100 protein-coding genes, 4 tRNA genes, 2 pseudogenes and 1 riboswitch are annotated in these 104,077 nt (G+C 71.2%); of the genes and pseudogenes, 33 read left to right on the plus strand and 73 right to left on the minus strand.

Features of this window, described 5'->3' with window-relative positions; all coding sequences use genetic code 11:
* Positions 1-702, minus strand: a pseudogene (locus ABZ956_RS25285) (peptidase M6); the annotation flags it as partial.
* Positions 703-1,131: 429 nt separating this feature from the next.
* Between ABZ956_RS25285 and ABZ956_RS25290 the strand changes: the two are divergent.
* On the plus strand, positions 1,132-2,892 hold the full coding sequence (locus ABZ956_RS25290) for an EAL domain-containing protein (RefSeq protein WP_361897932.1): 1,761 nt from the start codon (positions 1,132-1,134) through the stop codon (positions 2,890-2,892).
* Positions 2,893-2,905: 13 nt separating this feature from the next.
* On the opposite strand, the gene ABZ956_RS25295 is transcribed toward ABZ956_RS25290, so the two are convergent.
* Positions 2,906-4,003 carry an LLM class flavin-dependent oxidoreductase gene (locus ABZ956_RS25295; RefSeq protein WP_361897935.1) on the minus strand — a complete coding sequence of 366 codons (1,098 nt, stop codon included), beginning with the start codon at positions 4,001-4,003 and terminating at the stop codon, positions 2,906-2,908.
* Between the two features lie 248 nt (positions 4,004-4,251).
* Here ABZ956_RS25295 and ABZ956_RS25300 point away from each other — a divergent pair, with 248 nt between their 5' ends.
* The 5 genes from ABZ956_RS25300 to ABZ956_RS25320 all read left to right on the plus strand — a co-directional run bounded on the left by ABZ956_RS25300 (position 4,252) and on the right by ABZ956_RS25320 (position 7,375).
* Entirely contained in the window at positions 4,252-5,010 is a 759-nt protein-coding gene (locus ABZ956_RS25300; protein WP_361897938.1) for an IclR family transcriptional regulator C-terminal domain-containing protein, read from the plus strand.
* Positions 5,011-5,083: 73 nt separating this feature from the next.
* Positions 5,084-5,157: transfer RNA gene (locus ABZ956_RS25305), tRNA-Lys, on the plus strand.
* A gap of 107 nt (positions 5,158-5,264) precedes the next feature.
* Complete coding sequence (locus ABZ956_RS25310) at positions 5,265-5,702, plus strand: hypothetical protein (protein ID WP_361897941.1); 438 nt, start codon at positions 5,265-5,267, stop codon at positions 5,700-5,702.
* A gap of 75 nt (positions 5,703-5,777) precedes the next feature.
* The gene (locus ABZ956_RS25315) at positions 5,778-6,545 is read left to right on the plus strand and encodes a DsbA family protein (protein WP_361897944.1); all 768 of its coding nucleotides are present in this window, start codon (positions 5,778-5,780) and stop codon (positions 6,543-6,545) included.
* Complete coding sequence (locus ABZ956_RS25320; protein ID WP_361897947.1) at positions 6,542-7,375, plus strand: cytochrome c biogenesis CcdA family protein; 834 nt, start codon at positions 6,542-6,544, stop codon at positions 7,373-7,375. Before ABZ956_RS25315 ends, ABZ956_RS25320 begins: the two co-directional genes overlap by 4 nt.
* Positions 7,376-7,441: 66 nt before the next feature.
* On the opposite strand, the gene ABZ956_RS25325 is transcribed toward ABZ956_RS25320, so the two are convergent.
* Both ABZ956_RS25325 and ABZ956_RS25330 read right to left on the minus strand, forming a co-directional pair.
* The gene (locus ABZ956_RS25325) at positions 7,442-8,032 is read right to left on the minus strand and encodes a lytic polysaccharide monooxygenase auxiliary activity family 9 protein (RefSeq protein ID WP_361897950.1); all 591 of its coding nucleotides are present in this window, start codon (positions 8,030-8,032) and stop codon (positions 7,442-7,444) included.
* A 147-nt stretch (positions 8,033-8,179) separates the two neighbouring features.
* Positions 8,180-9,238, minus strand: a complete 1,059-nt coding sequence (locus ABZ956_RS25330) for a C40 family peptidase (protein ID WP_361897953.1) — start codon at positions 9,236-9,238, stop codon at positions 8,180-8,182.
* 186 nt (positions 9,239-9,424) lie between these two features.
* Here ABZ956_RS25330 and ABZ956_RS25335 point away from each other — a divergent pair.
* From ABZ956_RS25335 to ABZ956_RS25345, 3 genes are all read left to right on the plus strand, one after another.
* Positions 9,425-9,498, plus strand: a tRNA-Lys gene (locus tag ABZ956_RS25335).
* 336 nt (positions 9,499-9,834) lie between these two features.
* Positions 9,835-11,679: a cellulose synthase catalytic subunit gene (locus tag ABZ956_RS25340; RefSeq protein WP_361897956.1), complete on the plus strand. Its 1,845-nt coding sequence runs from the start codon at positions 9,835-9,837 to the stop codon at positions 11,677-11,679.
* On the plus strand, positions 11,676-13,640 hold the full coding sequence (locus ABZ956_RS25345; RefSeq protein WP_361897959.1) for a kelch motif-containing protein: 1,965 nt from the start codon (positions 11,676-11,678) through the stop codon (positions 13,638-13,640). The genes ABZ956_RS25340 and ABZ956_RS25345 overlap by 4 nt, the downstream gene beginning before the upstream one ends.
* Before the next feature lie 45 nt (positions 13,641-13,685).
* On the opposite strand, the gene ABZ956_RS25350 is transcribed toward ABZ956_RS25345, so the two are convergent.
* The 6 genes from ABZ956_RS25350 to ABZ956_RS25375 form a co-directional block, all read right to left on the minus strand.
* Positions 13,686-14,732 (minus strand): glycoside hydrolase family 6 protein, encoded by a 1,047-nt coding sequence (locus tag ABZ956_RS25350; protein WP_361897962.1) that lies wholly within the window; start codon positions 14,730-14,732, stop codon positions 13,686-13,688.
* Between the two features lie 152 nt (positions 14,733-14,884).
* Positions 14,885-15,550 (minus strand): class F sortase, encoded by a 666-nt coding sequence (locus ABZ956_RS25355; RefSeq protein WP_361897965.1) that lies wholly within the window; start codon positions 15,548-15,550, stop codon positions 14,885-14,887.
* Positions 15,551-15,581: 31 nt separating this feature from the next.
* Complete coding sequence (locus tag ABZ956_RS25360; protein WP_361897968.1) at positions 15,582-16,232, minus strand: hypothetical protein; 651 nt, start codon at positions 16,230-16,232, stop codon at positions 15,582-15,584.
* A gap of 154 nt (positions 16,233-16,386) precedes the next feature.
* Complete coding sequence (locus ABZ956_RS25365) at positions 16,387-17,166, minus strand: HAD-IIA family hydrolase (RefSeq protein WP_361897971.1); 780 nt, start codon at positions 17,164-17,166, stop codon at positions 16,387-16,389.
* A 138-nt stretch (positions 17,167-17,304) separates the two neighbouring features.
* Positions 17,305-18,132 (minus strand): hypothetical protein, encoded by an 828-nt coding sequence (locus ABZ956_RS25370; protein ID WP_361897974.1) that lies wholly within the window; start codon positions 18,130-18,132, stop codon positions 17,305-17,307.
* 106 nt (positions 18,133-18,238) lie between these two features.
* On the minus strand, positions 18,239-19,390 hold the full coding sequence (locus tag ABZ956_RS25375) for an ROK family transcriptional regulator (RefSeq protein ID WP_361897977.1): 1,152 nt from the start codon (positions 19,388-19,390) through the stop codon (positions 18,239-18,241).
* 57 nt (positions 19,391-19,447) lie between these two features.
* Between ABZ956_RS25375 and ABZ956_RS25380 the strand changes: the two genes are divergently transcribed.
* The 3 genes from ABZ956_RS25380 (at position 19,448) to ABZ956_RS25390 (ending at position 22,402) form a co-directional block, all read left to right on the plus strand.
* On the plus strand, positions 19,448-20,551 hold the full coding sequence (locus tag ABZ956_RS25380; RefSeq protein ID WP_361897980.1) for a Gfo/Idh/MocA family oxidoreductase: 1,104 nt from the start codon (positions 19,448-19,450) through the stop codon (positions 20,549-20,551).
* Positions 20,548-21,021 carry a heme-degrading domain-containing protein gene (locus ABZ956_RS25385; protein WP_361897983.1) on the plus strand — a complete coding sequence of 158 codons (474 nt, stop codon included), beginning with the start codon at positions 20,548-20,550 and terminating at the stop codon, positions 21,019-21,021. The genes ABZ956_RS25380 and ABZ956_RS25385 overlap by 4 nt, the downstream gene beginning before the upstream one ends.
* 94 nt (positions 21,022-21,115) lie before the next feature.
* Positions 21,116-22,402, plus strand: coding sequence for a phosphatase PAP2 family protein (locus ABZ956_RS25390; protein WP_361898180.1), 1,287 nt, complete (start codon positions 21,116-21,118; stop codon positions 22,400-22,402).
* Positions 22,403-22,418: 16 nt separating this feature from the next.
* On the opposite strand, the gene ABZ956_RS25395 is transcribed toward ABZ956_RS25390, so the two are convergent.
* Together ABZ956_RS25395 and ABZ956_RS25400 are read right to left on the minus strand one after the other, a co-directional pair.
* Positions 22,419-22,988: a DUF664 domain-containing protein gene (locus tag ABZ956_RS25395; protein ID WP_361897986.1), complete on the minus strand. Its 570-nt coding sequence runs from the start codon at positions 22,986-22,988 to the stop codon at positions 22,419-22,421.
* A gap of 59 nt (positions 22,989-23,047) precedes the next feature.
* On the minus strand, positions 23,048-23,917 hold the full coding sequence (locus tag ABZ956_RS25400) for a polysaccharide deacetylase family protein (RefSeq protein ID WP_361897989.1): 870 nt from the start codon (positions 23,915-23,917) through the stop codon (positions 23,048-23,050).
* Positions 23,918-23,981: 64 nt separating this feature from the next.
* On the opposite strand from ABZ956_RS25400, the gene ABZ956_RS25405 reads away from it, so the two are divergent.
* Entirely contained in the window at positions 23,982-24,350 is a 369-nt protein-coding gene (locus ABZ956_RS25405; protein ID WP_361897992.1) for a MerR family transcriptional regulator, read from the plus strand.
* Here the strand turns inward: ABZ956_RS25405 and ABZ956_RS25410 are convergent.
* Entirely contained in the window at positions 24,314-24,592 is a 279-nt protein-coding gene (locus ABZ956_RS25410; protein WP_361897995.1) for a DUF6255 family natural product biosynthesis protein, read from the minus strand. The two genes, ABZ956_RS25405 and ABZ956_RS25410, sit on opposite strands and share 37 nt — an antisense overlap.
* A gap of 35 nt (positions 24,593-24,627) precedes the next feature.
* Positions 24,628-24,975, minus strand: coding sequence for a hypothetical protein (locus ABZ956_RS25415; protein WP_361897997.1), 348 nt, complete (start codon positions 24,973-24,975; stop codon positions 24,628-24,630).
* Positions 24,976-25,209: 234 nt separating this feature from the next.
* On the opposite strand from ABZ956_RS25415, the gene ABZ956_RS25420 reads away from it, so the two are divergent.
* The 3 genes from ABZ956_RS25420 (at position 25,210) to ABZ956_RS25430 (ending at position 27,081) form a co-directional block, all read left to right on the plus strand.
* Positions 25,210-26,076, plus strand: a complete 867-nt coding sequence (locus ABZ956_RS25420) for a helix-turn-helix transcriptional regulator (RefSeq protein ID WP_361898000.1) — start codon at positions 25,210-25,212, stop codon at positions 26,074-26,076.
* Between the two features lie 9 nt (positions 26,077-26,085).
* Positions 26,086-26,325, plus strand: coding sequence for a DUF397 domain-containing protein (locus ABZ956_RS25425; protein WP_361898003.1), 240 nt, complete (start codon positions 26,086-26,088; stop codon positions 26,323-26,325).
* A 240-nt stretch (positions 26,326-26,565) separates the two neighbouring features.
* On the plus strand, positions 26,566-27,081 hold the full coding sequence (locus ABZ956_RS25430; RefSeq protein ID WP_361898005.1) for an N-acetyltransferase: 516 nt from the start codon (positions 26,566-26,568) through the stop codon (positions 27,079-27,081).
* A gap of 18 nt (positions 27,082-27,099) precedes the next feature.
* Here the strand turns inward: ABZ956_RS25430 and ABZ956_RS25435 are convergent, their stop codons facing one another.
* The 7 genes from ABZ956_RS25435 to ABZ956_RS25465 all read right to left on the minus strand — a co-directional run bounded on the left by ABZ956_RS25435 (position 27,100) and on the right by ABZ956_RS25465 (position 33,830).
* Positions 27,100-28,440 carry a choice-of-anchor A family protein gene (locus ABZ956_RS25435; RefSeq protein ID WP_361898008.1) on the minus strand — a complete coding sequence of 447 codons (1,341 nt, stop codon included), beginning with the start codon at positions 28,438-28,440 and terminating at the stop codon, positions 27,100-27,102.
* Positions 28,441-28,530: 90 nt separating this feature from the next.
* Positions 28,531-29,388, minus strand: coding sequence for a fumarylacetoacetate hydrolase family protein (locus ABZ956_RS25440; RefSeq protein WP_361898011.1), 858 nt, complete (start codon positions 29,386-29,388; stop codon positions 28,531-28,533).
* A 141-nt stretch (positions 29,389-29,529) separates the two neighbouring features.
* Positions 29,530-30,270 (minus strand): YidC/Oxa1 family membrane protein insertase, encoded by a 741-nt coding sequence (locus ABZ956_RS25445; protein ID WP_361898014.1) that lies wholly within the window; start codon positions 30,268-30,270, stop codon positions 29,530-29,532.
* A 134-nt stretch (positions 30,271-30,404) separates the two neighbouring features.
* On the minus strand, positions 30,405-30,713 hold the full coding sequence (locus ABZ956_RS25450; RefSeq protein ID WP_361898017.1) for a DUF6412 domain-containing protein: 309 nt from the start codon (positions 30,711-30,713) through the stop codon (positions 30,405-30,407).
* A gap of 51 nt (positions 30,714-30,764) precedes the next feature.
* On the minus strand, positions 30,765-32,246 hold the full coding sequence (locus ABZ956_RS25455) for a sodium:solute symporter family protein (protein WP_361898182.1): 1,482 nt from the start codon (positions 32,244-32,246) through the stop codon (positions 30,765-30,767).
* A 41-nt stretch (positions 32,247-32,287) separates the two neighbouring features.
* A complete protein-coding gene (locus tag ABZ956_RS25460; protein ID WP_177337961.1) occupies positions 32,288-32,488 on the minus strand; it encodes a DUF3311 domain-containing protein in 201 nt (66 codons plus the stop codon).
* Between the two features lie 61 nt (positions 32,489-32,549).
* A complete protein-coding gene (locus ABZ956_RS25465) occupies positions 32,550-33,830 on the minus strand; it encodes a DUF445 domain-containing protein (RefSeq protein WP_361898020.1) in 1,281 nt (426 codons plus the stop codon).
* A gap of 262 nt (positions 33,831-34,092) precedes the next feature.
* Here ABZ956_RS25465 and ABZ956_RS25470 point away from each other — a divergent pair, with 262 nt between their 5' ends.
* Positions 34,093-35,421 carry an SGNH/GDSL hydrolase family protein gene (locus ABZ956_RS25470; protein WP_361898023.1) on the plus strand — a complete coding sequence of 443 codons (1,329 nt, stop codon included), beginning with the start codon at positions 34,093-34,095 and terminating at the stop codon, positions 35,419-35,421.
* Between the two features lie 34 nt (positions 35,422-35,455).
* On the opposite strand, the gene ABZ956_RS25475 is transcribed toward ABZ956_RS25470, so the two are convergent.
* The 4 genes from ABZ956_RS25475 to ABZ956_RS25490 form a co-directional block, all read right to left on the minus strand.
* Positions 35,456-36,142 carry a DUF1707 domain-containing protein gene (locus tag ABZ956_RS25475; protein ID WP_361898026.1) on the minus strand — a complete coding sequence of 229 codons (687 nt, stop codon included), beginning with the start codon at positions 36,140-36,142 and terminating at the stop codon, positions 35,456-35,458.
* A gap of 31 nt (positions 36,143-36,173) precedes the next feature.
* On the minus strand, positions 36,174-37,139 hold the full coding sequence (locus tag ABZ956_RS25480; RefSeq protein ID WP_361898029.1) for an ATP-binding cassette domain-containing protein: 966 nt from the start codon (positions 37,137-37,139) through the stop codon (positions 36,174-36,176).
* A gap of 39 nt (positions 37,140-37,178) precedes the next feature.
* Positions 37,179-37,943: an ABC transporter permease gene (locus ABZ956_RS25485; protein ID WP_361898185.1), complete on the minus strand. Its 765-nt coding sequence runs from the start codon at positions 37,941-37,943 to the stop codon at positions 37,179-37,181.
* Between the two features lie 79 nt (positions 37,944-38,022).
* Positions 38,023-38,826, minus strand: a complete 804-nt coding sequence (locus tag ABZ956_RS25490) for an ABC-2 family transporter protein (RefSeq protein WP_361898032.1) — start codon at positions 38,824-38,826, stop codon at positions 38,023-38,025.
* A 576-nt stretch (positions 38,827-39,402) separates the two neighbouring features.
* Here ABZ956_RS25490 and ABZ956_RS25495 point away from each other — a divergent pair.
* A complete protein-coding gene (locus ABZ956_RS25495) occupies positions 39,403-41,550 on the plus strand; it encodes a transglycosylase domain-containing protein (RefSeq protein ID WP_361898188.1) in 2,148 nt (715 codons plus the stop codon).
* 23 nt (positions 41,551-41,573) lie between these two features.
* Here the strand turns inward: ABZ956_RS25495 and ABZ956_RS25500 are convergent, their stop codons facing one another.
* From ABZ956_RS25500 to ABZ956_RS25510, 3 genes are all read right to left on the minus strand, one after another.
* Complete coding sequence (locus tag ABZ956_RS25500) at positions 41,574-41,894, minus strand: multidrug efflux SMR transporter (protein WP_361898035.1); 321 nt, start codon at positions 41,892-41,894, stop codon at positions 41,574-41,576.
* Positions 41,895-41,926: 32 nt separating this feature from the next.
* Positions 41,927-41,990, minus strand: a riboswitch (guanidine-III (ykkC-III) riboswitch).
* A gap of 45 nt (positions 41,991-42,035) precedes the next feature.
* On the minus strand, positions 42,036-42,338 hold the full coding sequence (locus ABZ956_RS25505; protein WP_049719557.1) for a co-chaperone GroES: 303 nt from the start codon (positions 42,336-42,338) through the stop codon (positions 42,036-42,038).
* A 131-nt stretch (positions 42,339-42,469) separates the two neighbouring features.
* Positions 42,470-42,787 carry a DUF3618 domain-containing protein gene (locus ABZ956_RS25510; protein ID WP_361898038.1) on the minus strand — a complete coding sequence of 106 codons (318 nt, stop codon included), beginning with the start codon at positions 42,785-42,787 and terminating at the stop codon, positions 42,470-42,472.
* Positions 42,788-42,931: 144 nt separating this feature from the next.
* Between ABZ956_RS25510 and bcp the strand changes: the two genes are divergently transcribed.
* Positions 42,932-43,399, plus strand: a complete 468-nt coding sequence (gene bcp, locus ABZ956_RS25515) for a thioredoxin-dependent thiol peroxidase (RefSeq protein WP_361898041.1) — start codon at positions 42,932-42,934, stop codon at positions 43,397-43,399.
* Here bcp and ABZ956_RS25520 read toward each other — a convergent pair.
* Complete coding sequence (locus tag ABZ956_RS25520; RefSeq protein ID WP_361898044.1) at positions 43,380-44,654, minus strand: HAMP domain-containing sensor histidine kinase; 1,275 nt, start codon at positions 44,652-44,654, stop codon at positions 43,380-43,382. The genes bcp and ABZ956_RS25520 overlap by 20 nt on opposite strands.
* Complete coding sequence (locus ABZ956_RS25525; RefSeq protein WP_361898047.1) at positions 44,654-45,184, minus strand: hypothetical protein; 531 nt, start codon at positions 45,182-45,184, stop codon at positions 44,654-44,656. Before ABZ956_RS25525 ends, ABZ956_RS25520 begins: the two co-directional genes overlap by 1 nt.
* Before the next feature lie 130 nt (positions 45,185-45,314).
* On the opposite strand from ABZ956_RS25525, the gene ABZ956_RS25530 reads away from it, so the two are divergent.
* Positions 45,315-45,398: transfer RNA gene (locus ABZ956_RS25530), tRNA-Leu, on the plus strand.
* A gap of 43 nt (positions 45,399-45,441) precedes the next feature.
* On the opposite strand, the gene rdgB is transcribed toward ABZ956_RS25530, so the two are convergent.
* The 4 genes from rdgB to ABZ956_RS25550 all read right to left on the minus strand — a co-directional run bounded on the left by rdgB (position 45,442) and on the right by ABZ956_RS25550 (position 47,656).
* Positions 45,442-46,044, minus strand: coding sequence for an RdgB/HAM1 family non-canonical purine NTP pyrophosphatase (rdgB, locus tag ABZ956_RS25535; protein WP_361898050.1), 603 nt, complete (start codon positions 46,042-46,044; stop codon positions 45,442-45,444).
* 38 nt (positions 46,045-46,082) lie between these two features.
* Positions 46,083-46,475, minus strand: coding sequence for a hypothetical protein (locus ABZ956_RS25540; RefSeq protein WP_361898053.1), 393 nt, complete (start codon positions 46,473-46,475; stop codon positions 46,083-46,085).
* A 115-nt stretch (positions 46,476-46,590) separates the two neighbouring features.
* Positions 46,591-47,322, minus strand: coding sequence for a ribonuclease PH (gene rph / locus ABZ956_RS25545; RefSeq protein WP_361898056.1), 732 nt, complete (start codon positions 47,320-47,322; stop codon positions 46,591-46,593).
* Between the two features lie 100 nt (positions 47,323-47,422).
* The gene (locus ABZ956_RS25550; protein ID WP_071963607.1) at positions 47,423-47,656 is read right to left on the minus strand and encodes a PTS glucose/sucrose transporter subunit IIB; all 234 of its coding nucleotides are present in this window, start codon (positions 47,654-47,656) and stop codon (positions 47,423-47,425) included.
* Between the two features lie 194 nt (positions 47,657-47,850).
* Here ABZ956_RS25550 and ABZ956_RS25555 point away from each other — a divergent pair, with 194 nt between their 5' ends.
* On the plus strand, positions 47,851-49,164 hold the full coding sequence (locus ABZ956_RS25555; protein ID WP_361898060.1) for a PTS transporter subunit EIIC: 1,314 nt from the start codon (positions 47,851-47,853) through the stop codon (positions 49,162-49,164).
* A 268-nt stretch (positions 49,165-49,432) separates the two neighbouring features.
* Entirely contained in the window at positions 49,433-50,713 is a 1,281-nt protein-coding gene (locus tag ABZ956_RS25560; protein WP_361898063.1) for a PTS transporter subunit EIIC, read from the plus strand.
* 72 nt (positions 50,714-50,785) lie between these two features.
* Here ABZ956_RS25560 and ABZ956_RS25565 read toward each other — a convergent pair whose 3' ends face one another.
* From ABZ956_RS25565 to clpS, 8 genes are all read right to left on the minus strand, one after another.
* The gene (locus ABZ956_RS25565) at positions 50,786-51,538 is read right to left on the minus strand and encodes an MBL fold metallo-hydrolase (RefSeq protein ID WP_361898193.1); all 753 of its coding nucleotides are present in this window, start codon (positions 51,536-51,538) and stop codon (positions 50,786-50,788) included.
* Between the two features lie 367 nt (positions 51,539-51,905).
* Entirely contained in the window at positions 51,906-52,034 is a 129-nt protein-coding gene (locus tag ABZ956_RS25570; RefSeq protein WP_361898066.1) for a hypothetical protein, read from the minus strand.
* A gap of 110 nt (positions 52,035-52,144) precedes the next feature.
* Entirely contained in the window at positions 52,145-53,095 is a 951-nt protein-coding gene (locus tag ABZ956_RS25575) for a cysteine synthase (protein WP_361898068.1), read from the minus strand.
* Entirely contained in the window at positions 53,095-53,382 is a 288-nt protein-coding gene (locus tag ABZ956_RS25580; protein WP_361898072.1) for a MoaD/ThiS family protein, read from the minus strand. Before ABZ956_RS25580 ends, ABZ956_RS25575 begins: the two co-directional genes overlap by 1 nt.
* 135 nt (positions 53,383-53,517) lie before the next feature.
* Complete coding sequence (locus ABZ956_RS25585; RefSeq protein WP_361898074.1) at positions 53,518-53,949, minus strand: M67 family metallopeptidase; 432 nt, start codon at positions 53,947-53,949, stop codon at positions 53,518-53,520.
* 96 nt (positions 53,950-54,045) lie between these two features.
* Positions 54,046-55,494 carry an amino acid permease gene (locus tag ABZ956_RS25590; protein ID WP_361898077.1) on the minus strand — a complete coding sequence of 483 codons (1,449 nt, stop codon included), beginning with the start codon at positions 55,492-55,494 and terminating at the stop codon, positions 54,046-54,048.
* Between the two features lie 332 nt (positions 55,495-55,826).
* On the minus strand, positions 55,827-56,432 hold the full coding sequence (locus tag ABZ956_RS25595) for a DUF2017 domain-containing protein (RefSeq protein WP_361898080.1): 606 nt from the start codon (positions 56,430-56,432) through the stop codon (positions 55,827-55,829).
* Positions 56,432-56,743 carry an ATP-dependent Clp protease adapter ClpS gene (gene clpS, locus ABZ956_RS25600; protein ID WP_311611360.1) on the minus strand — a complete coding sequence of 104 codons (312 nt, stop codon included), beginning with the start codon at positions 56,741-56,743 and terminating at the stop codon, positions 56,432-56,434. Before clpS ends, ABZ956_RS25595 begins: the two co-directional genes overlap by 1 nt.
* A 96-nt stretch (positions 56,744-56,839) precedes the next feature.
* Between clpS and ABZ956_RS25605 the strand changes: the two genes are divergently transcribed.
* Positions 56,840-58,168 (plus strand): nicotinate phosphoribosyltransferase, encoded by a 1,329-nt coding sequence (locus tag ABZ956_RS25605; protein WP_361898083.1) that lies wholly within the window; start codon positions 56,840-56,842, stop codon positions 58,166-58,168.
* A gap of 110 nt (positions 58,169-58,278) precedes the next feature.
* Entirely contained in the window at positions 58,279-58,872 is a 594-nt protein-coding gene (locus ABZ956_RS25610) for an isochorismatase family protein (RefSeq protein WP_361898085.1), read from the plus strand.
* Between the two features lie 40 nt (positions 58,873-58,912).
* On the opposite strand, the gene ABZ956_RS25615 is transcribed toward ABZ956_RS25610, so the two are convergent.
* The gene (locus ABZ956_RS25615; RefSeq protein WP_361898088.1) at positions 58,913-59,239 is read right to left on the minus strand and encodes a hypothetical protein; all 327 of its coding nucleotides are present in this window, start codon (positions 59,237-59,239) and stop codon (positions 58,913-58,915) included.
* Positions 59,240-59,375: 136 nt separating this feature from the next.
* Positions 59,376-61,721: an immune inhibitor A domain-containing protein gene (locus ABZ956_RS25620; RefSeq protein ID WP_361898196.1), complete on the minus strand. Its 2,346-nt coding sequence runs from the start codon at positions 61,719-61,721 to the stop codon at positions 59,376-59,378.
* 412 nt (positions 61,722-62,133) lie between these two features.
* On the opposite strand from ABZ956_RS25620, the gene ABZ956_RS25625 reads away from it, so the two are divergent.
* Positions 62,134-62,409, plus strand: a complete 276-nt coding sequence (locus ABZ956_RS25625) for a hypothetical protein (RefSeq protein ID WP_361898091.1) — start codon at positions 62,134-62,136, stop codon at positions 62,407-62,409.
* Here ABZ956_RS25625 and ABZ956_RS25630 read toward each other — a convergent pair.
* Together ABZ956_RS25630 and ABZ956_RS25635 are read right to left on the minus strand one after the other, a co-directional pair.
* The gene (locus ABZ956_RS25630) at positions 62,395-63,072 is read right to left on the minus strand and encodes an RDD family protein (protein ID WP_361898094.1); all 678 of its coding nucleotides are present in this window, start codon (positions 63,070-63,072) and stop codon (positions 62,395-62,397) included. The genes ABZ956_RS25625 and ABZ956_RS25630 overlap by 15 nt on opposite strands.
* Before the next feature lie 68 nt (positions 63,073-63,140).
* Complete coding sequence (locus tag ABZ956_RS25635) at positions 63,141-64,541, minus strand: RDD family protein (RefSeq protein ID WP_361898097.1); 1,401 nt, start codon at positions 64,539-64,541, stop codon at positions 63,141-63,143.
* 323 nt (positions 64,542-64,864) lie between these two features.
* Between ABZ956_RS25635 and ABZ956_RS25640 the strand changes: the two genes are divergently transcribed.
* Positions 64,865-65,281, plus strand: a complete 417-nt coding sequence (locus ABZ956_RS25640; RefSeq protein ID WP_361898099.1) for an SsgA family sporulation/cell division regulator — start codon at positions 64,865-64,867, stop codon at positions 65,279-65,281.
* On the opposite strand, the gene ABZ956_RS25645 is transcribed toward ABZ956_RS25640, so the two are convergent.
* Together ABZ956_RS25645 and hppD are read right to left on the minus strand one after the other, a co-directional pair.
* Positions 65,278-66,645 carry an FAD-linked oxidase C-terminal domain-containing protein gene (locus tag ABZ956_RS25645; RefSeq protein ID WP_361898102.1) on the minus strand — a complete coding sequence of 456 codons (1,368 nt, stop codon included), beginning with the start codon at positions 66,643-66,645 and terminating at the stop codon, positions 65,278-65,280. The genes ABZ956_RS25640 and ABZ956_RS25645 overlap by 4 nt on opposite strands.
* A gap of 149 nt (positions 66,646-66,794) precedes the next feature.
* A complete protein-coding gene (gene hppD / locus ABZ956_RS25650) occupies positions 66,795-67,937 on the minus strand; it encodes a 4-hydroxyphenylpyruvate dioxygenase (protein WP_361898105.1) in 1,143 nt (380 codons plus the stop codon).
* Positions 67,938-68,061: 124 nt separating this feature from the next.
* Between hppD and ABZ956_RS25655 the strand changes: the two genes are divergently transcribed.
* A complete protein-coding gene (locus ABZ956_RS25655; protein ID WP_361898108.1) occupies positions 68,062-68,526 on the plus strand; it encodes an Lrp/AsnC family transcriptional regulator in 465 nt (154 codons plus the stop codon).
* 30 nt (positions 68,527-68,556) lie between these two features.
* Here ABZ956_RS25655 and ABZ956_RS25660 read toward each other — a convergent pair whose 3' ends face one another.
* The 7 genes from ABZ956_RS25660 to ABZ956_RS25690 all read right to left on the minus strand — a co-directional run bounded on the left by ABZ956_RS25660 (position 68,557) and on the right by ABZ956_RS25690 (position 77,102).
* Entirely contained in the window at positions 68,557-69,384 is an 828-nt protein-coding gene (locus tag ABZ956_RS25660; RefSeq protein ID WP_361898111.1) for a S16 family serine protease, read from the minus strand.
* Positions 69,385-69,828: 444 nt separating this feature from the next.
* Positions 69,829-70,470 (minus strand): helix-turn-helix domain-containing protein, encoded by a 642-nt coding sequence (locus ABZ956_RS25665; protein WP_361898114.1) that lies wholly within the window; start codon positions 70,468-70,470, stop codon positions 69,829-69,831.
* 336 nt (positions 70,471-70,806) lie between these two features.
* Positions 70,807-72,594, minus strand: a complete 1,788-nt coding sequence (locus tag ABZ956_RS25670) for a DEAD/DEAH box helicase (RefSeq protein ID WP_361898116.1) — start codon at positions 72,592-72,594, stop codon at positions 70,807-70,809.
* A gap of 244 nt (positions 72,595-72,838) precedes the next feature.
* Complete coding sequence (locus ABZ956_RS25675) at positions 72,839-74,254, minus strand: MFS transporter (RefSeq protein WP_361898118.1); 1,416 nt, start codon at positions 74,252-74,254, stop codon at positions 72,839-72,841.
* A 232-nt stretch (positions 74,255-74,486) separates the two neighbouring features.
* The gene (locus ABZ956_RS25680; protein ID WP_361898121.1) at positions 74,487-75,542 is read right to left on the minus strand and encodes a putative sulfate exporter family transporter; all 1,056 of its coding nucleotides are present in this window, start codon (positions 75,540-75,542) and stop codon (positions 74,487-74,489) included.
* Positions 75,542-76,099, minus strand: coding sequence for a cysteine dioxygenase family protein (locus tag ABZ956_RS25685; RefSeq protein WP_361898124.1), 558 nt, complete (start codon positions 76,097-76,099; stop codon positions 75,542-75,544). The genes ABZ956_RS25680 and ABZ956_RS25685 overlap by 1 nt, the downstream gene beginning before the upstream one ends.
* Positions 76,100-76,196: 97 nt before the next feature.
* The gene (locus ABZ956_RS25690; RefSeq protein ID WP_361898127.1) at positions 76,197-77,102 is read right to left on the minus strand and encodes a LysR family transcriptional regulator; all 906 of its coding nucleotides are present in this window, start codon (positions 77,100-77,102) and stop codon (positions 76,197-76,199) included.
* A gap of 88 nt (positions 77,103-77,190) precedes the next feature.
* Between ABZ956_RS25690 and ABZ956_RS25695 the strand changes: the two genes are divergently transcribed.
* The 5 genes from ABZ956_RS25695 (at position 77,191) to ABZ956_RS25715 (ending at position 80,421) form a co-directional block, all read left to right on the plus strand.
* On the plus strand, positions 77,191-78,045 hold the full coding sequence (locus ABZ956_RS25695; RefSeq protein ID WP_361898130.1) for an alpha/beta hydrolase: 855 nt from the start codon (positions 77,191-77,193) through the stop codon (positions 78,043-78,045).
* 127 nt (positions 78,046-78,172) lie between these two features.
* Positions 78,173-78,244: transfer RNA gene (locus ABZ956_RS25700), tRNA-Cys, on the plus strand.
* Between the two features lie 599 nt (positions 78,245-78,843).
* A complete protein-coding gene (locus ABZ956_RS25705; protein WP_361898133.1) occupies positions 78,844-79,605 on the plus strand; it encodes a hypothetical protein in 762 nt (253 codons plus the stop codon).
* Between the two features lie 12 nt (positions 79,606-79,617).
* Positions 79,618-79,932, plus strand: a complete 315-nt coding sequence (locus tag ABZ956_RS25710) for a hypothetical protein (RefSeq protein WP_361898136.1) — start codon at positions 79,618-79,620, stop codon at positions 79,930-79,932.
* Between the two features lie 126 nt (positions 79,933-80,058).
* Positions 80,059-80,421, plus strand: coding sequence for a cupin domain-containing protein (locus ABZ956_RS25715; protein WP_361898139.1), 363 nt, complete (start codon positions 80,059-80,061; stop codon positions 80,419-80,421).
* 173 nt (positions 80,422-80,594) lie between these two features.
* Here the strand turns inward: ABZ956_RS25715 and ABZ956_RS25720 are convergent, their stop codons facing one another.
* The 16 genes from ABZ956_RS25720 to ABZ956_RS25795 all read right to left on the minus strand — a co-directional run bounded on the left by ABZ956_RS25720 (position 80,595) and on the right by ABZ956_RS25795 (position 101,553).
* Positions 80,595-81,374 carry a colicin immunity domain-containing protein gene (locus ABZ956_RS25720; RefSeq protein ID WP_361898142.1) on the minus strand — a complete coding sequence of 260 codons (780 nt, stop codon included), beginning with the start codon at positions 81,372-81,374 and terminating at the stop codon, positions 80,595-80,597.
* A gap of 10 nt (positions 81,375-81,384) precedes the next feature.
* A complete protein-coding gene (locus tag ABZ956_RS25725; RefSeq protein WP_361898145.1) occupies positions 81,385-81,873 on the minus strand; it encodes a hypothetical protein in 489 nt (162 codons plus the stop codon).
* Between the two features lies 1 nt (position 81,874).
* The gene (locus ABZ956_RS25730) at positions 81,875-86,809 is read right to left on the minus strand and encodes a putative T7SS-secreted protein (RefSeq protein ID WP_361898147.1); all 4,935 of its coding nucleotides are present in this window, start codon (positions 86,807-86,809) and stop codon (positions 81,875-81,877) included.
* Complete coding sequence (locus ABZ956_RS25735; RefSeq protein WP_361898150.1) at positions 86,806-87,405, minus strand: hypothetical protein; 600 nt, start codon at positions 87,403-87,405, stop codon at positions 86,806-86,808. Before ABZ956_RS25735 ends, ABZ956_RS25730 begins: the two co-directional genes overlap by 4 nt.
* On the minus strand, positions 87,402-87,797 hold the full coding sequence (locus ABZ956_RS25740) for an SseB family protein (protein ID WP_361898152.1): 396 nt from the start codon (positions 87,795-87,797) through the stop codon (positions 87,402-87,404). Before ABZ956_RS25740 ends, ABZ956_RS25735 begins: the two co-directional genes overlap by 4 nt.
* 148 nt (positions 87,798-87,945) lie before the next feature.
* Positions 87,946-88,383 (minus strand): hypothetical protein, encoded by a 438-nt coding sequence (locus ABZ956_RS25745; RefSeq protein WP_361898155.1) that lies wholly within the window; start codon positions 88,381-88,383, stop codon positions 87,946-87,948.
* Positions 88,383-89,690, minus strand: a complete 1,308-nt coding sequence (locus ABZ956_RS25750) for an amidase domain-containing protein (RefSeq protein ID WP_361898157.1) — start codon at positions 89,688-89,690, stop codon at positions 88,383-88,385. The genes ABZ956_RS25745 and ABZ956_RS25750 overlap by 1 nt, the downstream gene beginning before the upstream one ends.
* A 3-nt stretch (positions 89,691-89,693) precedes the next feature.
* Positions 89,694-90,017, minus strand: a complete 324-nt coding sequence (locus tag ABZ956_RS25755) for a type VII secretion target (protein WP_361898160.1) — start codon at positions 90,015-90,017, stop codon at positions 89,694-89,696.
* 31 nt (positions 90,018-90,048) lie between these two features.
* Positions 90,049-91,245 carry a type VII secretion-associated serine protease mycosin gene (gene mycP / locus ABZ956_RS25760; RefSeq protein ID WP_361898198.1) on the minus strand — a complete coding sequence of 399 codons (1,197 nt, stop codon included), beginning with the start codon at positions 91,243-91,245 and terminating at the stop codon, positions 90,049-90,051.
* A 1,569-nt stretch (positions 91,246-92,814) separates the two neighbouring features.
* On the minus strand, positions 92,815-93,309 hold the full coding sequence (locus ABZ956_RS25765; RefSeq protein WP_361898163.1) for a hypothetical protein: 495 nt from the start codon (positions 93,307-93,309) through the stop codon (positions 92,815-92,817).
* An 86-nt stretch (positions 93,310-93,395) separates the two neighbouring features.
* Positions 93,396-95,765, minus strand: coding sequence for a molybdopterin cofactor-binding domain-containing protein (locus ABZ956_RS25770; RefSeq protein WP_361898201.1), 2,370 nt, complete (start codon positions 95,763-95,765; stop codon positions 93,396-93,398).
* Positions 95,766-95,770: 5 nt separating this feature from the next.
* A complete protein-coding gene (locus tag ABZ956_RS25775; RefSeq protein ID WP_361898166.1) occupies positions 95,771-97,501 on the minus strand; it encodes a 2Fe-2S iron-sulfur cluster-binding protein in 1,731 nt (576 codons plus the stop codon).
* Complete coding sequence (locus ABZ956_RS25780) at positions 97,498-98,412, minus strand: FAD binding domain-containing protein (RefSeq protein ID WP_361898169.1); 915 nt, start codon at positions 98,410-98,412, stop codon at positions 97,498-97,500. The genes ABZ956_RS25775 and ABZ956_RS25780 overlap by 4 nt, the downstream gene beginning before the upstream one ends.
* A 323-nt stretch (positions 98,413-98,735) precedes the next feature.
* Positions 98,736-100,418 carry a beta-N-acetylhexosaminidase gene (locus ABZ956_RS25785; protein ID WP_361898172.1) on the minus strand — a complete coding sequence of 561 codons (1,683 nt, stop codon included), beginning with the start codon at positions 100,416-100,418 and terminating at the stop codon, positions 98,736-98,738.
* Positions 100,419-100,638: 220 nt separating this feature from the next.
* A complete protein-coding gene (locus tag ABZ956_RS25790; protein ID WP_109281359.1) occupies positions 100,639-100,929 on the minus strand; it encodes a DUF3039 domain-containing protein in 291 nt (96 codons plus the stop codon).
* A gap of 30 nt (positions 100,930-100,959) precedes the next feature.
* The gene (locus ABZ956_RS25795; protein ID WP_361898175.1) at positions 100,960-101,553 is read right to left on the minus strand and encodes a YqgE/AlgH family protein; all 594 of its coding nucleotides are present in this window, start codon (positions 101,551-101,553) and stop codon (positions 100,960-100,962) included.
* Between the two features lie 262 nt (positions 101,554-101,815).
* Here ABZ956_RS25795 and murA point away from each other — a divergent pair, with 262 nt between their 5' ends.
* Positions 101,816-103,156 carry a UDP-N-acetylglucosamine 1-carboxyvinyltransferase gene (gene murA, locus ABZ956_RS25800; protein WP_361898177.1) on the plus strand — a complete coding sequence of 447 codons (1,341 nt, stop codon included), beginning with the start codon at positions 101,816-101,818 and terminating at the stop codon, positions 103,154-103,156.
* 177 nt (positions 103,157-103,333) lie between these two features.
* On the opposite strand, the gene ABZ956_RS25805 is transcribed toward murA, so the two are convergent.
* On the minus strand, positions 103,334-103,615 hold the full coding sequence (locus ABZ956_RS25805) for an HU family DNA-binding protein (protein ID WP_071961969.1): 282 nt from the start codon (positions 103,613-103,615) through the stop codon (positions 103,334-103,336).
* Between the two features lie 273 nt (positions 103,616-103,888).
* Positions 103,889-104,077 (minus strand): annotated as a pseudogene (locus ABZ956_RS25810) (NAD-dependent malic enzyme); the annotation flags it as partial.

Here is a 104,077-nt window from a genome sequence, read left to right on the forward strand (position 1 = left end):
CCGGTGGTAGAGGTCGGGCAGGTCCAGCACATGGCCGGTCTCGTGGGCGAGGACGTTGCGGTCCGGCGGGTGGTGTTCGAAGACGGTGACGACGCGGCGCAGGTCGCTGCCGTCGACCCGGATGGGCTCCTCCAGGTTGACGACCTTGGTGGCGTCGGAGTCGACGCCGGGGGCGTCGGGGTCGGCGACGAGGTAGACGAGGTTGTAGCGCCGGAAGTCCACCGTGCGGTCCGCGGCGGCGATGGCGTCGCGCAGATAGGCCGAGCGCCGCTCGCCGTCCCAGTCGCGCTGTATGTGGTACTCGCCGGAGGTGCGGGGCATCTGGAACCAGTGCTTGACCGGATGGACGCGCAGCGTGAACCGCCCGTAGGAGGCCCGCTCGAAGAAGCGGGAGGTGCCGGGGAAGTGGTCGGCGGCCAGCCGCTCGGGGGCGACGGTGGGCCGGGAGTCCGGGAAGGACAGGAAGATCATGACGGCGTCGAGCCGGCCGACCGGGCGCGGATAGTCCGGATTCCAGGTGTCGACCCCTTCCGAATGGTGCGCCTGACTGCGCGGGAGCGCACACGGGCCGCCGGGCCCCGCCGCGTGCGCCGGGGCGGCGACGACGGTCGTGGCGATGGCGCACAGGCAGGTGAGCATCGCGCCCAGGCGGCGCAGCCGGGACCGGTCCCCGCGGCGCGGCCACGGCCGGTCCACTCCCATGGGTGTCAGCGGACGCACCACGTCGACCTCCTGGGACGGAATCGGGAGACCTCACCCACCCTCTTGTTATTTGCGGTGTTATGCCCCGTTTCACTACCCCAGTCGAGTGACTAAGCCGACTTCTGGGTACATCACACTCGGTCACGGATGGTCAATCGAGAATGCCAGTCGAAGAGAAACGCCATGCGTCCTCAGGCATGAGTGCACACCGACGCGCATGGACGTACAGAAACGGTCGGACCCACGCCGACGGCTCCCCCACTCGCGGCCGGGCCGCTGGAACGGTCCCTGCGCGGGCTCTATGCTCGCCACACTTCGAGCACAGAATCCCCCTACAGGCGGCCATTTGCCGCCTTTTCCACCACGCGTACGAGACACACGAAACCCGCACGGGATTCCGTGCGGAACGAATGCACGCGGGAGCGAACGTTGAGCGGAACACTCGACGGCCAGGGCGCCACGCCCGATTCGAAGCCGCCAGTCGTCACGCAACGTCACGTCACTTCGAATGAGTTCCGCGCCGCCTTCCGAGCCGCGCACCTCGGTATGGCCGTCGTCGGCCGCGACGGCCTCGTACGCACCGCCAACGACGCCCTCGGCGCCCTGCTGGGCACCGATCCCGCGCATCTGCAGGACTCCCCCGCCGCCGAGTTCACCGGCCTGCGCGAGGACTCCCGGACCTGGAGCGCCTACCGGGAGGTCCTGCTCGGCCGCCGCGACCGGCTGCACTGCACCCGTCGGCTCAGACAGTCCGGCGGGCAGGGGCTGTGGGCCGAGGTGACCGTCACCCCGCTGCCCGAGACCCCGGACGCGCTGCTGTCGGTCGCCGACATCAGCGACCGGCGCGATCTACGGGCCAGGCTGCGGCACTTGCGGATGCACGACCCGGTGACCGGGCTGCCCAACCGCAGCCTGTTCTTCGAACGCCTGGCCACCGCCCTGGCCGCGGCGGCCGTCGCCGAGGGCGGCAGCGGCCGGATCGGGCTGTGCTACCTGGACCTGGACGGCTTCAAGGCCGTCAACGACACCCTCGGCCACCGGGCCGGCGACCGGCTGCTGGGCGCGGTGGCCAGGCGCCTGACGGAGTGCGCGGCGCCCGGCGGCCACCTGGTGGCGCGGCTCGGGGGCGACGAATTCGCGTTGCTGGTCGAGGAGTCCGCCGGCACCGAGCAGCTGATCGACCTCGCCGCGTCCGTACAGGCCAGGCTCGCCCAGCCGTTCGAGGTGGCCGGGCAGCGGCTGGCGGTGTCGGCGAGCATCGGCGTGGTCGAACGCCCGGCGGCCGGGACGCACGCCACCGAGCTGATGCAGGCGGCGGACACCACGCTGTACTGGGCGAAGGCGGACGGCAAGGCCCGCTGGACCCTCTTCGACCCCGAGCGCAACGCCCACCGGATGACCCGGCAGGCCCTGTCGAGCACCTTGCGGCCCGCCGTCGACCGTGAGGAGTTCGCCCTGCAGTACCAGCCGCTGGTCGGCCTCGGCGACGGCGTCGTACGGGGCGTGGAGGCGCTGGTGCGCTGGCACCACCCGCAGTTCGGCACGCTCGCGCCGAACCGGTTCATCGGGCTGGCCGAGGAGACCGGCGCCATCGTGCCGCTGGGCCGCTGGGTGCTGGCGACCGCCTGCCGCCAGGCGCGCCGCTGGCAGCTCGACCACCCGGACGAACCGCTCGTCGTCAGCGTCAATGTGGCGGTGCGCCAGGTGTGGGACTCCGACCTCGTCGCGGACGTGGCCGAGATCCTCACCGAGACCGGGCTGCCGCCGAGCCTGCTGCAGCTGGAGCTCACCGAGTCGGCGGTGATGGGCTCGGCGGGCCGGCCGCTGCAGCAGTTGCAGGCGCTCAGCGACATGGGCGTCGCCATCGCCATCGACGACTTCGGCACCGGCTACTCCAACCTCGCCTACCTCAGCCGGCTGCCCGTCTCCACCCTCAAGCTCGACGGGTCCTTCGTCCACGGCTTCCGCGCCGAGGAACATCCCAACCCCGCCGACGAGACGATCGTCGAGGCGCTCGTGCAGCTCGCGCACCGGCTGGGGCTGACGGTCACGGCGGAGTGCGTGGAGAGCGCGGAGCAGGCCGAGCGGCTCGGGCGGATCGGCTGCGACACCGGCCAGGGCTGGTTCTACTCCCGGCCGGTGCCGGCGGACCGCATCTCCGCGCTGCTGAGCGCGGGGGTGCGGCCCTGACCGCGCGCTCCCGCTACGCCCCCGGCAGCCCGTACGCGTCGGCTATCAGCGCGTAGCTGCGCAGCCTCGCCTCCGGGCCGTGCGCGTTGGTCGTGATCATCAGCTCGTCGGCGCCGGTCGTCCGCACCAGCGCGTCCAGCCCCGCCCGCACCGCGTCCGGCGTGCCGTACACCACGTTGCGCAGCCAGTCCTCGACGAACTCCTGCTCGGCCGGGCCGAAGGCGTACCGCTCCGCCTCCTCCGGCGACGGCACCAGGCCGGGTCGTCCGGTGCGCAGCCGCAGCATCGCCAGGGCGCCGGTGAGGACCTGGCGGCGGGCCTCCTTGGCGTCGTCGGCGGCCAGCGCCTGGACGCCGATCTTGGCGTAGGGGCGGTCGAGGACGGCGGAGGGCCGGAAGGAGTCGCGGTACAGGCGCAGGGCGGGGACGGTGTTGGCGGCCGAGAAGTGGTGCGCGAACGAGAACGGCAGGCCCAGCAGCCCGGCCAGGCGGGCGCTGAAGCCGGAGGAGCCCAGCAGCCAGATGGAGGGGCGGTCGGCGCGCTGCACCCCGCCGGGGACCCGGCCCTGGACGGGCCCGGGGACGGCGTGGATGCGGGCGTAGGGGTGGCCGTCGGGGAAGTCGTCGTCCAGGAAGCGCGTCAGCTCCGCCAGCTGCTCGGGGAAGTCGTCGGCGCCCTCGGCGAGCCGGTCCTGACGGCGCAGCGCGGCGGCGGTCGCGCCGTCCGTGCCCGGCGCGCGCCCGAGCCCCAGATCCACGCGCCCCGGTGCGAGCGCCTCCAGCGTGCCGAACTGCTCGGCGATCACCAGCGGCGCGTGGTTGGGCAGCATCACGCCGCCGGAGCCGAGCCGGATGCGGTCGGTGTGGGCGGCGAGGTGGGCCAGGAGGACGGCCGGGGAGGAGCTGGCGACGCCGGGCATGGAGTGGTGCTCGGCGACCCAGAAGCGGTGGAAGCCGCGCCGTTCGGCGAGGCGGGCCAGCTCGACGGTGGTGCCGAAGGCCTGCCGGGCGGTCCGGCCGCTGCCGACGGTCGCGAGGTCCAGTACCGACAGCGGCACGGGGGCGGTGCCGAGGGGTTTCGCCCGGATGATGTCGTCCTGTACGTCGGCCACGGTGGCCCGCCTCCCTGATTCGGCTGAGTGTGCGCCGGAGCGCCGGTGCGCCCCGACCGGACACAACCGGAGTGCATCTCCGCTTATTCCGGCGCCCCCTCCCATGCCAACGGAATATGCCAAGGTCGTGAGGCCCAGGACAGGGGTACGCTCACGGCGGCGATTCTGCTCAACACCCTCTCCGCGCCACCGCTTTCGCCCTTATCGTGGACAGTGGTAGACCCACCGGAAACCGCTAGGGGGAGACCGTGGCGCTCAGGCCCGAGCCGACCGCACCGTTCCATTCGGTGCAGTACGCCTTGCGCGTGCTGGAGACGGTCGCCAAGTACACCGGCGGCGTGAGCGAGGCACAGATCGCCCGCGAGACCGGGCTGCCCGCCGGTCAGCTCGCCCACCTGCTGCTGATGCTCCGCCGCGAGGAGTACGTGGAGCGCACCGGCGACGGCGGCTACGTCACCGGCGAGTCCCTGGTCCTGCTGGGCGCCGGCGGGGACCGCAAGAAGGCCCTGGAGCGCAAGCTCCAGCGCTCCCTGTCCGCGCTGCGCGACCGGGTCGGCGCCGCCGTCTACCTCAGCAGCTATGTGGACGGCGAGATCCGGATCACGCAGTACGCCGACGGGCCGCGCACCCCCAAGGTCCACGAGTGGGTCGACTTCCGCTCCGCCGCCCACGCGATGGCGCTCGGCAAGTGCCTGCTCACCCAGCTCGACCTCGACGAACGGCGCGACCACCTCTCGCGCCACCGCACGGCACGGCTCACCTCCAAGACGATCACCAACGAGAGGGTGCTCTTCAGCAAGCTGGACGCCCAGCCCGTGAGCGTGCCCGTCCTCGACCTCCAGGAGTACGCGGTGGGCACGGTCTGCGCCGCCGTCCCGATCACCGCCGGGCGCACGGTCGGCTCGCTGGCGCTCTCCCTGCCGGTTCAGCACGCCCACCGGCTGCGGCAGGCGGCCGACACCCTGAACCGGCACGCCGCCCCGATGCTGCTGTCGATGGCGCTGTAGCGCCGCCAGGGGCCGGTGTGACAGGTGGTTCGGAGCACCTGTCGACATCAGGTAGAGTTTTCTCCGTCAGCAGGCGCCGCTAGCTCAGTTGGTTAGAGCAGCTGACTCTTAATCAGCGGGTCCGGGGTTCGAGTCCCTGGCGGCGCACAGACAGACGAAGGCCCTCACCGATCGGTGAGGGCCTTCGTCGTTCGGCCCGTAGCATGAGGACCGCGCCCGGCAGGCGCACCGGAGACCGGAAAGGAGAAGCACACGTGCCACAGCGTCGCCGCCCGACGGCAGCCGCCGTGCTCCTGCTCCTCCTCGCCGTCGTCTTCGCCCCCGCCCTCAGCGGCGCGCGCCCCTCCGCCTCCGCGCCGGCCGGCACCTCCGCCTTCACGGCCTTCGCAGCCGTCGCGGCGTTTTCTCCGGATCACGCCACCGGCCCGGACGCGGCCCTCGTCTCCACCTCCCGGCCCGAGGCCCGCCCGCGCGCGGACGCCACGGACACCGGCGGTGCCTGCCGCCAGCAGGACGTGCCCCTCAAGGGCGCCGAGATCGCTGTCGCCCCCGGCCACGGCGACCCCCTCACCGGCCCCGGCGCCACCCGCGTCGCCCTCCCGCAGTCGGAGGTCCCACGGGCCGGTGCGGGCCGGGCCCCGCCCGCGCCGGTCGCCGGCTGCGCCGAGCTGCTCCCCGTCCTACGGATCTAGACCCGCCCGCCACGGCCCCGCACGGGCCGCACTCCGGCATGCCCAGATCCCGTACGACCCATGGAGCTCCACCTCATGTCCGCACGCACCTCCACGCCCTCCCGTCGCATAGCGGCCGTCGGCGCCGTCCTCGCCCTCATCGTGGCGCTCGTCGCCGCGGGCATCGCCATCGGCAAGAGCGCGGGCGGCTCCGGCAAGGACAAGCCCTCCGCCGCCGACCAGCCCGCCTTCGACCCGCAGCAGCCGGTCTACGACCAGATGGAGAAGACCACCAGCCGCCGCAAGGACGGCGACCCGCTCGCGGTCGGCAGGACGGACGCCCCCGTCGTCCTCGTCGAGTACGCCGACTACCAGTGCTCGTACTGCGGCCGCTTCACCCGCGAGACCCAGCCGGAACTGATCAAGAAGTACGTGGACGAGGGCGTGCTGCGGATCGAGTTCCGCAACTTCCCGATCTTCGGCAAGGACTCCGAGCGGGCCGCCCGCGCCTCCTGGGCCGCCGGGCAGCAGGGCCGCTTCCGGCAGTTCCACGACGAGCTGTTCGCCAAGCTCCGCAAGGGCGACGCGCTGGCGGAGGACAAGCTCGCCGACATGGCCGGCACGGCCGGCGTGAAGGACCTCGACAAGTTCCGCGCCGACATGAACGGCTCCGACGCCGCCGCCGCGGTCAAGAAGGACCAGGAAGAGGGCTACTCCCTGGGCGTGCAGAGCACCCCGACCTTCCTCGTCGGCGGCCGGCCGCTGGCCGGCGCACAGCCGATGAAGGAGTTCGAGGCCGCCATCGCCCGGGCCAAGGCCGTCCAGGCGGCCCGGACGGATGACGCCGGGAAGAGCGACAAGTGAGCGACATCGGCTACCTCGCCGCCTTCCTCGGCGGCGTCCTCGCCCTGGTCAGCCCCTGCAGCGCGCTGCTGCTGCCCGCGTTCTTCGCCTACTCCCTCGCCACCCCCGGCAAGCTCCTCGCCCGCACCGGCGTCTTCTACCTGGGGCTCGCCACCACCCTCGTACCGCTGGGCGCGGCCTCCACCGCCGCCAGCCGACTCTTCAACGGCCACCGCGACGTACTGATCACCACCGGCGGCTGGGTGGTCGTCGCGCTGGGCGTCGCCCAGATCCTCGGCCTGGGCTTCGCCTCGAAGCGGGCCCAGGCGGCGGCCGGGCGCATCACCCCGCGCTCAGCGGCGTCCACCTTCCTGCTGGGCTGCGTGTACGGGCTCGCGGGCTTCTGCGCCGGGCCGATCCTCGGCGCGGTGCTGACCGTGACCGCCGTCGACGGCAACCCGCTGTACGGGGCGTCCATGCTCGCCGTCTACGCGCTGGGCATGGCGCTGCCGCTGTTCGTGCTGGCCCTGTTCTGGGACCGCTTCAAGCTCGGCAGCCGGGGCTGGCTGCGCGGCCGGGAACTGCGCCTGGGCCGGCTGCGGCTGCACACCACCTCCCTGGTGTCGGGGCTGTTCTTCATCGGGATCGGGGTGCTCTTCCTCGCCTACGGCGGGACGACCGGGCTGCCGGCGATCGTGGACGCCGAGCAGGAGTTCCGGCTGGAGGAATTCGCCTCCCGGGTGGGCAACGCGGTGCCCGACTACGCCCTGCTGGCGGTGATCGCGCTGGTGGTGGCGGGGGTACTGGGGCGGTTCGCGCTGCGGCGGGAGCCGGAGTCCGAGGACGACTGAGGCACGGCCGTGACCGCGCGCGGGTCTCCCCGCGCGCGGCCGCCCGCCGGAACGGGCCCTGAGCCGTCAGAACTGGACGTCGGAACAGGCGTAGAACGCGTTGTCGGTGTCGGCGATGGTCCACACGGCCACGACGAGCTGCTTGCCGGTCCTCCCCGCGGGGAGGGTGCCCTGGTGGGTGACGGTGGCGTCGGGCACCCGGCCGTTGTAGGGGACGGTCAGGAACGGCCGGGTCTCGAGTGCCGCACGGGTGAGCGGTCTCGTGGGGTCGTAGCCACTGCCGGTGAGGTAGTAGCGGAAGTCGGTGGTGGCGTGACGGGCGGTGAGCTTCCAGCGGAAGTCCAGGGTCTGGCCCGCCGTGACCTTGGTGGCGGGCCAGGTGCCGCCGCGGGGGTCGTCGAGTTCGGCGAAGCGGCTGTTGCCGCCCGCGCAGATGGTGCCGTCGGCCGGGCCGCGGGCCGGGAAGCCCTTGGGGCCCTCGACGGACTGGGGCTCCCACTGGATTTCGCCACAGTTCCGCACCGTGCCCTTGGCACAGAACACCTGGCGGCTGGTGGGTGAGTCGGTGTAGCCGTGACTGCCGGCACTTCCGGTGGAGAAGAGGGAGACACAGGCGACGCCCAGGCCGATGAACGCCGCACTGATCTTTTTGCGCATACGTCACTCCTCGAGAACGTGGGGGGTTCTGTGAGTCGAGTGGACTGCGGTCTAGACCAAGAAGGACGCTAGTACCGGCCAATAGTCATGTCCAGGCCAAAAGCGCGCCCTTGACACGCTTCGTTACCTCACCGTTCGCGCGATCGCTCAGCGTGCGGGCCGCTTCTTCGCCGGCTTGGGCCGGACGGGTGACGGCCGGCCGTACATGTGGGCGTCGTAGACGGAGAGGCGGGAGAGGCGGACCTCGGTCCCCGGCCGGGCCGCCTCGATGTACCGCCCGCCGCCCAGGTAGATCGCCACGTGGTGGACACCGGACGCGCGGCCGTTGGTGGACCAGAAGACCAGGTCGCCCCGGCGCAGCGCGCTGCGCGGGATGCGCCGGGTGGCGCGGTACTGGTCGGCCGCGACGCGCGGCAGCCGGATGCCGGCCCGGCGGTATGCCTGCTGGACGAGCCCGGAACAATCCCAGCGCCGCGGCCCGTCGCCGCCGTAGCTGTACGGCTCCCCGACCTGCCGCAGCGCGTACGCGACAGCCCGTTCCAGGCCCCGCTTCCCACTCCGACGGGCCCCGGACGCCGCGTTGCCGGCTTCTGCGGCGGTGGCCGTTTCGGCCGTGGTGGCCGCACCGGGCGCGGTCGCCTCGCCCGCGCCGCCGGCCGCGCCTGCCGCCCCTGCCGCCTGCGCCGCCCCCGCCGCCCCTGCCGCGCCTCCCGCCTGCGCCGCACTCGCCGCCCCCGCTGCCCCCGCCACCCCTGTCGCCCCTGCCGCGGGGACCACGTCCAGCACGTCGACCACGTCCGGTACGCCCACCGCCTCGGCGGTCCGTGCCGTCTCGGCGGCATCCTTGGCACCGGCGGCCTTGTGCGCCTCGGGGGCGACGGGCACCTTGGAGGCACCAGGCGCCTCGGAAGCAGCGTGCCACTCGTGCCCCCCGGCAGCGCCGGCCACCTCGGGCGCAGCACCCCCCTCGGGCGCAGCACCCCCCTCGTGCGCGCCGGGCACCTCCGGCGCCTCGCCCGTCTCGCGGGTGGCGGTCTCGCCCGGCTCCTGGCTCGGGGCGGGGTCCGCCGCCCCGGCGGCGGCCGGGGTGGCGGACGAGCCGGCGATCACCGCGGCGCCCACGGCCGCCACCAGGGCGCCCCGGGCACCGCGCGGGCGGCGCCGGGCGCCCTCGCCGGGTATCTCTTCCGGTATGTCGTCGGGCATCTCCCTGCTGCCTTTCCGTCGGTCCGCCCCCTCCGGCATCGTTCGGCACAGCTTCTCAACGACCGAAACAAACCGCATGTCGCCCGCCGATTACCGTACGTAGGGATAATCCGGGCAATTACGGATATGGCAGGCTGGTGGTCCGGAGCACCCCCGGGAATCAGGTAGAGTTTTCTCTGTCAGCAGGCGCCGCTAGCTCAGTTGGTTAGAGCAGCTGACTCTTAATCAGCGGGTCCGGGGTTCGAGTCCCTGGCGGCGCACGCGAGACTCAGGGCTCCTCACCGATGGTGAGGGGCCCTGAGTCGTTCCCCGAGCGGTGCGAACACACAAGCGTGTCAGATGTGACCACTTAAGCAACGTTCGTACGCATCTTCGTTCGACGTACCGCTTTGCCCGGTAAACACCTTGTTTCACCCTTGCGATCATGATGCGTGGTCCGAGATCCTGAACCGCACAGCTACACCCAATGTCACGTGCTGACCAGTGCGTTGGGTGGTGCCGGGGGGAGCCGGCACCGGCACGCCCGCACGGTCGAGGGGGTCGGCGGGCATGAACTGGCACACACGCAGTCACCATGCGTGCGGGGGGAATGACCCATGACGTCTACGCCTGCCGACGCCCGGCAGCAGACTTACGATCCATCGGTGACGACGCGTGTGCGCGTCCCCTCCCCGGCCGGTGAGGGGGACCGCCCGCAGCACACCGACCCGCCCCCGACGCCGCCGCACCGTCGCGAGCCGCTCCCGCGCTTCGACTACGAGCACTACAGCCGCCTGGCCGGCCCGCTGACCGACCCGGACCCGGGCCCCGGCCCGTATCGCGTCCGGTACCGCAGCCTGCTGGCGGACGAGCCGCACCGCGTCCAGGCGGCGCTGCTGCTGGGGGCGGCGCCCGTGGTCTCGCTCGCCCTGCTGGTGTGGCTGATGCAGCCCTCGCACTGGACCGAGCGGGAGAACGGCACCCTGCTGATGCGGGTCCTGGACGCCGTGATGCTGGTGTCCATCGGCCTGATCGAGCTCTTCCGGACCTTGAACGTCACCTCCAACGCCCACGCCACCCTCGTCGCCCGCGATCCGATACCGGTGGTCCCCGAGACCGGCACCAAGGTCGCCTTCCTGACCTCCTTCGTGCCCGGCAAGGAACCGATCGAGATGGTCACCAAGACCCTCGAGGCGGCCGTGCGGGTGCGCCACCGCGGCCCGGTCCACGTCTGGCTGCTGGACGAGGGCGACGACCCCGAGGTCAAGGCCGTCTGCGCGCGGCTGGGCGTGCGCCATTTCTCGCGCAAGGGTGTCGCGAAATGGAACCAGCAGAAGGGTCCGCACCGGGCGAAGACCAAACACGGGAATTACAACGCCTGGCTCGACGCCCACGGCGACGAGTACGACTTCTTCGCCTCCGTCGATACCGACCACGTACCCCTGCCCAACTTCCTCGAGCGGATGCTCGGTTACTTCCGTGACCCCGATATCGCCTTTGTCGTTGGACCGCAGGTGTACGGGAACTACGACGCGGCGGTCACCAAGGCCGCCGAGAGCCAGCAGTTCCTCTTCCACGCCCTCATCCAGCGCGCCGGCAACCGCTACGGCGCCCCCATGTTCGTCGGCACCAACAACGCCGTACGCATCAGCGCGCTCAAAGGCATCGGCGGGCTGTACGACTCGATCACCGAGGACATGGCCACCGGATTCGAGCTGCACCGGCACCGCAATCCCGGCACGGGAAGGAAGTGGCGCTCGGTCTACACCCCGGACGTGCTGGCCGTGGGCGAGGGACCGAACGCCTGGACGGACTTCTTCACCCAGCAGCTGCGCTGGTCCCGGGGGACGTACGAGACGATCCTCAAGCAGTACTGGAAGGGCCCTTTCAGCCTCTCCCCGGGGAAGTTCCTCAATTACACGCTGATGGTCATCTACTACCCCATGACGGCGATCAACTGGATGCTCGGCGCTCTCAGTTGCGCCCTCTTCCTGGGCCTCGGCGCCTCCGGCATCTCGATCAATTCCGAGATCTGGATGATGCTCTACAGCGACGCGGCGGCCCTGCAGATCGGCCTGTACATCTGGAACCGCCGGCACAACGTCTCCCCGCACGAGCCCGAGGGCTCGGGCGGGCTCGCCGGCATGGTGATGTCCGCGCTCTCCGCCCCGATCTACGCCCGTTCGCTCACGGACGCCGTGCTGCGCCGCAAGAGCAAGTTCGTGGTGACCCCCAAAGGCGACTCGGCCAGCCCCGACACCCTCTTCGGCACCTTCCGCATCCACCTCTTCTTCCTGCTGGTCTTCGGCGGGTCGCTGGTGGCGTCCTTCGTCCTCGGCCACACCCATGTCGCGATGCGCACCTGGGCATCGCTCGCGCTGGCGGTCACCGTGGCCCCGATCCTCGCGTGGTGGTGGACCGTGTACCGCGCCAAGCACCCCGAGGGAGCCCGTCGGCCATGAGATTCCAACCGAGCCGCCGCACCCGCCGCACAGCGGTCGGTGCGGCGGTCGTCATCGTCCTGGCGGGCATGAACGGGCCGGCGATCTGGGGATACGCCGCCGACCGGTACGAGAACTACAAGATCAATAAGATCGAGTACAAGGCGAAGAACGGCCACTGGGACGTCGTGGACGTCCCCAGGCAATACCGGATCAACACCATTCACGCCGCCCTGCTGCACACCGGCAAGGTGCTGCTGGTGGCGGGCTCCGGGAACAACGCCGCGAATTTCAAGGCCAAGTCGTTCCGCACGGTCCTGTGGGACCCGCGCAGGAACACCTTCAAGAACATCCCCACCCCCAAGGACCTGTTCTGCGCCGGCCACACCCAGCTGGCCGACGGCAAGCTCCTGGTGGCCGGCGGCACCCAGCGCTACGAAAAGCTGGAGGGGGACGTCACCAAGGCCGGCGGGCTGATGGTCGTCCACAATGAGAACCCCGACAAGCCGATGACCTTTCCGGCGGGAACGCGCTTCACCGGCAAGGCCAGCCACAAGACCTTCGAGTCCAAGGACGCGGTGCTCGTGCCGCGCGCCAAGAAGGAGGGCGAGGGCGACCAGGTCAAGGTCACGGCCAGCACCGCACGCGTCTATGTGGAGGCGCTGGAGAAGGGCCACGAGTATCAGACCGGGGCCACCGACAATTTCCGCATCGAGGGGCTCACCGGCACCGACGCCCAGAACTTCTACGGCATCGCCAACAAGCTCTCCTTCGACAAGAAGGATTTCCAGGGCATCAGGGACTCCTTCGAATTCGATCCGGTCGCCGAGCGCTATGTCACGGTCGACCCGATGGAGGAGGCCCGCTGGTACCCGACCCTGACGACCCTTCAGGACGGCAGGGTGCTGTCGGTCTCCGGGCTGGACGAGATCGGCCAGGTCGTCCCCGGCAAGAACGAGATCTACGACCCGGCCACCAAGAAGTGGTCCTACCTGCCCAAGGAGCGGTTCTTCCCCACGTATCCCGCGCTCTTCCTCGCCGGCAAGGACAAGGTCTTCTACACCGGCTCCAACGCGGGCTACGGCCCGGCCGACAAGGGCCGGGTGCCCGGCCTGTGGGACGTGGCGAGCAACGAGTTCACCGAGGTGCCCGGCATCAGCGATCCGCAGATCCTGGAGACCTCGATGTCCGTGCTGCTGCCGCCCGCCCAGCAGCAGCGGTACATGGTGCTCGGGGGCGGCGGCGTCGGCGAGGACCGCAAGTCCACCGCCAAGACCCGCATCGTCGACCTGCGGGACGAGAAGCCCCGCTTCCACGACGGGCCCGACCTCTATGCCAAGGTCCGCTATCCCAGCAGCGTCATCCTGCCCGACGACACGGTGCTGACCACGAACGGTTCGGGCGACTACCGGGGCCGCAGCGACTCCAACGTTCTGGAGGCCGAGCTCTACGACCCCCGCACCAACTCCACCCGTCCGGTCGCCGACCCGCTGGTGGGCCGCAACTACCACTCCGGGGCGCTGCTGCTGCCCGACGGGCGCGTGATGACGTTCGGCTCCGACTCCCTGTTCGGGGACGCGGCCAACACCAAGATGGGGACGTTCCAGCAGCAGATCGACCTCTACACCCCGCCCTACCGCTTCCGCGACACCCGCCCCGAGATCAAGGACGGCGGGGTCCGGACCGTGGGGCTCGGGGAACGCACCACGTACCGGACGAGCGATCCGAAGAGCATCACCAGGGCGCGGCTCATCCGGCCGGGATCGTTCACGCACGTGACCAACATCGAGCAGCGTTCGATCGCCCTGGACATGGAGAAGTCGACCAACGGCGTCACCCTCACCGTCCCCAGGGACCCGGCCCTGGTGCCCCCCGGCTGGTACATGCTGAACGTGATCGACGACAAGGGGACGCCCTCGGAATCGGTGTGGGTCAAGGTCCCGGTGGCCGAGACTCCCCCGGCGGACGGGGAGGCGTCGTGAGGGACGTGCGGGACGTGCGGGACGTGCGGGAGATGAGAGAGGGGCTCAGCGGGCGTTGCGGGCCAGTTCGAGGGCGTAGGTCTCCCACCACTGTCCGGCGTCCGGGCCGCCCTTGCAGGCGCCGTCCGACTCGCCCGGCCGCTTGACCCACAGATAGGCGTCGACCTGGGCGTCGCCGGTGCGGGTGGTCGGGGGCTCGCCCAGGGCCCGGCCCGAGGGGTTGCACCAGGCCTTCTCGTGGTCGGCGCCGGACAGCGGGCCGTTGCCGTTGCGGCTGGTGTCGATGACGAAGTGCTTGCCGCCCACGAGGCGGGAGAGCCGGTGGCCGTAGTCCTTGCTGTCCTCGGTGGTCTGGAAGTTGGAGACGTTCAGCGCGAAGCCGTCGGCCTGCTCGATGCCGGCCCGTCGCAGCGGTTCGGCCATGCGGTCGACGGGGGTGACCCAGCTGGGGTTGCCGGCGTCGAGGTAGACCTTGGTCCTCGGCAGTGCCTTGAGCTTGCCGACGGCCTCCTTGAGCAGGGCGAACCGCTCCTCGTGGTACTCCTGCGGCGTGCAGCCGTCCTCCATGTGCGGCAGCGCGTCCGGCTCCAGGATCACGGTGGCGGCGCGGTCGCCGATGCCCCGGACGGCCCGGTCCAGCCAGGCGCGGTAGGCGTTGCCGTCGGAGGCGCCGCCCTGGGAGTACTGGCCGCAGTCGCGGTGCGGGATGTTGTAGAGCACCAGCAGGGCGTCCCGGTCGGCCTTGGCGGCGGCCTCGGTGAAGCCGCGCGTCTGGCCCTCGGGGTCGTCGATGCCCACCCACTCCGCCACCGGCTGGCTGGCGATCTTCTGGATCAGCTCGGCGTCGCTCTGCTTGCCCTTGCTGCGCAGCCGGGCCGCCTCCTTGGCCGCCGTGCCGTCCGGATTCACCCAGAACGGTGACCGGGCCTTGGGCTGCTGGGAGGTTCCGAAGGCGGAAGGGGCGCTCTTCTTGGGCCGGTCGTCCGAGGAGGAGCAGCCGGCGACCGCGAGAAGCAGGAGCACCCCCGCCACTGCTGTGCGCGCCGGCGCCCTGCGGCCCCGGCGCGTGGGGCCGGTGTTGCTGCCGTACATCCACTCCCCCTTGGGTGTACTGCCGGTGGAGGTGCCGTTGGAGGTGCTGTGCCCATGCTGGCACAGACGTGCCCACGGCCGTGGGCGGTCGTGTCACGACACGGACCCTCATCGCCCTCTTGGGCGACGTCCGTTCGACTCCTCACCCGCTCTCATCCGGAGCGGGAGACGCCGGTCAGGTAGGCGGAGACGACGATGTTGGCGCTGTAGGAGCGCCGGGCGCGGTCGTAGTCGCCGCCGCAGGTGATCAGGCGCAGCTCCGCGCGGCCCTGTTCGCGGGGGCCGTAGACCTTCGCGGCGTCGAAGCGGTCCTTGGTGAAGACGGAGACGTCCTCGACGGTGAACTCGGCGGTGGAGCCGTCCGCGCGGTCGACGCCGATCTTCTGGCCGCGCCGGAGGGTGCCCAGTTCGTAGAAGACGCCGGGTGCGCGGTCGGTGTCCAGGTGGCCGACGAGGACGGCCGGGCCCGGGGCGCCGGGAGCCGGGCCGTCGCGGTACCAGGCGACGGTGGCGGCCCGGTCGTACGGGGGCGGCTCGACGGCGCCGGCGCGGTTGAGGCCGTGCTCCTCGACGACGGCGCGGACGTGGGTCGCCTTGATGGTCAGGCGCTCCGGGCGGGCGGTGGGCAGGGGCTGGTGGGGTGGGGGCAGTGCCTCGCCGGCCGGGCGGCCCACGGCGGCGACGTCGCCGGTCGTGGGGGAGACGCCCAGCGGCACTTCGGTGATGTCGCGGCCCCACAGCCACAGGGCCAGCAGCAGTGCGGCCCAGGCCGCCCCGGTCAGGAGGCGGCCCGCTCCGCTCGTAGGGGCTTCGGACATGGCGACGGATGGCCTTCCGGTTCGCGGGGGCTCACCGCTGTGCCGCGTTGGTGCGCCGCCGGTACCAGATCAGGGCGCCGGCGATGGCCGCGGTGGTGCCGGCCAGGACGAGCCCGGGGGTGTCGGGGGCCTCGGCGGTGCCCGCGGGAGCGGTGCCGCCGGCTCCGGCGGGGACGGGGGCGACGGGTGAGGAGTGCGGGTAGGGGTGGTCCCGGCCGTCCTGATCGCCGTGCTCACCACGGTCGCGGTCGGTACGGGCATCGGGGTGGTCGGGGCCGCCGGCGTGGTCGGCGGTGCGGGAGCCGGACGGGTCGCCGAGGTCGCTGCCGTCGGTGACGACGGTCAGCTTGCCGACCGCCGTGGCGTCGTAGCCGTCGCAGTGGACGCGGACCGGGTAGGTTCCGGCGGACACGGTCTCGCGGACGGTGGCCTCGGCGAACATGCCGGCCGAGTCCTTGGCGAGCTTGGCGTCGGCGACGAACGCCTCGGAGGTGGCGGTCGCCCGTTGGCTCGCGCAGCCCGAGACGCGCAGCTGTACCTCGGCGCCGGGTCTGCTGGTGACAGGGGTGAGCTCAATGGTTCCGGACATGGTGACGGGGCCGTCATGGGCATGCGCGGGGGCCGCGAAGACGGCGGCGGCGGCCGTCAGGGCGCCGCAGAGGGCGAAGCGGACTGAAGCCATGGTGAACCTCCTGATATCCAGAGGTTCACCGGCGGAGCGGGGGCTCGCATCCGCTCCGTAGCGCTATTGCTCCATTTGGCGACCGCCGGAGGTCCTTACCGGGGCCTGCGGCGGTCAATGGGTCATGGCGGTGCCCGCGGCGGGCGCGGTGGGCTCAGATCAGCTCGACGAGGTCCGCGATGGAGTCGACCACCCAGGACGGCCGGAAGGGGTGGAGCTCGACCTCCTCGGCCCGGGTGAGGCCGGTCAGGACCAGGAACGTCTCCATGCCCGCCTCCAGTCCGGCCAGGATGTCGGTGTCCATCCGGTCGCCGATCATGGCGCTGCTCTCGGAGTGGGCGCCGATGGCGTTGAGGCCGGCGCGCATCATCAGCGGGTTCGGCTTGCCGACGAAGTAGGGCTCGCGGCCGGTCGCCTTGGTGATCAGGGCGGCGACGGAGCCGGTGGCGGGCAGGGCGCCCTCGGCGGAGGGCCCGGTCTCGTCGGGGTTGGTGGCGATGAACCGGGCACCGTTGTTGATCAGCCGGATCGCCTTGGTGAGCGCCTCGAAGGAGTAGGTGCGGGTCTCGCCGAGCACGACGTAGTCGGGGTCGGCGTCGGTGAGGACGTACCCGATGTCGTGCAGGGCGGTGGTCAGCCCGGCCTCGCCGATGACGTAGGCGGTGCCGCCGGGGCGCTGGTCGTCCAGGAACTTGGCGGTGGCCAGTGCGGAGGTCCAGATGTTGGGCACCGGCACGTCCAGGCCGATGCGCTGGAGGCGGGCGTGCAGGTCGCGGGGGGTGTAGATCGAGTTGTTGGTCAGCACGAGAAAGGGCTTGCCCGACTCCCGGAGGCCCTTGATGAAGGCGTCCGCGCCGGGGACCGGAATGCCCTCGTGCATCAGGACACCGTCCATGTCGGTGAGCCAGGACTGGATCGGCTTGCGCTCTGCCACTGCGGGACTCCTGCCGTGCTGTGCCCATCGCTGGGACCCGGGGAAACGCCGGGACGGCACCACTCGTGCGCCGTCCCGGCACCTCCAGCGTAAACAGTGGTCCGCGCGGGCCTTCCGGGCGGCGGCCGGGGGTGCGGGTCAGCGGGGGCGGCGGGCCAGCCTGCGGGCGCCGAGCAGCAGCGCCGAGCCGCCGGCCAGCAGGGCGCAGGCGGCGGCGCCGAGGCCGAACAGGGGGAGCGAGTCGCCCGTGTCGGCCAGGACGGGCGGGGGGTCGTCGTCGTGCCGGCCGGCCCCGCCGTCGGCGGGCGCCGTCCGGGCTGTGCTCTCGGGGCGGGCGGCGGGTGCCGCCTGCTCGACGGCGAAGGTGTAGTCGTCGGACTCCCCCACCCAGGCGCCGTCGTCCCCGCGCTTCTGCACCGCCGTGACGTTGGCGGTGACCGGCCCCTGGGGCGCCTCGTCGGTGAAGGTGAGCCGCAGGGGGACGGTGACGGCTCCGTGCGGGGGTACATCGAAGCCGGGAAAACCGGGGGAGCCGGGCGAACGGCCGTCCAGCACCCCGACGTTCTCGGCCTCGTCGGTGCGCTCGAAGGCGACGGGCAGCCAGCGCGAGCTGCCCGGGTCGTAGAAGTCCAGGTGGAAGTGGCCGGGTTCGAGCGCGCGGCCCTTGTCGGCGAGGACGGCGACGGGGTGGACGGCCCGGCACTCGGCGGCGGTGGCGTTGCGCAGCTCCAGCTGCCAGGTCTGCGGCGCGGCGCCGCGTGCGTAGACCTCCGGTCCGCCGCTCAGCCGTGAGGTGATGGGGAATTGGGCGCTGTGGGGGTCGCCGCAGTGGGGCTGCGGGGTGTCGGCGGGGGTACGGGCGGCGCCGGCGGCCGCGCCGAGCGTCAGGACGGCGGCGCCGACGAGGAGGGCTCGCCGGACGGGCCCCGGCATCCGGGGCGGGGACAACGCGAACATCGCAGCCATCGCGGGTCCTTTGCGGGTGGGGGCTCCGGCGGGTCGTACGGGCTCATCCCATCCGCCCGCGCCGGATGCCCGCCGCGCCGCGCGGGGGTGTGCGTCCGACCGGGCGTCACATGCCACCCGGTAGGACGATTGTCGTTTCATCCGGCCGGGTGTCCGCGGGGGTGCCGGGGGCCGGTCCGGGGCGGCCGAACAGGGGAGCGAGGACGAGCTCGGCGGCGCCCTCGACGACGGTGCGCTCCGCGCCGGGGGCGACGGCCACGGGGACGGTGGCGGGGAGTTCGGCGCGTACGCCCCGTACGTAGGGACCGGCGTCGGCCAGGACGGTGCGGCCGCCGAGCAGCACGAGGTCGATGTCCAGCAGTTGGACGAGGTTGGCGGCGGCGACGCCCAGGAGGCGGGCGGCGCGGGGGGTGTCGCCTTCGGCGACGGCCCGCAGGCACAGGACCTCGACGCAGCCGCGCCGGCCGCAGGGGCACGGGGGCCCGTCGAGCCGCAGCACCTGGTGCCCGAACTCCCCGGCCGCGGTCCTGGCCCCCCGGTGGACGCCGCCGCCGAGGACGAGGCCCGCGCCGAGGCCGCTGCCGAGGTGGAGGTAGGCGAAGGAGCCCGCGCCGGGGGCGGCGGCGTGCGGGCCGCGCAGGAGGCCGAGGGCGGCGGCGTTGGTGTCCTTGTCGAGGACGACGGGCAGGCCGAGGCGGTCGGCGAGGGCGGCGCGCAGGGGGAAGCCGTCCCACTGCGGGAAGCCGGTGACGCGGTGCAGTACGCCGCCGCGGTGGTCGAGGGGGCCGGGGGCGGCGACGCCGACGCCCAGGACGCCGGGGGCGTCGGCGCCGGCCCGGAGGGCGCTCACCTCGGCCGCCACCGCGTCGAGCACCGCCGGGGCGCCCGCGCCGAAGGCGAGGGGGGCGGTGCGGGTGGCGACGGGGGCGCCCGCGAGGTCGACCAGGGTGGCGGTGACGGTGTCGCGGTCGAGGTGGAGGCCGACGGCGTGCGCCGCGCCGGGCACCAGGCACCAGGCGGTCGCCGGCTTGCCGCCCGTGGAGGTGCGGCGGCCCGCCTCGGCCGCGAGGCCGGCCGTCCGCAGCCGGGCGGTGATCTTGCTGACGGCCTGGGGGGTCAGCCCGGCGCCCGCGGCCAGCTCCGCCCGGCTGGCTCCGCGCTCGCCGGCGTCGCGCAGCAGCCCCAGCACGACGGCGGTGTTGTGGTCGCGCAGGGCGGCGAGATTGGCGCCAAGATGGCCGGTACGGAGGGTGTTCACACCGGCCATTCTCCCCTCCGCTTGCACTTACGCAACACTGTTGCCAAAGTGGGGCGCATGGACGACACCACCGGCACCCCGCACGCCCCCTTCCGCGTCGGCCTCATCGGCTACGGCCTGGCGGGCTCGGTCTTCCACGCCCCGCTCATCGCCACCACGGACGGGCTGGTCCTCGACACGGTGGTGACCTCCAGCCCCGAGCGCCAGGAACAGGCCCGCGCCGAGCACCCCGGCGTGCGTACCGTCGCGGGCACGGACGAGCTGTTCGCCCGCGCCGGCGAGCTCGACATCGTCGTCATCGCCTCCCCCAACCGCACCCATGTGCCGCTCGCCCGCACGGCCCTCGAGGCCGGGCTGGCCGTCGTCGTCGACAAGCCGCTCGCCGCGACCGCCGCCGAGGCCGAGTCGCTGGCGGCGCTCGCCGACAGTCGGGGCCTGCTGCTCAGCGCCTTCCACAACCGCCGCTGGGACAACGACTTCCGCACCGTCTCCCGGCTCATCGCCGACGGCGCGCTCGGCCAGGTCCAGCGCTTCGAGTCCCGCTTCGAGCGCTGGCGCCCCCGCCCCAAGGGCGGCTGGCGCGAGTCCGGCGACCCGGCCGAGATCGGCGGCCTCCTCTACGACCTGGGCAGCCACCTCGTCGACCAGGCCCTGACCCTCTTCGGCCCGGCCGCCGCCGTCTACGCCGAGAGCGATGTGCGCCGGGCGGGCGCCGAGGCCGACGACGACACCTTCATCGCCCTCACCCACCGCGACGGCGTCCGCTCCCACCTGTGGATGAGCGCGACCACCGCCCAGCTCGGTCCCCGCTTCCGGGTGCTCGGCGACACCGCCGGGTACGTCAAGTACGGGCTCGACCCGCAGGAGGGCGCGCTCCGCGAGGGCCTGCGGCCGGACGGCTCCGGGCCGTGGGGCGTCGAGGCCGACTCCTCATGGGGGCGCCTGGGCGCGGGCGAGTCCCCGCTGACCGGCGGCGGCGAACCGGTACCGACCCTTCCGGGCGACTACCCCGCCTACTACGCCGCGATCGCCGAGGCCCTGCGCACCGGCGGCCGGCCCCCGGTCACGGCCGGCGAGGCGGCGGCGGCCCTGCGCGTCCTGGAGGCGGCGAAGGTCTCGGCGGAGCAGGGCCGCACGATCGCGCTGGACGGCGCCCGGTGAGCGAGGAGACCGAGCGCCTGGAGGACGACGAGCGCCGCCTGGTCCTCGACCGCTTCGACAACGACGACGCCTGGCGGCTCGGTTCACTCCTGACGGACCTGGCCCGCGAGCGCGGCGCACCGGTCACCGTCGCCGTCTTCCGGGGCGCCCAGCGCCTCTTCCACTGCGCGCTGCCCGGCACCAGCGCCGACAATGACGCCTGGGTGGAGCGCAAATGCCGCGTCGTCGAACGCTACGCCGCCTCCTCCGCTCTGGTCGGTGCCCGGTTCCGCGCCAAGGGCCGCGCCTTCGAGGAGGCGTCCCGCCTCGATGCCGACCGCTATGCCGCGCACGGCGGCGCGTTCCCGCTGCGGCTGCGCGGCACGGGCGTGATCGGGGCGGTGGCGGTGTCGGGTCTCTCACAGTCCGAGGACCATGCCCTGGTGGTGGAGGGGCTGGCGCGGTTCCTGACAAATCGGTCAGACAATTGATGCCTATAGTTGGCGGGTGTTTTCGCGAATAGGCTGCAGAACTGAGTTCGCGGCGTGGCGTCAACCCCGGACGCTCCTGTGGGCCACGGCGGGTGTGGTGACCCTCGGGTTCCTCATCACGCTGGAGATCGCCGCGCGTCGCTACGCCGGCGTGCCGGGGCCGATCACCAACCAGGTGCGCGAGGTGATCTTCGCCCCCAAACCGGGGCCGCTGTACGGCGGTATGGCGTTGATGATGGTGGTGCTCACCTGGCGGCAACGGTTCATCGCGGCCGGCGCGGCGATCGGCATCGACATCGTCTTCGTGCTCGTGCGGTGGGCGATCGACGCCGACGTGCCCGAAGGCCACTTCTTCGGCAACGGCGCGTTGTGGGTGATGCTGGGCTGTGCGTTCATCGCGGTCACGCGCCGCACCGGCCCCGAGCGGGTTCTGCTGCTGAAGGGCGTCGGGCTGGGCCTGCTGCTGGTGGCCGGCCGCAAGACGGGCGACACCTGGCTACTGCTCACCTCGAAGACCCGCCCGGCGGTGCTCGACCCGTACCTGGCCACCGCCGACCACGCGCTGGGCAACCCGTCGTGGCTGGCAGGCCGGATCCTCAAGGCCAGCGGCCCGATCAGCACCCACCTTCTCGACGTGGTCTACGCCCAGCTCGCGATAGCCGCGATAGCCGTCGCGCTGTACCAGCTGCGCAACGTGGCGGCCGAGCGCCGCTTCCCGCGCCACCATCTGGTGCGCACCTTTCTGGTGATCGGCCTGCTCGGGCCGGGCATCTACATGATCTTCCCCGTGGTCGGACCGATCTTCGCCTACGGCCCGGGCACCTCCGGCACCGGCGGCGTGCAATGGGCGGTGGCCAACCTGTGGCCGCACACGCCGCCGCCGGTCCTCACCCCGCACCCGGTGCCGTACGACGCGCTCACCCCGCGCAACTGCATGCCCAGCCTGCACACGGCGTGGGCCACCGCGATCTTCATCCATACCCGCAAGGGCCCCCGCCTGCTGCGCTTCGCGGGAGCGTTCTGGCTGGTCGCCACGCTCAGCGCGACGCTGGGATTCGGCTACCACTACGGCGTGGATCTCGTCGCCGGTGTGGTGTTCTCGCTCACGATCGAGGCGGCTCTGCGCTCGATCGAACGCGGCTGGGACCGGTCAGGAATCCAGCTGGTCACCTACGGTGTGACGGTCTTCGCCGCGCTCTTGGCGTCGTACCGCTATCTGCCGATGGAGATGGCCAGGCATCCGTGGGTGTTCGGCCCACTGCTCATCCTGGCCATGACCTCAGTGATCTACGGCTACGTACGGACCACCAAACGGTGGGAACCGCAGGCGGCGAAGGCCGCCCCGGCGCTGCGACGGGAACCGCAACCCGAACCGGTGTGAGCCCCGGACCGGCCCGTCACTGGCCCACCCTTCCGTCGACGCACTCGCGCAACAGGTCGGCGTGGCCGCAGTGCCGGGCGTACTCCTCGACCCTGTGCACCATCAGCTCCCGGACCGCGATCCCGTCCTTGCCCACCCGCGCGCCCAGGTCCGGGTGCGCGGCCAGCGCGGCGTCGGTCGCGGCCTGCTCACGCTCCAGATCGGCGAACGCGGCGTCGACCACGGCCCTGTCGGCTACTGCTCCGTCGAAGTCCGCGTCCCGCTCGCCGTACAGCTTGGGCAGCGGGTCACCGTCGCTGATCCAGTTGCGCCAGTCCCGTTCCACCTCGGCGAGGTGGCGCACCAGGCCGAGCAGCGACATCGTCGACGGCGGAACCGACCGGCGGGCCAGCTGCTCCGCGTCCAGGCCCTCGCACTTCATCCGCAGGGTCATGCGGTAGTTCACCAGGAAGTCCTGCAACGTCGCCGGCTCGCCGTCCGGACTGGGGCCTTCGCTGTTGCGGGGGTCGTCGTCCGGATCGGCCCACATGTCGGGGTAGACGGTTGCCTGGCTCCATCGCGCGGGTTCGTCACTCATGCGTCGCATGGTCGTGCGCGACGCCCCACGCCCGCCAGTGAATTATCGCTCCGCCACGGGTGCCGCCGTCACCCCTGCCCGGCGGCCGTACGGGCGTAGTGCTCGGCGATCTCGTCGCTGGTCGTCAGCCAGACGCCGGGGTGGCCGGCGATGTGCTCGAGCGCCTGGTCCAAGTACTTGTGCCGGAACGGCTGGTTGATGACGAACGGGTGCAGGACCAGCGACATCACCCGGCCGCTGTCCGCCGCGTCGGCGTAGAGCTGCTCCAGCTGGTCCTTGACGATCTGGACGAAGTCCGGCCCGCTGAGGCTCTTGCCGACGAACAGGCTGATGTCGTTCACCTCGATGGAATACGGAACGCTCAGCATCCCCGGCACGTTCAGCCGGTAGGGCTGGTCGTCGTTCGACCAGTCCATCACATAGCTCAGACCGAGCTCGGCGAGCAGTTCCGGCGTCCGGTAGGTCTCGGTGAGTGCCGGCCCCAGCCAGCCGCGCGGCCGGCGGCCGGTGGCCTTCTCGATGGTGCCGATCACCTCGGCCAGATAGGCGCGTTCCTCGTCGGGCGTCATGTCGGCCTGGAAGACGGAGTTGTTCTTGCCATGGGCGGCCCACGCCCAGTCGCGGTCCCGGCCGGCCCGGATGATCTGCGGATAGCGCTCGGCGACGTCGGAGTTGAGCATCACGCTCGCCCGCATCCCGTACCGGTCGAGGCTCTCGATCAGCCGCCAGATGCCCACCCGGGGGCCGTAGTCGCGCCAGCCGTAGTTCAGCGGGTCCGGCGCCAGGTGCGCGGTGCCGGGAAAGATGCTCGTCGAGGGGCGGTCGACCTGGTAGTGCTCGACGTTCAGCCCGACGTAGAAGGCGACGCGGGCGCCACCGGGCCAGTGGATCGGCTCGCGCTCCACGATGGGGCTGTAGGGGAAGAGTGCGTTGTCCATGTCCGTATGCTCGAACCTTCACATTAATGTGAGGGTCAACGCGGGCTGCTGTGAGGTGGGGCACATGCGCATCGGGGAACTGTCCGAACGCACCGGCACGTCACGCCGGTTGCTGCGCTACTACGAGCAGCAGGGCCTGATCGCCGCCGCCCGTTCCGCGAACGGCTACCGCGAATACGACGAACGCTTCGTGGACCGGGTCCTGCAGATCCGGGGCCTGCTCGACGCCGGCCTGCCGACCCGGATCATCAAACAGATCCTCCCGTGCCTCGACAAGCCCCGGAACATTCACTTCTCCGACGCGACACCGCAGATGCTCGCCACGCTGGAGCGTGAACGCGACCGCATGACCCGCCGCGTCGAGTGCCTGACCCGCAACAGGGATGCCATAGCCGACTACCTCGACGCGGTGCGCGCCGGCGCCGGGGCGTAAGCGGCACGGGTGCGGCGGCGGTTGTCGGCTTCGGGTGCTCGCCGCGACGCGGTGACCATGGAGACGTTGCGCACGGCCGCGAGGTCCGCGGCGCGGCGGGCGGCGGGTGACGGTGTGATCGCCGCGGGCAGCCCGGAGGGGCGGATGGCGGCGTAGTCGTCGAAGCGCCGGGTGCCGCAGCGGTCGCAGCGCGACTCCCCGCCGGTGCGGGTCCAGCCCACGAGGTGGGGGCAGTTGCTCATGAGCCGCCCTGTGGCGCGGGCGGTACGGCGGGCGCTCACCGGGCACGCCCGCTCGGCAGCAGGTGCGCGTCGCGGAAGTGCCGCCGCACGGCGATCGTGGCGTCGTCGGCCGCGTCGGTGTCATCCCCGGCCGCCGCCGCCCGCCGCGCCGCCTCGAGCCGCGCGCACTCGCCGCAGCCGACGGGCGAACTGGCCGCGCCGGCGCCCAGGCCGACGGCGTCCCGTTCCGCGCGGGTCGCCAACCGCAGGGCGGAAGCGGGAACTTCCCACTGCAGGCCGCCGCCGGGCCTCTGCACCTGTACGCGCGCATCCGCGCCGCCGACCACCTGTACGAGTTTGTTTTCGCGGGTGTCCACCACGTAGGCGCCGTTTCTGTACGTCATCCGATCCCCCGGAGCGCGTTGCGGCGCCACTTAGCCCCGCCCTGCGCGGAAGTTGACGCCGCCGCTACGTGCTGTAGCGGCAGGTTCACGATGCACCTGAGGTGCACCAGGCAGCAACCCGTAGATCTGCAAAATGCAGCACTTCATCCGTGAGGGTGACAAGCGCTAAGGCGTTTCGATTCGAGGCGCGTCACTGCAGCACACTGGCCCAGCGACGGATCAGGGGAGGAAGCCATGGGACAGCCAGCACGCTGCACCGCTCGCCGCCGGAGGCTGGGCGCCGAGCTGAGGGCGCTCCGGGAGGCCGCGAACGTCTCTGCCGAGGAGGCGGCAAGGGCCATTCACGGTGACAAGTCGAAGATCAGCCGGCAGGAGACCGGTCGGCATCGCGTGACCCGGCTCGAGCTGGACGCGCTACTGGGCCTGTACGGTGTCGGGGACGATAAGCGGCGCCAGTGGCTCATCGCCCTGGCCGCCGATGGCGGCAAGCGAAGTTGGTGGCGCCAGCACAGCGACATCCTGCGGGACGAGTTCAAGGAGTTGCTGACGCTGGAGTCCGACGCAGCGAGGATCGCGACCTTCCAGACGCAGGCCGTGCCCGGACTGCTTCAGACGCGCGAATACGCCACCGCCGTCATCTCCGGTTCCCCTCAGCAACTGTCCGTAGAGAAACTCGACTTCTACGTCGACTTCCGCATCAAGCGGCAGGACATCTTCTGTGGCGAAAGGCCGCCACAGTATCTGGCCATCCTCCGCGAGGGCGTCCTGCGTCAGCAGGTCGGAGGCCCGGAGGTCATGGCCGCGCAGTTGCGACACCTGATCGCCGTGAGCCGGCCGCCCGACGTGACCATTCAGGTCATCCCCTTCTCCGAGAGCTCGTTCACAACGACCGGTGGTTCCTTCGTCCTGTACTCCTACCCGGACCCACTGGACTTCGACGTCGTACAGGTCCCGTACCTCGACGGTGTGCTGTACCTGGAGGAGGATGACACCGCGGCGAAATACCGGCGGGTCTTCGACGCCCTCCGGGCCTCGGCCTTGTCTGCCCGGCAATCCACCGAGTTGCTCGCATCGATCGCCTCTGAACTTGAACGCGAGTGAGGTCCGTTCGTGATACGTCACCATTTACCTCTCCACCAGTGGCGCAAGTCCTCCCACAGCGGGGACGAAGAAGCCCAGTGTGTCGAGGCGCAGCCGACCGACGACGCCCTGATCGCCATAGGCGACAGCAAGAGCCGTGCCCGTGGCGCATTCGTCTTCACCCCGGCGGCATGGTCCGCCTTCACCGGCGCAGTCGATCGCGGCGAACTCGACCCGCGCTCCGCGCCTCCGGGCCAGGCACCCGGATAAATCGGAGGTGCGGTCGAGGGGACCCGCGCTACCGTGTGGGGGACGTGTGGATCCGGAACGGGAACAGAGAGGCAGGCGGGGCTGATGACCGCGCTCAGGGCCGTCGTCGCGGCTCGCACCGCCCTCACCGGCCTCGTGCCTCGGGCGACGGCCTGACCCTGCCATCCCGCCTCGCCCAGAGCGTGAGCTCGCGAGGCCGTTCCCACACGTACCCACCATGAAACGGACGGTCACCCCGTCATGCGTACACCTCACACCTGGCTCACCCGCGCCGAGACCGGCGCCGACATCCCCGTCATCCGTGAGATCGCCCTCGCGGCCTTCGAGACGCCGCTGGAGGCCGACCTCGTCGACGCGCTGCGCGCCGACTCCGCCTGGATCGACGGTCTGTCCATCGTCAGCACCGACGAGGACGGCACGGTCGTCGGGCACGCGCTGCTGACCCGCTGCCACATCGGCGACACCCCGGCCCTGTGCCTGGGGCCCGTCTCCGTACGGCCCGAGTACCAGAGGAGCGGCGCCGGATCGGCCGCCATCCGGGCTGCCCTGCGGGCGGCCAAGGGCAGGGGCGAGCGGTATGTCACCGTCCTCGGGCACCCGGCGTACTACCCGCGGTTCGGGTTCGGGCGGGCCTCCGCGCACGGCATTCGCGTGAGCATGGACGTCCCGGACGAGGCCATGATGGCCATGGCCCTGGACGAGGCGCACCCGCTGCCGGGTGGCACCGTCCGCTACGCGGCTCCCTTCGGGATCTAGCGGGGCAGCGGCGGCCGGTCACTCCCAGTCCGGCCGCCGCTGCCGGTGCAGCACGATGAGGGCGAGCCCGGCGCCGGCGGTCATGAGCGAGGCGCCGATCACCATCTCCGTGCTCATCGGGGGGCCGCCCCGGGCCAGCTCGTGGCCGTCGCCGGCGACCGCGGTGCCGGGGGAGGGGGCGATCGCGGGTGCGCCGCCCCAGCCGTCCGGCACGGGTACGTCGAGCGCGTCGGCGTCCGGGGCCCCGGCCTCGGGCGTGGGGCCCGTGCCGCAGTCGGGGAGGCGGCCGGTGAAGGGGTAGGCGTGGACGGCCTGGCCGGTGGCGCCCGCGACGGACTCGTGGACGAGGGAGCCGGCGGTGAAGAGGCGTCCGTTGAGGCCCGGCAGGCTCAGGTGGGTGATGCCGGAGCGGCGGCCGACGAGGACGGAGCCGTCGAGCTGGCCGGTGCCGACCAGACGGACCTCCTTGGCGTCGGGGAAGTTCCACAGCAGCCGGTCCCGCCGCACGCCCGCGAGCCGGGCGGTGGAGGTGTTGAGGGTGTGCACGTCGTTGCCGGGGCCGGAGAGGTTGATGAGTACGGTCGCGTCGGCGGGGATGCGTTCGAAGGTCAGGTTCTGCGGTCCGCCGCCGGGGGCGGTGAGGTCGAAGGGGACGTTGAAGACCTGGAGGGCGGCGGAGCCGTCACCGGTGAAGACGGTGGCGGGGCCCTTGTTGACGGCGGTTCCGGTGGTCTTGCGGGCGACACCCTTGTCGTAGGCGTAGCAGGTGCTGGTGGAGGTCAGTTGCTCGCGCGTGCCCTGGTCGGCGGCGACCGCGGAGACGTCGCGCGCCGCCTTCGGGCTCACCGTGCCGGGGCCGGGCTGGTTGCCGGCGTAGGTGACGGTCCCGCTGACCGGTCCCTCCTCGGCCACCAGCCGCTGACCGGCGGCGAGCTTGAGGTCGCCGCCCACGCGCAGGAAGGGCGATCCGTTGTCCGGCGGCACGCGGGAGCCGAGGCCGAGGACCCCCACGTTGTAGGCGGGGGGCGTCCCGGCGGCCTTGGCCAGGTCGAAGGTGCCGAGGACGACGATCCGGCCCTCGGCCCCGGCCGCCGCCTGGCGCACCGTGTAGTCGCCGCCGACGAAGACGTTGACGCCGTTGTCCCGGCCGGCGAGGGGACCGCTGTGCGGGTCGGGGTACGCGCCCGGGCACGTACCCGGCACGCACGGGCCCGGCCCGGCGGCATCCGCTTCGCCGGGGTCCAGGTTCGGCGCGGTGAACGCGCCGGCCAGCAGCGTGCCCCCGATGGCGGCCAGCGTGGCCAGGACGGTGGCAGCCGGACGGGACACCCGGCGTCGCCCGCATCCGTTCTGAGACATGTCCGAAAATATGCCTAATCCGGGGGGAGGAAGCCGGCAGCACACGCGGCTCTCCCCCCGGACGGCCCACAGCGGCGTCGGCCGGGCGGGTCACGCGTCCTTCAGCAGCTGCCTCTGCCGTCCCAGACCGTCGATCTCCAGCTCCACCACGTCCCCGGCCCGCAGATACGGCTTGGGCTCGGGCCGCCCGACCGCCACCCCGGCCGGAGTGCCGGTGTTGATGACGTCGCCCGGGTACAGGGTCATGAACTGGCTGACGTAGCGCACGAGGTAGGCGACCGGGAAGATCTGCCGCGCCGTGCTGGAGTCCTGCATCAGCTCGCCGTTGACCCACAGCCGCAGGCCCAGGGCCTGCGGGTCGGGGACCTCGTCGGCGGTCACCAGCCAGGGCCCGAGCGGGTTGAACGTCTCGCAGTTCTTGCCCTTGTCCCACTGCCCGCCGCGCTCGTTCTGGAACGCCCGCTCGGAGACGTCGTGCGCCACGGCGTAGCCGGCCACCGCGGCCAGCGCCTCCTCGTCCGTCCGCAGATAGCGGGCCGTGCGGCCGATGACGACGGCCAGCTCGACCTCCCAGTCGGTCTTCTCGCTGCCGCGTGGCACGAGCACCGTGTCGTCCGGGCCGACGACCGTGTCCGGCGCCTTCATGAACACCACCGGCTCGGCCGGTGTCCGCACCCCGGTGGCGGCCACCAGGTCGTGGTAGTTCACCCCGATGCCGACGATCTTGCCGATGCGGGCGAGCGGCGGGCCCACCCGCAGCCCCTGCCCGTCCAGGGCGGGCAGGATCCGGGCCCCGACGGCCGCCCGGATCCGCGACAGCGCGGATTCGTCGGCGAGCAGCGTCCCGTCCACATCCGGCACGAGCGCCGAAAGGTCGCGCAGTGTCCCGTCCTCGTCCAGCAACGCCGGGCGCTCCGCCCCGGCGGGCCCGACTCTCAGCAGCCTCATCGTTCCAACTCCCGAAGTCTTCCGTCGGCCCCGGATGATCGTCCAAGAACGGAGGGTCTCTCCACAAGCCCCCTTTCGGTCGGCGGACCAACGCGTGGCAGAAGACCGCCCCCTGCACCGGCCCCCGTGCCGGGACCGCCGCTAGCTCCTGCCCGGAGTGCGCAGCGGCTGCAGATACGCCCGCTCCAGCGCCGTCCACGTCGTGGTCGTCACCAGGTACAGGCCCGCCGCCAGCGGCACCACGGCGGCGGTGACCAGCGTGCCGAAGGAGAGCAGCGGCATCACCTTCGCCATCGCCGCCATGCCCGGCACCGGGGTGTCCCCCGCACCCGGCAGCGGCAGCGCGGCCGTGGCCTTCCGGTTGCGCACGTACGTCCACGTGGCGACGGCGCCCACCAGCGCGAACAGGCCCAGGTACACCAGCCCGTGCGGCCCCACGAGGCCGCCGTCGCCCAGCGCGTCCGCCCACCGGTCCCCCAGCGGCGCGCCCAGCAGCGTGTGCTCCAGCAGATTCCCGCCGTCGTCGCCGCTCGAGAAGAGGTGGTACATCACGTAGAACACCGGCAGCTGAGCCAGCATCGGCAGACAGCCCGCCAGCGGCGACGAGCCGGCCTTCGCGTACAGCTCGGCCGCCTCCCGCTGGAGCCGCTCGGGGTTCCTCGCGTGCTTGCGCTTGAGCTCGGCGAGGCGGGGGACGAGCTCGGCGCGCGTCCGCTCACCCCGGGCGGCGGACCGGGTGAGGGGATGCAGCGCGAGCCGCACCAGGCAGGTGAACACCACGATCGCGGCAGCGGTCGACGAGGCGCCGAAGGCCACGTCGAGCCCGTCCGCGAGGTGGGTGAGCAGGGAGCCGAGCGAGGTGAACAGGGGCGAGAAAGACATGGTGAGCCCTCCACGGGTCTCGTCTTGCCGAAGGAAGCCGTAAGCGGGGAATTCGGCGTGACGAGCCGCGCGGGCGCGCAGCCCTGGGGAGAGCCCACCCAAGGGCAGCCCCGGGAATCAGGGAGCGGGAGCGCCTACGCGGCCGTCGGGAGGGGACGACCGGGCGCCCGGGGCCGGCGTCGGCCCCGGGCATCGGGATCGCGCTGGGCCAGGAAGGCCGTGCGCAGCTCCCGGTCCCGTATCGCGGTGCGTATGCGGGTCGGCGTCAGCGGGCCGGCCGTGCGCGCGGCGGCGACCGCGCACAGCAGCAGGGCCGCCGTGGCCGCCACGGCGGTGGCCGCCGCGAGGGCGACCACGCTCACCAAGCCGCTCTGCGCGAGCAGCAGTTCGCAGAGCAGGAGAAGGAGCACGCTCATGTGCGTACGGACGACGTCACGCATCATGCCCCTCCCCTCGACCCGGGCCAGCGGCCCGTTCAATCGTTCGTACCGATGTTAGACCGAGCCACTGACAACGGTCTTCCCCGGGGCCGTCCCCGGCTCCGGATCCACCGCCAGCACCTGCTCGTCGGGCCGCTTGTCCGCCGGTCGCGGACCCCACCACGACACCGCCACGGCCACCGCCACGTTCACGGCCAGGGCCAGCGCGCCCGCGTTCACCCCCCACACCGGGTCGTGTTCGGTGAAGACCAGCCCGCACACCAGCGCACCGCCCGCCACCAGCCCGCCGACCGCCCCCCACAGCGTCAGCCGCCGCCACACCAGCCCCAGCAGGATCATCGGCACGAGCTGCGCCATGCCCTCGTACGAGATGAGCGACAGCCGCACCAGGGTGTTCGGCTCGGTGTACGTCAGCACCAGCGCCAGCGCGCCGGACGCCACGACCACGACCTGCGCCGCCACCTTCTGCCGGTCCGGCCGGCCGGCCAGCGCGGGCACGGCGCCCAGCACGCTCCTGCCCCACATCGTGCCGATGACCAGCATGAACACGGCCATCGGCACGATCGACGACAGCGCCGCCGCCACTCCGATCACCCCGACCGCCCAGGCCGGCAGCGAGTCGACGACCAGCTTGAACAGCGCCAGGTTCGACCCGGCCCCCGTCAGCCCCGGCACCACGAAGAGCGCCGCCAGCCCCAGCAGCATCGGCACGAACAACAGCACGTTGTAGAACGGCAGCAGCATCGCGTTGCGCCGCAGCGCATCGGCGTCGCGCGCGCTCAGATAACCCGCCACGGTCGTCGGGAAAATGACGACCGTCAGGGAGTTGAGGAAGCTGGTCGTGACGAACCACGTGCCGCCCAGCCCGCTGCCGCCGTGCCCGGTGAACGTCAGCCAGTCCGGCTTCTCCGCCACGATCCGGTCCAGGAAGGGCCCGTAGCCGTCGAAGTAGTGCAGGGGAACGTAGAGGGCCAGGAAGCCCAGTGTGGCGATGACCAGCACGTCCTTGAGGACCGACACCCACGCGCTGCCGCGCAGCCCGCTCACCACCACGAAGCCCGTCGTCACCGCGAAGGCGATGAAGTACGCCCAGTTCAGGCTGATCGCGCCGTACGAGATCGTCGAGACGACGACGCCCATCCCCGTGATCTGCAGCTGGATGTACGGCAGCAGGCACACCGTCGCCAGGACGGCCACCACCGCGCCGAGCCACGGCCTGTCGTAGCGGTGCGCCACCATGTCCGTGATGTTCACCAGGCCGTGGCGCCGGGCGTACGACCAGAGCATCGGGCCGACGACGTAGCCGATGGCATAGCCGCAGGAGAGGTACGCGATGACGTACAGCACCGGTGCGCCGTAGTTGTAGCCCCAGCCGGCCGCGCCCAGGTAGCTGAAGCTGGTGTAGCCCTCGCCGGCCATCAGCACCCAGATGAAGACCGTGCCGAGGCTGCGGCCGCCCACCGACCACTCGGCGAGCCCGCCGCTGCCGCCGCGCCCGCGCACGGCGAGGAGGCCGAGGACGACGGTGAGGACCATGAAGCCGCCGAAGATCGCCGACGCGACGGCGGCGTCGGCGCTCACGCCCGGCCCCGCTTGCGGTCGCCGCGCCAGGCGAGGAAGACGGCCGCCGGGGTGAGGAGGGTGGCCAGCAGGAGCCAGAAGAAGAGGAAGGGGAGGCCGAGGACGGTGGGGTGGACGCGGTCGGCCAACGGCAGGGCGGCCAGGTAGAGCACGTAGGGGGCCAGGAGCCACAGCAGCGTGGGACGTTTCTTCAACACGGCGTCGACCCTAGGTCGTGACCGGCGGTTCGCTCCCCGCCGCACGCGCCGACGCGGGGAGCTACGCTCCCAGCAGCCTCGACGCCGAGTAGATCAGCAGGCCCGCCAGCGCGCCCACCACCGTGCCGTTGATGCGGATGAACTGCAGGTCCCGGCCGATGTGGGCCTCGATCTTGCGGGAGGTCTGTTCGGCGTCCCAGCCGGCCACCGTGTCCGTGATCAGGGACGTGATCTCGTCCCGGTAGGTCGTCACCACATAGACGGCCGCGTCCTCCAGCCAGCCGTCGACCTTCGAGCGCAGGCGCTCGTCGGCCGTCATCCGCGCGCCCAGCGAGAGGATCGAGGCGCGGGTGCGCAGCCGCAGCTCGCTGCGCTCGTCCTCCGCCGCGGCCACGATCATCGCCCGCACCGAGGACCACGCCGAGGCGATGATGTCCTGGACCTCGCCGCGGCCCAGCACCTCGGCCTTGAGCCGCTCGACGCGCGCCCGCGTGTCGTCGTCGGTCTGCAGGTCGTGCGCGAAGTCGGCGAGGAAGCGGTCGACGGCGCCTCGGGCCGGGTGGTCGGGCATGTCGCGCATCTCGGTCACGAAGCGCAGCAGTTCCTTGTAGACGCGCTCGCCGACCTTGCGGTCGACGAAGCGGGGCGTCCAGCCGGGGGCGCCGCCCGTGACCGCGGCCATCACCGAGTCGCTGTGCAGCACGAGCCAGTCGTGGGCCCGTACGCACATCAGGTCCACCACCTTGCGGTGGCCGCCGTCGGCGACGACCTTCTCCAGCATCGTGCCGATGCCGGGCGCGATCTCGGCGGCGTCCGCCCGGCGGGTGATGGCCTCGCCGACGACGGCCTGGACGTCGGAGTCGCGCAGCACCTTCAGCGCGCCGCGCAGCGCCGTGGCCAGTTCGGCGGTCACCCGGTCGGCGTGCGCCGGTTCGGCGAGCCAGAGCGCGAGGCGGGAGCCGATGCCGACCGCGCGCAGCCGCAGGCGCACCACGTCGCCGGAGAGGAAGTTCTCGCCGACGAAGTCGCCGAGGGTCTGGCCGAGCTGGTCCTTCTTGGTGGGGATGATGGCGGTGTGCGGGATCGGCAGGCCCATCGGGCGCCGGAACAGCGCGGTGACGGCGAACCAGTCGGCGAGCGCGCCCACCATGCCCGCCTCGGCCGCGGCCGCCACATAACCGGCCCAGCCGCCCGCGCCCGCGGTCTGCGCCCACTTGGCGAGGGCGTAGACGGCCGCCACCACGAGCAGCAGGCTGGTGGCGAGCGCCTTCATCCGGCGCACGCCGCGCCGCTTCTCCTCATCCGCCGCGCTGTAGGTGAAACCACCGGTCCGGGCGGGCATCACCCCATCGGCGGCAATCGCCTCGCCACCAGCGGCAGGCGGCTCCTGTCCATGGGAGCGTTTCATCCACACCACCACCCGTTCCGGCTGTCCTCACGTGCATTGTCCCTACCCGACCGACTCGGGGAACGGCCGAAGAGTTCCCCGCGTCTGACAAGTCGCCCATGACATGTCACGAGCACGCGCTGCGAGGCCCTCGTCCTCCCGGCCGGCCAGGCCACCCGGAGCGGTATGCTCCGCCCTTCCCCAGGAGACGTCCGCCATGAACAGGCCACCTCTGTCACGCGGTGCGGTATACGCCGTGCTCGCCGCACTGGCAGCCGTGGTGACCGCTGTCGCGGCGGTCATATGCGCCGGGGCCGGCGGCCCCGCCGGCCGGCCCGGGGCCGGGCCGCACGAGACGCCCGGCTCCGCCGCGCCCGCCGCCTCGGGCAGCTGGGTGGGCGCCTGGTCCGCCTCGCCGGCGGCCGCCGAGCCGAAGAGTGTCCGCGGTTACGCCGGACGGTCCATCCGCAACGTCGTGCACACCACCCTGGCCGGCACCAGGGCCCGCATCCACCTCTCCAACCTCTTCGGCGATGCGCCCCTGACGATCGGCCATGCCTCGCTGGCCGTCGCCGCCGGCCCGGCCGGACCGGCCGCGGCGCCCGGCAGCATGCGGGCGCTGACGTTCGGCGGCCGGCCCGCGGTGACGATCCCCGCCGGGCGGGCGGCCGTCAGCGACCCGGTCCACCTGACGGTCGGCCACGGGGCGGACCTGCTGGTCACCACGTACTCCCCCACGCCCTCCGGCCCGGTCACCTACCACCCGCACGCCCGCCAGGTCTCCTACCTCGCGCAGGGCGACCGGACCGAGGACCGCGACGGCAACGCGTACACCGCGAAGACCCCGTACTGGCGCTACGTCACCGGCGTCGACGTGTGGAGCACCGAAGCGCACGGGTCGGTCGTGGTCGTGGGCGACTCCATCACCGACGGCGTCTCCTCGACCGTGGGCGCCAACCACCGCTGGACCGACTTCCTCGCCCGCCGGATGCGCGACGAGCCGGGCGCCCCCCGCTACGGCGTCCTCAACCAGGGCATCAGCGGCAACCGCGTCCTGCTGGGCGGCGTGGGCGCCGCGCCCCGGAACAACCCCAGCGCGCTGGAGCGCTTCGACCGCGACGTGCTCTCCCGGACCGGCGTACGGGTCGTCGTGGTCGAGCTCGGCGTCAACGACATCATGCGCCGCCCCCGGCAGACCGACCCGGCCCGCATCACGGCGGGGCTGCGGGAGCTGGTCGCCCGGGCGCACGCGCGCGGGCTGCGGGTGATCGGCGCGACACTGGCGCCGTTCGGCGGGCGCGTGGGGGTCGGGCAGGAGCAGGAGCTCGTACGGCAGGGCGTGAACGCCGAGATCCGGCGGGGGGACGTCTTCGACGACGTCGTCGACTTCGACCGGGCGCTGCGCGACCCGGGGAACCCCCGGCGGCTGCTGCCCGCGTACGACTGCGGCGACCACCTCCACCCGAGCGACGCCGGCTACCGGGCGATGGCCGCCGCCCTGGACCTCGACACGCTGAGGGGCCTGCGCCCGGCGGCGGCGCTCTGAGGCGGGGCCAGGGCCCAGGGCCCCGCAGAAACGATCAGTCCAGCTCCTTGCCGCCGCCGCGGCGTTCCTCCCGGTCCAGCCGCCGCTCCTCGCGCCGTTCCTCCCGCAGCCTCTTGCGCTCGGCCTTCGTCCGCTTGCGCTCGACGCCCACGCCGCCCCAGAAGGCGAAGCCGGTGATGCGCACCCGGGGCGAGCCCGGCGTGCCCGGGCCGGTGGCCTTGTCGTCGAAGCCGCCCATGATGCCGATGCCGCCGACCTCCACCTCGAGGTCCGGCGGGACGTCGACCTGCATCCCGCCCATGACGGCGATGCAGCGCACGACCACCTCGCGGTCCTCGAAGCGGGCCTCGCGCAGGTCGATGTGGCCGCCGCCCCAGAAGGTGAAGGCCGTGAACCGGCGGGGCACCGTCCAGCCGCCGCGGCGCTGGAAGCCGCCCATGACGCCGATGCCCACCGTGGACGTCGGCCGGCCGCCGATCCGCTCGGCCCAGCCGCTGTCGCCCACGGCCGGGGCCGCGGGGGCGGCGGCCCGGGACGGCACCGGCAGGTCCCGTACGAGCGGCTCCAGCTCGGCGTGCGTACGGGCCTTGTACGCCGCCTCCAGGCGCTCCCCGAACTCCTCCATGTCCAGCCGGCCCTCGGCGACGGCCTCGCGCAGCGCCTCGGCAATCCGCTCGCGCTCCGCGTCGGAGGCTCGCATCTCAGGAAGTTCGCTCATCATGGCGAACAGCCTATTGCCCGGCACCGCGCGCCTACAGCGCCCGGCCGCCCGCGTACATCTTCGCGATGACCTCTTCGATGTCCGGTTCGCGGACGGAGAGATCGACCAGCGGATAGCGCTCGGCGACCTCCGCCACGATCGGCGCCGCGCTCTGCGTGGCGGCGAACGCCAGCCACTGGCGCGGGCCTTCGACCTTCACCGTGCGGGCGCCTTTTACACCGTCAATGGGCGGAAGCTCTCGTTCCAGGTCGACGACGAGCATCCGCTCGCTCTCCCCCACCGCGTGCAGGCCGCCCAGCCCGCCGTCGTAGACCAGCCGTCCGCGGTCGATGACCATCACCCGTTTGCACAGCTGCTCGATGTCGGTCAGGTCGTGCGTGGTGAGCAGCACGGTCGTGCCGCGCTCGGCGTTGACCTCCCGCAGGAACGCGCGCACCTTCGCCTTGCTGACCACGTCGAGGCCGATCGTCGGCTCGTCGAGGTAGAGCACCTCGGGGTCGTGCAGGAGCGCCGCCGCGATGTCCCCGCGCATCCGCTGCCCCAGGGAGAGTTGCCGCACCGGGACCTCCAGCAGCTTGCCCAGGTCGAGGAGTTCGACGCAGCGCTCGAGATTGGCGTGGTAACGGCCGTCGGGAATGCGGTACATGCGGCGCACCAGGCCGTAGGAGTCGCGCAGCGGCAGGTCCCACCACAGCGTGGTGCGCTGGCCGAAGACCACCCCGATGCGGCGGGCCAGCCGGGCCCGGTCGCGCGAGGGATCGATGCCCGCGACCCGCAGCCGACCGCCGCTGGGCGTCAGGATGCCGGTCAGCATCTTGATGGTGGTGGACTTCCCCGCGCCGTTGGGGCCGATGTAGCCGACCATCTCCCCGCGCGGGACGCGGAAGCTGATGCCGTCCACCGCGCGCACCTCGTGCCGCTCACGGCGCAGGAATCCCGCCTTGCGCCGCACGTCGAAGACCTTCTCGACGCCGTCGAGCTCGATGAAGTCGTCCACCGCCGCACCGCCCCTTCCGCCCGCCGCCCGTCGCGGCCGTCAACTTCCCGTACTCCGGTATCCACGCAGCCCCGCCCGCCAGGCCAGCCCCGCCAGCGCGCAGCACACGAGCGCCACCAGCGGCGAGGCGAAGTCCACCCAGCCCGGCAGCCCCAGCGGATCGTCACGGCCCAGGATCCGCAGCGCCGGCAGCCAGTTGACGAAGGCCAGCGGGATGACGAACGTCACCCCCCGCACCAGGTCCGTGCCGAACACCGTCGGCGGGTACTGCAGCATGGTCGTACCGCCGTGGGTGAAGGCGTTCTGCACGTCCGACGCGTCGTTGGCCCGGAACTGGAACGCCGCCCCCACGACGAAGACCGCGCCGAAGATCACCGCACCGCTGACCAGCGTCACCGGCAGGAGCAGCAGCGTCACCGGCGTCCAGGTCACGTCCAGCCGGTACAGCGCCCATGCCAGCAGCAGCGCGCCCTGGGTCACCCGGCCCAGCCGGCGCAGCGCGAAGCGGTCCGCGGCCGCCTGCGCCAGGACCGGCACCGGCCGCACGAGCAGGGTGTCCAGCGTGCCGTCGCGCACCCGGCGGCCGAGGCGGTCCATGGTGCCGAGGGCGAGGTCGGCCAGGCCGAAGGCGGTGCTCGTGGTGCCGTAGAGCAGGGCCACCTCCGGCAGGGTGAAGCCGCCCAGCGCGTCGATGTGCGAAAACATGATCAGGATGCCGACGAAGTCCAGTGCCGTCGCGGCGAAGTTGCCCAGCGCCATCATCACGAAGGACGTGCGGTAGGCCATCGTCGACCGCACCCACATGCCGACGATCAGGCCGTAGCCGCGCACACCCTCGTACGCACGGATCGCCGGCGCCGCGAAGGAGCCGGCCGCGGGGATGTCAGCCACCCTGCACCACCACCTTCCGCGTGGCCAGCGTCTGCACCGACCGCCCCACCGCCAGCAACACCACCGCCCACGCCGCCTGGAACCCCAGCGCCCCGGCCGTACCGCCCGCGCCGCCGTGCCGCCCCAGCAGCACGTCCGCCGGCACCTGGAGCATGGCCGCCCACGGCAGCAGCCGCACCGTCTCGCCGAACGCCCCCGGGAAGACGGTCAGCGGCAGCAGCGTCCCCGAGAAGAAGACGCACAGCAGACCGCTCAGCATGTTCACCCCCGAGCCGTCCAGCAGCCAGAAGGCGCACAGGCCCACCAGATAGCGCAGACCGAAGCCCACGACGATGCCGAGGAAGACCGACAGCAGGAACGTCAGCCACACCAACGGGTCGGACGGCAGCGCCAGTTCGAAGGCCAGCGCCCCGACCGTCAGCGGCACCACGCCACGCCCCAGCAAGTGGAACGCCGCCCGCCCCAGATCAGTGGCCAGCCACCACCACTGCAGATCCGCCGGCCGGTACAGGTCCACGGCGATGTCACCGGAACGGATCCGCTCCTGCAACTCCTCCTGGAACCCCCCGCTGATCAGGCTCGAGGCCGCCAGCAGCGACTGGGTGACCCATACGAACGTCAGCGCCTGGGACTGGTCGTAGCCACCCAGATGGGGACGTTCGTTCCACAGGGCAATGAAGGTGTACGTGACGATGAAGCCGAACACCGTATTGGTGAAGACCCCGGCCGCGGTGGCGACCCGGTAGGTCGCGTACCGCCGGAAGCTGCTCACCGCGACGGCCGGATACAGCCGCATCCCTGTCGCCTCCCACCCCGTCGAACCCCCGTGACGACCACCGCCCGCCCGCCACCGGACAGCATCGGAGCAGCCCCGGACCAGCCTTGAGACCAGCCCTGAAACCAGGACCGAAAACAGCACCGACCCGCCGCGACCCCCGAAGCGCAGGAGCCTAGCCGCACACCTCGGCCCGGAACCACGGATTTTCACCCCATGGAGTGGTCCGCCTGGCCCGAACGGCCCTTACGGAGCCGTTCAAAGGTGCGCTACGCCCTTCAGCCGGAACGCATGATGCGACAGTGTCTTCCGGGGCCTTCGACGCAGGTCGGAACCGCCCGACACGACACCGCTCCGCCGCGGCCGCACAACCCCGGCGGCGGCCGAGGAGTCCCAGGAGACATGAGCGACGAGCAGTCACAGCAGCGGCGTCCCGCTGGTGGCGGCCAGGCGCCGCAGGGCTGGGCGCCGAGGACCGGCGCGCCCGGAGCGGCCGGAGCGGGCAGTCCGCCCGGAGCTCCCCGCACCCCCGCCGCCGCGGGCCCCGGCGGCCGGCCCCGGCGCACGGGCTGGCGCCGGCTCGTACCCACCTGGCGCATGGTCCTCGGCGGATTCCTGCTGATCGTCCTGATCATCGTGGCCGGCCTCGTCGCCGGCTACGCCCTGGTCGACATTCCCCCGGCCAACAAGGCCGCCGTCGCCGAGAGCAACGTCTTCCTCTATGCCGACGGCAGTCAACTCGCCCGCGACGGCGAGATCAACCGCGAGAGCGTGCCGCTGAGCAAGGTGCCCAAGGACGTCCAGCACGCCGTACTCGCCGCCGAGGACCGCGACTTCTACTCCGAGTCCGCCGTCAACCCCGAGGCCATGCTGCGCGCCGCCTGGAACACCGCCACGGGCAAGGGCAAGCAGTCCGGCTCCACCATCACCCAGCAGTACGTCAAGAACTACTACCTGGGCCAGGAACAGACCATCAGCCGCAAGGTGAAGGAATTCTTCATCGCCATCAAGCTGGACCGCGAGGAGAGCAAGAACGACATCCTCGAGGGCTACCTCAACACCAGCTACTTCGGCCGCAACGCCTACGGCGTCCAGGCCGCCTCCCAGGCGTACTACAACAAGGACTCCGACAAGCTCACCACGGCCGAGGGCGCCTACCTCGCCACCCTCCTCAACGCCCCCAGCGCCTACGACGTCGGCGCCCACCCCCAGAACAAGCAACGGGCCCTGGCCCGCTGGAACTACGTCCTCGACGGCATGGTCAAGAAGAAGTGGCTCGGCAGCACCGAACGCGCCGCGATGCAGTTCCCCATGCCCGGCAAGGCCAAGCCGCGCCTGAGCATGACCGGCCAGCGCGGCTACCTCGTCGAAGCCGTCAAGGACTACCTCACCAGCAACAAGATCGTCGACGAGACGACGCTGGCCACCGGCGGCTACCGCATCGTCACCACCATCGAGCGCCGGAAGCAGGACGCCTTCGTCGACGCCGTCCGCCGGGAGCTGATGGACAACCTCAGCGACGAGCGCCCGGTCGACCGGTACGTACGCGCCGGGGGCGCCTCCATCGACCCCAAGACCGGCAAGGTCGTCGCCCTCTACGGCGGCATCGACTACACCAAGCAGTACGTCAACAACGCCACCCGGCGCGACTACCAAGTCGGCTCCACCTTCAAGCCGTTCGTCTTCACCTCGGCCGTCGACAACGACGCCTCGACCCAGGACGGCCGCACGATCACCCCGAACACGATCTACGACGGCACCAACCGACGGCCCGTCCAGGGCAAGGGCGGCCCCGTCGGCTACGCCCCCGAGAACGAGGACGGCAAGTCCTACGGGCCCATCACCGTCACCAAGGCCACCGACCTGTCCGTCAACGCCGTCTACGCGCAGATGGCCCAGGACGTCGGCCCCGCCAAGGTCAAGGACACCGCCGTCGCCCTCGGCGTGCCCGCCGGCACCCCCGACCTCACCGCCACCCCCTCCATCGCGCTGGGCCCCGCCACCGCCAGCGTCCTCGACATGACCCAGGCGTACGCCACGCTCGCCAACCACGGCCGGCACGGCCCCTACACGCTCGTCGAGAAGATCTCCAAGGCCACCGAGGACGTCCAGCTCCCGGACCGCGACGACACCAAACAGGTCGTCTCGCGCGCCGCCGCCGACACCACCACCTCGATCCTGCAGAGCGTCGTCGAGAGCGGGACCGGCCGCCGCGCCCAGGCCGCGGGGCGGCCCGCCGCCGGCAAGACGGGCACGGCCGAGGAGGACAAGGCCGCCTGGTTCGCGGGCTACACCCCCGACCTGGCCACCGTCGTCGCCGTCATGGGCCAGGACCCCGACACCGGCACCGAGAAGCCGCTGTACGGGGCCGCCGGGGAACCCCGCATCAACGGCGGCGGCTTCCCGGCACAGATCTGGGCGGCCTACACCGCCGAGGCCCTGGAGGGCACCGACCCCACGGAGTTCGACCTGGAGCTGGAGAGCGGCGCGGGCGTCCCCCTGCTGGAGCCCTCCCCGACCACGGCGCCGCCGAGCCCCACCGCGCCGCCGACGCCCCTCCCGCCGACCGCCCCGCCCACGACCTTCGGACCGCCGGAGCCCCCGACGATCCCGGTGCCCCCGCCGGTCACCCCGCCGGGCTTCCCCACCCGGCTGCCCACCTTCGGGCCGCCCCCGCCGGACGAGGACAAGGAACGCCACCCGGCCGACCGCCGGGGCGGGGACTTCCTGGGATACGAATACTGACAGCGACGCACTGACAGCGACGCTCAGTGGCCCGACGTCACCTTCAGACCCACCACGGCCGCCAGCAGCAGCGCAATGAAGAAGACCCGTGCGGCGGTCACCGGCTCGCCCAGCAGGGTCATGCCGAGCACCGCCGCGCCGGCCGCGCCGATGCCGACCCATACGCCGTACGCCGTGCCGATCGGCAGCGTCCGCGCCGCCTGCGCCAGCAGCACCATGCTGGCGACGATGCCGGCGACGGTGAACACGCTCGGCCACAGCCGCGTGAAACCCTCGGTGAACTTCATGCCGATCGACCAGCCGACCTCGAGCAGACCGGCGACAGCGAGCAGGACCCATGCCATGACGGCACCTCCGGTGGAAACGACTCTCCAGGGGTGCGTCGTCTTGTCCTGACCCGGTACGGCGCGTCTCGTCGGGTATCTACGACCGTAGCAAACCCGGCGGGGGGCGCCCCCGGGCCCGGACCGGCTCTCAGAGGTCTCTCAGAGGTACAGCCCCGTGGAGTCCTCCGCCCCCTCCAGCCGCTCGGCCGCCACCGCGTGCAGATCGCGCTCCCGCATCAGGACGTACGCGACTCCGCGCACCTCCACCTCGGCGCGGTCCTCCGGGTCGTACAGCACCCGGTCGCCCGGCTCGACCGTCCGCACGCTCTGACCGACCGCGACGACCTCGGCCCAGGCCAGCCGGCGGCCCACCGCCGCCGTCGCCGGAATGACGATGCCGCCGGTGGACCGGCGCTCGCCCTCGGGAATGTCCGTCCGCACCAGAACGCGGTCGTGGAGCATCCGGATGGGCAGCTTGTCGTGCGTGGTATTCGTACTCACGCCACGACCGTACCTGTCCGCGCGGGAGACCGAGGCCACAGGGCCGTCATCCATGCCGAAGAGGCCACCGGCCACGGCTCCGCGCCGGCCTGCTACCTCTTACGGCGACGCGAGGCGGTCAGCAGCCCCACGACGCCCACCGCCACCATCGCCACCGGGACGATCCGCTCCAGCCGCGGCGAACCGTCCTCCGCCACGAACCGCGAGCGCACCTCGGAGACCACACGGTTGGCCGTCACGTACGCGCGCCCCGCCGTCTTGTCCACCTTCGACGCCACCTTGGCCCGGGCGTCCCCGATGATCGTCTTCGGGTGCATCCGCACCCCGATCTCGTCGAGCGTCACGGCAAGCTCCTGCCGCCGGCGGACGATGTCCGCCTCGATCTGCGCAGGGGTCCTGGCTTCCGCCACCGCGCTGCCTCCGTCTCGTCGATAAGCATGAAGAGTGATGACTACAGTCTGTCAGCTCCCCGGGCCCGGCGCCCCGCGGCACCCCCGATCCACGACCTGGCTACCCTCGGGACCGTAACCGACCACACCACGAGGAGAGCCGCGATGAGCGAGCGACTGCAGCCCGGCGACACCGCCCCCGCCTTCACCCTGCCCGACGCGGACGGCCGGCAGGTCTCGCTCGCCGACCACAAGGGCCGCAAGGTCATCGTCTACTTCTACCCCGCCGCCCTCACCCCCGGCTGCACCAAGCAGGCCTGCGACTTCACCGACAACCTCGACTTCCTCGCCGGCCACGGCTACGACGTCATCGGGATCTCCCCCGACAAGCCGGAGAAGCTCGCCCGGTTCCGTGAGCAGGAGTCCCTGAAGGTCACCCTCGTCGGCGACCCCGACAAGAAGGTCCTCGAGGCCTACGGCGCCTTCGGCGAGAAGAAGCTCTACGGCAAGACCGTCACCGGCGTCATCCGCTCCACCGTCATCGTCGACGAGGACGGCAAGGTCGAGCGCGCCCTGTACAACGTCAAGGCCACCGGCCACGTCGCCAAGATCATCAAGGACCTGGCGCTGTAGCTCCCCGCCCGCACGGCCTCCGGCCGGGTTCGTCCTCGGCCTCCGGCAGGTCGAGGACGGCCCTGGCCCCGCCGCCGTCCGCCTTCCCGAACGACAGCCGCGCCCCCAGCACCGCCGCCTGCCCCACCGCGATCGTCAGCCCCAGGCCATGGCCCGTACCGCGCTCCGGCGCCGCCGTACGGAACCGGCGCGGCCCCTGATCCACCAGCCCCGGCGGAAAACCGTCCCCGTGGTCCCGGATGACGATCCGGGTGCCCTCGACCGTCACCTCGATCGGCGGCCGGCCGTGCTTGGCGGCGTTGGCCAGGACGTTCACCAGGATCCGCTCCACGCGCCGGGCGTCGGTGGCCACGATCCGGCCCTCGCCGATCACCTCCACCGCCACATCGTCCACACCGCGCTGGCCGCGCGCCCGCTTGACGATGCCGCGCACCAGCGACGGCAGCTCCACCTCGTCCAGCTGCGCGCTCTCCACCCCGGCGTCCAGCCGCGAGACCTCCAGCAGGTCCTCCACCAGCGCCCGCATCGTCTGCGCCCGCTCCTGCACCATCTCCACCGCCCGCGGGTGCGGCAGCAACTCCGCCGACGCCACCAGACCCGCCACCGGCGTCCGCAGCTCGTGCGCCACGTCCGCCGTGAACTGCCGCTCGGCCGACACCCGTCCCGCCAGCGACGTCGCCATGTGGTGCACCGACCGGCCCAGCTCCGCGACCTCGTCCCGGCCGCCGATGTCCAGCGCCTCGGCGTCCGGCGCCTCGCCCGCCGCGATCCGCCGCGCCGCCGCCGCGCTCAGCCGCAGCCGCCGCGACAGGCTCTGCGCCACGAACCACGCCACCACCGCCATCAGCGCCACCGTCGCCGCGCCCGCCACCACCAGCGCCTTGTCCAGCGCGGTCTGCAACGGATCGCGGTCCGGGTACGACGCCGAGATCGACAGCACCTTGTCGTCCCCGACACCCGTCGCCGCCCACACCCGTGGGTCCTCGCCGCCGCTGATGTACGTCCCCGACTCGCCCTTCGCCACCGCCTGCGACAGCGCGAACGGCAACGTCGAGTCGTCCAGTTGCGCGCCCAGCGCGAGGGTGCCGTCCCGCTGGTAGATCTGCAGCGCCGAGCTCAGCAGCCCGTCCTGGTACGCCATGGCCTGGCGGTCACGTTCCAGACCCGAGATGTGATGCACGGCCACACCCAGGACCACGACGGCCAGGGCGGTGACGAAGGAGATCGCGAAGGCGATCCGGCCACGGATACCCATCACGCGATCGGAAGGACCTCTCGGGACTCCCCCGCCGGAGTGGCCCCCACGTACCGGACTTCGAGCGCGGTGAACGCCACCGAACCGTCCACTTCCTTCGGCCCGTACAGCCGCAGCCGCACGGGGAACGACTTCCCCGCCGCCGCCCCCGCCGCGTTCGTCGACACCTGCACCACGCCGCTGCCGGCCGCGCCGTCCGCCGCGTAGGCGTCCCACCGGATGTCGCTGGCCACGCGGCCCGAGGTGTTGCAGTCCAGGGTGATGATGGTCGGCTCCGGCACCGGCTCGCCCACCCCGCAGTCCCGCACCCCCGGCAGCTCCCGGGCGCCCGAGTCCTCGAGCTCCACCTGGGACTCCTGCCCGGACCCCGTCCGCTGGGCGGCCGCCGTCTTCGGCGCCTTGTTCACCACGCTCGCCCGGTCCGTGGCGTCCCCCAGCCACACCCCGCCGAGCACCAGCCCGGAGACCCCCAGAAAGATCGCCACCACGGTGCGCAGATGGGCCCCACGGGCCACGGCACGGTCGGTCATCGGCTCTCTTCCTCGATCACGTGCGGATCCTGCTTTCACAGGTCTGTCCCATTCCCCGCTCTGAGGGACGGTGAAAACAGGCGGCGCGTTCCCTTGCGGAGACACGTACCGCTACGATGACTGACGCCCGGCGGCCGTTGCTGAATTGGTATAAGCGAGGGTTTTAGGTGCCCTTGGGAGAAATCCCATGTGGGTTCGAGTCCCACCGGCCGCACGACAGGAAGGGCCACCCGACCGGGTGGCCCTTCGTCGTCGGCTCAGCCCAGCAGCTCGCGCACCACCGGGGCCAGGCCCCGGAACGCCTTTCCGCGGTGGCTGATCGCGTTCTTCTCCTCCGGCGTCATCTCCGCGCACGTGCGGGACTCGCCCAGGGGCTGCAGGATCGGGTCGTAGCCGAAGCCGCCCGTGCCCGAGGGCTCGTGGCGCAGGATGCCCTCCAGGCGGCCCTCGACGACGCGTTCCGTGCCGTCCGGGAGGGCGAGGGCCGCGGCGCAGGCGAAGTGGGCGCCGCGGTGTTCGTCGGCGATGTCGGAGAGCTGGGCGAGGAGGAGGTCGAGGTTGGCCTTGTCGTCGCCGTGGGTGCCGGACCAGCGCGCGGAGAAGATGCCGGGGGCGCCGTTCAGGACGTCGACGCAGAGGCCGGAGTCGTCGGCGACGGCGGGCAGGCCGGTGGCGCGGGCCAGGGCGTGGGCCTTGAGGAGGGCGTTCTCGGCGAAGGTGACGCCGGTCTCCTTGACGTCGGGGATCTCCGGGTAGGCGTCGGCGCCGACGAGTTCGACGTCGAGGCCGGCGGCGGTGAGGATCGCGTGGAGCTCGGTGACCTTGTGGTGGTTGCGGGTGGCGAGGATCAGGCGCTTCATGGCACGGATTATCCCCGGGCCGCCCGTCGCGCCCGTCCCTACTTCGACGTGCAGACCTTCGTCAGCTCGCCCGCCGCGTTCCTGAGCGGCGTGAGGTCGGGTGCCTTGTTCTGGCGTACGGACTCGCGGGCGTCGGTGACCGCCTGCTGGAGGTGGTCGAGGGCCTTGCCGACGTCGGCGTTGCCCGTCTTGTCCTTGAGCTTCTTGGTGTCCGCCTCGAGCGTGTCCAGGGCCTTGTCGGCCTGGGTGGGGTCATTGGCGGCGTCCGTGACGGCCCGCTGGAGCGTGTCGACGTCGTTGGTGATCTCGACGCCCAGGCGCGCGCAGTCGACGGCCTTCTGCGCGGTGGAGCACCCCGCCGCCAGCGGCACGGCCAGCAGGGCGGCGGCGAGGGCGGTGAGGGTCGTGGTGCGGCGGCGGTGTGCGGACATGGGCTGCCTTCCGGTGCGGGCGGGGCGGGCGTACGGCCCGGGCACTGCCGGACCGTACGCCTCTATCAACGCTCCTGCCACGTCCTATGGTTGCGTCGGCCGCGCGAGCCGTGCGCTACAGCGTGCGGGCGAGGGCCTCGCGCTGGGCGGCGTCCAGGGAGGCGCAGCCGGCGACCGCCAGGTCGAGGAGGCTGTTCAGCTCCTCGCGGGCGAAGGGCTCGGCCTCGGCGGTGCCCTGGACCTCGACGAAGCGGCCGTCGCCGGTGCAGACGACGTTCATGTCGGTGTCGGCGCGCACGTCCTCCTCGTAGCAGAGGTCGAGGAGGGGGACGCCGCCGACGATGCCGACGCTGACGGCGGAGACGGTGCCGGTGAGCGGCTGGCGGCCGTGCTTGACGAGCTTCTTGCCCTGGGCCCAGGTGATGGCGTCGGCCAGGGCCACGTAGGCGCCAGTGATGGCGGCGGTGCGGGTGCCGCCGTCGGCCTGGAGGACGTCGCAGTCCAGGACGACGGTGTTCTCGCCGAGGGCCTTGAAGTCGATGACGGCGCGCAGGGAGCGGCCGATGAGGCGGGAGATCTCGTGGGTGCGGCCGCCGATCTTGCCGCGTACGGATTCGCGGTCGCCGCGGGTGTTGGTGGAGCGCGGGAGCATCGAGTATTCGGCGGTGACCCAGCCTTCGCCGGAGCCCTTGCGCCAGCGGGGTACGCCCTCGGTGACGCTGGCGGTGCAGAAGACCTTGGTGTCGCCGAAGGAGATGAGCACGGAGCCTTCGGCGTGCTTGCTCCATCCGCGCTGGATGGTCACGGGGCGGAGCTGGTCGGGGGTGCGGCCGTCGATGCGAGACATGGTGATGAGCCTATCGGGATGACAGAGGGCCCCGTTCCGGTTGGCGTCGTGTACGCGACAATCGGAACGGGGCCTTCCGTGCGGAGCCGGATGGCTCAGCTCACAGCATGTCCTCGATCTCACCGGCGATCGGGTCGGCGTCGGTGCCGATGACGACCTGGATGGCAGTGCCCATCTTCACGACGCCGTGGGCGCCGGCGGCCTTGAGGGCGGCGTCGTCGACGAGGGAGGGGTCGGAGACCTCGCAGCGGAGGCGGGTGATGCAGCCCTCCACCTCTTCGATGTTCTCGATCCCGCCGAGGCCGGCGACGATCTTCTCAGCCTTGCTGGCCATGTGCACTCCTGGTTGTCTCAGCCCTTCGGCGGTTCCGCCGACCGGCTTTCACACGGTAACCCACGTATAGCCCAACTATGCGGGCGTATGTCCGCCATCTGTCGAAGGATGGCGAGCACCCGGCACTGCTCCCGGGAGGTCCACACCGCACCGCAAGTGGTCTACACCAGTATGCCAGCAGCCGGAGGACGCAGATGAGTTCGATCGCCGCGGCGGCCCCGCGGAAGAAGAAGCGCCTGCACGGCCTCTTCCAGGGGCTGCAGAAGATGGGGCGCAGCCTCCAGCTGCCGATCGCGGTGCTGCCGGCGGCGGGCATCCTCAACCGGCTCGGTCAGCCGGACGTCTTCGGTGCGGACGGTCTGGGCTGGACGGACGTCGCCAAGGTGATGGCGGGCGCGGGCGGGGCGCTGCTGGACTCCTCGCTGGGGCTGCCGCTGCTGTTCGCGGTCGGTGTGGCGATCGGCATGGCGAAGAAGTCGGACGGCTCGACGGCGCTCGCGGCGGTGGCGGGCTTCCTCGTCTATTACGCGGTGCTGCACCAGTTCCCGCAGGAGTGCCCCGCCGGCTCCAGGCACACGGCGATCGGCCTGCTGTCCGGGGTGTGCGTGACCGCGGCCGGGGAGCCGTCCGCGGTGGGCTACCAGAACCCGGGGGTCTTCGGCGGCATCGTGATGGGGCTGCTGGCGGCGTGGTTCTGGCAGCGCTACCACCGGGTGCGGCTGGTGGACTGGCTGGGCTTCTTCAACGGCCGCCGGCTCGTGCCCATCATCATGGCGTTCGTCGCGATCGCCTTCGCCGCGCTGTGCCTGTGGGTCTGGCCGTGGGTGGGTGCGCGGCTGACGGACTTCAGTGAGTGGCTGGTCGATCTGAGCTCGCTCGGCGCCGGGATCTTCGGTGTCGCGAACCGGGCGCTGCTGGTGATCGGGCTGCATCAGTTCCTGAACGTCTTCGTGTGGTTCCAGTTCGGGGACTTCACCAAGCCGGACGGTCAGGTCGTGCACGGCGACATCAACCGCTTCCTGGCGGGCGACCCGACGGCGGGCCAGTTCACCTCGGGCTTCTTCCCGATCATGATGTTCGCGCTGCCGGCGGCGGCGCTGGCCATCGCGCACTGCGCGAAGCCGCAGCACCGCAGGACGGTGAGCGGAATGATGCTGTCGGTCGGGCTGACCTCGCTGGTCACCGGGATCACCGAGCCGATCGAGTACTCGTTCCTGTTCATCGCGCCCCTGCTGTACGTGGCGCACGCGGTGCTGACCGGTGTGTCGATGGCGGTGACGTGGGAGCTGGGGGTGCACGACGGCTTCAGCTTCTCGGCGGGGCTGATCGACTACGTCATCAACTGGGGGCTCGCGACGAAGCCGTGGCTGATCATTCCGATCGGGCTGGGCTTCGCGGTGCTGTATTACGTGGTGTTCCGCTTCGCGATCACGTTCTTCGACATTCCGACGCCGGGGCGGGAGCCGGAGGCGCTGGCGGAGGAGATCGAGAAGGAGAACGTGAAGTAGCCGCGTGGACGGGTAAAGGGGCCGGAAGGGGGAAGGGTGGAGCGGGGCACCGTCCCGGGCGCCCGGAATCAACGTGACGTAAGGGTGGCGTGACGCAGCGCAGAGCGCTCACGCCACCTCCGCGCGGGTGCGTCAAGAGCGCCTGGAGCGATGGATTCCTTTATGCCCGACTCACGTGCTACAACAGGTCTAAACCACTAGTGGTGTAGACCAAATCGCGGGCCGTCCCCCCTTTTCCCCGAGCGCCCGCCTCACCTGGAGGAATCCGATGAGTACGGCAGCCAAGGCGGCAAAGGCGGCGCCTGAAGAGGCGGCACCGGAAAAGAAGAAGCGCGGCGCCGGCGCCATGGCCGTCGCGCAGCGCATCGGCCGCAGCCTCATGCTTCCGGTCGCGGTCCTGCCCGCGGCCGCGCTCCTGGTCCGGCTCGGCAACAACGACATGCTCGGGCGCGACTCCTTCCCCGAGTTCATAACCAAGATCGCCGGCTATATGGCGGCGGGCGGCAACGCGCTGCTCGGCAACATGGCGCTGCTCTTCGCCGTCGGTGTGGCCATCGGCTTCGCCAAGAAGTCGGACGGCTCCACGGCCCTGGCCGCGGTCTCCGGCTACCTGGTCTTCAAGGAGGTGCTCGCCACCTTCACCGACAAGAACCTGCCCAAGGTCGCCGCGGTCGTCGACGGCAAGATCGTCATGAATGAGGCGCCCGTCAACGCCGGCGTCCTCGGCGGTGTGGTCATGGGTCTGGTCGTGGCGCTGCTCTACCAGCGCTACAGCCGCAAGAAGCTCCCCGACTGGCTGGGCTTCTTCGGTGGCCGCCGTCTGGTCCCCATCCTGTCGGCCTTCGCCGGTCTGCTCATCGGCATCCTCTTCGGCCTCATCTGGCCGGTGCTGGGCACGGGTCTGCACAACTTCGGCGAGTGGCTGGTCGGCTCCGGTGCCGTGGGCGCGGGCATCTTCGGTGTCGCCAACCGCGCGCTGATCCCGGTCGGCATGCACCACCTGCTCAACTCCTTCCCGTGGCTGCAGGCCGGTGACTTCAACGGCAAGCACGGCGACATCGCCCGCTTCCTCGCCGGCGACCCCGACGCCGGCCAGTTCATGACCGGCTTCTTCCCGATCATGATGTTCGCGCTCCCGGCGGCCTGCCTGGCGATCGTGCACTGCGCCCGCCCGGAGAACCGCAAGGTCGTCGGCGGCATGATGGGCTCGCTGGCGCTCACCGCGTTCGTCACCGGTGTGACCGAGCCGATCGAGTTCACCTTCATGTTCATCGCCCCGGTGCTGTACGCCATCCACGCGCTGCTCACCGGTGTCTCGCTGGCGCTGACCTGGGCGCTGGGCATGAAGGACGGTTTCGGGTTCTCGGCCGGCGCGATCGACTTCCTGCTGAACCTGGGCATCGCCACCAAGCCGTGGATGCTGGCCGCGGTGGGCCTGTGCTTCGGCGCGCTGTACTACGTGGTGTTCCGCTTCGCGATCACCAAGTTCAACCTGCCGACCCCGGGCCGTGAGCCCGAGGGCGCGCTGGAGGACACGGGCAAGGCCTGATCCCCGTACGCACATGCGAAGGCCCCCGGAACCGCTCGGTTCCGGGGGCCTTCGCCGTAGCTGGGGGGATGTCTACAGCTCGTACACGGCTCCCGCGTGGGCCAGTTCCGCGGGGCCGTCGTAGACCGAGCGGGCGTCGCGCAGATTGGTGAGCGGGTCCGTCCACGGCGGGATGTGGGTGAGGACGAGGCGGCCGGCGCCGGCCCGGGCGGCGCACTCGCCGGCCTCCAGGCCGTTGAGGTGGAGGTCGGGGATGTCCTCCTTGCCGTGGGTGAAGGACGCCTCGCACAGCAGCAGGTCCGCGCCCATGGCCAGTTCCTGCAGGGCGGCGCAGGGGCCGGTGTCGCCCGAGTACACCAGCGAGCGGCCCCGGTGCTCGACCCGGAAGGCGAAGGCCTCGACGGGGTGGCTGACCCGGTCCGTGCGGATGGTGAAGGGGCCGAGCGTGAAGGTGCCGGGGGTGAGGGTGCGGAAGTCGAAGACCTCGCTCATGCATGCCTCGTCGGGGACGTCGCCGTAGGCGGTCAGGAGCCGCTTCTCGGTGCCTTCGGGGCCGTGGACGGGTATGGCGTCGGCCCGGCCGCCGTCGTGGCGGTAGTAGCGGGCCACGAAGTAGCCGCACATGTCGATGCAGTGGTCCGGGTGCAGGTGTGACAGGAGCACGGCGTCGAGGTCGTAGAGACCGACGTGGCGCTGCAGCTCGCCGAGGGCGCCGTTGCCCATGTCGAGGAGGAGCCGGTATCCGTCGGCCTCCACCAGATAACTCGAGCAGGCCGATTCCGTGGACGGGAACGAGCCCGAGCATCCGACGACGGTGAGCTTCATGCGGGCCTGAACCTCCGTGGGCTGGTTACGGGGGGCCATGCGGTGCAGTCGAGCGTAAGGCGAGAAACGGGCGGTGACTCCTCCGAGAGGGTGGCGTGTGGGCGGAATCACCAGGACGGACCTGGCCCGCAGCGCGAAGGCCCCGGCCCGCGCCCGGAAGGAGGAGCGCGGTCGGGGCCTGCGGGCCGGGGTGCGGAGGACGGGAGGGGCGGACCGGGACAGCCGGTGCCGCCGTCGCGCGCCCTACAGCGGCTTGTGCCGCTCGGCGCGGTCCAGCGTGTCCATGAAGCGCTGGAAGCGCTCGGCCGACTCCTTGCTGCCGGCCGTCACGGTGAACACCTCGGGGGTCATGAATGCCGCGAGCCGCTCACGTGTCTCGGGAGCGAGCGCATCCCACGCCGCCCTGTCCAGCCGTGACTGCGCCGCAGTTTCCGCACTGCCAGTTTCCATTGTTGAGTTGCCTCATGTCCGAAGATCCACATACGGGACAGTTCATGTGCGTCTCCTACGGGATGATGTCAGCCGCTTGCCAACATCGGTAGTAGCAAGTTCACCCGTGCACAGTTCTGTGTTTTACGGACCGGCGCGGACAGGCGGCGCACCCGGCTAGGCCCAGAGCTGGCCGTGCAGCGTCTCGACGGCCTCTTCGGTGGTGGCGGCAGTGTAGACACCGGTGGAGAGGTACTTCCAGCCGCCGTCGGCGACGACGAAGGCGATGTCGGCGCTCTCCCCCGCCCGTACGGCCTTACGGGCGACGCCGAGCGCGGCGTGGAGCACGGCGCCGGTGGACACACCCGCGAAGATGCCCTCCTCGGCGAGGAGTTCGCGGGTGCGGCGCACCGCGTCCTCGGAGCCGACGGAGTAGCGGGTGGTGAGGACGGCGGCGTCGTAGAGCTCGGGGACGAAGCCCTCGTCGAGGTTGCGCAGCCCGTAGACGACGTCGTCGTAGCGGGGCTCGGCAGCCACGATCTGCACGCCGGGCTTGTGCTCGCGCAGGTAGCGTCCGACGCCCATGAGCGTGCCGGTGGTGCCCAGACCGGCCACGAAGTGGGTGATCTCGGGGAGGTCGGCGAGGATCTCGGGGCCGGTGGTGGCGTAGTGGGCGCCGGCGTTGTCGGGGTTGCCGTACTGATAGAGCATCACCCAGTCGGGGTGCTGGGCGGCCAGCTCCTTGGCCACCCGTACGGCCGTGTTCGAGCCCCCGGCGGCGGGCGAGGGGATGATCTCCGCGCCCCACATGGCGAGCAGCTGCCGCCGTTCCTCGCTGGTGTTCTCCGGCATCACGCACACCATGCGGTAGCCCTTGAGCTTGGCGGCCATGGCGAGGGAGATGCCGGTGTTGCCGGAGGTGGGCTCGAGGATGGTGCAGCCGGGGGTGAGCCGGCCGGCCTTCTCCGCCTGCTCGATCATGTGCAGGGCGGGGCGGTCCTTGACCGAGCCGGTGGGGTTGCGGTCCTCCAGCTTGGCCCAGACGCGCACGCTCTCCGACGGGGACAGGCGCGGCAGGCGGACGAGCGGGGTGTTGCCGACCGCCGCGAGCGGCGATTCGTACCGCATCAGGCCATGCCGCCGGCGACCGCCGGGAGGATGGTGACGCTGTCGCCGTCGGTGAGCTCGGTGGCGATGCCGGCCAGGAAGCGGACGTCCTCGTCGTTGAGGTAGACGTTCACGAAGCGGCGCAGCTCGCCGCCGGCGGCCTCGTCGACCAGGCGCTCACGGATGCCCGGGTGGCGGGCCTCCAGGTCCTTGAAGAGCTCGTCGAGCGTGGCGCCGCTGCCCTCGACGGCCTTCTTGCCGTCGGTGTAGGTGCGCAGGATGGTCGGGATGCGGACCTCGATGGCCATGGGTGTGCTCCTGTCGGAGTGCGGGGTCGGTTCGTGTGGAACGCGGAGGCTCACATCGTGAGAACCATGGGGCGCATGGTATCGATTCCCTGTGCGCCGGCCGGAAGTTCGTCCCGGTATGCGGACGATTCTGTCTCAGGATTCTCCGTAGGCGGGGACCACCCTGACCTCTTCCTCGGTGACCTGGCCGTCGACGATGCGGTACGAGCGGAACTGGAAGGGTCCGGCGTCGTCGGTGTCGGCGGTGGAGACCAGGACGTAGTGGGCGCCGGGCTCATTGGCGTAGGTGAGGTCGGTGCGGGAGGGGTAGGCCTCGGTGGCGGTGTGCGAGTGGTAGATGACCACCGGCTCCTCGTCGCGGTCGTCCATCTCGCGGTAGAGCCGGAGCAGGTCCGTGGAGTCGAACTCGTAGAAGGTGGGCGAGCGGGCGGCGTTGAGCATCGGGATGAACCGCTCGGGACGGTCACTGCCTTCCGGTCCGGCGATCACGCCGCACGCCTCGTCGGGGTGGTCGGCGCGGGCGTGCGCGACGATCCGGTCGTAGAGGTCCTGTGTGATGGTCAGCATGCGCGCCAGGATAAGCACAGGGCCCCGCCGGCAAGCACGGAGCCCGCCGCGTACCGGGGTCGGTACGGGCGGGCTCCGTGGTGGTGCGGCCTGCGACTACTTGGTGAGCGAGTAGTCCTTGCGCTCGAAGGCCTGGGGGTTGCGGGACTTGAGCACGCGGTACGAGACCCACATGATCGCGGCCCAGACGGGGGCGCAGTACAGCGAGATGCGCGCGTCCTTGTCGATGCCCATGAGGACGATCACCATGAAGATGAAGGCCAGGGCGAACAGGCTGGTCCAGGGCGCGCCCGGGGCCTTGAGCTCCGACTGCGGCAGCTCGCCGCGGTCGGCCTTGCGGCGGTAGCGGAGCTGGGCGAGGAGGATCATGATCCAGGCCCACATACCGGAGATGGTCGCGAAGGAGACGACGTAGTTGAACGCCTCGCCCGGCCACTGGTAGTTGATCCACACGCCGACGAGCATCAGCGCGGCCGAGAAGGTCGTACCGCGCAGCGGCAGGCCCTTCTTGGTCAGCTGGCCGAAGAACTTCGGACCCTGGCCGTTGAGGGACAGGTCGCGCAGCATGCGGCCGGTGGAGTACATGCCGGAGTTGCAGGACGACAGCGCCGCGGTGAGGACCACGAAGTTGACGATTCCGGCACCGGCCGGCAGACCGATCTTGGCGAAGGCCGCCACGAAGGGGCTGACGCCGGGCATGAACTCGGTCCACGGGACCACGGACAGGATGATGATCAGCGCGCCCACGTAGAAGACGGCGATGCGCCACGGCACGGTGTTGATGGCCTTGGGCAGGGTCTTCTTGGGGTTGGCCGCCTCGCCCGCGGTGACGCCGACGAGCTCGACGGCGAGGAAGGCGAACATCACGATCTGCAGGGTCATCAGCGTGCCGCCGAGGCCCTTGGGGAAGAAGCCGCCTTCGGACCACAGCAGGGTGAAGGAGGCGGTGTCGCCGGCGTCGGAGAAGCCGAGCATGATGACGCCGATGCCGATCAGGATCATGCCGATGATGGCGGTGACCTTGACCATGGAGAACCAGAACTCCAGCTCACCGAAGAGCTTCACGGAGATCAGGTTGGCGAAGTAGAGGATGACCGTGAATCCGAGTGCCGAGGCCCATTGCGGGATCGACTTGTCCCAGTAGTGCACATAGTGGGCGGCCGCTGTGACCTCGGTGATTCCGGTGACGACCCAGAAGAGCCAGTACGTCCATCCGGTCACATAACCCCAGAAGGGGCCGAGGAACTCCCGGGCGTAGTCCGAGAAGGAGCCCGACACCGGGCGGTACATGAGCAGCTCACCGAGCGCTCGCATGATGAAGAAGATGACCAGGCCGGCTATCGCGTAGGCCAGGATCAAGCTGGGTCCGGCCTTCGATATCGCCTTGCCCGCGCCCAGGAACAGGCCGGTGCCGATGGCGCCACCAATGGCGATCATCTGAATCTGTCGGTTGCCCAGCCCCCGCTGGTAACCCTCGGAAGCTTCCTTGCCGCTTCCCTCTCCGTCCCGCACGGCAGTGCGGTCGGCGACCTGCTCAGAGGTCATGGTGGTGCGCCTTTCTCCATACCGATCCGGTTGCTCCGGATCGGGTTCCGATCCCCCCGGATGGAGTCCTGCTCAGCGCCGACGGTCGGTCGGCTAGCGCTTCCGCTGTGACAGGGGTGGCGTCACAGAGGCAGGTCGGCAAGAAGTATCACGTGTAAAGATGAGATCATCGGAGCGGTTGTGGCGCACGGCACAAAAAAATCCGGACACAAGTGATCTGGGCCACCAATAGCCGCGAGTACGGTGACTCGATCGTTATGCGGATGTGCGGGTCCGGTGAGCGAACGGCGCCGGGACGCGAGCGGAACAACCTCGGAACGGTTTGTTCCGTTTCATCCGGCCATCAGTGCCTCGACGAGGGTCTCCTGCAGCCCGCCGAGCCAGAGGTAGGCCATCACCATCGGCTTGCGCGGGTCCTCGTCCGGCAGCCGGAAGAGCGCCTCGCCGTCGTCCTCGTCGGTGATCTCCAGGCGGGCCCCGATGGTGAGCCGGAGGTCGTTCAGCGCGCCGAGCCACTGCTTGCAGCCCTCGGGCGTCAGCCGCAGCACGGCGTCGCCCGCGCCCGCGTCGCTGCCGCCGCCGAGGGCGTCGAGCGAGCGGACCACGCCGAGCGCGTCCTCGCGCTTGCGCTCACGCAGGTCGTTCTCGGTGTAGCGGCGGAATTCGGAGGCGTACGCGCGCTCCTGCCGGTCCTGCTCGGCGCCGGGGGTGCCGTAGGCGTCCGGGAACAGCCGGGCCAGGGCGGGGTCGGCCGGGGGCTCGCTGGGGCCCTCCGCGAACAGCCGCGCCAGCGGGTCGGCGGCCTCCGGGCCGTGCGTCTCCCCCGGGCCGATCAGCTCCAGGAGCTGCACGGCCAGACTGCGCAGAATCGAGATCTCGACCTCGTCCAGGGCGACGGCGGCCCCGCCGCCGGGCAGCGGCTCGAAGTGCCCGGCCATCAACGGTCCTGCGACAGCGTCGCCCAGAGCCCGTAGCCGTGCATCGCCTGCACGTCGCGCTCCATCTCCTCGCGACTGCCGCTGGAGACCGTGGCACGGCCCTTGTGGTGGACGTCGAGCATCAGCCGGTGCGCCTTGTCCTTGGAGTAACCGAAGTAGGCCTGGAAGACATACGTCACATAACTCATGAGGTTGACGGGGTCGTTATGGACCAGAGTTACCCAGGGGACGTCGGGTTCGGCCACCGCGAAGGGCGACTCGCCCGTTTCGGGCCGTTCGATCTCGACCGGTGCAACACTCACGCTTCCCATGCTGCCACTCGGCGACTGCCCGTGCACAAACGGGGGCCCCAACTTCACGCCCCCAGAAATCGTCACTCTGACGAGTAGGGGGGTAGCATCTGGACCATGAACGCTGCGGACCTGAGGCTCCCGGTCGACGTTCCCTCGACTGCCCTCTTCACCGACCGGTACGAACTCACGATGCTGCAGGGTGCGCTGCGGTCCGGCACCGCCGGCCGCCGCTCGGTCTTCGAGGTCTTCACCCGGCGCCTGCCCGAAGGCCGCCGCTACGGCGTCGTCGCGGGCACCGGCAGGGTCCTGGACGCGGTGGAGAACTTCCGCTTCGACAGCGGCGTCCTGGACTTCCTGGCCGAGCAGCGGATCGTGGACGAGCCCACCCTCGCCTACCTCGCCGACTACCGGTTCCGCGGTGACATCTGGGGCTACCCCGAGGGCGAGGTGTACTTCCCCGGCTCGCCCATCCTGCGCGTCGAGGGCACCTTCGCCGAGGCGGTGCTGCTGGAGACCGTGATCCTCTCGATCCTCAACCACGACTCGGCCGTGGCCGCCGCGGCCTCGCGGATGGCGGTGGCGGCCGGCGAGCGGCCGCTGATCGAGATGGGCGCGCGCCGCACGCACGAGCTGGCGGCCGTCGCCGCCGCGCGCGCCGCCTTCGTCGGCGGCTTCAGCTCCACCTCCGACCTGGCGGCCGGCTTCCGCTACAACATTCCGACGGTCGGCACCAGTGCGCACGCCTTCACGCTGCTGCACGACAGCGAGCGTGAGGCCTTCACCGCGCAGGTCGACTCCCTCGGCGGGGGCACGACGCTGCTCGTGGACACCTATGACGTCGCCGAGGCCGTCGCGATGGCCGTGGAGATCGCCGGGACGGGCCTGGGGGCCGTCCGGATCGACTCCGGCGACCTGCTGCTGCTCGCGCACCGGGTGCGCCGGCAGCTGGACGAGCTGGGCGCCAAGGACACCCGCATCGTGGTCACCAGCGACCTCGACGAGTACGCCATCGCCTCGCTGGCCGCGGCCCCCGTGGACGCCTACGGCGTGGGCACCCAGCTGGTGACCGGCAGCGGCCACCCCACCTGCTCGATGGTCTACAAGCTCGTGGCGCGGGCGGAGGGCCCCGGGGCGGACGCGCCGCTGGTGCCGGTGGCGAAGAAGTCGATGGGCGGCAAGACGTCGATCGGCGGCCGCAAGTGGGCCGCGCGCCGCCCGGACGCCGCCGGGGTGGCCGAGGCGGAGGTCGTGGGCACCGGAGAGGTGCCGGCGGAGCTCGCGGACCGGCAGCTGCTGGTGGAGCTGGTGCGGGCGGGCGAGGTGGTGGCCCGTGAGCCCCTGGACGCGGCGCGTGACCGGCACAAGGCGGCGCGCGCGGCGCTGCCGATGTCGGCGGCCCAGCTTTCGCGCGGTGAACCCGTGCTGCCCACGGAATACCTCTGAAGGGGGGCGCACGGCGCGCCCTCCCGCAACGCAATCCGAGTCACTACCCTCGGTCACACAGGGTTGATCCGCACAGTCGGCCGAGAGCCCCTCACCTAAGGATCTGCACCATGAACCGTGCACTGATCATCGTCGACGTGCAGAACGACTTCTGCGAAGGCGGCAGCCTCGCGGTGGCCGGCGGCGCCGACGTGGCGGCGGCCATAACCGACCTGGTGGGCGAGGCGCCCGCCGGGTACGCGCACGTCGTCGCCTCACGCGACATGCACATCGACCCCGGGGACCACTTCTCCGACCACCCGGACTACGAGCACTCCTGGCCGCGGCACTGCGTGGCCGGCACCGAGGGCAGCGGCTTCCACCCCAACCTCGCGCCCGCCATCACCTCGGGCGCCGTCCATGCGGTCTTCGACAAGGGCGCCTACGCCGCCGGGTACAGCGCCTTCCAGGGCACCGACGAGAACGGCACCGAGCTGGCGGACTGGCTGCGCGCCCGGGACGTCACCGACGTGGACGTGGTCGGCATCGCGACCGACTACTGCGTACGGGCGACGGCCCTGGACGCCCGCCGGGCGGGCTTCGGCACGCACGTCCTGCTCGACCTGACCGCCGGCGTCGCCCCGGAGACCACCCGGCGGACGCTGGAGGAGCTGCGGGAGGCCGGCGTGGAGCTGAGCGGCAAGCCGATCGTCCACGGCGGCTAGCGCCGCGCGGAGCGGCTCAGGGGGCACGTCAGGTGGCACGTCAGGTCGCAGGAGCCGGGCGCATCAGGCGGGCGATCGGATGCCAGGACTCGGTGTCGTCGTCCGGCGCCGACCGCCAGACGACCCCGTCGGGGTGGTGCAGCACGGCCGTGATCTCGTCCAGCGTGGGCGGATGGCTGTTGCCGCGCAGGTAGACGGCGCGCAGCCCGAGGTTGCGCAGCCGGGTGAGGGCCCGCTGGCGGTTCGCGGCGTGGACGAGCACGCGGACGCGCTCCCCCGGGCGGACGCCGCCGTCGGGCGGGCCGGCCAGGGACAGGGCGACGACCACGCTGCCGTCGGGCAGCCTGGCGAATCCACCACCTGCCATGTGCCTCACTTCTTCCCTGCGCGTAAGGGTGTCAATAAGACCATCATGGGAGGCATTGTCGGCGTGATCGGCCGCCGCCCGCTAGGGGGCGGCGGCCGATACGCCTGTGACCTGCGGCGATGCCGCTACCGGCGGGTCACTTGGTGGAGGGGCCGACCTGGATCGTCATCGTGGAGCCGGTGAGGGCCTCGGTGAGGATCCTGATGCGGGTGTTGGTGTCGGTGAGCTTCACGCCACCGGTGGGGTTCGACTCGTCGTAGTAGCTGTTCTTGTGGTCGTCGAAGACCGGAACGCCCATCTTGCCCTTGACGCGGGTGGGGACGCCGTCCTTGTGGACGGTGTAGCCCTCGGTCGGGTACCAGCTGAAGGTCGAGTCGTACGCCTGGAAGCGGTTGCGCATGAGCGTGCCGTCCGACCACTTCTCGGCCTTCGGGTGCGCGTCGATGGGCAGGATGCGGCCCGAGCCCGGGTGCTCGCCGACGTTGTTGTCCTTCTGCGAGGTGTCCCACAGCCAGATCAGCAGGCCGTTCTGGTACGGGAAGTGCTCCACCCAGCCCGGCTTCGCGGTGCGCCAGCCGAAGTTGTACGGGCCGACCTTGAGGGTCTTGTCGTACGACACGTACTGGCGGTTCTCGGCGATGTAGTACTGCGGGTACTCCTTGGTGAAGGAGGCGCCGATGCGCGAGAAGCCCTTCGCCGTCCAGCCGTTGTCGTCGCCCTCGGCGCCGTCGGAGACCAGCGCCGCGCCGTCGGCGGTCAGGGCGATGGCGTCGGCGGTGAAGCCCTTGCCGCCGGCGCCGCCGTCCGTCTGGTAGCGGAAGCGCAGGTCGATCTTCTTGCCCGCGTAGGCGTCCAGCGGGAAGGACAGCTTCTTGTACGCGCCCGAGACACCGGTCAGGGCCGGCTTGTCGCCGCCGTCACGGGTGATGGCCTTGCCGTCGGCGGTGCCGTCGACGGGCGTCCAGTTGGCGCCGCCGTCGGTGGAGACCTCGGTGTAGAGGTAGTCGTAGTTCTCCTCGATGTCCCACCAGCCGGAAAGGTCCAGGGAGGCCTTGGACTTGCCGGTGAGGTCGACGGACCGGGAGAGGGTGTTCTTCAGGTCGTCGCCGGCGCCGCTCCACCACTGCTTGGTGCCTTCGGCGGGCTTGACGACCTCGGTGGTGACCTTCTTGGCGGGGAGGTCGACGACGAGCGCCTGCTTGTCCTTGGTGTTGTACTCGGCGACGCCCAGCTTGTGGGTCGACTTCGTCGCGGCCTTGGCCTTGCCGTAGTTGAGCCAGCCGAGCTGCAGCTTGTCCCAGGCGCTCATGTCGCCGGGCAGGTCGCCGATGGTGTCCTTGCCCCGGCCGAGCCAGGAACCGGAGGACATCAGGGACCAGAAGTCGACGGAGGACTCACCGGTGCCGGTGGTGTCGTACTCGTCGGGCAGGCCCAGGTCGTGGGCGTACTCGTGGGCGAAGACGCCCAGGCCGCCGTTCTCGGGCTGCATGGTGTAGTCGCCGACCCACAGACCCGTGTCGCCGATCTGGGTGCCGCCGGCCTTGTTGTTCGCCGGGCCGGTCCGGCCAGCGTCGGAGCCGTAGGCGTACCAGCGGTGCGCCCAGATGGCGTCCTTGCCCTGGGCGCCGCCGCCGGCGGACTCGTCCTCGCCGGCGTGCACGATCTGGAAGTGGTCGATGTAGCCGTCGGGCTCGTTGAAGTTGCCGTCGCCGTCGAAGTCGTTGCGGTCCCACTGGTCGAACTTGGCCAGTTCCGCCTTGACGTCCGCGTCGCTGCGGCCCGCGGCCTTCTGGTCCTTGACCCACTGGTTGACGCCGTCGCGCACGAGGTCCCAGGCGCTGGGGCAGTTGGTGGAGCCGCAGTAGTTCGAGCCGTAACGGGCCTCGTTGGAGGGCACCTTCACCCAGTCGGTGACCGTGCCGTCGACGGAGTAGCGGCCGGACGACTGCTTCTCGTAGTACTTGGCCAGGGACTCCTTGTTCTCGTCGTGCGAGAAGTAAAGGTCCTGGAAGTACTCGCGGTTGTAGTCCTTCTGCCAGGCCGTGCTGTTGTCCTTCGCACGGTCCGGCCGGGCTATCTGGTTGTGGGCGGGGCCGGGGGTGCCGCCGTACTTCTTGACGGGCGGCTTCGGGCCGTCCGGCCCGTCCGGGTCGTACATCGTGGTGTCGTCGACCTTGTCGCCGAAGTCGACCAGGATCGTAAAGATCTTGTCGGTCTTCTCGCGGCCGAGCTCGACGTACTTCCCCTTGCCGAGCTGGACGACCTTCGACGCGCCGCGCTGCTCCGCCTTGGCGTCCCCTGCGACGACCTGCTGCAGCGCCGCCTTGCGCCGCTCTTCCTGCTTCTTGCTGAACGGGCCCTTGAGGTCGTGCTCCGCACCGCGCTTGACCTGGGCCGGGTCCTGACGCTGGATGGAGGCGGGTCCCTGGTCCGCGCCGGACGGGCCGGTCACGCCCGCCGCCTGCGCGGTTCCCGCCGCCATCGCGCCCGTACCGAGGGCCGCGATCACCACGGCCACCGCGGTGGATCTGGCGACCCTCCGTTGACTGATCTTCACTTGTGAATGTCCTCCCCAGTAACAACTGTGGAGGTATTTGACCGGAGGGAGGCGAGAAAAAACAGATCTTGACTGGGGCGAGCAGAGGAAGTACGTTATCCGGCCTTTAAGTTACGGATATCGGGCCACAACGGGCGCGCCGGTCTCACTTCTTGGCGTGGGGATGAATCCGTGCGCCCCTTACGCTCCCAGTACCGTGGGTTAGGTCACGCTTACCGCCAGTTCCCCTCGGGCAAAGAGCACCGTAGAGTCGATTGCGGTATGTACCAACGGTACGTACCAGCCGACTCCGCACTCTCCCCCATACCGTTGCCCTGCCTTGAGGACGGATCCCGCCATGCCGCGTCCGACTCCTGCACAGATCGCTTCCGGATCGGCCACCGTAGTCTTCTCGACCCTCGCCATGCTGCTGCTGTCACAGGCGAGGTCGGGGATCGGCGTCGCGGTCATCGCGCTGACCGCCCTCGCGCTCGGCCTGACCGTCGCCATGGCCGTCAGGACCCCACGCCAACGCGCCGTGGCCGCACCCCCGTTGCCCGAGCGGCGCACGCCCGCGCACGCGGGGCAGGCCACCGCGGGCGCGGGCGTGGGAGAGCATTCACTGCACGGTTGAGACCACCACGGTCTTGGCCGCCTTGTCGTGGATGCACTGGTGGTACGGCTGGTCCCACGTGCACCACAACACGTTCACCAGCCAGAAGACGAAGCCGCAGCACGGCACGATCTCGGGCAGGGAGTAGACGGCGGCGCGCGTCCAGCCCGGCTGGCCCTGCGGAATGGCGCCGTCGTCCAGCATCGCGACCCGGATCTTCAGCAGCATCTTGCCCAGCGTCTGACCGCGCGTGGTCAGCATCAGACCCTCGTAGACGAAGTAGACGAGGGCGATGATGATGGACAGTCCGGTGGACTTGCCCTGGTCGTTCCAGGGGTCGTAGTCCCAGGTCGCCAGCGAGAAGACCAGGCTGACGGGGATGCTGACGATGAGCCCGTCGACGATCCGCGCGATCAGCCGCCTGAAGCGGCTGGCCAGCGGCGGCATTCCGGCCAGCGGGTCGGCGGCGCCGAACTGGTCGCCGTAGGGATTGTCCGGACCGCCACCGCCGTACGGGCCCCCGCCGTACGGGCCCCCGCCCTGCGGACCGCCGCCGGCCCCGTACGGGCCACCGGTGGTGCCGCCGCCGCTCCCGGAGCCCGGATAGGGCGGTGGCTGGGAGGACTCCGGCTCCGGGGGCCGCTTCTGGAAGGGGTCGTTGCCCTGCGGCTGGTCGGTGCTCATGGCCCCAGTGGACCGCAGGCCCGCGATTCCCGCATCCGGCTGTATGCCGTTCGAGTCAGCCCGGCGCGTCAGCCCTTGGCCGCCGCCACGAACGTACGGGCCGCCTTGTCGTGCCAGCACTGCCGCCACGGCCGGTCGAACAGGCACCACAGCACATTGAGCACGCCCACGGCGAGCACCCCCAGCACGCCGTAGACCAGCCACCTGCGCAGCGCGGCCCCGAAGCGGACCGTGTCGTGGGACTCGATGTCCAGCACGCGCACCCCGAACAGCTTCTTGCCCAGTGTGCGCCCCCACTTGGCCGTCGGCAGCGCTTCGTAGAGCACGCCGCCGACCAGCAGCACCGCCAGCACGATGGCCAGATACGTGCCCGTGGTGCCGTCGAGCAGCCAGATGGTGACGGTCTCGCCGCTCTGCCGGGCCTCCTCGACCTTGGCGTCGATGTGCTCGACCGACTTGCCCCACAGCGGCGCGGCGACGGCACCCACCGCGCCGCCCAGGACGACCGTGTCGAGGAGGCGGGCGGCGAGCCGCCGGCCGAGCGCGGCGGGCCGGCCCTGGGCCTGGGCGGCCAGCAGGAACGGGTCGTCCTTCGGCGGCTTCCAGGGCATGGCCGGCTCGGCCCCGGCGGGCGGCTGCTGCTGGGCGAGCTGCTGCACCTGCTGGGCCCAGCCCACCTGTCGCGGCCGGTCGGCGGGTACGGGCGCGGACTCCCGGCGCGTCGCGGGGAGGGAGGCGGCCTGGGGCTCGGCCGGCGCCTCCTGCGGACGCGGGCCGTTCCATGCCCGCGGGGTGGCCGGGGCGTTCGGCGCGGACTGCGCCGCCTGCGCGGCCGGGGCGGGGACCGGGCGCGGCTCCGTCGGGGACAGCGGCGCGGGCGGGCCGCCGGGGGCGGCGCCGTGCGGCTTGGGGCGCAGGGTGAGGGTGCCCTGGCCGGGGGCGCCGGTCCCGCCGGACGGGGGCACCGGGGACTCCTTGGCGGGCTTCTCGGGCAGGCGCGGGTCCCGGGCCTTGGGCAGGGCCGGGGCGCGGCCGGGGCCGCCGCTCTTGCCGTCGCCGTCGCCGTTGCCGCCCCAGGAGACGCGGCGGTCCTTCTCGCCGCCGAAGCCGTCCTGCTGCGCGGTGTCCGCCTGCCAGGCGGCGGGTGCCTCGGCGGGCGCCTCGGCGCGGGCCGGCGCGGGCTCCGGTTCCTCGTCCAGGAACACCGGGCCCGTCTCGTCCGGGGCCTGGCCGCCCGTCGCGCGCGGGGCGGGCCGGGGCGTCGGCGGCACGGGCGCGGCGAGCGCGGGCAGCGGGGCGGCGGCTACCGAGGCGGGCGGCGCGGGCATGGGCTCGCCGTCGGCCGGGGCGGGCCGGCTGGTGCCCGGCACCCAGGCCGTGCCGCTCCAGTAGCGGATGTAGCCGGGGATGGACGGGTCGGGGTAATAGCCTTCGCGAGGGGTGTCCCCGGGGCCGTCAGGAGAGGTCATCAATGCCCCCAACTCCGTTCATGCACAACACACTTGACCTATCCGCCGTCTCCGGCTACCACAGCGTCCGGGCGGACACCTCCGTCCGCCCCTGCATGACACTAACGAAGAGCGGAGCCGGCCGAAGAAGGAGACCGCAAGAAAGACTGCCTTCGGGCGAAGGCCCAGGGGTTCCGGCCCCGGACGCAAGACACCCGAACGAGACCCCCTCACAAATGCGTACGAACATCCGGGCGCCGGGAAGAAGTCTGCCGAAGTCGCGTCATGACAGCCGCCCCGGCGCCTCTCTCCTGGTGCCGATCCCCAGGAGAGAGGGCGCACTCATGCACACCGTGGTGGAATGCGAACTGATGCTTGACATGGTGCTGTCGCCGGAGCGCAGCACGCCGGTCGCCGCCCGGCTGATCTACCGGACCGAGGACCCCTACGCCGTCCACATCGCCTTTCACGTCACCTCGCGGAAGCCGGTGACCTGGACGTTCGCCCGTGACCTGCTGAGGGAGGGCGCGCACCGGGCCGCCGGTGAGGGAGACGTACGGGTGTTCCCCGTGCGGGACCGGGGGCGCGCCGTGGTGTGCGTCGCGCTGTCCTCGCCGGAGGGCCAGGCGCTGCTCAAGGCCCCGGCGCGGGTGGTCTGGGGGTGGCTGGGCCGGACGCTGAGGACCGTGGCGCCGGGCGAGGAGCGGGACTGGCTCGGCCTGGACGAGGCCCTGCGGGAGCTGCTGGCCTCGGACGTCTAGAGGACCTTGCCCGGGTTGAGCAGCCCGAGGGGGTCGAAGACGGCCTTGATGCCGCGCTGCATCTCCATGGCCACCGGCCCGGCCTCCCTGGCGAGCCAGTCCTTCTTCAGCACGCCCACCCCGTGCTCGCCGGTGATGGTGCCGCCGAGCTCCAGGCCGAGGGCCATGATCTCGTCGAAGGACTCGCGGGCCCGGCGTGCCTCGTCGGGGTCGGCCGGGTCGAAGCAGACGACGGGGTGGGTGTTGCCGTCGCCGGCGTGGGCGCAGACGGCGATGGTCAGGTCGTAGGCGCGGCCGATGGCGGCGGTGCCGTCCAGCATGGCGGCGAGCCTGCCGCGCGGGACACAGACGTCGTCGATCATCGTGGCGGGCCGGAGCCGCTCGAGGGCGGGCAGGGCCATCCGGCGTGCCTGCAGGAGCAGTTGCGACTCGGCCGGGTCCTCGGCCGGTACGACCTCGGTGGCCCCGGCGGCCGTGCACAGCGCGGCGACGGCGGCGAGGTCGGGCGCGGGGTCGGGGGTGTCGAACGCGGCGAGGAGGAGGGCCTCGGTGGTCTCCGGAAGGCCCATCTTCGCCATGGCGTTGACCGCCCTGATGGTCGTGCCGTCCATCAACTCCAGCAGCGAGGGGGCGTGTCCGCGCCCCATGATCTGCCGCACGGCCTCGCAGGCCGCGGCGACGGAGGGGAACTCGGCGGCCAGCACCAGCTGTTCGGCCGGGGCGGGCCGCAGCGCCAGGACGGCCCGGACGACCACGCCCAGGCTGCCTTCGGAGCCGACGAAGAGGCGGGTGAGGTCGTAGCCGGCGACGCCCTTGGCGGTGCGGCGGCCGGTGGTGAGCAGCCGCCCGTCGGCGAGGACGACGTCCAGGCCCAGGACGTACTCGGCGGTCACGCCGTACTTGACGCAGCACAGCCCGCCGGAGGCGGTGCCGATGTTGCCGCCGATGGTGCACTGTTCCCAGCTGGAGGGGTCGGGCGGGTAGCACAGGCCGTGCTCGGCGACGGCCCGCGACAGGGCGGCGTTGACGACGCCGGGTTCGACGACGGCGATCCGCTCGACGGGGTCGATCTCGATGATCCGGTCCATCTTGACGAGCGAGAGCACGATGCAGCCGTCGCTGGCGTTGGCCGCCCCGGACAGCCCCGTACGGGCACCCTGCGGGACCACGGGCACGCGCAGCGCGGTGGCGGTGCGCATGATGTGCCGCACCTGCTCGACGGTGCGGGGCAGCACGACGACGGCGGGGGCGCCGGCCTCGCAGAAGCTCGCCATGTCGTTGGCGTACGAGGCGGTGACGTCGGGGTCGGTGAGGACGGCCTCGGCGGGGAGCCCTTTGCGCAGTAACGTGATCAGTTCGCCCATGGGGAGATCTTTCCCCTACCCGCCCCTTCCCGTAACCGGGGCTCCGCCCCGGACCCCGGTCCTCAATCTCCCCCAGCTACCGCTGGGAGGTGCCCCCAGACGGGCTGGATTTCCAGCCCGTCCGGCGATTGAGGACGCCCCCGGCAGGGTCAGAGGTTGCCGCGCTTGTCCTGCTCCCGCTCGATGGCCTCGAACAGGGCCTTGAAGTTGCCCTTGCCGAAGCCCATGGAGCCATGGCGCTCGATCATCTCGAAGAAGACGGTCGGGCGGTCCTGGACGGGCTTGGTGAAGATCTGCAGCAGGTAGCCGTCCTCGTCGCGGTCGGCGAGGATCTTCAGCTCGCGCAGCGTCTCGATGGGCACGCGGGTCTCGCCGACCCACTCGCCGAGGGTGTCGTAGTAGGAGTCCGGGGTGTCCAGGAACTGCACGCCCGCGGCCCGCATGGCCCGTACCGTGGCGACGATGTCGTTCGTGGCGAGCGCGATGTGCTGCACGCCGGGGCCGTTGTAGAACTCCAGGTACTCGTCGATCTGCGACTTCTTCTTGGCGATGGCCGGCTCGTTGAGCGGGAACTTCACCTTGCGGGTGCCGTCCGCGACGACCTTCGACATGAGCGCGGAGTACTCGGTGGCGATGTCGTCGCCCACGAACTCCTTCATGTTGGTGAAGCCCATGACGTTGTTGTAGAAGGCGACCCACTCGTTCATCTTGCCGAGCTCGACGTTGCCGACGCAGTGGTCGATGGCCTGGAAGCGGCGCTCCCCGGGCTCGACGATCGGGTCGGCGGCGACGTAGCCGGGCAGGTACGGACCGGTGTAGCCGGAGCGCTCGACGAGGGTGTGGCGGGTCTTGCCGTAGGTGGCGATGGCGGCGAGGACGACCGTGCCGTGCTCGTCCTTCAGCTCGTACGGGGCCTCCAGGCCGGTGGCGCCGTGCTCGACGGCGTAGGCGTACGCGGCGCGGGCGTCCGGCACCTCGATGGCGAGGTCCACGACGCCGTCGCCGTGCTCGGCGACGTGCTCGGCGAGGAAGCGGCCGCGCTCGGTGGCCGGCTTGATCACGGTGGTGAAGACGAACCGGGCGCCGCCGGACTCCAGGACGTAACTGGCCGTCTCGCGGCTGCCGTTCTCCGGCCCGGAGTAGGCGACGCGCTTCATGCCGAAGGCGGTGGAGTAGTAGTGCGCGGCCTGCTTGGCGTTGCCGACGGCGAAGACGACCGCGTCCATCCCCTTGACCGGGAAGGGGTCCGCCTGCCGTGCGGTGTGAGGGGTGTGATCCGTGGTCTGAGTCATGGCCGCAGGGTCTCGCCGATCCACAAGGTGCGCAATAGTTTGCGTATCCGCTGGGCATTCTGTACAGCAGCGGTCGAGAGTTACCGGTAGTTCTGTGCAGGATGGTCAGGAGAGGTGGGTCACGATGATCGATCGTCTGGACGGCAGGCTGCTGGAGCTGCTCGCGCACGAGCCCCGCATCGGCGTCCTGGAGGCGTCGCGGCGCCTGGGCGTGGCGCGCGGCACGGTGCAGGCGCGGCTGGACCGGCTGCAGTCGCAGGGGGTGATCCGGGGCTTCGGGCCGGACGTGGACCCGGCGGCGCTGGGCTACCCGGTGACCGCGTTCGCGACGCTGGAGATCAAGCAGGGGCAGGGCGCGGACGTGCGCAGCCACCTGGCGACGGTTCCGGAGGTGCTGGAGCTGCACACCACGACGGGGCACGGCGACATGCTGTGCCGGCTGGTGGCCCGCTCGAACGCGGACCTCCAGCGGGTGATCGACAAGGTGGTGGGCTTCGAGGGCATCGTCCGGGCGTCTACCGCGATCGTCATGGAGAACCCGGTGCCGCTGCGGATCATCCCGCTGGTCCAGCAGGCGTCACAGGACTGAGCCGGCCGTCCGGCCGTATCTCCTGGGCGCTCAGCAGGTGGGCACCCGTCCGCCGGAGGCCAGCGCCCGCAGCGAGGTGACCGCGTCCTTCAGCTCGCTCACCGGGATGAGCCGCAGGCCCTTCGGCAGCTCGGCCTGCGCCTCCGAGCACTCGCTCTTGGGCACGAGGAAGACGGTGGCGCCGTCCCGGTGGGCCGCCTGCGTCTTGAGCGAGACGCCGCCGACCGCCCCGATCGTCCCGTCGGGCTCGATGGTGCCCGTGCCCGCGATCGTGCGACCACCGGTCAGGTCGCCGCCCCGGCCGTCGCCGTCGATCTTGTCGATGACGCCGAGCGCGAAGAGCAGCCCGGCGCTGGGCCCGCCGACGTCGGCGAGGCTGAGCTCGACCTTGACGTCCTTGGGCGACCGGCGCAGATAGCCCAGGGCGGCTTGGGCGGCGGAGTCCTGCGACTTCTTCATCTCGGCGACGTTGTGCCGCTCGATCTCCTCGTCGGACTGCCCGGCGGGATAGACGGAGTCGTAGGGCATCACGGCCCGGTCGGTGCGGAACCAGCTGCTGATCACGGTCTTGAGGTTGATGTCGGTGTCGGGGCCGGTGGCCTCGATGGTGGTCATGCGCAGTTGCCCGCTGGTGCCGCGGGTCTTCACACCGGTGATGGTGATCACCGGCTTGTTCTTGTGCTCACCGAGGACGTTCGCCGTCGTCGACCCCGGCTGGGCGATGACGAAGGGCAGCGGAACGAGCGCGGCGACCGCGAACAGGGCGACGACGGGCGCGGCACAGACGGCGAGGGTACGGGCGCGCGCCGTCTTGGCGGGCGACGCGGACGGCGCGGACGAGGTGGCGGCAGCTGGCATGCTGCGAATCTAGTTCACACAAGGGACAGCCGGGACACGCGGGCCACGTGGGCGGGGTGCCGCTCCGCACGGGCGGCCCTGGGCTGGGACACGTAGGCCGCGTGACGGCGAGTGCCGTCCGCACGTATGGCCCCTGCGGCGCCCCGGCCGGGCCACGCGGGCCACGCGGGCGCCGGTGCCGCTCGGCACGGGCGGCCCCCGCGGCGCCCCGGCCAGCACACGCGGGCCACATCACGGCGAATGCCCTCCGCACAGGCAGCCCCCCCGGCGCCCAGCCGGGACACGCGGGCCACATCACGGCGAATAACCTCCGCACCTACGGCCCCCGCAGCGCCCCGGCCAGCACACGCGGGGCCACATCACGGCGGGCGCCCTCCGCACCCACGGCCCCCGCCGGCGCCCCAGCCGGGCGCCGCGGGGACCGTCCCGGCGCGCTCCGCGCGCCTAGCGCAGGGCGTCGGCCACCTCCTTCGCGGCCTCCATGACGCGGGCGCCGACTCGCTGCGGCACCGAGTCGGCGAGCATGACCACTCCCACACTCCCCTCTATCCCGGAGACCCCGAGCAGCGGCGCCGCGGCGCCGCTCGCCCCGGCCTCCAGCTCGCCGTGGGTGAGCGCGTACCCGGGGTTGTCGACCTCGCCCCGGCGGGCGGCGAGGATCGCCCGGCCTGCCGCACCACGGTCCAGGGGGTGTCGGAACCCGGTGCGGTAGGCCACGTGGTAGTCGGTCCAGGTCGGCTCGACGACGGCGACCGCAAGCGCCTCGGCGCCGTCGACGAGCGTGAGATGGGCGGTGGCCCCGAGGTCCTCGGCCAGCGACCGCAGGGCGGGCAGGGCGGCCTCCCGCACGAGCGGGTGCACCTGCCGGCCGAGCCTCAGGACCCCGAGCCCCACCCGGGCCCGGCCGCCGATGTCGCGGCGTACGAGCGCGTGCTGCTCCAGGGTGGCCAGCAGACGGTAGACGACCGTGCGATTGACGCCGAGCTTGGTGGACAGCTCGGTGACGGTCAGACCGTGATCGGTGTCGGCGAGCAATTTGAGGACGCGCAGTCCTCTGTCGAGCGTCTGCGAAGTCTCCGCGGTCACGACGCCCCTCCTCCGATGAGTGGCGGCCCTCACCGCGGTGGGGGTGCGCCACCGGTCCCGTCCGGCAGCGCGCGAGGAGAGGCCGCCGGCCGTTGACGCATGATCCGGCTGCGCTCCGCGGCGGCGCTGCCACGGGGCGTGTGCGTGACCGGCACCGTAGCGCCGCCGGTCCGCTCAGCGGAAGAGTCTGCCCACAATCCGGGCACCGCAGGGGGGATTTGGGGGTGCCGCCCCCGCTTGTCCGTGTCCGGCCGCACGGCACCCGGCCTCACGACGACGGCGGGGCCCGGACACTCGGTCCGGGCCCCGCCGCCCCGCCTCAGCCCACAGCCCCCGTCACTTCATCCGCGTGGCCCACTCGCGCACCTTCTTGATGCGCTCGTTGAGCTGCCCCGCGGTCGCCTCCGCGCTCGGCGGGCCACCGCAGACGCGGCGCAGCTCGGTGTGGATCACGCCGTGCGGCTTGCCGCTCTGGTGGACGTACGCGCCGACGAGCGTGTTCAGCTGCTTGCGCAGCTCCAGCATCTCCTTGTGCGTGACCACCGGCCGCCGCTCCGCCGGGAGTTCCAGCAGGTCGGCCTCGGCGTCGGGCCGCTTGCGGCTGTGCGCGATCTGCCGGGCCTGGCGCTTCTGGAGCAGCATCTGCACCTGGTCGGGCTCGAGCAGGCCGGGGATGCCGAGGTAGTCCTGCTCCTCCTCGCTGCCCGCGTGGGCCTGCATGCCGAACTCGGCGCCGTCGTAGAGGACGCGGTCGAAGACGGCCTCGGACTCGAGGGCCTCGAAGGAGAGCTGGTCGTTCTCGCCCGTGTCCTCGTCCTGCTGCTTCTCGGCCTCGGCGAGCTCCTTCTCGGACTCCGCGTACGGGTCCTCCTCGCCCTCCTTCTTCGGCTTGTCCAGGACGTGGTCCCGCTCGACCTCCATCTCGTTGGCGAAGGTCAGCAGCGTCGGGATCGTGGGCACGAAGACGGACGCGGTCTCGCCGCGCCGGCGCGAACGTACGAAGCGGCCGACGGCCTGGGCGAAGAACAGCGGCGTGGAGATCGTCGTCGCGTACACGCCGACCGCCAGCCGCGGCACGTCCACGCCCTCCGACACCATGCGGACGGCGACCATCCAGCGGTCGTCGGAGTGCGAGAAGTCGTCGATGCGCTGCGAGGCGCCGGAGTCGTCGGACAGGACGAGCGTGGCGGCCTCGCCGGTGATCTCCCGGATGAGCTTGGCGTAGGCGCGGGCCGACTCCTGGTCGGAGGCGATGACGAGGGCGCCCGCGTCGGGGATGGACTTGCGGACCTCGCTCAGCCGCTTGTCGGCGGCGCGCAGCACGTTGGGCATCCAGTCGCCGCGCGGGTCCAGGGCCGTGCGCCAGGCCTGGGAGACGGCGTCCTTGGTCATGGGCTCGCCGAGCCGTGCCTCCAGCTCGTCGCCCGCTTTGGTGCGCCAGCGCATGTTGCCGCTGTAGGAGAGGAAGATGACCGGCCGCACGACGCCGTCGGCCAGGGCGTTGCCGTAGCCGTAGGTGTAGTCGGCGGAGGAGCGGCGGATGCCGTCGTTGCCCTCTTCGTAGGTGACGAAGGGGATGGGGTTGGTGTCGGAGCGGAACGGCGTGCCGGTGAGGGCGAGCCGGCGGGTGGCCGGCTCGAACGCCTCCAGGCAGGCTTCGCCCCAGGACTTGGAGTCGCCGGCGTGGTGGATCTCGTCGAGGATGACGAGCGTCTTGCGCTGTTCGCAGCGGTTGCGGTGCAGCATCGGCCGGACGCCCACGCCGGCGTAGGTGACGGCGACGCCGTGGTACTCGCGGCCGAGCGGCCCGGCGCTGTACTCGGGGTCGAGCTTGATGCCTATGCGGGCCGCGGCCTCCGCCCACTGCTTCTTCAGGTGCTCGGTGGGCGCGACCACGGTGACCTGCTGGACGACGTGGTGGTGCAGCAGCCACGAGGCGAGGGTGAGGGCGAAGGTGGTCTTTCCGGCGCCCGGGGTGGCCACGGCGAGGAAGTCACGCGGCTGTGTCTGTACGTACTTCCCCATCGCGCCCTCCTGCCAGGCGCGCAGCTTGTTGGCGGTACCCCAGGGGGCCCGGCCGGGGAAGGCGGGCGAGAGATGGTGGTTCGCGGTGGTGGTAGTCACGGTCTCCGTCGGCTGGCTCGGCGATCGGCAACCGCGTCAGCCTACCTGCGCGAGCCTTCACGCTTCTGTGCTACGCCCCGCCCTCACCCGAGGGTGGGACCGAGGTCACAACGATCCAGCCTGTCCCGGGCAACCACTCAGCCCGTCTGGGGGCACCTCCCAGCGGTAGCTGGGGGAGTTTGAGGACCGGGGTCCGGGGCGGAGCCCCGGTTACGGGAAGGGGCGGGGCGGGGAAAAGACCCCCTCACCCCCGCGGCCGCAGCCGGGTCGCCACGTACGACCCGGCGAGCGCGCTCGCCGACGCCAAGGCGAACACGGCGACGAACGCGTGCGCCGGCGCGGCAGCCCCCTCGGCGTCCGCCGCCACCGACCCACCCCCGCACGACACGAACAGCACCCCCGCCACCCCCACCAGCACAATGCTCCCCAGCGCGTCGGCCACCTGCAGCGAAGCGGAATTGGCCCCTTCCTCCCCCGGCCGCGACAGCCTGAGCAGCAGCACCGCCCCGCTCGAGATCGTCAGCCCCATCCCGTAGCCGCCGAGGATCCAGGCGAGGCCCACGGTCCACACCGGCACCGCGCCGATCAGTACGGCGGGGGCGAGGGCGACGGCGAGCGCCAGCAGCAGCATGCCGAGGCTCATCAGCCGCTCGCGGTACGGCTCCATGCGGGAGCGGCTCTGCGTGTACGAGCCGAGGGCCCAGGTCAGTCCGCCGCCGGTGAGGGAGAGCCCGGCCATCGTGGCCGACAGCCCCCGCTCGGTCACCAGCATCAGCGGCACGAAGCTCTCGGCGGCCAGGAACGACCCCTGGGCGATGCCGCGCAGCAGGACGACCGAGGGCAGGCCGCGCCCGGCCAGGAAGGTGCGGGCGGGCAGCAGCCGGCGTACGCACGGCACGAGCAGGGCGAGTCCGGCGACGGCGGGCAGCACCGCCAGGGGCCGCAGGTCCTGCCCGGCGTACTGCAACAGCCCGGCCCCCGCGGCGACGCCGAGCGCGAGCAGGATGCGGCGCCGGTCCAGCACGCCCGTCCGGCCGGCCGGCGGCAACGCCCGCAGGGCCGGCAGCATGACGGCGAGCGGGAGCAGGACCAGTACGGGGATGGCCAGGAACACCCAGCGCCAGCCGATGGTCTCGGTGACCGTCCCGGCGACCAGCGGCCCGACGATCACGGGCACCACCCACGCCGCCGAGAACGACGCCATCACCGCCGGCCGCAGCCGCTCGGGATAGGCCCGCCCCACCACCACGTACAGGGCGACGATCACCAGCCCGGCCCCGATGCCCTGGACGCCGCGCGCGGCGACGAACATCCACATCCGCTGCGCCGACCCCGCGCCCACCAGGCCGGCCCCGAAGGCCGCGATGCCGGTGAACAGCGGCGCGAGGGGGCCGGCGCGGTCGCACCACTCCCCCGACAGGGCCATGGCGAACAGGCTCGCGGTGAAGAAGGCGGAGAAGGAGAAGGCGTACAGCCCGATGCCGTCGAGGGCCCGGGCCGCCACCGGCATCGCGGTGTTGACGGCGCTCGCTTCGAAGGCGATGAGGGAGACGACGGAGATGATGCCAAGGGTCAGAGCGCGGTGGCGGCGGCCGAGGACGCCGTCTTCCCGCCCGCCTTCGGCCCGGGATATGGGCAGGTCAGTGCTGGTTTCGGCCATGGCAGTCAGCGTAGGAGCGCGAGCGGTGGCCGTCTGCGGCCGGACGACCGGAGTGCGCTGGTCCATACGTCCTAGGGCTTGGGTCCCGTACGTCGTCGCGCGTACGAGGGGCGCGTACGAGGGGTACGGCGCGGCCGGCGTACGTCCTGTGGAACCCGGCGGGGCCCGGCGTGCGGCCGGGCCCCGTCCCCTCCTGGGTTCCCCCCTCGTTCCGGCTCATTCCGGGCAGACCTCACGTGGTGAGGAGGACTCCGCCGTACGACGCCCCGGCGATGACCACCCATGAGCACAGCCCCAGCGCCGCGACCCGTCCGCCGGTGCGGGTCAGGGTCGGCAGGTGCACCGCGCTGCCGAGGCCGAACAGGGCGGCGGCGAGGAGCAGTTCCTGGGCGTGCTGGGCGAGGTCGAGCGCGCTGCCGGGCAGCCATCCGGTGGTCCGTACGGCCACCATGGCCAGGAAGCCGACGACGAAGAGCGGCACGAGCGGCGGCCGCTTGCCGGACGCCTTGCCGGCGCCCTTGTCGTGGCCGCGGCGGCTGCGGACGGCGACGACCACCGCCGCGACCAGCGGCGCGAGCAGCGCCACCCGCATCAGCTTGACCAGCACCGCGTCGGCGAGGGCCGCCGGGCCCGCGGTCTGCGCGGTGGCCACGACCTGCCCGACGTCGTGCACGCTCGCTCCGGCCCAGCGGCCGAACTGCGCGTCGCCGAGGCCGAGCGGATGGTGCAGCAGCGGCAGGACCGCGATCGCGAGCGTGCCGCACAGCGTCACCAGCGCCACGGACGTCGCCACGTCCTCCTCGTCGCTGCCGGAGACCTCGCTGACCGCGCCTATCGCGGAGGCGCCGCATATCGAGTAGCCGGTGGCGATCAGCAGTGGCTGGTCGCCGCGCAGCCCCAGCCGGCGGCCGAGCCACAGCGTCCCGAAGAACGTCGCGGCGACCACCGCGATCACCATGACGACGGTGGCCCAGCCCAGCCCGAGAACGTCGTCCAGGCTGAGCTTGAGCCCGAGCAGCACGATGCCGGCGCGCATGAGCCGCTTGCCGGCCAGCGTCAGGCCCGGCTTGCCGGCGCCGCGCACCCGGGCCCGTACGCCGGGCAGGTGCGCGGCGACGATGCCGAGGACGACGGCCGCGGTGAGCATGGGGACGGCGGGTACGAGCCGGTGCACCGCCCAGGCGAGGCCGACGCCGGCGGCGGCCATGGCGAGGCCGGGCAGCTTGCCGGGCGTCCGGCGGGGGGCGGGTGCGGCCCGGGTGGGCCGGGGTGAGCCGAGGAGCGCCATCAGATCGCGTCGGCGGGCAGGTCGTAGACGCGCCGGACGCTGGAGCCGAGGCGGGCGATGTCGGCGCCGTAGATGTGGATGGAGATGGCCACGGACGAACAGGCGTTGCGCACCCGGTGGATGTCGCCGGGCGGCGCGAAGCCGCAGACGTCGCCCTGGTGGTTGACCACGTCCTCGGTCGCCACCAGGCGCGCGGTCGTCCCGTCGGGGACGAGCCGGTAGCGGCGTTCGCTCTCGGTGCCCTGGTGGACGCCGGTGACGCACCAGGAGACGTGGTCGTGGATGGAGGTCTGCTGCCCGGGCAGCCAGACGAGCGCGACCACGGAGAAGCTGCCGTCCCGCTCGGCGTGCAGCACGTGCTGGCGGTAGTGGTCGGGGTCGCCCTCGCACTGTCCGGCGGTGAGCAGGTCCGGGGCGCCGAGGTGGGCCGCGAGCCGCTCGCCGACGAGGTATGCCGTCGTGTCGGGCGGCAGGCCGCGGCCTACGGCCTCCCGGACGTCGCCGACGAGCTGGTCGAGGCGCGCGGTCGTCGGGGGTGCGGCGGTAGGTGTGGTCATACGTGCAGAGTCGGCCCGCCGAACCATCACGTCCAACGACAGTTCCTTGTCGGGTCACCAACGTACGCTTATGGATGGGGCGGACGCGGGGCGTGGGTCAGCAGCCGACCCGGCGCGCGGCGACGGCCTTCAGCTCGTCGAGTACGAGCGCGGTGGCGGGGATGCGGAGGTGCTCGCGCAGGACGTAGGCGGAGACCTGGCGGCGGCAGGCCGGGTCCAGGGCCCGTCCGGTGATCTTGTCGTGCCGCAGGAAGGACAGCACCAGCCCGGGCATCATCGCCACGCCGAGGCCCTCGGCGACGAGGGACTGCACGACGAGGTTGTCGTCCGTTGTGAATGCGATGTCGGGTGCGAAGCCCTGCTCGGCGCATTCGTGGAGGAAGTTGGTGCGGCAGCGCAGACAGCCGGCGATCCAGCGCTCCTCGGCCAGGTCGGCGAGCTTGACGGCGCGGCGGCGGGCGAGCGGGTGCCCCACCGGCAGCAGGACGGTCAGCTGGTCCTCGAACAGCGGTATCTCGACGAGCTCGTCGGGCACCTCTTCGTGCAGGCCGGGGTAGGTGAAGGCCAGGGTGATGTCGCATTCGCCGCGCACCAGCCGGCGCAGCGAGTCCGGCGGCTCGCCCTCCTGCAGCTCGACCCGTACGCCCGGGTGGTCGGCGGCGAGGCGGGCCAGCGCCTCGGGTATGAGCGTGGCCCCGGCGCTGGGGAACGCGCACACGCGCACCCGCCCGGCGCGCAGCCGGGTCAGCGAGCTCATTTGCCGTTGCGCAGCGGTGAGGCTGTCGAGGATGACCTCCGCGTGCCGGGCGAGCGCCTCGCCGGCCTCGGTCAGCCGCATGCGCCGCCCGACGCGGGTGAACAGCGGGGTGCCCACCGATCGTTCCAGCGCCTTCATCTGCTGGGTGATCGCGGGCTGGGTGTAGCCGAGGGCGCGGGCGGCAGCGGAGTAGGACCCCGCGGCGACGACCGCGTGGAAGGTCTTGATGTGCCGGGAGTCGAACACGCCGAAATCATAAGCGGAATTTGGGTTCGGACGCCGGTCACGGCTGGGTTGCTTCTGGATCAAGGGAGGTATCCGGCATGGTGGCTTTATGCCGCACTACGTCTCATACGACGCAGCAGAACTGCACTACCGGGTCCTCGGGGACGGCGCCGGCCCACCCCTGGTCTGCCTGGCGGGCGGCCCCGGGCGGGACGCCGCGTACCTGGGCGACCTGGCGGGCCTGTCCGCGCGCCACACCCTGATCGTCCCCGACAGCCGCGGCACGGGCGCCTCGCCCCCGCCGCGCAACCCCGCGGCCTACGCCTTCCCGGCCCTGGCCGACGACCTGGAGTCGCTCCGCGACCACCTCGAACTGGACCGCTTCGCCCTGCTGGCCCACGACGCGGCCTGCGCGACGGCCCAGGCATACGCGGCCGCGCACGGCGAATACCTGAGCCATCTGATCCTGGTCACCCCCGGCTCCCGCCTCCAGGGCGAACTCCCCACGGACGCCGAGGAGATCTTCGAGTCCCGCGCCACCGAGGACTGGTGGATCGACGCCTACGTGGCCGTCCACTCCCTGGCCTCCGCCACCGACCTGGCCGAGGTCCGCTCCCTCCTCCTGCGCGCGGCCCCCATGGCCTACGCCCGCTGGACCCCCACCCAGCGCGCCCACGCCGCCACCGAACCCGACCAGCTCAACCCCGTCCCCCGCGCCGGCTTCTGGCAGGGCGTCGACGAACCGGCCCGCCTGAACCTGCTGCACGCGCTGCGCGGCGTACGGTGCCCGGTACTGGTGATCACCGGCGACCGCGACGCGGTGACCGGCATGCGCGCGGGCGAGGCCGTGGCCGCCTCCTTCCCCCGCGCGGTGGTACGCCCGCTGCACGAGGTCGGCCACTACCCGTGGGTGGACGAGCCGGACATGTTCCGCCCTCTGGTGGAGTCGTTCCTGGGGTCGTGAGGGGGCGGGCGTGAGTGGGTGGGTGCGTGCGTGCGTGCGTGAACGGCGTATGTCGGCCGGATGGCAGGGCCGAAAGTTCCATTGAAGCGGGACCCGCATGACCGTAGGGTCATGCTCATCGCAACACGGCCGTGTGCCCGAGTGGCTTAGGGGCTCGCCTGCAAAGCGAGTTACGTGGGTTCGATTCCCGCCACGGCCTCTGAAGCGCCCCGCCCATGCGCCACGGGAGCGGCGCACGAACGGGGCGCTCGAGGGCCCGCAGTGATCAGTAGTGCCCGGGGCCACTGGCGTCGGGGCACACGACGGTCCTACCGTCTTCCGCGATCAAACCTGTGCCGTTGCACTTCGGACAAGGCTGTTCGTTTGCCATGGGGTTACCCCTCCCGTGGGATGGTGAATGAGTGTTCGCATCCCTCGTACGTGAGCCGTCCGCCCTGAAGTGTGCCCGGTTCGAGGAGCACAGAGTTCCCGAGAGCGCCGCACGTCGGGCAGGTAGGGAATCCTGTTCGTACGGGCACACACACCGGCACGCCGGACGGCACCGTCAGGCTGATGCCATAGCCGGTGATGCATGCCCGCATGCGGGCTACTTGGGTTTCGGTCAGTGTCGGGTGCGTCATGACTCCATAACACCACTTCCCGGTGGGGCGTCAGGTGAGGACTCTCACTAATGATGTACCCGTCCGGCCGCTGACTTCGTGTGCCTGTCGCTGGGGCGTCGCATGGGTACGGCTACTCAGGCCGGTTTGAGTGAACGGGCGCTCCCGGCAGGGCCCGTGCGGCGTGTGTGATCAAGATATGAAAACGAAGCCGCTGCCGGACCTCCCCGACCTCATGCCGAAGCAGCCCAACGGCGCCGGCACGGCGGCACTGGTGCTGGCCGTACTGGCCGCCGTCGTGGCGGCCGCAACGTACGTGGGCGTCCTCTTCGCCGTCCCCCTCGGCCTGGCCGCCACGGTCTGCGGCATGGTGGGACGCGCGAAGGCCAGGCGCGGCGAAGCGACCTCGAGCACCGCGGCGGTCGCCGGACTCGCACTGGGGGCGACCACGGCCCTCGTATCGCTCGGCCTGATCGTGTGGTTCTGCGTCTCGCTGTCCTCCGCCTACGACCGCCCCGAGGACCTGGTCTCGAGCGGCGCGAAATACGGGGGCACCCCGCTCGGCCCGGGCGAAACGGCACGCTACCGGGACGGTGTGAAGGTGACAGTGGGCAAGGCCCGCCGCGTCCCGAACCTCCCCGGTGACGTCGCCCTGGTGAAGGGCGAGCTCACCTACGAGTACGCGGTGACGTACGTCAACGACCAGAAGAAGCCCCTGAAGCTGGCATGGAACGGCATCGACAGCGAGAAGAAGATCCTCCCGGGCAACCTCACCCCCACCGGCCCGATGAGCCCGAAGGCGGACCGCGAGAACCCCTGGTTCCCCGACCAGCTCGCACCCCACCAGAAGGTGACGGTGAAGCTGCACGTCAACGTCCCCCCGGGCTCGACCGCCCTGGACTTCACGGCCTCCCCGACGGACTACCGCGACGACGCCCACTGGGTACTGCCGCTCCCCTAGAAGGACCCTGCCATGCGAACCAAGAACCGCCTCATGACCGCCCTGGCGGCGATCCTGTGGGTGATCACGCTCCACGCTGTGGGCTTCTGCCTGGTGGTGGTGCTGATGATCGCCACCTGGAGCGCGGCGGCGGAACACCCGACGGAGGCCGTCGAACTCCTCCTCCAGGTGGCGGGCATCCTGACGGCAGCGACAGCAGCCCTGACCGCCACCTGGTACGCCCTGAAACACGCGGGCCTCTCCCCCGCCGCCCGCTCGGCCATCACCGGAGCCCTGGCCTGCCCGGGCCCACTGGGGCTGGCGCTGTACGTCTACGTGGGGAACTGACGCGGCGATCCGAACGACCTCCTCTGAACCGCCCGTCACTCGTCCGGCCCCCACGCCTCGCAGGCACCCGCACCCACGACTAGCGTCGAACCGCTGCCCGCGCCCGCTGCTCGAGGAGGAGTCTCCATGGCCGGTCTCGTACGCAAGAGCTTCGACTCACCGGAGGAAGTCCGCCCCTTCGAGGAAGGGAAGGGACGCCTGGAACTGGTGAATGTGGGCGCAGGCCCAGTGGGCCGGGCGACGTTCGAGCCGGGCTGGAAGTGGTCGAAGCACGTCAAGCCGATCGCGGGAACGGACAGCTGCGAGGCCTCGCACGCGGGCTACGTCGTCTCGGGCCGCATCAAGGTCGTGATGAACGACGGCGAAGAGGCGGAGTTCGGCCCGGGCGACTACATGATCTGCCCACCCGGCCACGACGCCTGGGTCGTCGGCGACGCCCCGTGCGTCTTCATCGACTGGCAAGGCTTCGCCGACTACGCGAAGCGCTAGGCGCCCCTGAGATGTCGGCGTCAGTGAGGCACACCGGTGGCGGCAGCTGGATCATCGATCGACCACGTCGGGAGAACCTCAAGCCGGCACTGACTGCAGCTGGGCATGGCCCGCTGCTTGCTTCACCACGACCGTCGGACAACGAGGCCAACGCCTTCAGCCGAGCCACTCGGTCAGCCATCAGCCACCCCGCTCCGAGCCAATGCGTTGCGAACGACCTCTTTCAACTGCGCGTCCGTCAGGTCGCCCTCTTCCCGGAATCTGGGGTCGATGGAGTAGTCCTCCAGGGCGTAGAACACCTCGTTCAGGATTCTGGAGAACCGCTCCCGCAGACGCTCATGCTGCTGCAGAGCGCGCCCTCGGGCAGCCAGCCAGGATTGCGCGAAGTGCGGTGCGCTGATTTCGTCGCCCACGAAGGCCGTCATCAGCGACAGCTGTTCCGATGTGGCTGATCCTTCAGCAACATCGCTCGGCTTCGCCCAGGCCACTTGCCGTGGCCGAAAGGCCGCAGAGACGTCGAGCACGGCCGGAAAGTTCTGGCCGGCACGTTGCGCGTAACGCTTGAAGTCGGCGGCAGCCTGATCGACACCTTCCGGCACGCTGGATCGCATGAACTCTTCATCCCCCGCGATCAGGGCGTAGCGCTGGTCCGTCATCAACAGCGCTCCCGAAAGGTCGGGAAGCGCAACAACGAAGTTGTCATCACGCCAGACAAGAACCCGCAGCATGTCCGCTCGAGCTGAAGGGACTCGCATCACCTGCTCATCCGCTTGCGCAGGACCCAGGCGCGCGACAAGCACATAGCCGTGGCCGGCCTTCTGTGCCGCCGAGCTGATCCGCCGCGCCAGACGGCCGTCGAAGAACGTGTGAGCGGCAAGGGGAGCAACGGCCTTATTGCCCCGCCTGAGCCACTCGTCGCTGAAGGAGTGATAGCCAGAGGCCAGAGCCCTCACACGTCGGCCCCTAACCCTCTTCGCCACCGTTAGAAGATTTACCCTCGCCCTTTTTAGACACCTCCGTACATCGGAAGCCGATGTATTCATACTCCTCAGAGAAAACCACCACCAATGATGTCTTGCTGTGCGAGACGAAGCAGATATCATCGCCAAGCGCTGCACGGACCGAGGAGAGCCACCCTTCCCCGATAATGAGGCAATCCACCCATGGGAAGTTCTCCATTCCCGTACTGCAGTAGAACCTCTGCCCAATCCCCCCCGAATGGAGAAGCTCTACATACCACGCTTCCACCTCCGAATCGTTGACACCGTCAGAAATTCGCACATCTGGAATCGACGTGATACTCAGGCACGCTTTCTGAGCATCAGCCACCCAAGCGGGAATTTCCGACTCATATCCGACCACCTGGATGCCGGTCAGCTTTTCAGGCAATTGAGCTGCTTTCTTTCGCTCGTTTACCAGCCGAATCTTCCTTTGGAGTTCGCCGCTCGACACGCTAATCACCTGGGTAGTAGAAGTGATGCTTTTCTCCGACCTGCTGATACCTCTGCCCCATCATGTCGACGCCATGACCTCCTCCCCCCTTCGGCTGACCGACATGGAAGTGAGGGTTGGGCGCCTCGGGATCATTGGTGTGATTTGCAATCACACGGGTGCCCTGCGGGGTCTCGTATTGATAATAGCGACCATGCGCACCCGGACTTCCGTCATAAACATAATTACTCACCCTGTGGCGCAGGGTGGGATCACCGCCGACTATCCATTGGCGTGTCGGCTGTTGACTACGCGGAATCCCCGCCCAATCCTTGGCTTGATTGAACGCTTCCTTCCTGCTCTCGAAGTCTTTGTTGTAGGGTGCAAGGCCAATCGGATCTGCCCACGTGTGCACATTGTGCACATAGGCCACTGGATTCGGTGCAGGCGCCAGCCCCAACGGGTCCTGCGACGCGTACCGCCCCGTCTCCGGGTCGTAGTAGCGATGGAAGTTGTAGTGGAGCCCCGTCTCCGGGTCGAAGTACTGGCCCGGGAAGCGCAGAGGCGTATAGGTCGTGCTGCGCGCCGGCCAAGCCGTCGTGCCCCATAGCGTGGCGCGCGTGCGCCAGGCCACCGTGCCCGTCTCGTCGACCAGTTCACTCGGCGTACCGACCAGGTCCGTGACGATCGCGAAGAAGCGGCTGTCGATCTCGCCCTGCGACGCGTCCGCCGCCGATATTCGCTCCGTCTGCGACACCGGCCGCAGGCCGTCGTAGTCCCACGTCAACGTCACCGGGTTCGGAAGATCCCGCGACGTCGTCGTCTGCTCCGTCAGCGTCGGGCCGTCCCACGTGAAGTCGACCTGTTCCGCCACCTCGCCCGTCGTCCCGCACAGGCGCTGCTTCGCGATACGCCGCCCCAGCGGGTCGTACAGGTACCGCCACCGCGTACCGTCCGGCGTCACCACCGCCGTCAGGCGGTCTTCCGCGTCCCACTCGTAGCGCCATGTGTCCGGCTTCCGCGACAGGCGGGTCTTCTGGCGCAGGACCACGCGCCCCTGAGCATCGTGCTCATAGCGAACCCCGCCCGCCCGCACGATGCGCGTGCCCGCGTACTCGCGACGCCCCTGCGCCTCCCCACCCGGGTGGCCGGGCGGCCACGTGGCTTCCGTCTGGTTGCCGGCCTCGTCGTAGGCGTACCGTTCCTGCCAGCCCGGCGCGTCCACCGCCGTGACGCGGCCCACCGCGTCCAGTTCGAAGGTGCGGTCGTCGACGCCCGACAGGTAGCCGTCCCGCCGGTACGTATAGTCCCGGCGCTGTACCGGCTCCCCGCCCGCCAAGGTGACCGACTGACTCCGCAGACGCCCCGTCACATCCCACGCATGCGACAGCGTCACACCCTCGCCGAAGTGCCGGGCGATCTCACGCCCCACCGCGTCGTGCTCAATGTCGAACCGGCGACCCGACGCCGTCAGCGACGCACGTCGGCCGCCCGCGTCGTACGTCCACGTGCTGACCGCCCCGCCCGGCGTGACCCGCCGCCGCCTCCGGCCCAGTTCGTCGTACGCGAACGTCAGCGTCCGGCCGTTCGTCGTCTCCGACTTGACCCGTCCCAGGCGGTCGCGGCTGTAGACCAGCGTCGCGTCCGGCCCCACCGCCTCCAGCAGGCGTCCGGCCGCGTCATGTGCGTACGTCGTGACCGCACCCGCCGCGTCCTTCGCCACCACCCGCCCGAGCACATCGTGCTCGTACGTGATCGTCTGCCCCAGCCCGTTCGTACGAGCCGTGAGCTGCCCGGCCGCATCATGCGCGTACGTCAACGTCCGGCCGTCGAAGTCCGTCTCGGCGGCCAGGTGGCCGGCCGGGTCGTAGGTGTACGACCACGTCAGCCCTTGCGGATTAGTGACCCCCGTCAGCTGCAGCAGCGCATCGTGCTCGAACTCGTACCGCACGCCGTCCGGCCCGGTCCGGGCGCGGAGTTTGTCGAAGTGCGTGTACTCGTACGTCGTGACGCCGCCCACCGCGTCGGTGTGCGTGACGCAGTTGCCCTCGCCGTCGTACGTCCATGACTGCGACGCGCCGTCCGGTTCGATGCGGCGGACGAGCCGGCCCTCCACGGACCATTGCATGCGCGTCATGGCGCCGAGCGGATCAATGACGGTCGTCACGCGACCGAAGGCGTCACGCCGGTACGTGGTCACCCCGCCCAGCGGGTCGGTCGCCTCGATCGGCAGGCCCGCCCTGTCACAGCGGATGCGGGTCGTGTTGCCCTGGGCGTCGGTGACGGACGTCGGGTGACCTGCGTCGTCGTACGTGAAGCGGGTGACCGCGCCCGTGGGGTCGGTCGTCGACGTACGGTTGCCCGCCGCGTCGTAGGTGTGGCGCCAGACGGTTCCGTCCGGATTCGTCACCGTCTCCGGTCGTCCAATAGCGGTGTACGAGGCCGTGGCCTCGCGCCCGTCCGGGCGGACGACGGCCGTCAGCCGGCCGTCGGCGTCGTAGCGGTACCGCGTCGTGCGCCCCAGCGGGTCGGTGTGCGCCAGCAGCCGGTCGTGGCGGTCCCACTCCATGCGCGTGACCGCGCCGCTCGGATCAATCTCCGCGACGAGCTGAAGCGCGTCGTTGAAGACGTGGCGCGTGGTGTGGCCCAGCGCGTTCGTCAGCGTTGTCGTCCGCAGGCCCGACTGCGGGTCCGGCTCGCCGTACTCGATGCGGGCCGCCATGTGGCCCTCGGCCCCGGTCTCGAACACGCAGCGGTCGCGGTCGTCGTACTCGTAGACGTAGTGGCTGCCATTGCGGTCGGTCCAGGACGTCACCCGACGCCGGTCGTCGTACCCGAAGCGCAGCGGCTCGCCCGAGGAGTTGATGACGTCGGTGAGGTTGCCGTCGGTGTATCCGTAGCGGATCAGCTCCGCGTCCGAGCCGTCGGGGCCGGCGCCCGCGAGGTGGAGGGCGGTGATGCGACCGGACTCGGTGGTGATGCGGATGCGATAGCCGGCGCTGTGGGCGATCGCGATCGGGATGCCGCCGGCTTCGTACTCGAAGGTGATCCAGTGACCGTTGCGGTCCGTGATCTGCTCGAGCAGGGCCAGCTCGTCACCGTCACCGTACAGCGCGAAGTAGGACGTGCGGCCACTGTCCGGGTCGGTGACGGTGTAGCCGTCGTCGGTGCGGTCCATCGGCCAGCGCGGACCGTTCGACGGCAAGGTCGGCACGCCGGGCGCCGGGTGCGGATACCGCAGCAGCTTGCCGTCCTCGCAGACGAACACCACACCCTGGGAGTCGATCTCCAGGCGCTGGTCCGCCGTGCTCGCCCACGAAAGCCCCAGCCAGCGGCCGGCCCGGTAGCCGGACTGCACGCGGCGGCTGAACACGAGCGGCAGCGCGGCAGGCAGGGACACATCGGTCTGGGGCAGGTACATGTAGCCGGTCGACAGGTCGATCGGGTCCGACTGACCGTTGGTCTTCTGAACGTCCGACTGCGCGGAAGCGTGCGGGTTCTCCTCGGCGTGAGCCCGCGCCGCGCCGCTCTCGGCACCGGTCTCAGTGGCCGCGTCCTGGCCGGCCTTGGGGGCCCCTTGCGGCGCCGCGTGCCCTTCGCCCTCGGCGGGCTCCCGCCCGGTGGTACGGGTCCCGCTCTCGGCTGCCTCCTGCGTGGCGCGTGCCTCGGCCTCGGCGGTCTCCCGACCTGTCGTACGGGTGCCGCTCTCGACCGCCTCCTGCGCTGTCGCGCGCGCTTCGCTCCCGGCAACCGCACGACCGCTCCTGAGGGCCGTGGCCCCGGCGGCCTCCTGTGCCACCCCCTTCGCCCCGGCGATCCCTACCCGGCTGCCCGCTGCCCCCGCGGCGCTGCCGCCGCCCGTCATGACGGCCATCGCGGCGTTGCCGGTGAGCCGGCCCTCCGCCTCGCTCGAATCCTTGCCCCAGCCCTCGCCTAGCAGCGTGCCGGGCAGTCGCTCGGGGTGCGAGGCCAGCGACAGCACGCCCGCAGCCGTATCGGAGAGGTGGCCGGCGTACTCCGCGGGATGGGTGATGTTGTGGATGTCGAACGGATTCACGCCGCGTACAAACTTCACCGCGTCCGTCAGCGAACGCACCCCGCCGCCCGCATAGTGCATCCCCTCCACTATTTCGCCGGCCACGAGATCGACGGTCTCCGCCTTCATCCGGTCGGTGAACGTCGGCTTCTGCGGGGCATCGGCGACCGCGCCGTCGATCCTCGCCTTCGCCTCGTCCGCCGCCGCGTCGCGCTGTCTACGAGCCTCCGTCAGCAGGCGCTGGGCTTCCTCCATGTCGGCCTTGCCGGGCTCGCCGGGCTTCTCGGGCCGGGGGCCGGGGTCCTGGGCCCTCTCGAGCTTCAGGTTGTAGGCGATGGCCTTGGCGTTGTAGTCGTCGACCGCCTTCCTGTTGGCGTCCTCGCCCTTCTTCCAGAGCTGGATCGCCTCCATGGCCTGGGTCTGCGCCCAGGTGACGGTATGGGCGTACGACTCCAGCGCGCCGGCCGCCGCCTCGAAGGCATCGGCGGCTTGGGCCCACTTCTTCGGCTGCTCGACGAAGGCGGCGGTAAAGGCGTCGGCTCCCTGGCCCTTCCAGCCGGTCGCGCGGACCTGCTTCAAGGCGTCGTGAGTGGTGTTGAAGGAGGCGTGAAAGTTGCGCAGATGCGTGACCGTGGCCTCGATCTTCCCGACGTCCCCGTGGACCAGTTCCTTCGGGTCTTCGCTCTGGCCGAGCTGGTGCTCACTGACGTGGGCGCCGAGGCCCGAGGCGGTCTCGTCACCCCAGCGCTCGACCTTTCGGGCCGTCCCATGAGCGCCGGCCGCGTCCAGGCCGTCGGCGGCAAGGTCGGTGCCCTTGTCGACGACCTTGCCGGCCGCCTTCTTGGTCTCGTCGATCCCCTTCTCGACGAGTTCGCCGCCCTTGTTGAAGCCCTTTTCCGCCAGGTCCCACGGGCCGCTCATCGGTAGTCCTCGATCTTGCTCACTGCCTCGGACGCGATACCGCCGGCCTTCGGGCCACCGGGCGCGAGCGGGGTGTCCACCACGTCGTCAACGGTCCCCGACCACTTCTCCTTGGCCTCTTCGCCCGCCTTGGCGAAGGACCCGGCGCTGTAGTCGGCGTCACGGACCGCCGTGTACGGGTTGTCGTCGAGCACCTCGCCGACGGGCATGCCCTCGACCTGGTCCTCCGTCAGGCGCGGGTTGCCCATGGCGGCGTTGACGGTGACCTTGAAGGTGTCCTTCACGTACTGGTCGACCTCGTGGAAGTAGCCCGCCGACAGACCGACCCGCAACGCGAACTGGTTCGCGTCCTGGATCAGTGCGCGGACTCCCCAGTCCCACCGCTCGCAGAAGGTCTTGAGCGAGGCCGTCAGGCCGCCGTGACCCGCTTGGAGGCCCGACAGCGCAAGTTCGTCGAACCCACGGCCCACGGTGGCCGCGCCCTGCCCTGACACGCCCTTCATCTCACCGATCGCGGCGTTGATGCCTCTGGCCACGTCTCCGAGCGCGGCCTTGCCTGCCTCTATGCCGTCGCCGCCCCCGCCCCCACCGCTCACTGTGCTGCCGCCCCCTCGACGTTGCTGACGAAACGATTCTCCATGGCGTCCAGCGCCACTTCGTCCGGCACGATCCCCCGCACCGGCGGGAACATCATCGGACGTTCACTGCCTACGTCCAGGGCCACGCCCGCAGGACCGCCGACCTGAGGTACGACGACATCCAGCAACCGCGCGCCGAGCACGGAGCGGTACGTCCACTCCCCGTCCTCGGCCAGCCCGTGCTCCACCGCGAACCTGGCCAGGGCCGCTACGTCCGTGAACGCGCAGATCCAGCGGATGCCACCCAACTCCACCGACCAGAGGCCGTCGGCCTCGTCGAGCGGCACAAGCACGGCGGTACGCCGGAACTCGCCGACGAGGGCGGCGGGATGGCCTGCCTCGCCGTACATCGCAGCGATCTCTTGGGTGAGTCGTCCGGCATCGAGAAAAGTGGAGGGCATCTGTGACTCGGTCCCTGGCTGAGGGACCTGGGCATGGATCATGGGGTGGCCTCGGGGCTAAGGGGACGGTGGAGAGGACGGGCCGACTGGTGGGGCACTATCCGCAGTCGCCCAGGAACACGCCCGACCCAGCGATGGAGTACGACTCATACAGCGTGATCAGCTCCATCGGTATCGTCAGGAGGTTGGGCCACACACCGACGAAGGCCACGAGCCCCGGCCATCTACGCCAGAGCGGGACGTTGTCCCGACGGTGGATCCGCTTGCCGACCAGCACACAGGCAATGACGGCCGCCACGCCGAGGGCCACCCCTAGCCATGCGGCCGCGTATTCCGTCATGGGAAAGGGCATTTGTCGGCACGCGCGCTGTTGCTGCCAGGACCAGTCATTCTCGATGTCCTGTGCTTGCAGGGAACTGACAACACCGGCAACGGTCATGACGGGCACCAACAGTGCCGCGATCGCCATGCCGGGCGTGGTCGGGCGCTTTTGCGGGGTTGCCTCGAACGTATCGGAAGCGGAGGGAGTGGCCATCAGTACCAATTCGGTTTCGGTCGGACGATGCGGATACGTTGTTCCCCGTTGTTCCTCTCGGCGACATGCAGTCGGCTGTCCAGGCTCACGTTCTGAAACGTGCTGGTGTGCTGGGTCAGTTTGATGTCTCCATCAGGGGTGACCGAGGTGACCACAGCGGCATGGTGTGTCTCGCCCTGGGCCGTCTTGGTGCCCGAAGCCACCTGCTCGTAGAAGATGACGTCACCTGGGCGCGCTTCCGACCTGGGGACCTCGTCGCCGCCGTTGCGCAGCAGGAAGTTTTGCAGGCTTTCGGCTCGTGCCCATGAATCGGAGTGGAAGAGCTTCTTGTCCAACCAGTCGAACCCGGAGCCGTCCTTCTGGCGGCCCCACGCATTGTCCCCGTGGAGACCCCACCAGCGGTCGACCTTCTCCTCCATACCTCCGGCTTCCAGAGCCGAAGAAACGAAATTGGTGCAGTTACCCTGGTCCTCCCCGTAGTCCAGGTCGTCCTTCTTGTTCCAGTGGTCCAGCGCGTACCGCACCATCTCAACCCGGTCGATCTTGCCATCGCGCCCCCGGAGCTCTTCATAGGCATCCTCCGGCAAGCCATCGAGGTCATGAAGGGTCACGGGATCGGCCCGCATCAATGCCCTCTGCTGGTCCGGCTTCAAACCGTCCCACCAGGCGCGGACGAGGTGCGGGTCCTTGCCGACCGGAATGCTTCCCCTCAGGATGGCGAACTCGACGTGGGAGGCCTCGACCGCGAGCTCGTTGTGCGCCTTGCCGGTGTTGGACACGTCGACGGTCTTCGCCAGCTTGGCCAGCTCAACGGCCGCTTTCTCGTCGGCCTGTGCGGCCTGGCGCAACGATTCTTCTATCAGGCCGTTGACCTCGGCTATGTGCGTCGACTCCTTCGCGTACGCATCCCGCACGTTCTGCGGAACGTTGGGACCCGTCGGCGCGGCGCCGGTATACGCGCCCACGGCGCGGCCGTCCTGGATGTGCAGCCCGTACTCGTTCGTCAGCTCGACCGCGTGGAACAGCGTGCGCTGGGCCCACTCCATCGAAGAGGCCAGACCGTCGAGCACCATGGCCACGCCCTTGGTGATGTCGCCGCCGGCCTCCAGTCGGTTGGCGATGTCCTCCAGGCGCTTGCCCGCCTTCTTGCCCGTGGCGTCCACCCAATGTTCGTCGAGGGGTTTCTTGCCCTGCGCACGGATGTCCTCGGCGGCGGATTCGGAACGCCGGGAGAGGGCAACCCAGTCGTCGGCCGCCTTCTTCCACTGGTCGACGCGGCAATCGTAGAGGTCGTGGAACGAGACCACGGGTCATGTTCTCCCGAAGTCGTCGAGGCCGTTCCGGAGTCTGCTCAAGGCGTCCTTGGCCTGATGATCCGTGGTGTCGTAGGCATTCGCCGAGCTGTGAAGATTCTCGGCCATGGTGCTCATCTGCTTCGCCAGGTCGACCATGTGGTCCTCCCAGGCGGTCGCGCATAGTTTCAGCGCCGCGGCGGAGGCCCAGCCGTGGTGACCGTCGGCGGCCGATTCGCTTGAGTCAAGAGAACGGCGGAGGTTCCCCAGTGCCGCCTGGGCGGCCGACCGGGTCCCTCCCGCGCCTTGGCGCACGTAGTCCGTCTTGATATCGATATCCAATGATTCTTCCCGAGCGGATCGACGGACGAGTTCAGAGAGCCTTGCGGCGACGTGTGGCGAATACGAGCAGAGGCACGCCGACCACGGTGACGGCGGCGAGGGTGATGCTCGCTGCCAGGACGTTGCGCTTGGACAAGAGAGAGTTGTCGTCGCCCTTGCCGGTAGCGGCTTGCGGGGTGCCTCCGGCGGTGGGTGCCGGAGTGGCCGATGCTCCGGCCAGTTCGGGGAGCGGGCTCACGTTGGGCGGGCCCGGGTCGCCGGGGTTCTTCAGGGCGATGCGGGGGCGGACTACGCCGTAGCCGATGGTGTCGCTTCGCTTCTCACCGCTTTTGGGGCCGCCGGCGGTGTTGATGAGGACGCGGAGGACTTGGTTTGCCGTCCAGTCGGGGTGCACGGACCAGATGAGGGCGGCGGAGGCGGAGGCCAGGGCGGTGGCGTCACTGGTGCCGTGGCTTCGGCAGAGGCCGGATCCGCCTTTGCAACTGGCGACGATGTTGTCGCCGGGGGCGGCGAGGTCTACCTGAGGCCCCCTTTGAGATTCTTCGGTCGCTTTGATGCTCTGATCGACAGCGGATACACCCACCACTCCGGGGTACGCTGCCGGAAATTCAACTGGATTCGTCTTGTTGCCTGTGTTCCCAACAGCAGCAAAGACAAGCTTCCCCTTGGAAATTGCATAGTCGATGGCCTCAGCTTCACGCCGACTCCCGGGGCCACCCATCGAAATGTTGATGATCTTTGCTTCGGAGTCCGCCGCATACCGAATCGCCGAGGGCATGGAGATGCCGCTCAGAATCTCCCGTGTAGCAGGCGCATTGGTATTGACAACCCGCAGCGGCAGAATCTTAGCGCCTGGGGCAAGCCCAAAGGCGCCATCGCCTCCGTTGCTCTTCCCAGTCCCAGCAATCATGATGGCCATGGACGTTCCGTGACCGTCATAATCTGAGTGCGCGCCTCCTTCGATGCCCGAGAAATCCTTACCTGGGAGAACCCTGCCTTCAAGGTCTGGGAGTTCCGAGTCCACTCCGCTGTCGATAACGGCTACGGTCACGCCGGATCCTGTGCTCGTCCGCCACATTTCCTCGGCTCGCATCGCGTCCAGATGCCACTGCCGCGACCGGATCGAATCTGCCTGAGCCGCCCCCGCAGAAGCGAGCACGAGTGACGCAGCTACACCACATGCAGCACCTTTCCACCAGCCAGCATTAACAGCCGAGCCGCGACGCATATATTCCTCCTGCCTTTGCCTGTGGTCAATCGATGACAGGGGGCGCGACACGGCGGTTTCCTCGAGACCAGGTCTCTTCGTCCTCCACCAGGTAGTCAGGGCGCTGCCCTTGCTGTGAAGAGCGACGATTCAGATTGGCGTTAGCTCCTTCGGGGCTTCTTACAAGTCCGGAACCACCAGGCGTGAAGGCCCGGTCGCCTGGTGCTCCGATTCGGCGTTGCCCACTGCCTCCAACGACCCCGCCAGGTTCGAACGCCAATCGTCGGCCACTTCCAGCGCCTACACGGCCTACAGAAGACGCGGGAGGCGCCACGTGCGGCGCGCCAAAGCCCATCGGTGTGCGTGCTTGTCCGGGCTCGGTACCGATGACTGTGCCTCGCGGTACCTGAGTCGGAACCTGAGCCGACGTACGGGGCACCGGCCGGCCGCCAACCACGCCATCTCGAGGCAACCCAGGCACTGAGCCGAGCCCCCCGACAAGGCCACGTCCCGGGACGCCCGGAAGGGTTCCTTGACGCTGACCTCCGACGGGTCCCGTATTCCCTCCCGACCCCAGAGGCACGTGGCCCATAGGTGGCACAGGAAGCCCCGCTACTGGTGCCAGCGGGGAGGTATTCGACGCTGGGCCAGTGTGCGGCAACGGTGCTGGTGCACCACCGGTTGGCAGAACCGGAGCCTCGGGCGTTGCAACTCCGCCGTCAACTTCCATGGACACCGGCTGCTCGCTCGGCTGAAGTCCCGACACCACGCTGCCGCTAGCCGCTCCTACACCAACGACGCCGTTGCCCATACCGGGCACGGATGCGACACCCCGCATCGCGCTGCCCTGCGCAGCAGATGCCATGCCAGAAGGCCCGTAGGTGGCAACGCCTTGTGTCTCGGCTCCTGGAGCCGGGATGTACTCAAATTCGTCTTTGCCACCCTCCACCGGCATCGGCGGAAACGTAGGCGCCCCCGCCCCCGCAATGTTCCGGGCCGACCACGCGTAGGACTCCGCCAGCTTCCGCATCAGCCGTGCCGCCTCAGCGCGATCGGCATCCAGCTGCGTCTGCGCCGCAAAAGCCTCCTTCTGCGACGGCCCCGCCTTCTGCAAGCCCCCGCTCTGATCCGACAACGTGGGCGCCGGCACCGACCCCACCTGACCCGGATTACTGGCCTTGTAAGCGGACAGCGTGGCCTGGGAGGTGGAGGACACCGCCGGCATTGCGGACTGGACACCGGCAAGGGTGGCTGCGGCGTGGGTCATCCAGGTGCCCGCATTCTTGCTGAAGTCGCCGAGCCGCAGCGTCGCGTTGCCCATGTCCGCGATCCATTCGCGGAACGCTTCGCCTCCCGCGCCCTCCCATTCGACGCCTGACGCGTGCTGCTTCAGGTTCTCGCCCAGTTTGGTGATGGCGCCGGCCGCCGCCGTCAGTTTGGTGCCCAGGGCGGCGGTCGCGGTCGGGCTGGCGTGTTCGACCATTGCCCGCAGCTGCTCGTGCGACATCGACTCGAAGTCCGAGGTCGTGAACAGGCCGCTGCTGGGGCGGCGGATGAGGGGGCTGACGCCGCCACCGGGAGGAGTCGTCATCAGATTTGTCCTTCGCTGCTGGCGTTCGGCTGAGGCTGCGGCTGCGGCTGCGGCTGCGGCTGGCCCTGCGGTGAGGCGTGCGAGCCCGCTCTCGTTCTGGCCGCGCTCGTGTTCGGGTCGAGCCTCGGCTCGTAGAGCTCCTTCGTGCGGGCCTGGATCGCCCACATGCGGTCGCGCAGGTCCGCGTCGACGTTGGCGTAGCCGACGTGGGAGGCGTGGATGGCGGTGCCCAGGGCCTCGATCTGGTCGTTCAGGAGCTGGGCCAGGGTCTTGAGTTGGCTGTGGACCTCGTTGTACGCGCTGTAGAGGGAGTCGACCTCGGCGAAGCCCGCGCCCAGCTGGGCCGGGACGAGGTGGGCGTCCGCCACCCGGTGCGGGGCGGCCTGGGAGCCCTGGAGGAAGGTCAGGAGCTCATCGACCTGGCCCTTGAATCCCTTGAGTGATCCCAGTTCCGCCAGCAGTCTCGCGTCTCCGCCGCCCCCACCCGCGCCCACGTCCGTTCCGCCCCTCGCGTCAGCCCCGTATCAAATGCCGCCCCAAGGTTACTGACAGGCAGTGACACTCACCTGAGTACGGGTACTCAAACCCCCGGCGCGACCGCCGCCGTCTGCGGGCGGATCGGCAGGCGGTTGACCGGGCGGCCCGTGGCCGCGCGGACCGCGCCCGCCACCGCCGCCGGGGACGTGACCACCGGCACCGCGCTGATCGCCTTCGCGCCGAAGGGGGCGACCACGTCCCGTTCCTCGACCAGTTTGACGATGTGGATGTCCGGCGCGTCGAGCGCTGTCGGGAGGGCGTACGCCGTGAGGTCCGGGCGGCGGACCTGGCCGGCGTTGGTGCGGAGGTTCTCCGTCAGGGCCGCGCCCACGCCCTGGGTGATGCCGGCCTCGATGCGGGCCCTGGCCTGGGCGGGGTTGAGGACGCGGCCGACGTCCTGGGCGACGGCCATCTCCACGACCCGGACGGAACCCAGTTCCACGTCCACGTCCACCACCGCCCGCACCGCGCAGAAGGCGATGCCCACGAAGGCGTCGCCCTGCCCGGTGTCGTCCAGCGGTTCCGTCGGGTGCGGGCGGCACTGGGCCGTCGCCCACAGTTCCTTGCCGTCCAGGGCCTCGGTCACCGTCGTGCTCAGCACGCCGTCGTACGAGGTGATCCGGCCGTCGGCGATCGTCAGGAGCTCCGTCGACATGCCGAACTGGTGGGCCAGCGGCTGCAGGAGCTGGGTACGGACCATCCGCGCCGCGCGTTCCACCGCGCCGCCCGAGACCCAGGTGTGGCGGCTGTGGGCCGCCGGGCCGCAGGGGGGCTGGTCGGTGTCGACGGGGGCGACGTACACCTCGTCGATGCCCAGGACGTCCTGGACGATCTGACGGGCGAGGGTCGAGAAGCCCTGGCCGGTCTCCACGGCCGCGCAGATGACGGTGGCCACCGAGCCGCTGACCTTGACCGTGGCCGTCGAGACCTCGTCCGTACCCTCGGCGCCCAGCATGTGGACCATGCCCAGGCCGTAGCCGACGCCGCGCCGCACCGCGCCCGGTTCGCCGGCGCCGTCGGGGCCGCCCGGCAGCAGCCAGTCGTCCTCGGAGCCGGAAGGGTCGTCCTTCGGCAGGGCGGGCAGCGGGTAGTCGCGGACCGCGCGCAGGAGTTCGGCGACCGGGGCCGGGCAGGTCACCGTCTGGCCGGTCGGCAACAGGTCGCCCGTCGCCATGATGTTGCGCATGCGCAGCTCCGCCGGGTCCAGGCCGAGCTTCGCCGCGAGCTTGTCCATCTGGCCCTCGTACGCGGCGCACACCTGCATCGCGCCCTCGCCGCGCACATGGCCGGAGGGCGGGTTGTTCGTGCGGACGGCCCAGCCCTCGACGAAGGCGTGCGGGACGACGTACGGGCCGCAGGCGAAGGCGACGGCCGCGGCCAGGGCCTCCGAGGAGGAGTCGGCGTAGGCGCCCGCGTCGAGCAGGATCTGCGCCTCGACCTTCAGCAGCTTGCCCTCGGCGTCCGCGTGGTGGCGGTAGCGCAGCAGTGTCGGGTGGCGGTGGGCGTGGCTGAGGAAGGACTCCTCGCGGGTCGCCGCCAGCTTGACGGGGTGGCCCGTGCGCAGCGCGAGCAGGCCCAGGGCGAGCTGGGTGCCGGGGTCCTCGCGGTCGCCCATCGCGCCCGGTACGCCCGTGACGACGACCTTCACGCGCTCGGGCTCCAGGCCGAAGCAGGCGGCGGCGAGGTCGCGGTCGGCGTGCGGGTCGGTGGAGGCGGTGTAGATCTCGACGCCGCCGTCCGGGCGGGGCACGGCGAGGCCGGCCTCGGCGCCGATGGGGGCGGGGTCCTGGCGGCCGATGCGGTACAGGCCCTCGACGATCACCTCGCCCACCACCTCCGGGTCGCCGAAGCGCAGCGGGATGTGGCGGATCAGATTGCCGTCCGGGTGCAGCGACTCGGCGGCGAACGCCTGCTCCGGGTCGGTGACCGGCTCCAGCACGTCGTACTTGACGGCGATGGCCGCCGCGGCGAGACGGGCGGTGTCGGGGTGGTCGGCGGCGACGGCGGCGATCGGCTCGCCGTGGTAGCGGACCAGGTCGGAGGCGAAGACGGGACGGTCGGCGATGCGCCGGCCGTGGGCGGCGTCGCCGGGGACGTCCGCGTGCGTCACCACGGCCCGTACGCCCGGCATCGCGGCGGCGGCCGAGGTGTCGAGCGAGACGATGCGGGCGTGGGGGTGCGGGGAGCGCAGCACGGCGGCCCACAGCAGGCCCTCGGCCCACAGGTCGGCCGCGTACGGGAAGGTGCCCTGGGTCTTGGCGGCCGCGTCGGCCGGCGGGAGGGAGACGCCGAGGCCGCGGAGCGGGGCCTCGGGGGCGGCGGGCGGCGCGACGGAGGCGGTCAGGACGGACGCGGGGATGTCGCCCGCACCCGTCGTGCCCCCGGTCCCGCCCATTCCGGCCGTCCCGCCCATTCCCGTCATGCCATCGCCCTTCCACTGCCGCCGGTGCCGCCGCTGCCGTCACCGTACGGACCCGCCTGGTGCGGGATGCGTGCCGTCTCCGTGTCCGCCTGCTGCTCCCGGTCCTCTTCCTGGGCCGCGGCGGCCTCGGCGCGCTCGTCGACGACCTGGCGCACCGCGTCGAGCACGCCCCGGTAGCCGGAGCAGCGGCAGAGGTTGCCGCAGATGGCCTGCCGGGTCTCCAGTTCGGTGGGGGCGTGGTTGCCCTCGAGCAGGTCGTGGACGGTCATGGCGAGGCCGGGCACGCAGAAGCCGCACTGCACGGCTCCGCACTCGGCGAGCGCCCGCTGTACGTCGGAGGGCTGCCCGCCCGCCGCCAGGCCCTCGACCGTGCGGATCTCGGCGCCGGCCGTGGTGGCTGCCGGTACGAGGCAGGAGGCGACGAGCCTGCCGTCGACCTGGACGGAGCAGGCGCCGCACTCGCCCTGCGAGCAGCCGTCCTTGGCGCCGGCGAGGCCGAGGCGCTCGCGCAGCACGTACAGGAGGGACTCCCCGATCCAGGCGTCGGTGACGGGCCGGTCGGTGCCGTTGACGCTGAGGACGTACGAGGCGCGGGGGTGCTCGTCGTGCGGGCCCGCTTCCGGCTCGGGGTACGTCCCGGCCTCGGTCGCCGCCGCCATCTCGGGTTCCGGCCGCGGTTCCGCTTCCGGTTCCGGCTCCGCTTCCGCGTGGAGGTGCGGGTGGGCGGGGGCGTCGTCCGGCTCGGCGGTGGGTACGGGCGCGGGCGCCGCGAGGGCCTCGCCGGACGCCGGGTGTCCGACGCTGTCGATGCCCGCGTGGTCCTCGGGGTGCGCGACGGCTTGCGTGTCCCCGCCGGGCTCGGACTCCGGCGCCGGCGCCGACTGCGGCTGCGGTTCGGCGTGCGTCATGGCGTCGGGTGCTGCCGTGTGCCCCGCGTCGGCCGTCCACTCGGCGGCGGGACTTTCGCCCGCACCGGTGACCCCGTTGACGGTGCCCAGGTCGTATTCGCCCGAGTCGTCCACCATGTCGCCCTGCGCGGCCGGCACGGACCACTGGTCGCTCTGGTCGCTCTGGCCTACGTGGCCGACATGACCGACGTGGCCGACATGGTCACCGTGGCCGACATGATCGCCGTGGCCGACGTGACCGGTGTCGTCCAACTGCCCGCCCTGACCGCCCTGACCGGCGGGGTCCGTGTCGCGCAGGACGTACTCGCCGGACTCCTCCACCGAGTCGTCGCCGGCCGCCGGGACCGTCCATTGCCCCGTGGAGCCGCCACCCGGCAGTGTGCCACCGGCGTCCTCGCCCGCGTCCGCGGCGAACGGCATCGGCCACTGGGCCGTCTCGGACATGCCGCCCACGGCGTGCGGGTCGGCGGGGACGCCGTCACCGCCACCGGTCAGGTGCTGGCCGTGCTGGCCGTAACTGGCCTCGTACCCCCCGTCCCAGTGCCCCTGCCCCTGCTCCTGCAGGCCGCCCACCGGGGCGGGTGCGGGCACCTGGGCGGGCTGCGGCCAGGAGTCCGCGGCGGGCGGGGGGTACCCGGTACCGGGGGCCGCCAGGGGGCCCCAGCCCGCGCCCGCGGGGCCCTGGTGCGCCAGGAGTTCGGGCGGGAGCTGGAGGAAGGTCGTGCCCTCCGCCTCGAGCCCGGCGCCCTGCGGAATGGGCTGCCAGCCGCCCGCGCCGGGCGCGGGCACATGGGTCTGTCGCTGCTGTTCGTCACTCACGCGAGTGCCCTCCCCAGTGCTCGGCGGGCCAGAGTCGCCACCGTACGACGCAGATGCAGCACGGCCGGCGGCAGGGTACCCGGCTCGGCGCCGTCCGTGGGGGACAGCGCGGACGGCGCGGGTGTCGGGTCGGGGATGCAGGCCGCGGCCACGTACTCGCCGAAGGCGGCGCAGGCCTCGGGCGCGAGGGTGCGCTCGCCGTCCCAGTCGACGATCGAGGAGACCCAGCGCTCGGCGTCGAACGGGCGCAGCGGCATCGGCGCGACCGCGCCGACCGCGCAGCGCACGCTGCGGCGCGCAGGGTCGAGGACCACCGCGACGGAGGCGATGGCCCGGCCGGGGCCGGTGCGGCCGGTGGCCTTGAGGAAGGTCTGCGGGGCGTGCAGGAGCGGCACGCGGACGTAGCCGATCAGCTCACCCGGCCGGAGCATGTCGAGCCCGGCGAGGAGGCGGCCGACGGGGATCTCGCGGCGCGTGCCGCCGGGGCCCGCGATGACGAGGGATGCCTCGAGCGCGGCGAGCACGGGCAGCGCGTCGCCGGTCGGCGAGGCGGAGGCGATGTTGCCGCCGAGGGTGCCGGCGTTGCGGATCTGGGGCGGGCCGGCGGCGCGGGCGGCGGTGGCCAGGGCCGGGATGAGGGCGGCGAAGTCCGGGCGGCCCATGCGGGCGTGGGTGAGGCCGGCGCCCAGCAGGGCGGCGCCGTCCTGGTACTGCCAGCCGCGGATCTCGTTGATGCGGCCGAGGCCCACGAGCGCGGCGGGGCGCAGCAACCCGGAGTTGACGGCGGCCATCAGGTCGGTGCCACCGGCGACGGGCACGGCGGTGGGCATGGCGGTCAGCGCCGCCACGGCTTCGTCGAGCGAGCCCGGCAACGTCACCGTGTGCGCCGCCTGCGGTGCGTGCGTGGTCAACCCAGCTGCCCCTTCCCCGGTGGTCCCGACTGTTCCGCCTGGTCTCGCCGTACGGTACGTGCTGTCGGCCCGGACGTGGCAACTCTGGCACATCTTCCGGGTGCGCCGTCGCGAGGGTCCACGAACCGCCGGACTGTCCTCACCCAGGAAGAAAGCAGGGAAAGTCCGGATTCGGGAACTCTCTCCCCTGTGAGCACTGTGGGCACTCTGTGCGTATTGCCAGCGTATTGCCATGCTTCAGCGACCCTTGTACGACTTACGGCAGTGTGTGAAGGACCACCGTGCCAGGGGCCGTCCCACGGTTCGTCACCTTCCGGCGCGGCTCACACGATCGGGGGCGCACCCTCGATCGGGCGTCCGAGCACGCCGGGCCGGCGCTGCCAGGGGCGCGGACCGCCGGGCGGGCGGTAGTCGACGCCGAGGGCGTCGAGGCGGCGGTAGTGGGCGGCCATCCGGCGTTCGAAGTCCGCGTAGTCGCGCGCCCCGGGGGCGGGGAGGGTGGACCACACCGTCTCGGCGAAGGCGGCCAGGCGCGGGAACGCCTGGTAGTCGACGCGCTGCTGGGTCTCCGTCACCTCGGTCCAGAGGTTCGCCTGCGCGCCGAGCACGCGCGCGGCCTCGGCGTCCGTCAGCTCCGCCGGTACCGGCTCGAAGCGGTAGACGTCCTCCAGGGTGCGGACGTAGCCGATGGGCACGGGCTCGTCGTCGCCGGCGGCCTGGCGGTGGTCGAGATAGACGTGCTGCTCGGGGCACATGACGACGTCGTGGCCGGCGCGTGCGGCGGCGATGCCGCCCGCCCGGCCGCGCCAGGAGGAGACGGTGGCGCCGGGCGCCAGGCCGCCTTCCAGGATCTCGTCCCAGCCCACCAGCCGCCGGCCCCGCTCGGCCAGCCACCGGTCGAAGTGGCGGATGAACCAGCTCTGCAGCTCCTCCTCGTCCGCCAGTCCCTCCGCCGCCATGCGGTCCTGGGCCGCTCTCGACGCCTTCCACTGGTCCTTGGGGCACTCGTCGCCGCCGATGTGGACGAAGGGAGACGGGAAGAGGTCGAGGACCTCGGTGAGGACGTTCTCGTAGAAGGCGAGGGTGGTGTCGGTGGGGGCGAGCACGTTCGGGTTGACGCCCCAGGTGTCCCAGACGGTCAGGGCGGTGGTGTCGACGACGTCGGTGTTGCCGAGGTCGGGGTACGCGGCGATCGCGGCCTGCGAGTGGCCGGGGATGTCGATCTCGGGGACGACGGTGATGTGCAGCCGGGCGGCGTAGGCGACGATCTCGCGGATGTCGTCGTGCGTGTAGTAACCGCCGTGCGGCCGCTCGTCCCACAGGGGCGACGCCCGGTGTCCGTGCTTGCTCCGGGCCCGCCAGGCGCCGACTTCGGTCAGCTTCGGGTAGCGCTCGATCTCCAGGCGCCATCCCTGGTCGTCCGTCAGGTGGAGGTGCAGGACGTTGAGCTTGTGCGCGGCGAGCAGGTCCAGGTAGCGCAGCACGCCGTCCTTGGGCAGGAAGTGGCGGGCCACGTCGAGCAGGAAGCCGCGCCAGCGGAAGCGGGGCGCGTCCTGGATGACGACCATCGGTACGTGCCATCGCGCACGCGGCCGGACCGGCGCGCGCCGGAAGGCGTCGGCCCCCAGCAGCTGACGGAAGGTCTGCGCGGCCCAGAAGACGCCGGCGGTACTGCCGCCGTCCAGGCGGATGCCGTAGCCGTCGACGACGATCCGGTAGCCCTCGGGGCCGAGCTCCCGCTCCACGTCGGGGCTGACGCGCAGGACGATGCGGTTGTCGTTTTGGTCGCCGTCCGGCAGCGGCAGGCCGGTGGCCGCGCCGACGGTGGCGCGCAGCCAGTGCGCGACGCTCCCGGTGCCGGGTCCCGCGTCGAGCGCGGTCTCCTCGTCGAGGACCTCCAGGCCCCGGGTGGGCGGTATCCAGAAGAACTCGCGCGGGGCGGGAATCAGGTCCGTGTCGATGCCGCTGTCGCAGCCGGCGCCGAAGCCGCCGTCGAAATCGCTCATGCCGTCATCCTTGACCGCCGCGCCGGGCCGCACACGGAGAAGAGGGCGCCACGCGTGGAGGAGCGGGCACGACGCGCGGAGAAGAGGGCGCCACGCACGGAGGAGAGAGCCAGGAGCCTCGCCGCCCCGGGAAGCGCGCCCCGGGAAGCACAACGGCTCCCCGGGCGCGATCACGCGCCCCGGGAGCCGTCACAAGCCCGGGTCGGACAGCCGGTGGGGGCTACTTCTTGTCGCCGCCCTTGCCGCCCTTGTCGTCGCCGCCGGCGCCCATGCCGTCGAAGATCTCCTTGCACATCGGACAGACCGGGTACTTCTTCGGGTCGCGCCCGGGAACCCAGACCTTGCCGCAGAGGGCCACGACCGGGGAACCGGAGAGCGCGCTCTCCATGATCTTGTCCTTCTGGACGTAATGGGCGTAGCGCTCGTGGTCGCCGTCGCCGTGCGACACCTGCGGTGTCGGCTCTACGAGGGTGCCGGTACCTGCCCCGCGCTCGGGCTCGAGAGTGCTCATGGTCCCCAAGGGTACTGGGGAGGGACCCCGTCAGTTGAGGCTCGGGTCGTCCGGATAGGTGGCGACCATCGCCAGTTCGTTGCGCTGGCGGCGCAGGACGGCCCTCCACAGCTGCTGCGGGTCGGGCGAGGACACGTCGCCGGGCTCGGACTCGACCACGTACCAGGCGCCCTCCACCAGCTCGTCCTCCAGCTGGCCCGGGCCCCAGCCCGAGTAGCCGGCGAAGATCCGCAGTGAGCCCAGGACCGTGGCCAGCAGCTCCGGCGGGGCCTCCAGGTCGACCAGTCCGATGGCCCCGTGCACACGGCGCCAGCCCAGCGGGCCGTCGCCGGCCCAGGGGTCGCCGCCGCTCTCGTGGGGCTCGCCGGGCACCACGGCCACGCCCAGCGCCGAGTCCAGCGAGACGGGGCCGCCCTGGAAGACCACGCCCGGTTCGCCGGCCAGCGCGGCCCAGGACTGGAGGATGTCGCCGACCCCGACCGGGGTGGGCCGGTTCAGGACCACGCCGAGCGAGCCCTCCTCGTCGTGGTCGAGCAGCAGCACCACGGCGCGGTCGAAATTCGGGTCGGCGAGCGCCGGGGTCGCGACAAGCAGCCGTCCTGTGAGCGAGGACACCTCGGTCATGGCGCCATGATCCCGCATTCCGGGGCTCCGCGGGGAGGGGAAGGCGGCGACGGGCCGGGGGCGGCAAGGGGGCGTACGAGAGCAGCGCCCGCGCAAATGACCGGCAGCGACCCGGTGATAACCGGTAGCTACCATTCCATAAACGCAGAGTGTTGTGACAAACCCATGACGTACTTCCAGCCCCCTCAGGGCGGCAGAAGGGGCCTCCGGTCCCATTACCCTTTCTTCTTGCCCCCTGCCCAACTCCAGGAACGCGAGATCCATGACCGGCCCTGACGATGTCCTGCTTGTCCACGGCGGTACCCCGCTCGAGGGAGAGATCCGCGTCCGCGGCGCGAAGAATCTCGTGCCCAAGGCCATGGTCGCCGCCCTGCTCGGCAGCGGCCCCAGCCGCCTGCGCAACGTCCCCGACATCCGGGACGTACGCGTCGTGCGCGGCCTGCTGCAGCTGCACGGCGTCACGGTCCGGCCCGGCGACGAGCCCGGCGAGCTGGTCCTCGACCCCACGTACGTGGAGAGCGCCAACGTCGCCGACATCGACGCGCACGCCGGCTCCTCGCGCATCCCGATCCTCTTCTGCGGCCCGCTGCTGCACCGCCTCGGCCACGCCTTCATACCCGGCCTGGGCGGCTGCGACATCGGCGGCCGGCCCATCGACTTCCACTTCGACGTGCTGCGCCAGTTCGGCGCGACGATCGAGAAGCGTGAGGGCGGCCAGTACCTGGAGGCCCCGCAGCGGCTGCGCGGCTGCAAGATCCGCCTGCCCTACCCCTCGGTCGGCTCGACCGAGCAGGTGCTGCTGACCGCCGTGCTGGCGGAGGGCGTCACCGAGCTGTCGAACGCGGCCGTGGAGCCGGAGATCGAGGACCTCATCTGCGTGCTGCAGAAGATGGGCGCGATCATCTCCATGGACACCGACCGCACCATCCGCATCACCGGTGTCGACAAGCTCGGCGGCTACAACCACCGCGCCCTCCCGGACCGCCTGGAGGCGGCCTCCTGGGCGTCCGCGGCGCTGGCCACCAAGGGCAACATCTACGTCCGCGGCGCGCAGCAGCGCTCGATGATGACGTTCCTGAACACCTACCGCAAGGTCGGCGGCGCCTTCGAGATCGACGACGAGGGCATCCGCTTCTGGCACCCGGGTGGCTCGCTCAACGCCATAGCGCTGGAGACGGACGTCCACCCCGGCTTCCAGACCGACTGGCAGCAGCCGCTGGTCGTGGCCCTGACGCAGGCCTCGGGCCTGTCCATCGTCCACGAGACGGTGTACGAGTCGCGTCTGGGCTTCACCTCCGCGCTCAACCAGATGGGCGCGCACATCCAGCTCTACCGCGAGTGCCTGGGCGGCTCCGCCTGCCGCTTCGGCCAGCGCAACTTCCTGCACTCGGCGGTCGTCTCCGGCCCGACGAAGCTGCAGGGCGCCGACCTGGTCATCCCCGACCTGCGCGGCGGCTTCTCGTACCTGATCGCGGCCCTGGCGGCCGAGGGCACCTCCCGGGTCCACGGCATCGACCTGATCAACCGCGGCTACGAGAACTTCATGCAGAAGCTGAAGGAGCTGGGCGCCAACGTGGAGCTTCCCGGCGACTCGGCGGCCTGAGCTCGCCTGACGTACGTCCCCTGACGGCCCGTAGGGCCCGTTTCCGGGCCTCGAAGGCCCGTACGGGCCCTGACGGGCCGTTACGGGCTTCACAGGCCGTTCACAGGCCGTTTGCGCCGTGGTTACGCCGAAAGGGCGGCCACCCTCCCCGGGTGGCCGCCCTTTCGCGCTGGAGGCTTACTTGCCCTTGGCGGCTTCCTTGAGCTTGGAGCCCGCGGAGACCTTCACGCTGTAACCGGCAGCGATCTGGATCGGCTCGCCCGTCTGCGGGTTGCGCGCGGTCCGAGCGGCACGGTGGGTGCGCTCGAAGGTCAGGAAGCCGGGGATGGTGACCTTCTCGTCGCCCTTGGCGACAATCTCGCCGACGGTCTCGGCGAGGGCGGCCAGAACGGCGTCGGCGTCCTTGCGGGTCACCTCGGCGCGGTCGGCCAGAGCGGCCACCAGCTCACTGCGGTTCATGTTGTACTCCCGTGTTCTTCTTGCCATTGAGGCGTGAGATCGAAGCCGATGCTGCCAGGGCCCTCGGACAGTCCCCGGACCCGGGTCCGTTTGCCAGACCCTCGCGCCCGGTTACGCATCCTGCCCCCACCAGTGGCGGGAAAGCCAATCCGGCACCCTGGAGAGTCACACGGAAAGCGCCACAGCCTCGGATGCGGCCGCATTTCTGCGGCTGATTTCTGCCCGACACCTTATGGGGGGCCAAGTGGCGTCGCGCCACTCGACGCGCCGTGGTCAGACCGTCGTGGTGCCTGTCACAGCCGCCCCGGCGGCCTTCGCGGCCTCCCGGACGGCTCCGGCGACCGCTCCGGCGACCTTGTCGTTGAACACGCTCGGGATGATGTAGTTCGCGTTGAGTTCGTCCTCGGCGACCACATCGGCGAGCGCGCCGGCGGCTGCCAGCATCATGTCGGTGTTGACCGT

Source organism: Streptomyces sp. NPDC046261 (assembly GCF_040646235.1).
Taxonomy (GTDB): domain Bacteria; phylum Actinomycetota; class Actinomycetes; order Streptomycetales; family Streptomycetaceae; genus Streptomyces.

Bases quoted from the DNA above. Each gene is read 5' to 3' on its own strand.
- ABZ956_RS25315 (WP_361897944.1), top strand. From the start codon at position 5,778: ATGTCCGCACGCACCTCCACGCCCTCCCGTCGCATAGCGGCCGTCGGC.
- ABZ956_RS25325 (WP_361897950.1), bottom strand. From the start codon at position 8,032: ATGCGCAAAAAGATCAGTGCGGCGTTCATCGGCCTGGGCGTCGCCTGT.
- ABZ956_RS25330 (WP_361897953.1), bottom strand. From the start codon at position 9,238: ATGCCCGACGACATACCGGAAGAGATACCCGGCGAGGGCGCCCGGCGC.
- ABZ956_RS25340 (WP_361897956.1), top strand. From the start codon at position 9,835: ATGACGTCTACGCCTGCCGACGCCCGGCAGCAGACTTACGATCCATCG.
- ABZ956_RS25345 (WP_361897959.1), top strand. From the start codon at position 11,676: ATGAGATTCCAACCGAGCCGCCGCACCCGCCGCACAGCGGTCGGTGCG.
- ABZ956_RS25350 (WP_361897962.1), bottom strand. From the start codon at position 14,732: ATGTACGGCAGCAACACCGGCCCCACGCGCCGGGGCCGCAGGGCGCCG.
- ABZ956_RS25355 (WP_361897965.1), bottom strand. From the start codon at position 15,550: ATGTCCGAAGCCCCTACGAGCGGAGCGGGCCGCCTCCTGACCGGGGCG.
- ABZ956_RS25360 (WP_361897968.1), bottom strand. From the start codon at position 16,232: ATGGCTTCAGTCCGCTTCGCCCTCTGCGGCGCCCTGACGGCCGCCGCC.
- ABZ956_RS25370 (WP_361897974.1), bottom strand. From the start codon at position 18,132: ATGGCTGCGATGTTCGCGTTGTCCCCGCCCCGGATGCCGGGGCCCGTC.
- ABZ956_RS25380 (WP_361897980.1), top strand. From the start codon at position 19,448: ATGGACGACACCACCGGCACCCCGCACGCCCCCTTCCGCGTCGGCCTC.
- ABZ956_RS25395 (WP_361897986.1), bottom strand. From the start codon at position 22,988: ATGCGACGCATGAGTGACGAACCCGCGCGATGGAGCCAGGCAACCGTC.
- ABZ956_RS25400 (WP_361897989.1), bottom strand. From the start codon at position 23,917: ATGGACAACGCACTCTTCCCCTACAGCCCCATCGTGGAGCGCGAGCCG.
- ABZ956_RS25405 (WP_361897992.1), top strand. From the start codon at position 23,982: ATGCGCATCGGGGAACTGTCCGAACGCACCGGCACGTCACGCCGGTTG.
- ABZ956_RS25410 (WP_361897995.1), bottom strand. From the start codon at position 24,592: ATGAGCAACTGCCCCCACCTCGTGGGCTGGACCCGCACCGGCGGGGAG.
- ABZ956_RS25415 (WP_361897997.1), bottom strand. From the start codon at position 24,975: ATGACGTACAGAAACGGCGCCTACGTGGTGGACACCCGCGAAAACAAA.
- ABZ956_RS25420 (WP_361898000.1), top strand. From the start codon at position 25,210: ATGGGACAGCCAGCACGCTGCACCGCTCGCCGCCGGAGGCTGGGCGCC.
- ABZ956_RS25430 (WP_361898005.1), top strand. From the start codon at position 26,566: ATGCGTACACCTCACACCTGGCTCACCCGCGCCGAGACCGGCGCCGAC.
- ABZ956_RS25435 (WP_361898008.1), bottom strand. From the start codon at position 28,440: ATGTCTCAGAACGGATGCGGGCGACGCCGGGTGTCCCGTCCGGCTGCC.
- ABZ956_RS25440 (WP_361898011.1), bottom strand. From the start codon at position 29,388: ATGAGGCTGCTGAGAGTCGGGCCCGCCGGGGCGGAGCGCCCGGCGTTG.
- ABZ956_RS25445 (WP_361898014.1), bottom strand. From the start codon at position 30,270: ATGTCTTTCTCGCCCCTGTTCACCTCGCTCGGCTCCCTGCTCACCCAC.
- ABZ956_RS25450 (WP_361898017.1), bottom strand. From the start codon at position 30,713: ATGATGCGTGACGTCGTCCGTACGCACATGAGCGTGCTCCTTCTCCTG.
- ABZ956_RS25455 (WP_361898182.1), bottom strand. From the start codon at position 32,246: ATGGTCCTCACCGTCGTCCTCGGCCTCCTCGCCGTGCGCGGGCGCGGC.
- ABZ956_RS25465 (WP_361898020.1), bottom strand. From the start codon at position 33,830: ATGCCCGCCCGGACCGGTGGTTTCACCTACAGCGCGGCGGATGAGGAG.
- ABZ956_RS25470 (WP_361898023.1), top strand. From the start codon at position 34,093: ATGAACAGGCCACCTCTGTCACGCGGTGCGGTATACGCCGTGCTCGCC.
- ABZ956_RS25475 (WP_361898026.1), bottom strand. From the start codon at position 36,142: ATGATGAGCGAACTTCCTGAGATGCGAGCCTCCGACGCGGAGCGCGAG.
- ABZ956_RS25485 (WP_361898185.1), bottom strand. From the start codon at position 37,943: ATGTGGGTGCGGTCGACGATGGCCTACCGCACGTCCTTCGTGATGATG.
- ABZ956_RS25490 (WP_361898032.1), bottom strand. From the start codon at position 38,826: ATGCGGCTGTATCCGGCCGTCGCGGTGAGCAGCTTCCGGCGGTACGCG.
- ABZ956_RS25495 (WP_361898188.1), top strand. From the start codon at position 39,403: ATGGTCCTCGGCGGATTCCTGCTGATCGTCCTGATCATCGTGGCCGGC.
- ABZ956_RS25500 (WP_361898035.1), bottom strand. From the start codon at position 41,894: ATGGCATGGGTCCTGCTCGCTGTCGCCGGTCTGCTCGAGGTCGGCTGG.
- ABZ956_RS25505 (WP_049719557.1), bottom strand. From the start codon at position 42,338: ATGCTCCACGACCGCGTTCTGGTGCGGACGGACATTCCCGAGGGCGAG.
- bcp (WP_361898041.1), top strand. From the start codon at position 42,932: ATGAGCGAGCGACTGCAGCCCGGCGACACCGCCCCCGCCTTCACCCTG.
- ABZ956_RS25520 (WP_361898044.1), bottom strand. From the start codon at position 44,654: ATGGGTATCCGTGGCCGGATCGCCTTCGCGATCTCCTTCGTCACCGCC.
- ABZ956_RS25525 (WP_361898047.1), bottom strand. From the start codon at position 45,184: ATGACCGACCGTGCCGTGGCCCGTGGGGCCCATCTGCGCACCGTGGTG.
- rdgB (WP_361898050.1), bottom strand. From the start codon at position 46,044: ATGAAGCGCCTGATCCTCGCCACCCGCAACCACCACAAGGTCACCGAG.
- ABZ956_RS25540 (WP_361898053.1), bottom strand. From the start codon at position 46,475: ATGTCCGCACACCGCCGCCGCACCACGACCCTCACCGCCCTCGCCGCC.
- rph (WP_361898056.1), bottom strand. From the start codon at position 47,322: ATGTCTCGCATCGACGGCCGCACCCCCGACCAGCTCCGCCCCGTGACC.
- ABZ956_RS25550 (WP_071963607.1), bottom strand. From the start codon at position 47,656: ATGGCCAGCAAGGCTGAGAAGATCGTCGCCGGCCTCGGCGGGATCGAG.
- ABZ956_RS25555 (WP_361898060.1), top strand. From the start codon at position 47,851: ATGAGTTCGATCGCCGCGGCGGCCCCGCGGAAGAAGAAGCGCCTGCAC.
- ABZ956_RS25560 (WP_361898063.1), top strand. From the start codon at position 49,433: ATGAGTACGGCAGCCAAGGCGGCAAAGGCGGCGCCTGAAGAGGCGGCA.
- ABZ956_RS25565 (WP_361898193.1), bottom strand. From the start codon at position 51,538: ATGAAGCTCACCGTCGTCGGATGCTCGGGCTCGTTCCCGTCCACGGAA.
- ABZ956_RS25570 (WP_361898066.1), bottom strand. From the start codon at position 52,034: ATGAACTGTCCCGTATGTGGATCTTCGGACATGAGGCAACTCAACAAT.
- ABZ956_RS25575 (WP_361898068.1), bottom strand. From the start codon at position 53,095: ATGCGGTACGAATCGCCGCTCGCGGCGGTCGGCAACACCCCGCTCGTC.
- ABZ956_RS25580 (WP_361898072.1), bottom strand. From the start codon at position 53,382: ATGGCCATCGAGGTCCGCATCCCGACCATCCTGCGCACCTACACCGAC.
- ABZ956_RS25585 (WP_361898074.1), bottom strand. From the start codon at position 53,949: ATGCTGACCATCACACAGGACCTCTACGACCGGATCGTCGCGCACGCC.
- ABZ956_RS25590 (WP_361898077.1), bottom strand. From the start codon at position 55,494: ATGACCTCTGAGCAGGTCGCCGACCGCACTGCCGTGCGGGACGGAGAG.
- ABZ956_RS25595 (WP_361898080.1), bottom strand. From the start codon at position 56,432: ATGGCCGGGCACTTCGAGCCGCTGCCCGGCGGCGGGGCCGCCGTCGCC.
- clpS (WP_311611360.1), bottom strand. From the start codon at position 56,743: ATGGGAAGCGTGAGTGTTGCACCGGTCGAGATCGAACGGCCCGAAACG.
- ABZ956_RS25605 (WP_361898083.1), top strand. From the start codon at position 56,840: ATGAACGCTGCGGACCTGAGGCTCCCGGTCGACGTTCCCTCGACTGCC.
- ABZ956_RS25610 (WP_361898085.1), top strand. From the start codon at position 58,279: ATGAACCGTGCACTGATCATCGTCGACGTGCAGAACGACTTCTGCGAA.
- ABZ956_RS25615 (WP_361898088.1), bottom strand. From the start codon at position 59,239: ATGGCAGGTGGTGGATTCGCCAGGCTGCCCGACGGCAGCGTGGTCGTC.
- ABZ956_RS25620 (WP_361898196.1), bottom strand. From the start codon at position 61,721: ATGGCGGCGGGAACCGCGCAGGCGGCGGGCGTGACCGGCCCGTCCGGC.
- ABZ956_RS25625 (WP_361898091.1), top strand. From the start codon at position 62,134: ATGCCGCGTCCGACTCCTGCACAGATCGCTTCCGGATCGGCCACCGTA.
- ABZ956_RS25630 (WP_361898094.1), bottom strand. From the start codon at position 63,072: ATGAGCACCGACCAGCCGCAGGGCAACGACCCCTTCCAGAAGCGGCCC.
- ABZ956_RS25635 (WP_361898097.1), bottom strand. From the start codon at position 64,541: ATGACCTCTCCTGACGGCCCCGGGGACACCCCTCGCGAAGGCTATTAC.
- ABZ956_RS25640 (WP_361898099.1), top strand. From the start codon at position 64,865: ATGCACACCGTGGTGGAATGCGAACTGATGCTTGACATGGTGCTGTCG.
- ABZ956_RS25645 (WP_361898102.1), bottom strand. From the start codon at position 66,645: ATGGGCGAACTGATCACGTTACTGCGCAAAGGGCTCCCCGCCGAGGCC.
- hppD (WP_361898105.1), bottom strand. From the start codon at position 67,937: ATGACTCAGACCACGGATCACACCCCTCACACCGCACGGCAGGCGGAC.
- ABZ956_RS25655 (WP_361898108.1), top strand. From the start codon at position 68,062: ATGATCGATCGTCTGGACGGCAGGCTGCTGGAGCTGCTCGCGCACGAG.
- ABZ956_RS25660 (WP_361898111.1), bottom strand. From the start codon at position 69,384: ATGCCAGCTGCCGCCACCTCGTCCGCGCCGTCCGCGTCGCCCGCCAAG.
- ABZ956_RS25675 (WP_361898118.1), bottom strand. From the start codon at position 74,254: ATGGCCGAAACCAGCACTGACCTGCCCATATCCCGGGCCGAAGGCGGG.
- ABZ956_RS25680 (WP_361898121.1), bottom strand. From the start codon at position 75,542: ATGGCGCTCCTCGGCTCACCCCGGCCCACCCGGGCCGCACCCGCCCCC.
- ABZ956_RS25685 (WP_361898124.1), bottom strand. From the start codon at position 76,099: ATGACCACACCTACCGCCGCACCCCCGACGACCGCGCGCCTCGACCAG.
- ABZ956_RS25695 (WP_361898130.1), top strand. From the start codon at position 77,191: ATGCCGCACTACGTCTCATACGACGCAGCAGAACTGCACTACCGGGTC.
- ABZ956_RS25705 (WP_361898133.1), top strand. From the start codon at position 78,844: ATGAAAACGAAGCCGCTGCCGGACCTCCCCGACCTCATGCCGAAGCAG.
- ABZ956_RS25710 (WP_361898136.1), top strand. From the start codon at position 79,618: ATGCGAACCAAGAACCGCCTCATGACCGCCCTGGCGGCGATCCTGTGG.
- ABZ956_RS25715 (WP_361898139.1), top strand. From the start codon at position 80,059: ATGGCCGGTCTCGTACGCAAGAGCTTCGACTCACCGGAGGAAGTCCGC.
- ABZ956_RS25730 (WP_361898147.1), bottom strand. From the start codon at position 86,809: ATGAGCGGCCCGTGGGACCTGGCGGAAAAGGGCTTCAACAAGGGCGGC.
- ABZ956_RS25740 (WP_361898152.1), bottom strand. From the start codon at position 87,797: ATGTACGGCGAGGCAGGCCATCCCGCCGCCCTCGTCGGCGAGTTCCGG.
- ABZ956_RS25745 (WP_361898155.1), bottom strand. From the start codon at position 88,383: ATGGCCACTCCCTCCGCTTCCGATACGTTCGAGGCAACCCCGCAAAAG.
- mycP (WP_361898198.1), bottom strand. From the start codon at position 91,245: ATGCGTCGCGGCTCGGCTGTTAATGCTGGCTGGTGGAAAGGTGCTGCA.
- ABZ956_RS25770 (WP_361898201.1), bottom strand. From the start codon at position 95,765: ATGGGCGGGACGGCCGGAATGGGCGGGACCGGGGGCACGACGGGTGCG.
- ABZ956_RS25785 (WP_361898172.1), bottom strand. From the start codon at position 100,418: ATGAGCGATTTCGACGGCGGCTTCGGCGCCGGCTGCGACAGCGGCATC.
- ABZ956_RS25790 (WP_109281359.1), bottom strand. From the start codon at position 100,929: ATGAGCACTCTCGAGCCCGAGCGCGGGGCAGGTACCGGCACCCTCGTA.
- ABZ956_RS25795 (WP_361898175.1), bottom strand. From the start codon at position 101,553: ATGACCGAGGTGTCCTCGCTCACAGGACGGCTGCTTGTCGCGACCCCG.
- murA (WP_361898177.1), top strand. From the start codon at position 101,816: ATGACCGGCCCTGACGATGTCCTGCTTGTCCACGGCGGTACCCCGCTC.
- ABZ956_RS25805 (WP_071961969.1), bottom strand. From the start codon at position 103,615: ATGAACCGCAGTGAGCTGGTGGCCGCTCTGGCCGACCGCGCCGAGGTG.